Origin of the sequence: Streptomyces albiaxialis, from assembly GCF_039530985.1 — a bacterium.
Taxonomy (GTDB): domain Bacteria; phylum Actinomycetota; class Actinomycetes; order Streptomycetales; family Streptomycetaceae; genus Streptomyces; species Streptomyces albiaxialis.
Genome location: NZ_BAAAPE010000007.1, coordinates 664,903 through 776,609 on the forward strand (window position 1 = coordinate 664,903; position 111,707 = coordinate 776,609).

Consider the following 111,707-nt stretch of genomic DNA (forward strand, 5'->3'; position numbering starts at 1 on the left):
GGGGTCGCTCGGATATCCCGGGCCGCCGTGGACGAGCAGCAACGGCGGGCCGCCGCCGCCCGTTCTGCGATACCACACCCGGCCCCCGGGTACGGAGATCCTGCCTTCCCTCATGCCGCCCCCATCCCGTAGGCGTACTCCTCCATGCGGTCGATGAGGTCTCCGTCGAACCGGAAATACATGGCGGCGTGCACCTCGCTCCGCGAACCGTCCAGCATGGTCATACGCAGCACGTGCTGCTGCAGCACCTCGTTCGCGCCGTGGAATTGACGCGTGATGTCGAATCGCAGCGACCCGACCGCCCCGGCGAGGGGCCTGAGCTGTTCCAGCTTTTCGTCGATCGTCCGGTCGCCCGTGCCGTCGTTGTGCCAGACGGTGGCCGTTTCCGTGCACATGGCCCGCACGCCTTCGAAGTCGCACGATTCCATGCGCCGCAGGCACCGGGTCGCCATCTCACCGATGTTCTTCCTCATGTCCACATTCCTCCAAGGGATTTATCCGGAGGCCCCGAACATAGGAAAGAACGCCCGCGAAGATAAGTCTTGACTTGCTTTCGCACGTCCGGCAGTTGGCGGCCGGATTCGGAAAAACCCCAGGTCAGATGGGGTGCAGGGGCAGAACCGTTCGGGCACGGCCGAATCGTCTTTCCCCGCGACCGACGCGGGGAGCAGCGTGGGCGCCGCTCCCCCTCGGCGCACTGGAAGGACGGAATTCCCATGACCTCTCGCATCCGGACGATCGTCGCCCTGGCGGCGTGCGCCGCGGCCACGGTCCCGCTCCTCGCGGCCTCCGGCACGGCCGGGGCCGCCGCACACCCCGAGCGGAAGGCACCGGCCGCCGCCGGCGGCGGCATGCACGGCCCGGTCGTCACCCACCCCGAGCAGTCCGAGATCACCACCAAGAGGGGCGAGGTGTGCCCCTTCCCGACGCACGCCGACTTCCCGGTCGCCGACCTGAAGCTGAGGACGTGGTCGAACGACGCGGGCGATCCCGTGTTCGCCATCGAGAGCGGTCCGCTCGTGATGCGCGTGACCAACCTCGACACCGGCAGGACCATCAAGCGCGACATCTCCGGCACGGGGACGCACACCTACCCGGACAAGAACACCTCGGTCCTGAGCGGCGCCGACTGGGGGACGCTTCTCCGGAAGGACGACAAGCCCGCCCACAAGTGGCTGATCTCGCGCGGCTTCATGTCCGTCGAGTACACGACGGCCGGCGACAAGAGCACGAAGCGGGTGATCGCCCTCGACGGCGACTACGAGGACCTCTGCGAGACGCTCGGCTGACCGCGCCCGGCCACCCCCGTCGATGCACGGGGGTGGCACACGGCTACGCGCGTAGATATGGTGCCCTGGTGACCATGCCTACCGAAGCGGCCCCTCCCGGAACGGTGACGTCCGTGACGTCCGAGATCGCGACGTCCGACGCCGCGCTCCGCCGCCATCTGCACGGGCTCCCCGGCGTCGACGCGGTCGGGCTGGAGGCCCGCGCCGCCACGCTCGGGACCCGGTCCATCAAGACCACGGCCAAGGCGTACGCCATCGATCTCGCCATCTCGATGATCGACCTCACCACCCTTGAGGGCGCCGACACCCCCGGCAAGGTGCGGGCCCTGTGCGCGAAGGGCCTGAACCCCGACCCGACCGACCGTACGGCGCCGCGCGTCGCCGCGATCTGCGTGTATCCCGACATGGCCGCCGTCGCCAAGGAGGCCCTCGCGGGCTCCGGCGTCCATGTCGCCTCCGTCGCGACCGCGTTCCCCGCCGGGCGCGCGGCCATGGACGTGAAGCTCGCCGACACCCGCGAGGCCGTCGCCGCCGGGGCCGACGAGATCGACATGGTGATCGACCGGGGCGCGTTCCTGGCCGGGCGCTACCTCCAGGTCTTCGAGGAGATCCAGGCGGTCAAGGCCGCCTGCGGCGACGCGCACCTCAAGGTCATCTTCGAGAACGGCGAGCTGGCGACGTACGACAACATCCGCCGCGCCTCCTGGCTGGCGATGCTCGCGGGCGCCGACTTCATCAAGACCTCGACGGGCAAGGTCGCCGTCAACGCGACCCCGCCGAACACCCTGCTGATGCTGGAGGCGGTGCGCGACTTCCGCGCCGCGACCGGCCGCCAGGTCGGCGTGAAGCCCGCGGGCGGCATCCGTACGGCCAAGGACGCGATCAAGTATCTGGTGATGGTGAACGAGACGCTGGGCGATGACTGGCTGAGCCCCGACTGGTTCCGCTTCGGCGCCTCCAGCCTGCTCAACGATCTGCTGATGCAGCGTCAGAAGCTCACCACCGGACGCTACTCCGGCCCCGACTACGTGACGGTGGACTGATCCCCATGGCCCTCTTCGAGTACGCCCCCGCGCCCGAGTCCCGCGCCGTCGTCGACATCGCCCCGTCCTACGGGCTCTTCGTCGACGGCGAGTTCCGCGAGGCGGGCTCCGGCAAGAGCTTCAAGACCCTCTCCCCCGCGACCGAGGAGACGCTGTCCGAGGTCGCGTACGCGGACGCGGCGGACGTCGACGCGGCGGTGCGCGCGGCCCGTACGGCCTTCGCGTCCTGGTCCGCGCTGCCGGGCGCCGAGCGCGCGAAGTACCTCTTCCGGATCGCGCGCATCCTCCAGGAGCGCTCGCGCGAGCTGGCGGTGCTGGAGACCCTCGACAACGGCAAGCCGATCCGCGAGACGCGCGACGCGGACCTGCCGCTGGTCGCCGCGCACTTCTTCTACTACGCGGGCTGGGCCGACAAGCTGAGCTACGCGGGGTACGGGAGAGACCCCCGGCCCCTCGGTGTCGCAGCCCAGGTCATCCCGTGGAACTTCCCGCTCCTCATGCTCGCCTGGAAGATCGCCCCGGCGCTCGCGACCGGCAACACGGTGGTGCTGAAGCCCGCCGAGACGACCCCGCTCTCCGCGCTCTTCTTCGCCGACATCTGCCGCCAGGCCGGGCTGCCGCGCGGCGTCGTCAACATCGTCACCGGCGACGGCGCGACGGGCGCCGAGCTGGTCGCGCACCCGGACGTGGACAAGGTCGCCTTCACCGGCTCGACCGGCGTCGGCAAGGAGATCGCCCGTACGGTCGCGGGCACCCGCAAGAAGCTCACCCTCGAACTGGGCGGCAAGGGCGCCAACATCGTCTTCGACGACGCCCCGCTCGACCAGGCCGTCGAGGGCATCGTGAACGGGATCTTCTTCAACCAGGGCCAGGTCTGCTGCGCGGGCTCGCGCCTCCTGGTCCAGGAGTCGGTCCAGGACGAGCTGCTGGACGCGCTCAAGCGGCGGCTGACCACGCTCCGCGTGGGCGACCCGCTCGACAAGAACACCGACATCGGCGCCATCAACTCCGCCGAGCAGCTCGCCCGCATCACCGAGCTGGCCGAGGCGGGCGAGGCGGAGGGCGCCGAGCGCTGGTCGCCGCCGTGCGAACTGCCCACGGACGGCTACTGGTTCGCGCCGACCCTCTTCACGAACGTCACGCAGGCGCACCGCGTCGCGCGCGAGGAGATCTTCGGCCCGGTGCTCTCGGTGCTGTCCTTCCGCACGCCGGACGAGGCCGTCGCCAAGGCCAACAACACGCCGTACGGGCTCTCGGCGGGCATCTGGACCGAGAAGGGCTCGCGCATCCTGAAGATGGCGAACCGGCTCAGGGCCGGAGTCGTGTGGGCCAACACCTTCAACAAGTTCGATCCGGCCTCGCCGTTCGGCGGCTACAAGGAGTCGGGATTCGGCCGCGAGGGCGGCCGGCACGGTCTGGAGGCGTACCTGAATGTCTGACAGGGCTGAGACACGGCTGAACGTCCTCAAGACCTACAAGCTGTACGTCGGGGGCAAGTTCCCGCGGAGCGAGAGCGGCAGGGTGTACGAGGTGACAGCGGCGAAGAGCGGCGAGTGGCTGGCGAACGCGCCGCTCGCCTCCCGCAAGGACGCGCGGGACGCGGTCGTCGCCGCGCGCAAGGCCTTCGGCGGCTGGTCGGGCGCCACCGCGTACAACAGGGGCCAGGTCCTCTACCGCGTCGCGGAGATGCTGGAGGGGCGGCGTGAGCAGTTCGCGTCCGAGGTCGCGGCGGGCGAGGGGCTCTCGCGCGCGAAGTCCCTGGCGCAGGTGGACGCCGCGATCGACCGCTGGGTCTGGTACGCGGGCTGGTCCGACAAGATCGCCCAGGTCGCCGGGGGCGCGAACCCCGTCGCCGGGCCGTTCTTCAACCTCTCGACGCCCGAGCCGACGGGCGTGGTCGCGGTCCTCGCGCCCCAGGACTCCTCGCTGCTGGGCCTGGTGTCGGTGCTCGCGCCCGTGATCGTCACGGGTAGCACGGCGGTGGTCGTCGCGTCCGAGCGGGCCCCCCTCCCGGCCCTCTCCCTCGCCGAGGTGCTCGCCACCTCGGACGTGCCGGGCGGCGTCGTCAACGTGCTCTCGGGCCGTACGGCCGAGATCGCGCGGCCCCTCGCGGCGCACCAGGACGTCAACGCGCTCGACCTCGCGGGCGCGGCGGGCGACGCCGGGCTGGCGACGGAGCTGGAGGTGGCCGCGGCCGACAACCTCAAGCGCGTCGTACGCCCGTCCGGAGCCGCCGACTGGACGGCGGACCCCGGCACGGACCGCCTCCTCTCCTTCCTGGAGACGAAGACGGTCTGGCACCCAATCGGCGCGTAGCGGCACGCGTGAGCCGGGCCGCGCCCGTCGTACCCGTGTACCGGGAGCGGCCCGGCTCAGCTCAGGCTGAACCAGACGGATTTCCCCTCTTCCCTGCCGTGCCGGCAGACGCCCCAGTCGGTCGCCTCGTGGGTGATGAGCAGCAGCCCGCGCCCGCCCTCGTCCTCCCCCCGGAGCCCGGCCGCGAGCGGGTCCTCGGGCTCGGCCGGGTCCCCCGGCCCCTGGTCCCGCACGAGCACATGTATCGCCCCGTCCTCCGTCCATCCCGCGCGCAGGCCGATGGGGGCCGGGGTGAGGCTGTTGCAGGCGGCGGCCACCGCGTTCGTCACGACCTCCGAGGTCAGCAGCATCGCGGTCTCGATCAGGTCCTGTTTCGCCCCCACGACCGTGTTCATGGCGGTGCGGACCGCCTCGCGCGCGCTGCGCACCCACACGGGGTCGGGCGGAAAGGTCATCGCAAGGGCGTTCACGGGCACGGCTGCGCGGACAGGACACATGGGGATGCTCCTTTTCGGTTCCGGCCACCACACGCCAGCTCCACATCCGGTAGGCGCCGGTCCGGGTGCTAGGGGACGAACCTAGGCATGTGAGTAATACCGATACAACTCACGTTCAGATCATCACTCCATCGAGTGATTCCAGCCAGAAGTCATGGACACAACCGTGTGGCCTGTGTGGGAAGTTAACCCATGGGATTGCGCGCGAATCCAAGCCAACGGCAGAAGCGGCTCGGCCAAGAACTCCGGAGGATCCGCGAGGACAGCGGCAGGAACCGGGAAGACGTCTGCCGTCATGTCGGTCTCCACAAGCCCCACTTGAGCCACATCGAGGCGGGCAGGACCGCCTGCTCCGAACCGCGCCTCCGCGCGCTGCTCGCTTACTATGGTTGCACCGATAACACCCTGCTGGAAGCGCTTGTGGAAATGTCCCTGGCCACCGGCAAGGGGTGGTGGACCGAATACCGGGACCTCGCCCACGACAGGCTCCGCGATCTGGCCGAGCTGGAGTCCACCGCCACGGCCCACCGCGCGTTCCAGTGGATGTTCGTCCCCGGCCTGCTCCAGACGCGCGACTACGTCACCGCTCTGTTCAGCAACAGCGAGCCCCAGATCTCCCCCGAGGACGGCGCCCGCTTCGCCGAGTTCCGGCTGCGGCGCCAGCAGCCGCTCTACACCGACCCGCCGCCCCGGTACCACGCCGTCATCCACGAGGCGGCGTTCCACATGCACTTCGTGAGCCGCAAGATCCGGCGGGCACAGCTTGAGCACCTTGTAGAGGTCTCACAACTCCCGCACATGACGATCCAGTTGCTGCCCTTCCGCTCCGAGATGCCGCCCGGAGCACCCGGAGCGCCCTTCACCATCTTCGACGGCCGCGCGTCCCAGCTCCGTACCGTCCATATAGAACACCCGATGACCTCGTCCTTCCTGGGAGACCCCGAGCAGATCCAGGAGTTCACGAGCGCCTTCAACCGGCTGAGCATGGTGGCCCTCGACCCCCTGGACCCGGCCCAGCTCCACGACGGCAGCTCGTACCGCCTGGTGCAGCACCTGCTCTACGTCCTGTAGGGAGAACATATGCCGGACCCGGAACCCGCCTGGCAGAAATCGAGCTTCAGCGGCGACAACCCCAACAGCGACTGCGTCGAACTCGCCGCGGGCCCCGGCGGCTCCGTCCTCCTCCGCGAGAGCGACCACCCCGCAACGGTCCTCCCCGGCGACCCCCACGCCGTCCGCATGCTGCTGGCCCGCATCAAGTCCGGGGACATGGGTCCTACTGCCGGTAGCCGTCCAGGAAGCGGCCGATGCGGCTGATCGCGGCGTCCAAGTCGTCGGCGCGGGGGAGGGTGAGGATCCGGAAGTGGTCCGGCGAGGGCCAGTTGAAGCCGGTGCCCTGCACGACCTGGATCTTCTCGCGCAGCAGCAGGTCCAGCACGAAGCGCTCGTCGTCGTGGATCTTGTGGACGGCGGGGTCGAGGCGCGGGAACGCGTAGAGCGCGCCCTTGGGTTTGACGCAGCTCACGCCCGGGATCTCGTTGAGCTTCTCCCAGGCCTTGTCCCGCTGCTCGTGCAGCCGCCCGCCGGGCAGGACGAGGTCCTCGATCGACTGCCGGCCCCCCAGCGCGGCCTGGATGGCGTACTGCGCGGGCGCGTTGGGGCACAGCCGCATCGAGGCGAGCATGCCCAGCCCCTCCAGATAGTCCTTCGCGTGCTGCTTGGGCCCGGAGACCATCAGCCAGCCGGAACGGAAGCCCGCCACGCGGTACGCCTTGGAGAGCCCGGAGAAGGTGAGGACCACGAGGTCGGGCGCCAGGGCCCCCACGTGATGGTGCTCGGCGCCGTCGTAGAGGATCTTGTCGTAGATCTCGTCGGAGAAGACCATCAGGCCGTGGCGGCGGGCGAGATCGAGGATGCCCTCCAGCAGCTCCTTCGGATAGACCGCGCCCGTGGGGTTGTTGGGGCTGATGATGACGACGGCCCTGGTACGGGACGTGATCTTCGCGGCCATGTCGTCGAGGTCCGGCAGCCAGCCCGCCTGCTCGTCGCACACGTAGTGCACGGCCTTGCCGCCCGCCATCGTCGTGACGGCGGTCCACAGCGGGAAGTCCGGGGCGGGGACGAGGACTTCGTCGCCGTCCTCGACGAGGGCCTGGACGGCCATGGAGACCAGCTCGGACACGCCGTTGCCGAGATAGATGTCGTCGACGTCGGCCTCGGGGAAACCGCGCTGCTGATAGTGCTGCGCGACGGCACGGCGGGCGGGGAGGATGCCGCGCGATTCGGTGTACCCGTGCGCCTGCGGCAGCATCCGGACCATGTCCTGGAGGATCTCCTCGGGCGCCTCGAAGCCGAAGAGCGCCGGATTCCCGGTGTTGAGCCGCAGCACGCTGTGCCCCGCCTCCTCCAGCGCGTCCGCGTGCTCGATCACCGGCCCCCGGATCTCGTAGCAGACCTCGCTGAGCTTGCTCGACTGCCGGAACTCCATGTCCCACCCTCCTCAGTGCTTCACTTGGTTCTACCAAGCGAGCACTTGGAAAGTCCAACCCATTGCGGCATAGACTGGCGCCATGCCGAGCCGAACCCGCCGCAGCTATGACCAGTTCTGCGCGATAGCGCGCGCCCTCGACTCCGTCGGAGACCGCTGGGCCCTCCTGATCGTCCGCGAACTCCTGGCGGGGCCGCGGCGCTACACGGACCTGCACGCGGACCTGCCCGGCGTCAGTACGGACGTCCTCGCCGCCCGGCTCAAGCAGATGGAGGCCGACGGGCTCGTCACGCGCCGCCCCCAGCCGAGGGTCTACGAGCTGACGGGGCGGGGCCGCGCCCTCCTCCCCGTCCTGGACGTGCTCGCCCACTGGGGTGTGGACGAACTCCCGTCCGTGCCCGGCGAGACGGACGCGGTCCGGGCCCACTGGTGGGCGCTGCCCCTGCGAGAGGCGCTGCGCGCCGCCGTGCCGGGTTCCGACGCCGTCGTCGACGTCACCTTGCCGGAAGGCGTCTTCCACGTCCGCCTCTCCGAGGAGGCCCTGTCCGTCTACGGAGAGGGCCCGGCCCCCGAGGGTGCCGCCGCCCACCTCGAACTCGACACCGAACGCTGCGCGTCCCTGCTCCGAGACAGAGCCCAAGCCGAAAAGACCCTGCGCGCAGCCTTGCCGTAAGAGAGCACCCGCCAGGGGCGCGGGGAACTGCGCGACAAGCCACAGCGCACCCGCGCCCCGCAAAGCACAGGACGGGGCACCCCCTGCTCGGAACGTCTCAGTGGCCTCGGGCGATCCACTCGTCCAGGTGTGGCGCCTCGGCGCCGACTGAGGTCACGTCGCCGTGTCCGGTACGGACAACCGTCTCACCCGGCAGCGTCAGCAACCGCTCGCGGATCGACTCGACGATCGTCGGGAAGTCCGAGAAAGAGCGCCCGGTGGCCCCCGGCCCTCCCTGAAAGAGCGTGTCGCCGGAGAAGACCGTGTCCAGCGCGGGCACGTGGAAGCAGACAGCGCCCGGGGCGTGCCCCGGAGTGTGCAGCACCCGGAGCGTCACGCCCGCCACGGTGATCTCCTGGCCGTCCGCCAGCTCACCGTCCGGGGCCCGGTCCGGGTGGGTCATCTTCCACAGCGGCAGGTCGTCCGGGTGCAGCAGGATCGGCGCTCCCGTACGGGCCGCCAGCGCGGGCGCCGCGTCCACGTGGTCGTTGTGCGCGTGCGTGCACAGGATCGCCCTCAGGGCACGGCCGCCCAGCGCTGCCTCGATCGCGTCCGCGTCGTGCGCCGCGTCGATGACGACCGCCTCGGTGTCGTCACCGACGATCCACACGTTGTTGTCGACGTCCCACGTGCCGCCGTCCAGACTGAAGGTCCCGGACGTGACGACGTGGTCGATACGTGCCGCTCCGCCCGCCATCACAGCACCACCACCGAACGCAGCACGTCGCCGATGGGGGCACCGCCCACGCCCTCAAGGCTGTGGGGGAGCATCCGCTCGAACGCCTTCTCGACCTCGTCCAGCGCGATCGTCTCCGTGACGAACGCGCCGAGGTCGAGCCGCCCCTGCAGATGCAGGTCGACCAGCATGGGGAAGTCGCGCGACGGCAGGCAGTCGCCGTACCAGGAGGACTTCAGCGCGCCGCCCCTCCCGAAGACGTCCAGCAGCGGCAGGTCGATCCGCATGTCCGGGGTCGGGACGCCGACGAGGACGACCGTTCCGGCCAGGTCACGGGCGTAGAACGCCTGCTCGTACGTCTCGGGGCGGCCCACCGCCTCGATCACGACGTCGGCGCCGAAGCCGCCCGTCAGCTCGCGCACGCTCTCCACCACGTCCGCCGAGCGGGAGTTGACCGTGTGGGTGGCGCCCATCTTCTCGGCGGTGGCGAGCTTACGGTCGTCGATGTCCACTGCGATGATCTTCGCGGCGCCAGCGAGCCGCGCGCCCGCGATGGCCGCGTCGCCCACGCCGCCGCAGCCGATGACGGCGACGGTGTCGCCGCGCCCGACCCGCCCGGTGTTGATCGCCGCGCCGATCCCGGCCATCACGCCGCAGCCGAGCAGCCCGGCGGTGGCCGGGGAGACGGCCGGATCGACCTTGGTGCACTGCCCGGCGGCGACCAGCGTCTTCTCCGCGAAGGCCCCGATGCCGAGCGCGGGGGAAAGCTCTCGGCCCTCCCACGTCATCTTCTGCTCCGCGTTGTGCGTGTCGAAGCAGTACCAGGGGCGTCCGCGCAGACAGGCCCGGCACTGGCCGCAGACCGCGCGCCAGTTGAGGACCACGAAATCGCCCGGCGCGACGTCGGTGACGCCCTCGCCGACCGCCTCGACGACGCCCGCCGCCTCGTGCCCGAGGAGGAACGGGAACTCGTCGTTGATCCCACCCTGCTTGTAGTGCAGATCGGTGTGGCAGACCCCGCACGCCTGCACCTGGACCACGGCCTCGCCCGGGCCGGGGTCGGGCACGACGATGGTCTCGACCCGCACGGGTTCGTTCTTGCCGGGTGCGATGACACCCCGTACTTCCTGGGCCATGCGAACGGCCTCCTTTTCGCGGGTCCGCGACGTCGACAGCGCTGTGCGACCGACCATTCTCCCTGCCCAGGGGCATGAGAGCGAGGCAATGACAGACAATGGTTCCTCGTGACCGACTCCAGCGACAGACTCCCCGCCCGCGTGATCCTGCTGACCGGGCCGTCCGGCTCCGGCAAGTCCCGGCTCGCCGCCCGTACGGGACTGCCGGTGCTGCGGCTCGACGACTTCTACAAGGAGGGCGACGACCCGACGCTGCCGACCGTCGGCGGCGTGCCGGGCGCCGACATCGACTGGGACTCGCCGCTCTCCTGGGACGAGGACGCCGCGGTACGGGCGCTGCGCGAGCTGTGCGCGGAGGGCCGTACGACGGCGCCGCTGTACGACATCTCGGTGAGCGCCCGTGTCGGCGAGGAGAGCGTGCGGCTGGACGGCGCGCCGTACGTCGTCGCCGAGGGCGTCTTCGCCGCGGACATCACCGCGCGCTGCCGGGAGCTGGGGCTGCTCGCGGACGCGATATGCCTGCGCGGGCGCCCGTTCACGACGTTCCGCCGCCGGCTGGTCCGTGACATCCGCGAGGCGCGCAAGCCGCTGCCGTTCCTGCTGCGCCGCGGGTGGCGGCTGATGCGCACCGAGGGCGTGATCGTCGCCCGGCACGAGTCGCTGGGCGCCCGCGCCTGCACCCGGGACGAGACGTACGCCCGTATAGCCCGCCTCCTGCGCGGCGCCTCGCTGCGGGCCTGAGGCGGCGCACACGGCAAAGAGCGGTTCCAGTCAGACCCCCCGGCCGACTGGAACCGCTCTCCTTTTCCCCCTGTCTCCCCGTTTCCCCCGTCCTTTCCCCGGCCCCCCGGGCTTCCCCCGTGATCCCCCCGTACCCCCCTCGGTCAGGCGACCAGTTCGTCGAAGGACTCCTCCTGGTCCCTGCCGAAGCTCAGCACCTCGTCGTCACGGAGACGGCGCAGAGAGCGCCAGATGCTGCTCTTCACCGTGCCGACGCTGATGTTCAGTATGTCCGCGATCTCCGGGTCCGTCCGGCCCTCGTAGTAGCGGAGGACCAGCATGGTGCGCTGGAGTTCGGGCAGCCGGGCGAGGGCCTGCCACAGGACGGTGCGCAGCTCGGTGCCGCGCATGGCGTCCTGCTCGCCGACCGTCTCCGGCAGCTCCTCCGTCGGGTACTCGTTGAGCTTCCGCCGGCGCCACGCGCTGATGTGCAGGTTCGTCATGGTGCGACGCAGGTAGCCCCCCACGGCCGCCTTGTCGCTGATCCTGTCCCAGGCGCGGTACGTCGAGAAGAGGGCGCTCTGCAGCAGGTCCTCCGCCTCGAAGCGGTCGCCGGTCAGGTGGTAGGCGGTGGCGTACAGGGAGGCACGGCGATCGCGCACGTAGGCGGTGAACTCCGCCTCCGAGGCGCTGTCACGCCGCTCCCCCGAATCCTCCCTGTACGTGCCATTCCCCCGCGGTTCCCCCCGCTTCTCCCCCGTGGTCCCCCCGGTGTCCCCCCGGTTGTCCCCCGTGTTCCCCCCGAGGGGCTCCCCCCGGAGCCCCTCCACCACCGCGATGTGCGGCGGACGCTTCCGCCCGGTGCCGCGAGCGCACCCCCGCCCGCTCACGGCACCGGACTTCTCTGCGGACCGGGCCTGGGAGGCGGGAACCGAAGGGACGTGCAGGCGCGTGTGAAGTACTGCGCTGGTTGCGGTGCTGTGCAGTGTGTTCATCTCGCGCCCCCCTTGGAGCCAACCCGGTCGCTTGCTTGATGCCGTAAACACTGCCGGGCCAGTTTCATCGGGAGATCCCCCGTCTGTCACAGCGGTGTCACAAGCGCCCCCGTGGATCGAGGCGCTACCGCCGGTCGAAGTCTCCGGGTGGGATGGGCCAGAATGGCGCGCGTGCCTTTCCTGTTGCTGATCGAGGACGATGACGCTGTCCGTACCGCCCTGGAGATGGGTCTGACCCGCCAGGGGCACCGTGTGGTGACCGCCGCGACCGGCGAGGACGGCCTCAAGCTGCTGCGCGAGCAGCGGCCCGACCTGATCGTGCTGGACGTGATGCTGCCCGGGATCGACGGCTTCGAGGTCTGCCGCCGTATCCGCCGCACCGACCAGTTGCCGATCATCCTGCTCACGGCCCGCAGCGACGACATCGACGTCGTGGTCGGGCTGGAGTCCGGCGCCGACGACTATGTCGTCAAGCCCGTCCAGGGCCGGGTGCTGGACGCGCGTATCCGCGCCGTGATGCGCCGCGGCGAACGGGAGTCCAACGACGCCGCGACCTTCGGCTCCCTGGTCATCGACCGCTCGGCGATGACCGTCACGAAGAACGGCGAGGACCTGCAACTCACCCCCACGGAGCTGCGGTTGCTGCTGGAGCTGAGCCGCCGCCCGGGGCAGGCGCTCTCGCGCCAGCAGCTCCTGCGCCTGGTGTGGGAGCACGACTATCTCGGTGACTCGCGGCTCGTCGACGCCTGCGTGCAGCGGCTGCGCGCGAAGGTGGAGGACGTCCCCTCGTCGCCGACCCTGATCCGTACGGTCCGTGGAGTGGGCTACAGGCTGGACACTCCCCAGTGACAAAGGCTCCCCCCACTGCCGGTCCGACCGGTTCCACTGGTTCCACCGCTCCCCCCACGAAACCCACGAAGAGCGGCCGCGCACGCGGATGGTTCGCCGGGATGCTGCCGACCCTGCGGCTGCGGCTCGTCGTCGTCTTCGCGCTCGTCGCGCTGACCGCCGCCGTCTCCGCCTCCGGCATCGCCTACTGGCTCAACCGCGACGCGGTGCTCACCCGGGCCCAGAACGCGGCCCTGAACGACTTCCGCAAGTCCATGGAGGACAACGCGGGCAACCTCCCCCGCAAGGTCGAGTGCGGGCAACTGCGCGAGGCGGCCAAGAAGATGGCCCGTACGACGCAGAACTACCAGGTGCTCCTCATCGGCAGGACCGACGAGGGCCAGCCCTGCGCCGCCGCCTCCAACGAGGACGACTTCACGCTCCAGAACGTGCCCGGCTCGCTGCGCGGCGCGGTCGCCAAGAAGCGGGCCGTCGACTCGGCAAACTCGTACCCGTACCACCTGTACTGGCAGCGGATCACCAAGGACGGCAACCCGTATCTCGTCGGCGGCGCGAAGGTGATCGGGGAGAGTCCGACCCCGACCGGTTACATGCTGAAGTCGCTCGCGCCCGAGCGTGACGACCTCAACTCGCTCGCCTGGTCGCTGGGCATCGCCACGGGCCTCGCGCTGATCGGCGCGATGCTGCTCGCGCAGGCCGCCGCGACGACCGTGCTGCGGCCCGTACGGCGGCTCGCGGAGGCCGCGCGGCGGCTGGGCGAGGGCAAACTCGACACCCGGCTGCGGGTCTCGGGCACGGACGAGCTGGCGGAGCTGTCCCGTACGTTCAACAGGACGGCGGAGTCGCTGGAGCACCGGGTCGCCGAGCTGAGCGCCCGGGAGGAGTCCAGCCGCCGCTTCGTCGCCGACATGTCGCACGAGCTGCGCACCCCGATGACGGCGATCTCGGCGGTGACCGAGGTGCTGGAGGAGGAGCAGGACAACCTCGACCCCATGATCGCGCCCGCCGTGCAGCTCGTCGTCAGCGAGACCCGGCGGCTCAACGACCTGGTCGAGAACCTGATGGAGGTCACCCGCTTCGACGCGGGCACCGCCAAGCTCGTCCTGGACGACGTGGACGTCGCCGACCAGGTGACCGCCTGCATCGACGCGCGCGCGTGGCTGGACGCGGTCGAGCTGGACGCCGACCGGGGCATCATGGCCCGCCTCGACCCGCGCCGCCTCGACGTGATCCTCGCGAACCTGATCGGCAACGCGCTCAAGCACGGCGGCTCGCCCGTCCGCGTGTCCGTACGGACCGAGGCCCGCGAGGACGGCGGCGACGAGGGCGACGAACTGGTCATCGAGGTCGCCGACCAGGGACCCGGCATCCCCGAGGAGGTGCTGCCGCACGTCTTCGACCGCTTCTACAAGGCGAGCGCCTCGCGGCCCCGCTCCGAGGGCAGCGGGCTGGGCCTCTCCATCGCCATGGAGAACGCCCATATCCACGGCGGCGAGATCACCGCGCACAACGCGTCCGGCGGTGGGGCCGTCTTCACGCTCCGCCTCCCCCGGGACTCGCGCCGGGTCGCGGAGGAGCGCGAGAACGGCGACGCGGACGGCGACGGCGGGGACGGCGGCCCCCGGGACGACGACCGCCGGCACAAGCACAGGCACGGCAGGAAGAACGGCGGCAAGCGCGTGAGCGGGGACGGCGGGGACGGCGGCGGCAAGGCCGACGGCGGCGACGGGCGCGAGCGGGGCGGAGCATGAGCCGTACGCGCCGGGCCAGGGCTCCCCTGGCCGCTCTCGTGACCGTCACGGCGCTCGGCGGGCTGCTCGCCGGGTGCGGGATCCGCTCGACCTCCGTCCCCGTGGACGCGGGTGCCGCGCCCTCGCGGGTGGGCTGCGTGCTGCCCGGCGGCGAGGGCAAGGACGCGGCGAAGGAGCCCGCGGTCCGCGTCTACCTGGTGTGCGGCTCGCGCGTGGCGCCGGTGGAGCGCCAGGTGCGGATGCCGGAGGGGCGCTCGTCGGCCGAGCGGCTGCCCGTCGCCCGTAAGCTCCTGGAGGAGCTGAAGCGGCAGCCGGGCACCTCGGAGGAGGACGCGGGCTTCGAGACGGCCCTGCCGCCCGGCCTGGAGATCACCGACGGCCGCGAGGGCGACCCGGACGAGGCGCTGCGGCTGAGCGAGCCGCTGGACGAGTTGCCGTCGTTCGCCCTCGCACAGATCGTCTGCACGTTCGCGGACACGGCCGCCGCCGACGCCGACAACGCGGTCACCCTCGGCGGCCCCGAGGGCGGCGCGGACGAGGACGGGGACGGCGAGCGCTCCGGGCCGCCCCTCCAGCGCTTCGAGTGCGGCACCGCGCTGCGCACCCGCCCGGAGGCGGCGGAGACGGCGGGGACCAAGGTGTGACGCCGCTGTGACGGGCCTGGCACGCCGCCCCCGGAACCGGTGCCGCCGGGGGTGACGTCCTCAGAAGCGTGCAGCGCCTTGGCTCCGGCGGCGAAACCGCCGACCCCCGAATCCGCGTCGCGGGACTTCTCCTGCTGGCCGCGCATCTGCTGTTCGTCGGATGGCTGACGCTGCGCCCGCTGTCGGTGCCCTGGATGGCGCCCGCGAATCTGCATCCGCTGGCCACGATCCGCTCCGACCTCGCCGACGGGCCGCGCGCCGCGTTCGAGGGGATCGGGAGCGGGCTGCTGCTGCTCGCCCCGCTCGGGGTGCTCCTGCCGCTGGCCGCCGGACGGCTGCACCGCCCGCTGCTGGGCACGGCCGCCCGTACGGTCTTCGCGGGTGCGATGGTCTCGCTCGGCATAGCGCTGCTGCAGACCGGGGTGCCCGGGCAGGTCGTCGACGTCGACTCGGTGCTGCTGAACACCGCGGGGGTCGCCCTCGCGCAGTTCCTGCTCTTCCCGCCGCTGCGGCGCTGGATCCGGGGCCGCGACCGGACGCCGCCGTCTCCTCCCCGGGCCCGTACGCGGGTCCCCCTGCGGGAGGAGGGGGCTCAGGGATCGACCCCGAGAGCGACCAGGGTCGGCATCGCCCCGTAGCCCGACGCCTCGGAGGGCGGGCCGTTCTACCGTCGAAAGCAGATGGAAAACGAACGAGCCCGAGCAATTCCCTCGAAGCGAAGGAGTCCCTGACATGTCCGCAATTGCCCGCCCGCGTGAAGGCCGGATGATCGGCGGTGTGTGCGCCGGACTCGCCCGCCGCTTCGGCACCACCCCGACGACGATGCGCGTCCTCTTCGTGGCCTCGTGCCTGCTCCCCGGCCCCCAGTTCCTGCTCTACCTGGCGCTGTGGGCCCTGCTGCCCTCCGAGGACCGCAAGACGGCCTGGTGACGCTCCGGGCGCGCCGACGGCGGGCGTCCCTCCGATGAGGGGACGCCCGCCGTCGTACGTGTGTGGGCCCGGGGCTCACTTCCCCAGCGGGAGGCTGCCGAGCGGGAGCCCGCCCACCATGCCGCCGCCCGGCGCCGGGGAGGTCTCGCCGCCGGCCAGCGAGGTCTCGTCGGTCGCGCCGCCCTTCTGGCCGCCGTTGAGGGACTTGCCCGTGGCGTCGAGGGTCTTCGCCACCTCGCCGGGGAGGTCGGCCGCGGAGATGTTGTCGACGGCGGTGGTGGCGGTCTCGCCGACCGTGCCGAGCGTGTCGGTGGGACCGGCGGCGGAGGCGACGCCGGCGCCCGCGGCGGCGATGACCGTGCCCAGCGCGACGACGCCGAGGGACTTCTTGGTTGCCTTCTTCATCTGTAACTACGTCCTCGTGATGGGGGCTTGAGCAGCCCGGCGAACGTAGCCAGGAATTCGGAGCACTGGCAAACACGTCGAAGCGGCCGGGAGTCGCCGGGAACGAAAGAGTTCCCGCGCCGTCACGGCCGCTTTTCCGCGCCGTCACCACCCGGAGGAGCGACGGCAGAACCGCTGGTCAACAAGGGTCAGCGGGCGGAATCCCTGAACAGCCATTCGGATTTCAGCGCCGCGTACCCCGGCTTGACGACTTCATTGATCATGGCGAGACGTTCATCGAAAGGAATGAACGCGGACTTCAGCGCGTTGACGGTGAACCACTGCATGTCGTCGAGCGTGTAGTGGAAGGTGCGCACGAGGTGCTCGAATTCGCGGCTCATGCTCGTGCCGCTCATCAGCCTGTTGTCCGTGTTGACGGTCGCCCGGAAGTGGAGCCTGCGCAGCAGCCCGATGGGGTGCTCGGCGTACGAGGGGGCGGCGCCGGTCTGCAGGTTCGAGGTCGGGCACAGCTCCAGCGGGACGCGCTTGTCGCGCACGTAGGCGGCGAGGCGCCCCAGCTTGACGGTGTCGTCGTCGTTCACCTGGATGTCGTCGATGATGCGCACCCCGTGGCCCAGGCGGTCGGCGCCGCACCACTGGAGGGCCTGCCAGATCGAGGGCAGCCCGAAGGCCTCTCCGGCGTGGATGGTGAAGTGATTGTTCTCCCGCTTGAGGTACTCGAACGCGTCGAGGTGGCGGGTGGGAGGGTAGCCCGCCTCGGCGCCCGCGATGTCGAATCCGACGACGCCCAGGTCGCGGTAGCGGTTGGCCAGCTCGGCGATCTCCAGCGCGCGGGCCGCGTGCCGCATCGCGGTGAGCAGCGCGCCGACGCGGATCCGGCGGCCCGCCTCGCGGGCGCGGCGCTCGCCCTCGCGGAAGCCCTCGTTCACCGCCTCGACGACCTGCTCCAGGGTCAGGCCCCGCTCCAGGTGCTGCTCGGGCGCGAACCTGACCTCTGCGTAGACCACCCCGTCGGCGGCGAGGTCCTCGGCGCACTCGGCGGCGACGCGGAAGAGCGCGTCGCGGGTCTGCATCACGCCGACGGTGTGCGAGAACGTCTCCAGGTACCGCTCCAGCGAACCGGAGTCGGCGGACTCGCGGAACCAGGTCTCCAGGCGGTCGGCGTCGGTCTCCGGCAGCGCGTCGTACCCGGTCTCGCGGGCGAGGTCGACGACGGTGGCGGGGCGGAGCCCGCCGTCGAGGTGATCGTGGAGCAGGGCCTTGGGGGCGCGGCGGATCTGCTCGCTGTTGGGGACGGTGCTGAGGGATTCGCTTACCATTTCGGCACTCTAGCTCCTACGCGCGTAGAACGCATCCGTTCGCTCAACTTCGGTCGCCCGGGGCGCGGTTGGGGCACGCCCCGGACACAGTGATACGGAATGGTGATCGCGCTCTCCACTCCGTACACCGCGACTTCTGCCATCGTTCTGCCATGGCTCAGCGAGCGTTGCCCGAAAGGGAAGCACGACTGGGACGGCCGATGGGGGCCGTGAGCACGGCTCCCCAGGCCGTGGTACTGGTGCTGCCGGGAGGCGGCGCGGCCGAGAGCGTACGGCGCGGATCCGCCGTCGCCACGGCCGCCGCGCTCCCGCTGGCGCGCCGTCTGGCACGCGCCGCACGCGAGGAACTGCTCACCGCGCACGTCCTCCACTACCGCTTCCGCGGCTGGAACGGCGACGCGGCGCACCCCGCGCGGGACGCCGAGTGGGCGGTCGAGGAGGTCGTGCGCAGATACGGCGACGTCCCGGTCTGCCTCGCCGGTACGGACGTGGGCGCGCGCGCCGCGCTCCGCGCCGCCGGGCACCCGGCCGTCGTCTCGGTGCTGGGCCTGGCGCCGTGGCTGCCGGACGGGACGGCCGCCGAGTCGGAGCCGGTCAAGCACCTGGTGGGCCGCAAGGTGCTGCTCGCGCACGGCACGGACGACAGCCGCACCGACCCCGAGCTGTCCTTCCGCTACGCGGAAAGGGCGAAGAAGGTGAATGGTTCCGTCTGCCGCTTCGAGGTCCACAGCGACGGGCACGGGCTCCGCCAGCACGCCGCCGAGGTCACGGCGCTGGCCCGCGACTTCGTCCTCGGCACCCTCTGCGGGCGTGACTTCAGCCGCCCCCTCACCGACGCGATGGCCGCTCCCCCGCCCCTGGGCCTGCGCATGCCGCTGGCCTCCGGGTTCGGGAAGACGCTGCGGGACTGAGGACGCCGGGACCGAGACCGTACGGAACCGGATCACGAGGGCCGGGCGCGGGCGCCGAGGGTCACCCGGCCGGGGCCGCGGGACCTCTGGTGGCCCCCTAGTGGCCCTCTAGTGACCGTGGCCGTGGGCGTGGCCCTTGGTGGCCTCGGCCTCGCACAGAGCCGTGGTGACGAGGGCGTCCATGTCGTCGTCCTGGGCCTCGGTGCCGCCCGGGTCGAGGTTGGCCATCGCGGTCACGCGGCGGCCGTCCTTCGTGGCGCCCGCGGCCGTCTGGAAGCCGAGGCTGTCGCCGGTGTGGCCCCAGAAGAGGCCGCCGCAGCGCAGCGGGAGGCTCTCCAGTCCGAGGCCGTACGCGCGCCCGTTGGGGTTGCCGGTCGGCCGGGTCGTCATCATCGCGCGCATCTCGGCCGGGTGCAGCAGCCGCCCCTCCAGGAGCGCGCCGAGGAACCGGTTGATGTCCCTGCCGCTGGAGATCATGCCTCCCGCGGCGCCGCCGACGGACGGGTTGTACCGGGTGCGGTCGAGGAGGCCGGAGCCCGGCGGTTTCACGTAGCCGCGCGGGTGCGTGCCGGGGATGCGGGGGTCGTCGCCGGGGACGGAGGTGTCGTGCAGGCCGAGCGGCTGGAGGACTCGGCGCTCGATCTCCGTCCCGTAGGGCTTGCCGGTGACCTTCTCGATGAGCATTCCGGCGACGATGTAATTCGTGTTCGAGTACTTCCACTCGGTGCCCGGCTCGAACTGCCGGGGGTGGTCGAGCGCGAGGCCGACCAGGTCCTCCGGGTCGTAGTGGGTGAAGGGGTGCTCGATGACGCGCTGCGGGGTGAGGTGTTCGAGGAAGTCGGGCAGGCCGCTGGTCTGCTGGAGGAGCTGGCGCACCGTGATGTCGCGGCCGTCGTTCCCGTTGCCTCTGATCAGCCCGGGGAGATAGCGCTCGACCGGCGCGTCGAGCGCGACCCGGTGCTCGCCGACGAGCTGCAGCACCACGGTCGCGGTGAAGGTCTTGGTCATGCTGCCGACCCGGAACCGGCTGTCGGGCGCCATCGGCGCGCGGGTGGTGACGTCCGCGACGCCGCTGGTCATCGCCGTACGGCCGTGGTGGCGGACATCCACCTCGGCCAGCGCGCCGGGCGCCCCGTCGGCGGTGGTCAGCCGCCGCAGGATGCGGCGGGTGTCGTCGTACGTCCTCGTGTCGGTCGCCGTTTCGTTCATGGTGTCCGGCGCGGCGGCGGGGGTCCGTGCGGCGTGCGCCGGGTGCGCCGGGGCCGCCGCGCTCACCGTGAGCGCCGCCGCAGCGGCGCACACGGCGCCGATCACGCGGGTACGTCTGGGCATTCCGCTCTCCTCACCCTCGGGTGAACTCACGCTAGAACGCCCGGACTTGCCCCGCCTCGCCCCTGTGGACCACCCGCCACGCCCTCCTCCCTTAAGGGCCACCCGGACACCCCCTAGCGGCGGGTGCCCGGCTTGGGGAGGGGGCGGCGGGGCGGGAGGGAACGGGGCATCGGGGCGTGCTGGGGGCGGCTGCCACGGTGAGGGCGGTGCCGGTTCTGCGTCTGGTTCGGGGCCTGGATTCGCATCTGGTCTCCTCATCAGGAACGGCGCTTGATGTACTCTGCTTGCAGTGGTCAAAACGTAGTACTGCACCCGCAGTGGTGTCAACGCCCTTTCCCGCCCGATCCCCAGGAGCCCGCTCATGAGACAGAACCCGGCCCGGCGCACCGCGCTGCTCGACGCCGCCATCGAGGTCCTCGCCAAGGAGGGGTCGCGGGGCCTCACGCTGCGCGCCGTCGACAAGGAGGCCGGCGTCCCCACCGGCACCACGACCAACTACTTCGCCGACCGCGACGCGCTGCTCCGCCAGATCATGGCCCGCACCACCGAGCGCCTCACCCCGGACCCGGAGGAGATGGCGGAGACCATGAAGGCCGAGCCGGACCAGCGGCTGAACGTGACGCTGCTGCGCCAGCTCGTGGAGCGGATGCGCGGCGACCGCAGCAGCCATATGGCCATGCTGGAGCTGCGCCTGGAGGCCACCCGCCGCCCCGGGCTGCAGGAGGACCTGACCCGCGCCTTCACCGAGATGCTGGACAGCAACATCGCCTGGCACCTGGACGCGGGCCTGCCCGGCGACCGCGACACGGTCCTCCTGCTCTACCTCGCCATGCTCGGCGTCATCGTCGACGACCTGACCGTGCCGGGCCTGCTGGAGCCGCACGGCATCGACCACATCATCGAGACGCTCGTCGCCCGCAGCGTCGCCTGATTCGCTCCTACGCCGCCCGCTTCATCCCCGTGTGCACCGTCGCGCCGACCAGGAGGAAGACGTCGGGGCGGGTGCGGAGGGAGTGGGGCGAGGCGTCGTCCAGGAGCGCGTCGAGCGTGTCCACGTCGTCCTTCGCGAGGCGGTCCGCCAGGGCCTCGCGGGCACGGGACGCGTACGCGACGAGGTGCTCGCGCGCCGTCTCCCCCAGCGGGGCGCGCAGCTCGGTGACGAACGTCCGGCTGCCGGTCGGCGTGAGGCCCGCCGCCGCGAGCATCGCGGGCCAGTCCTCCACCGTGCGCACCGCGTCCGGCAGGTCGTCGCGCATCTCCCCGAACCACTCCTCGTTCGCCGCGTCCAGCCGGGCCTGGAGGCCGGGGCGGCCGAGGCCGATGTCGCGGGGCAGGAAGCGCAGCGGCAGGCCCCCTTCCCGTACGGCCAGCACGCCGCCCGGGGTCAGCGTCCCGGCGAGCGCGCCGAGCGCGGCCTGCTGGTCGCCGAGGTGGTGGACGACGTGGCTGGTCCAGACGAGGTCGGCGGCGCCCAGCCCGTCGAGCCCCTCGGGGAGGTCGGCCCGGACGGCGGTGACCCGGTCGGCGAGGCCCTCGCGGGCCGCGCGGGCCCGGGCGCGCTCCAGGAGCCCGGCCGCGCCGTCGACGGCGACGGTCTCGGCCTGCGGGAAGCCGTGCGCGAGCGCGGCGGTGCTCACGCCGGGGCCGCTGCCCAGGTCGATGACGCGGCCGACGCTGGCCGCACCGCAGCCGCCCTCCAGCAGCAGGCCGCGCAGCCAGGCCACCGACTCCTCCATGGCGTCCGAGCGGAGTTCGGCCTCGCGTTCGAGGCGGTCCGCCATGGCCTCCCAGTCGAAGTCGTAGTCGCCCTCGCCGTCGCCATGACCGTGTCCGTGGCCGTGGCCGTGGCCATGTCCGTGGCCGTGGCCGTGGCCGTGGCCGTGCCCTGGGCCGTGGTGGTGTGCGCTCACGGGTCCTCCTCGCTCCTCACGTACGTACGGCGAGCGTGCCGACTCCTCCGGGTCACGGCAATTCCCGTTGCCGTTTCCGGGAAATCTCACCCGGAGAGCAACTGACCCCTGCGGCCGAGCAGGAACTTCTTGAACGCCGCGACCGGCGCCGTGTCCGGGTGCCCCGCGCGCCACGCGAGGCCGATCTCCCGCACGGCGCGCGGCGCGGTGACCGTCAGCTCGCGGACGCCGGGCCGGGCGATGACCGGCGGCGGGAGCAGCGCCACGCCCAGGCCCGCGGCGACGAGGCCGCGGATCGTCTCGGCCTCCTCGCCCTCGAAGGCGATCCGCGGCCGGAACCCGGCCTCCGCGCACAGGGTGTCGAGGATGCGCCGCATTCCGTACCCGGGTTCGAGGGTCACGAAGGACTCGTCGGCGGCCTCCGCGAGCCGGACCCTCTTACGGGCGGCGAGCCGGTGGTCGTCGGGGACGACGAGGCGCAGGCGCTGTTCGTCGAGGCGGCGGGCGACGAGGTCGGGGGCCTCGGGGCCCGGCACGGGCGAGGTGAGGCACAGGTCGAGGCCGCCCGCGCGGAGGCGGTCGAGCATGGCCTCGCCGTAGTTCTGGACGAGCGAGAAGCGGACCCGGGGGTGTTCGGCGCGGAACTCGCGCAGCAGTCCGGGCACCGTCTCCCAGCCCAGGGTGTGGAGGAAGCCGAAGGCGACCTTGCCGGTGGCGGGGTCGGCGTCGGAGCGCACGGACTCGGCGGCCTGCTCGACGGCGGCGAGCGCGCGTTCGGCCGAGGCGAGGAACGTACGGCCCGCGGGCGTGAGCGAGACGGTACGGCCGTGGCGGGCGAACAGGGCGACGCCGAGGTCCCCTTCGAGCCGGGCGAGCGCGCGGCTGAGGGAGGACTGGGGCACGCCCAGCTCGTGCGCGGCGCGGGTCACGTGCTCGTGGCGGGCGGCGGCGGCGAACTGGGCGAGGCGCGGGGTGAGCGCCATGCCCCAGACCGACCCCTCCTCCCCCACCGTGCCCGGTGTGACGGAAGTGTCTTTGTTGTTGCGTGACGGTGACATGGCACGTCCCTAGCTGCGGTGATGCGTCAGTGGAACGATTTTGACAGTTCCGTGCATTGGACGGATGAAAAGGGCCGCCGTACGTTCATGGCATGCCTCCTGCTGATACCAGGGCGTCCGTCGAACCGGCGGACGCCAGTCCCGTTGATCCCGAAGCGACGAAGCTCAGCCCCGGCGACCCCGGGCACGGGCGGATGCGGCTCGCGCTCTTCGCCGCGGGCCTCTCGACGTTCGCGCTGCTCTACTCGACGCAGGCCATGCTCCCGGAGATCTCCCACGACCTGGGCGCGGCGCCGGACCAGGCCAGTTGGACCGTCTCGGGCGCGACGATCGGCCTCGCCGTCGCCGTGCTGCCGCTGGCCGCGCTCTCCGAGCGCTTCGGGCGGCGCCGGATGCTCACCCTCTCCATGGCGGTGGCCGTCACGCTGGCGCTGCTCATCCCGTTCGCGCCGGACCTGAGCACGCTGATCGCGCTGCGCACCCTCCAGGGCGCGGCCGTCGCGGGCGTACCCGCCTCGGCGATGGCGTTCCTCGCGGACGAGGTGAAGGCGCGCCATCTCGTCGGCGCCGTCGGGCTGTTCGTCGCGGGCAACAGCGTCGGCGGGATGAGCGGGCGCATCCTCACCGGCTGGATCACGGAGGCCTGGGGCTGGCGCGCGGGGCTGGGCTCGGTGGCGCTGACCTCGCTGCTGTGCGCCGTCGCGTTCCGGCTGCTGGTGCCGCCCGCGCGGCACTTCACGCCCGCCTCGCTGCGGCCCCGCGAGGTAGCGGGCACGGTCAGGCGGCACCTCGGCAACCCGCTGCTGCTGCGGCTGTACGCGATCGGGCTGCTGTTCATGGTCGTCTTCGGCGCCGTGTACACGGTCATCGGCTACCGCCTGGTCGCCGAGCCGTTCGGCCTCTCGCAGGGCCTCGTCGGCTCGATCTTCGTCATCTACCTGGTGGGGACGGTCGCCTCGGCCACGGCCGGGCGGCTCAACGCGCGGCTCGGCCGCCGCGGCACCCTCTACCTCGGCATCGGCACGGCCTCGGCGGGCCTGCTGCTGAGCCTCGCCGACAGCCTGGCCGCGATCGTGCTCGGCCTGGTCCTGATCACCGCCGGTTTCTTCGCGGGCCACGCGGTGGCCTCCGGCTCGGTGAGCCGTACGGCGACCGAGGGCGCGGCGCAGGCCTCGGCGCTCTACCAGATGGCGTACTACATCGGCAGCTCGCTCGGCGGCGCCCTCGGCGCCCTCGCCTTCGCGGCGGGCGGCTGGGCGGCGACCGTCGCGCTGGGCCTCGCCGCGATGACCCTCGCGGGCGGCGTCACGCTCTACGCGACGCGGCAGGCCGCCGTCGCTTCCCGTACGGCGGCGGCGCGTACGGCTCAGGCGCCCATGACCCCTCCCGTGGCCCGCTCGCAGGCGCGCACGTAGTCGCGCACGAGCGGGCCGCGGTCGTCCGCGCGCCAGGCGAGCGCCAGCCGGCTGGGCGTGATGCCGCGGACCGGGCGCGTGACGACGCCGCCGAGGGTGATCAGCGGCGCGTTGCCGGTCGCGACCAGGACGACGCCGCGGCCGTCGACCAGCGCCTCGTACGTCTCCTCCGTGCTGGAGATCTCCGCGCCGATCCGCGGCGGGCGGCCCTCGCGCGCGTCGAGCGCCAGCCAGAAATCGCGCAGGGGCCCCGCGCTCTCCGGGAGGGCGAGGAACGGCTCGTCCAGCAGCTCGGCGAAGTCCACCTCCTCTCGCGCGGCCAGCGGATGGGACTCGGGCAGCGCGACGAGCCGGGGCTCGGAGGCGACGACCAGCCAGCGGTAGCGCTCGGCGGCGGGCAGCGGCAGCCAGACGAACGCCACATCGCACGCGCCGTCCGCCAGGCCCGCCGTCGGGTCGTCCCAGGGGACCTGGCGCAGCCGTACGTTCGCCACGTCGCGCAGCTCGCTCAGCCGCGACCGCACAGAGGGCAGCAGGCCGCTGCGCCCCGGGCTGGTGCTCATGCCCACGACGAGGGTCTCGCGCTGCTCCCGTACGGCCCGTTCGACCTCCTCGGCGGCGGTGTCCCAGGCGTCGAGCACGCGGCGGGCGTGCGGCAGCAGCGCCGAGCCCGCCGGGGTGAGCCGCACGCCCTGCCGGTCGCGTACGAACAGCTCGGCCCCGAGCTGCCGTTCGAGCATCCGGATCTGCTTGCTGAGCGCGGGCTGCGACACATAGAGCCGCTCGGCGGCGCGCGTGAAGTGCGACTCCTCGGCGACGGCGACGAAGTACCGCAGGTCCCTCCCGTGCACGTCCATAACCATCAGCTATCACGACAGGTCTTGGACGGGCAACGGGCACAGGCGGAAGTCTGTTCGGCACAGCGGCTTCCACGGGGCTCCCCCGGGGGCATCCACGGGGGCATCCACGGGAGGACGGAACTCATGAGCAAGGTATGGCTGATCACCGGCGGCGGCAGCGGATTCGGGCGGGCGCTCACGGAGGCGGCGGTCGTCGCGGGCGACATCGTCGTCGCCGCCGCACGCCGCACCGCCCCGCTGGACGACCTGGTGGCCGCGCACCCCGACCGGGTCGAGGCGCTGGCGCTGGACGTGACCGACGGGGCGGCCGTCGAGGCGGCCGTACGGGACGTGGTCGGGCGGCACGGCCGTATCGACGTCCTGGTCAACAACGCGGGCCGTACCCACGTCGGCGCCGCCGAGGAGACCACGGAGGCGGAGCTGCGCGACCTGTTCGAGGTCCACGTCTTCGGCCCGGCGGCGCTCGTACGGGCCGTGCTGCCGCACATGCGGGCCCGGCGGTCCGGGGCGATCGTCCAGATGAGCAGCATGGGCGGCCAGATGTCGTTCCCCGGCTTCTCCGCCTACAGCGGCACGAAGTTCGCGCTGGAGGGCATGTCCGAGGCGCTGGCCGCGGAGGTCGCGCCGCTCGGCATCGACGTCCTGATCGTCGAGCCCGGCGCCTTCCGCACCGGCCTCTTCTCCGGCGACCCCGTCAGCGCCCCGGTCGAGGGCTCGGAGGACTACGAGGAGACGGTGGGCCCGACCCGGCGCATGGTCGCCGCCTCCGACGGCACGCAGCCGGGCGACCCGGCGAAGGCGGCGACGGCGATCCTTCGTGCCCTCGACGCCGACCGCACGCCGCTGCGGCTTCCGCTGGGCGGCGACGCGGTGGACGCCGTGCTGGCCCACCTCGACTCGGTCCGCGCCGACGTCACGGCCTGGGAGAAGGTCTCCCGCGACACGTTGCTGGGTGACTGAACTGGGCAGGGGCTGCCCCTGACCGTATGTCGCAGACTGCGGGTGTGGCTGTGGCCGGGCGCGCAGTTCCCCGCGCCCCTGATGGGGCGACCTCTCCGCGGAGGATGCGCCCCGAAGGGGCGGGGGGAACCGCGCGAGCGGACGGAACTCACGCAGAGGGTGCGATGCGGTCCAGGATCAGGGGGGAGGGCTCGAACGCCTCCGACGGCCCCACCTCGTACGCACCGGCCAGGGCCGCCTCCGCGTAGGAGAAGGTTTCCGGGGTGTCCGTGTGGAGCGTCATGAGGGGGGCGCCGGCCAGGACGCGGTCGCCGGGGCGGGCGTGCAGTTCGACGCCCGCGCCCGCCTGCACCGGGTCCTCCTTGCGCGCGCGGCCCGCGCCCAGGCGCCAGGCGCACAGGCCGACCGCGTACGCGTCGAGGCGGGTGAGGACGCCGGAGGACGGGGCCGTGATCACGTGCTGCTCGCGGGCGCGCGGGAGGGGCGCGTCCGGGTCGCCGCCCTGCGCGGCGATCATGCGGCGCCATACGTCCATCGCCCGGCCGTCCGCGAGGGCCTTGGCGGGGTCGGCGTCGCCCAGTCCTGCGCCGTCGAGCATCTCGCGGGCCAGCGCGACCGTCAGCTCGACGACGTCCGCGGGGCCGCCGCCCGCGAGGACCTCGACGGACTCGCGGACCTCCAGCGCGTTGCCCGCCGTGCGGCCGAGCGGGGTGGACATGTCGGTGAGCAGCGCGACCGTCCGTACGCCGTGGTCGGTGCCCAGCTCGACCATGGTGGCGGCGAGTTCGCGCGCGTCGTCCAGGTTCTTCATGAACGCGCCCGAGCCCGCCTTGACGTCCAGGACGAGCGAGCCCGTGCCCTCCGCGATCTTCTTCGACATGATCGAGGAGGCGATCAGCGGAATGGACTCGACGGTGCCGGTGACGTCGCGGAGCGCGTAGAGCCGCTTGTCGGCGGGCGCGAGGCCGTCACCGGCCGCGCAGATGACGGAGCCGACGTCGCGCAGGACGTCCAGCATCTCCTCGTTCGAGAGCGAGGCGCGCCAGCCCGGGATCGACTCCAGCTTGTCCAGGGTGCCGCCGGTGTGGCCGAGGCCGCGCCCGGAGAGCTGCGGCACGGCCGCGCCGCAGGCGGCGACCAGCGGCGCGAGCGGCAGGGTGATCTTGTCGCCGACGCCGCCCGTCGAGTGCTTGTCGGCGGTCGCGCGGGGCAGCGAGCCGAAGTCCATCCGCTCGCCGGAGGCGATCATCGCGGCGGTCCAGCGGGCGATCTCCGCACGGTCCATGCCGTTGAGGTAGACCGCCATGGCGAGCGCCGACATCTGCTCGTCGGCGACCTCGCCCCGGGTGTAGGCGTCGATGATCCAGTCGATGTGCGCCTCGGTCAGCGCGTGTCCGTCGCGCTTGGCGCGGATGACGGAGATGGCGTCCATCTCGACCATGTGGTGCTTCCTTTCGGTGGGTCCCGGGGGCTACGGAAGCTCCTCCGGGCCGAACGCGTCCGGCAGGAGCTCGGACAGGGGCCGGATGCCGGAGGGCGACTCCAGCAGCAGGCCCGGTCCGCCGTGCTCCCACAGCAGTTGACGGCAGCGGCCGCAGGGCGCGACGACACGTGCGTCGTCGCCGCCCACGCAGGTGAAGGCCACCAGCCGGCCGCCGCCCGTGGCGAACAGCGCCGACACGAGGCCGCACTCGGCGCACAGGCCGACGCCGTAGGACGCGTTCTCGACATTGGCTCCGGTGATCACGCGGCCGTCGTCGACGACGGCGGCCGCGCCGACGGGGAAGCCCGAGTAGGGGGCGTAGGCCCGTGCCAGGGCCTCGCGGGCCCGGGCCCTGAGGGCCTCCCAGTCGACCCCGTCGGTGGCGGTCACCGGTTCACGTCCCCTCGCCTCTGCGGTACGTCTTGCCGATCGCCTTCGGCGGTCTCAGCCGCTGCGCCGCGAGGGAGAGCACGAGGAGCGTCGTGACGTACGGCGTCATCTCGACGAACTCCAGCGCGACGGTGTCGGTCAGCGCGTACCAGAGCACCAGCAGTACGGCGATGATGAGGCTGACGCCCGCCTGGATCTTGGCGGCACGCCGGGCGGCGGCCAGGCCGCCGCGCAGCTTCCAGATCGCCAGGCCCACCAGCAGCACCGCGACGAGCAGCAGCAGCGCGTGCACGGTCGGGCCGCCCGCGCGCAGCCGGAGCGCGTCCATGAAGCCGAAGAGGCCCGCGCCCATCGCGACGCCGCCGGGCCGCCAGTTGCCGAAGATCATGGTGGCGAGGCCGATGTAGCCGCGGCCGCCCGTCTGGTTCTCCTGGTAGATGTGCACACCGATGGCGAGGAACGCGCCGCCGAGCCCGGCGAGCGCGCCGGAGACGGTGAGCGCCGCGTACTTGTACCGGTAGACGTTGACGCCGAGGGACTCGGCGGCCGTCGGGCTCTCGCCGCAGGACCGCAGGCGCAGCCCGAACGAGGAGCGCCACAGGACGAAGAAGCTCCCCACGAAGAGCACCGCGGTCAGCAGCGTCAGCCAGGACACCTCGTGGACCAGGGAACGCAGGATGCCCGCGAGGTCGGAGACGAAGAACCAGCCGTGCTTCTCGATCGAATGGAGCCCGTCGGACAGGCCCGGCACGGTGAACGTCGGCATGTCGTCCATCGGCGGCGACTGCTTGGTGTTGCCGCCCGCGGCCTGCGCCTCGCTGCCCTCGCCGCCGAACCAGAGCTTGGCGAGATAGCGGACGAGGCCCAGCGCGAGGATGTTGATGGCGACACCGGAGACGATGTGGTCGACGCCGAAGGTGACGGTGGCCAGGGCGTGCAGGAGCCCGCCCAGCGCGCCGCCGAGGATGCCCGCGAGGGCCGCCGCCCACGGTCCGTGCTGCCAGCCGATCCACCCGGCGGCGAACGTGCCGAGCATCATCATGCCTTCGAGGCCGATGTTGATGACCCCGGCCCGCTCGGCCCACAGGCCGCCCAGTCCGGCGAGGCCGATGGGGACGGCCGCGCCGAGCGCGGAGGAGAACTGGCCGCTGTCGGTGAGCTGGTCGGAGCCCGTGACGATGCGGGTGAGGGAGAACAGGACGAGCCCGCCCGCGATGATCAGCAGGACCACCGGGTACGTCAGCCGTCGCCGCCCGGTGTCCGGCGCGGCCTTGGACCCGTTCGGGCCCTTGGGCGCGACCGTGGCTTGCGTACTCACGCGGACACCTCCGCCTTCTCCTTGTTCCCGTTCCGCGCGCCGAGTTCCGCGCCGACCTTGCGCTGCTGGGCGCGGAGCCCGTAGCGGCGCACGGTCTCGTACGCGATGACGACGCACAGCACGATCACGCCCTGCATGACGCCGACGATCTCCTGCGCGTACTCCTCGAATTCGAGCTGGATGCCGGTCCGTTCGAGGAAGCCCCACAGCAGCGCGGCGAAGGCCATGCCGATGGGGTGGTTGCGGCCGAGCAGCGCGATGGCGATGCCGGTGAAGCCGACGCCCGCGGGGAAGTCGGTGCCGTAGTTGAACGACTCGTTCAGCAGCGTCGGCATGCCCACGAGGCCCGCGACGGCGCCCGAGAGCAGCATGCTGGTGACGACCATGCGCTTGACGCTGACGCCGCTCGCGGCCGCCGCCGACTCGTTGCGGCCCACGGCCCGCAGGTCGAAGCCGAAGCGGGTGCGGCCGAGCACGAACCAGTAGGCCAGGCCGATGACGACCGCGATCACGATCGTGCCGTAGATCGGCTTGGGGTCGGTCGGGATGGTGAAGAAGTGGCTGGAGGACGGCAGGTTGGTGGTGTGGAAGAGGTTGCCGTCCTTGACCGCCAGCCGGTCCTCGGAGAGGAAGTAGCCGATCAGCGAGCCCGCGATCGAGTTCAGCATGATCGTGGTGATGACCTCGCTGACGCCGCGCGTGGTCTTCAGGATGCCCGCGATGCCCGCCCAGACCGCGCCGACCGCCATCGCCACGATGATGATGATCGGGATCTGCAGCACGCCGGGCAGCGAGAGCGCGCCGCCGACGACCGCCGCGAAGAACGCGGCGACGCGGTACTGCCCGTCCACGCCGATGTTGAAGAGGTTCATCCGGAAGCCGATGGCGACGGCGGCTGCCGAGAGGTAGTACGGGATCGCCTTGTTGATGATCCAGACCTGGCTGTCGCTCTTCGAGCCGAAGTCGATCATCACGGTGAACGCGTGGAACGGGTCCTTGCCGCTCGCCATGATCACGAGCGAGGAGAGGATCAGCGCCGCGACGATCGCGAGCACCGGCGCGGCGAGCGCCAGGATCAGCTTCTCCTTGGTGAACTTCGCGCGGAGACCTTCGAGTTGGCTCATCGTTCGTCCTCCGGCGCTTCGTCCTCCGACGTCGCGTCCTCCAGCGCTTCGCCTTCCGGCGCCTCCGCGTCCTCCGGGTGCTCCAGGTGGCCGGATGCCGTGCCCGTCATCGCGGAGCCCAGCTCCTCGGGGGTCACGGTCGCCGGGTCCGCGTCCGCGACGAGCCGGCCCCGGTACATCACGCGCAGCGTGTCCGAGAGGCCGATCAGCTCGTCGAGGTCGGCGGAGATCAGCAGCACCGCCAGGCCCTCGCGCCGCGCCTCCCGGATCTGGTCCCAGATCTGCGCCTGCGCGCCGACGTCCACGCCGCGCGTCGGGTGCGCGGCGATCAGCAGCTTGGGGTGGTGGCTCATCTCGCGGCCGACGATGAACTTCTGCTGGTTACCGCCCGAGAGGCTGGCCGCGGTGACCTCGATGCCGGGCGTGCGCACGTCGTACTCGGAGACGATCCGCGTGGCGTCGAGGCGGGCGTCCTTGAGGTCGAGGAGTTCGAGCCCGAGAACGCCGAAAAGAGGGCCCTTGGTGTTGGGCGGCTCGGTGGCGTGCCCGAGAATGCGGTTCTCCCAGAGCGGGGCCTCCAGCAGCAGCCCGTGTCGGTGCCGGTCCTCGGGGATGTAGCCGATGCCGTCCTCACGGCGCTTGCGCGTCGGGGCGTGCGAGATGTCCCGGCCGTCGAGGCTGAGCACGCCGCCGTCCGGGTCGCGCATGCCCATGATGGCCTCGACCAGCTCGGCCTGCCCGTTGCCCTCGACGCCCGCGACGCCGAGGACCTCGCCCTTGTGGATGGTGAACGAGATGCCGTCCAGCACCGCCCGTACGACCCCGTCCGGGTCCGTCGCCGACAGGTGCAGGTCCTCGACGCGCAGCATCGGGGTGTCCGTCACGGTCGACTCGCGGGTCTCCGCCGACGGCAGCTCGCTGCCGACCATCAGCTCGGCGAGCTGCTTGGGCGTCGTGTCCTCGGGCCGTACGGACGCGACCGTCGTGCCGCGCCGGATCACGGTGATCGCGTCGGCGACGGAGAGGACCTCGCCCAGCTTGTGGGAGATGAAGATGACGGTCAGACCCTCGGACTTCAGCTCGCGCAGATTGTCGAAGAGCGCGTCGACCTCCTGCGGCACGAGCACGGCCGTGGGCTCGTCGAGGATCAGCGTACGGGCGCCGCGGTAGAGGGCCTTGAGGATCTCCACGCGCTGCCGGTCGGCCACGCCGAGGTCCTCGACGAGGAGGTCCGGGCGGATACCGAGCTGGTACGCGTCGGACAGCTCCATGATCCGCTTACGGGCCCGGCCGCCGATGCCGTGCAGCCCCTCGGCGCCCAGGACCGTGTTCTCCAGCACCGTGAGGTTGTCGGCGAGCATGAAGTGCTGGTGCACCATGCCGATGCCGCGCGCGATGGCGTCGGCGGGGCTGCCGAAGGAGACCTGCTCGCCGTTGATCGCGATGGTGCCCTCGTCCGGCTTCTGCATGCCGTAGAGGATCTTCATCAGGGTCGACTTGCCGGCCCCGTTCTCGCCCACGAGCGCGTGGACGGTGCCGCGCCCGACCGCGATGTCGATGTCGCTGTTGGCCACGACGCCGGGGAACCGCTTGGTGATCCCGCGCAGTTCGACGGCGAGACCGCTTCCGCTCTCACCCGGCGGTGTGCCGCTGCTCTTCTTCGTTGAGGGTGTGATGACGTACTCCTCCCCTGGCGGGGCGCTGTGACGACAGAGGACGCGCGGGCCGCCGACCTCGGGGGCGGCGGCCCGCACGGACCCGCCGCGCCGCCGGGCGGGGACGGGTCCCCGGTCCGGCGGCGGCGGTCAGGTGTCCCGCGCGACGGCGCTCCCTGTCATCGGCTGCGCCCCCGCGGGGCTACGGCTTCGAGGGGACCTTGATCTTGCCGTCGACGATCGCCTTGGACGCCTTGTCGATGTCGCCCTTGATGTCGTCGATGAACCCGCCGGAGGTCGCGACGGAGACGCCGTCCTCCTTGAGCGAGAAGGTCTGGTTGCCGGACAGCGGCTTGCCGTCCTTCACCGACTTGACCAGCTCGAACACGGCCACGTCGACGTTCTTGACGGCGGACGTCAGCACGGCCTTCTTGTACTTCTCCAGGCCCTTCTGGCGGTACTGGTCGGAGTCCACCCCGATGGCCCAGGCGCCCTTGACCTTGCTGACCTCTTCGATCGAGCCCGCGCCGGACTGGCCCGCGGCGCTGTAGATCACGTCGTTGCCGCGCGAGAGCATGCCCTTGGCCATGTCCTTGGCGCGCGCGGGGTCGTTGAAGCCCTTGTCCGACTCCTTGTAGAGGTAGTCGGTCTCGACCTTGATCTTGGGGTCGGTGTCCTTGACGCCCTTGACGTACCCGGCCTCGAACTTCTGGATCAGCGCGTTGTCCACGCCGCCGATGAAGGAGACCTTCTTCTTCTTGGTCTTCTTGGCCGCGGCCACGCCCACCAGGTACGACGCCTCGTGCTCGGCGAACGTCATCCCCACGACGTTCTTGCGCTGGGAGCCGGAGTCGACGACGCCGAAGGTGGTGTCGGGGAAGTCCTTGGCGACCTTGTTGATGGACTTGCCGTAGTTGAAACCGACGCCGATGACCGGGTTGTAGCCCGCCTCGGCGAGGGAGGTCAGCCGCTGCTCGCGGGTGGCCTCGGTCTCGTTGTTCCCGGCCGTCATCTCCTTGGTCTTGACGCCCAGCTCCTTCTCCGCCTTGTCGGTGCCGCGCGCGGCGGCCTCGTTGAAGGAGTGGTCGTCGCGACCGCCGACGTCGAAGGCGAGCCCGACGCCCTTGTTCTTCTTCTTACCGCCAGACTCCGTAGAGCTCTCACCGCACGCGGTGGCGGTCAGTGCGAGGACCGCGGTGGCGGTGGCCGCGGCGGCAAGCCTTGTTACCCGACGCAAGAGGACGTCCCCTTCGACTCTCGGAAGCGCAGAAGCGCGGAAGCGCGCGAGCGCCTCTTCCGGCGCTGCTTTCGGCACACATTAACGCGCGTAGAATTCCGGCAGAAGACAGTGCGCGGGCCGTTATCGGATCGCAGCGTAGGGGCCACTCCGACGCCCCCGCCAACCGGCCCGTACCCCCTGCGAGGGGCGAATCCCCGGCGAATCCCCCTTCTTCCCTCCAGCCCCGGACAGCGGGACGGGGCTGGAGACGGGTGCGGCGGTGGGTCAGCGCGTGACGTCGTCGAGGAGCGCGGCGGCCGTGAGGAGGTCGACGGCGGTGGGGATGGCCGCCTCGTCCGCGTCGAAGTCGCCCTGGTGCAGATCGCGCGTACGGCGGTCCCCCGGCGGACGCACGCCCAGCCGCGCCATCGCGCCCGGCACCCGCTCCAGGTACCAGGAGAAGTCCTCGCCGCCCAGGCTCTGTTCGGTCGACTCCACGGAGTCCGCGCCGAACCGCGCGGTCATGGCCTCGCGCAGCAGCGCCGTGACCCCCGGCTCGTTCACGACCGGGGGCACCCCGCGCACGTAGTTCAGCTCGCACTTGGCGCGGTGCAGCGTCGCCACCTCGTCGACCGCCGCGTGCACCAGGTCCGGCGCCTCGCGCCAGGTGTCCAGGTCGAGGCAGCGCAGGGTGCCGGACAGCTCGGCGCGCTGCGGGATCACGTTGCAGGCGTGGCCCGCCTCGATACGGCCCCAGGTGAGGGCGAGCCCGGCGCGCGCGTCGACCCGGCGGGAGAGCAGCGCGGGCACCTCGGTGACGACCTTCGCCGCCGCCGTCACCAGGTCGGTGGTCAGATGGGGGCGCGCGGTGTGGCCGCCCGCGCCGCTGAGGGTGATCTCCAGCCGGTCGCAGGCCGAGGTGATGGGGCCGGGCCGCAGCCCGATACGGCCCGCGTCCACGCGCGGGTCGCAGTGCAGGGCGAGGATCCGGCCCACCCCGTCGAGCACGCCGCACTCGACGGCGTCGGCGGCGCCGCCCGGCAGCACCTCCTCGGCGGGCTGGAACAGCAGCCGCACCGAGCAGGGCAGGCGGCCCGCGCGGGCCAGGTCGGCGAGGACGAGCCCGGCGCCGAGGACGGCGGTGGTGTGCACGTCGTGCCCGCAGGCGTGGGCCCGGTCGGGGACCGTCGACCGGTAGGGCACGTCCTTGGTGTCCGGGATCGGGAGCGCGTCGATGTCGGCGCGGAGGGCGAGCATCGGCCGCGCGTCGCGCGGTGCGCTTTCGGCGAGGTCCGGGTGGACGTCGCAGATCAGACCCGTGCCCATCGCGAGCACCCGGGGGCGCAGCCCGGCCTGCTCCAGCCGGGACTTGAGCGCGGCGGTCGTACGGAACTCCTGGTTCCCCAGCTCGGGATGCATATGGAGGTCGCGACGGAAGGCGATCAGCTCGCGCAGGAGGGCTTCGGTGGTTCTGCCGGGCAGTTCGGTGCGGACGCCGCCGGGTCCGGCGTCGCCGGCTCCGGACGGGCGTGTGTCCACCTCCGGTGCAGGGGACAGGAGTTCGTTCATGAACGGAAGAGTAGGCCGTTCACCTCGTCAACTGACTAGAGATCCACCAAAGTTCAGCCGCACAGGGGAAGAAAAACTAGGCTGTGCGGCGGTTATGTCCGTATGGGGATGGGTATAACTTTGCGCTCGCCGCGCCAGACTGCTGGCGTAGGAGGGACGCTCCGGCCCCGTGGCGGCCCGTAGGACGGGAGGCTGCCCTGTGGTGGGATACGGCCATGTCGTCCCGTGTGCTCTATCTGTTCGGTTGTGCCGCGCCGCCGGTCCTCGACCTGCCCTCCGTCGTCGAACAGGCCCTGGCCGACAACTGGACCGTGTGCGTCGGCCTGACCCCCACCGCCGCCGACTGGCTCGGCGAGGGTACCCGCTCCGCGCTGGAGGCCCGTACGGGACAGCCGGTGCGCAGCGCCCCGCGCCGCCCGGACGAGGAGTGGCCCTGGCCCGAGGCCGACGCCACGCTGATCGCCCCCGCCACCCTCAACTCCGTGAACACCTTCGCCCTCGGCCTGACCCCGCACTTCGTCGCCGCGTACGTCGCGGAGGGCATCGGGAAGAGGTGGCCGATGGCGCTGATGCCGTGCGTGAACGCCGCGTACGCGACGCATCCCCAGTTCGACCGCAGCGTGGCAGCCCTGCGGATCGCGGGAGTCCGCGTCCTGTACGGCAAAGGCGGCTTCGTCCCCCGCCCCCCGGGAGAGTTCTACAGGGCGGACTACCCGTGGGGGCTGGGGCTGGGGGCGGCGGGGGAGGCCGCGGGGCGGGACGCGGCCGGGCGGGGCTAGGTACGCGGCAGGGCCCGGCCCGCGCTCAGGTGGCGGGGGCGGTGGTGAGCATCCAGGCGCTGAAGGCGGCGTAGCGTTCGGCGCTCTCGGCGGCGCCGTCGGCGTGCTCGACGGCGTCGGCGTGCGCGCGCACCTGCTCGAACCGGGCGCGGCGGGCGTGCTCGTAGCGGGCGAGGGCGGCGGCGACGTCCCCCTCTCGCGCCAGTTCGGCGCGGAGGACGCCCGCGTCCTCGATACCCAGGGTGCCGCCCGCCGCGATGTGCGGGGAGAGGCCGTGCGCGGCGTCCCCGATCAGCGCGACCCGGGCGCTGGTCCAGCGGGGCAGTTCGGGGACGTGCATGATCTGGTTCTCCAGGATCGCCTCCTCCGGGGTCGCGGCGATCATCGCCAACAGCTCGTCGTGCCAGCCGGACTCGGCCACGTGACGGGCCCGGGTCAGCGCCCGTTCCCTCTTCGTTCCGGCCAGTTCACCGGCGTCGAACTGGCCGATCCACCACATGGTCCGGCCCGGCGCGACCCGGGTGTACCCGCCCCGGGTCCGCGAGGGGCCGATCGTGACGAACGTGCCTTCCGGCCGCTCGTCGCCCGAGGGCAGCACGGCCCGCCAGGCGTAGTTGCCGGGGTGTTCGACCGCCGCGCTGCCGGGCGCCAGGGCGGCGCGTACGTCGGAGTACACACCGTCCGCGCCGATCAGCAGGTCCGCGCGCAGGGGCGCGCCGTCGGCGAGGTGCACGCTCACCTGCGGGTCGTGCCCGTGCCCGTGCCCGTGTTCGTCTGCGTGCCCGTGCCCATGCCCGTGCTCGGTGAATCCGGTGACGTGTGTGCCGAGGCGGATCCGGTCCCTGCCGACGGTGTCGGCGAGGAGGTTGGTCAGGTCCGGCCGCGGCACCATCAGGAACCGGTGGGCGGCCGGGTCGTAGCTCTCCGCACGCCGCGGGCGCCCGGTGGGTTCGTAGAACCAGGCGTCGACGGACTCCCCCATGCGGCGGACGTCGTCGCCGATGCCGATCGCGTCGAACTCCCGCAGCGCGTTGGCCCACAGCCCGATGCCCGCGCCCGCGGCCCGCACCTCCGGCGCGTGCTCCAGCACGGTGACCTCGTGCCCGATCATCCGCAACGAAGCCGCGGTGGTCAGCCCCACCAGCCCCGCCCCCACGATCACCGTACGCATAGCCCACCCCTTCGCCGTCCTCCGTGCTTCCTGCGAACGAGGATAACCCTAACGGTTAGGGTTTAGGAACTGGCACTTTTTTGTTCTCGTTAGGGCAACGGGCAACCATGTCGGCGCTGCGTCGATCCGCGCCAGGTCCTCGAACAGCCAGTCGGGGGCGTCGGGGTGGGCTCCGTTCCTCAGGGGTGCTCGCGGGCAGGGCGGTCTCGTCGAGGTGCTCCTGCCGGGGCGAAGGCGGCGCCGTCTCCGTCAGATGCTGGCCGCGCCTGTTTCGGGGGTTGCCGGGGTGCCGCCGAGTTTGCGGGCTCCTCTGGCCGTGCCGGTGACGCCGGCGAGGAAGCCTTCCGCTCGGGGGGAGGCGCTGCGGGTGAGCCAGGCGGGGTCGACGTCGCAGACCGCGACCGTGACGCTCGTACCCGCGAGAGCGAGGGGGAGGGTGTGGACGACGGTGGAGGGGAAGCTCAGGATCGTGTGGCCCACCGGGCCCCGGCGGGCGACGAGTTCGAGGGGGAGGTCCGGGCGGACGATCTCCAGGCCGGTGGCCGCGCTGACCTGCTGGAGCTTCTCGCTGCTCTCGCGGCGGTGCGCGAAGTAGCGGGTCGCGCCGTACGTACGGGCCAGGCCCGCGACCGCTTCGAGGTAGCGGTCGGTGTCCACCACGCCCGTCTCGACGAGGGACGTGCCGACGAGGTCGGTGCCGCGGGCGAGGCGGGGCGGGCCGAAGCGGGAACGGGTCCAGGCGAATTCGTTCGCTGTGACCGTGACGCCGGGCGGCGGTTCGACGGGCATCGCGCTGAAGACCTCGACCGTCTGGCCCTCGCGGGGCGTCAGGCGGCGGCGGGCGCGGCGGGAGAAGGGCGCGAAGAGCATGCTGCGGACTATGGCGCGTACGCCGCCCGTGCCCTTGCGGTGCCAGCGTACGAACCGTTCGCCCTGGGCGAGCTGGCTGACGAACTCCATGGTCGCGGTGCCGTCGTCGACGACGGTGATGCGGTGCGCGGTACGGGCCGAGGTCACGGTGAGGAGGAGCTGGACGTAGCGCGAGAAGGGGTCGCCGATGACCAGGGTGCGGGCACGGCGCATCTCGCCCGTGAGGGAGAGGAGCGAGGTGAGACTGGACATCGCCCCGCCCCGCGCCTCCTCCCAGCGCACGGTGATCCCCTCGTCGCGGGCCAGCTCGACCATGCGGCGGAGCTGACCCCGCGTCATGGGGTCGTGCGGCGGGAGGATGACGAGGGTGAGCGCCGAGGGGGCGTGGCGGTGGTGCGTATGGGCCCACTCCAGGACGTTGAGGAGCTGGACGGGGCTCTCGACCAGGGCGAGGGCCCCGTCCGGCTCATGGTGCTCCGCCGCTCCCGTTCCGGAGGGTTCGCGGGGGAGGGACACGGGCTCACTCCGCTTCGTGAGGGCTGCGTGTGGGTGGTTGTTCGGGTGGATGCGGTTCCGGTGGCGTTCCGGGTGCCGTGCCGATGACGTTCCGGATGGCGTTCCGGGTGACGGATCTGGTCGGGCCGGGTGCGCCGGGGTGCGACGCGTACGCCGGGTGCGCCTCTCGTCAGACCGTGGCGGGCTGGCGGGTCTCGTCCGCCTCCTCCGTCTCGGCGACGACGCCCTTGACGCGGCGGAGCTTCTGCATGGGCTTCAGCTCGCTGTCGTAGACCTTCTTGACGCCGTCGCCGAGGGACTCCTCGATGGTGCGGATGTCGCGGACGAGGCGCTGGAGGCCCTGCGGCTCGACGGACGCGGCCTGGTCCGAGCCCCACATGGCGCGGTCGAGGGTGATGTGGCGCTCGACGAAGACGGCGCCGAGGGCGACGGCGGCGAGGGTGGTCTGGAGGCCGGTCTCGTGGCCGCTGTAGCCGATCGGGACGTTCGGGAACTCCTCGTGGAGGGTGTGGATCATCCGGAGGTTCAGTTCCTCGGCCTTCGCCGGGTAGGTGGAGGTGGCGTGGCAGAGGATGATGTTCTCGCTGCCCAGGACCTCGACGGCGTGCCGGATCTGCTTCGGTGTGGACATGCCGGTGGAGAGGATGACGGTGCGGCCGGTGGAGCGGAGGGCGCGCAGGAGTTCGTCGTCGGTGAGGGAGGCCGAGGCGACCTTGTGCGCGGGGACGTCGAACTTCTCCAGGAACGCGATGGACTCGACGTCCCACGGGGAGGCGAACCAGTCGATGCCGCGCTCGGCGCAGTGCTCGCTGATGGCGCGGTAGTCGTCCTCGTTGAACTCGACGCGGTGCCGGTAGTCGATGTAGGTCATCCGGCCCCAAGGGGTGTCGCGCTCGATGTCCCACTGGTCGCGCGGGGTGCAGATCTCGGGGGTGCGCTTCTGGAACTTGACGGCGTCGCAGCCGGCTTCGGCGGCGGCGTCGATGAGGGCGAAGGCGTTGTCGAGGTCGCCGTTGTGGTTGATGCCGATCTCACCGGTGACGTAGACGGGGCGACCCGGGCCAGCGGTCTTGGAGCCGAGGGTGCGGAGGCGAGGGTTCTGGTTCGTCATTTTCAGCGGTTTCTTTCTTTGGTGGTGACAGATGGGGATGGGGTTGGTCGGGGCGGGGCGGGTGGGGGGTGCGGGCTTAGGTTGGGCGGTGGCACGGGGGCGGCGGGTCTGGGTGGGCGCCGGGGCGGGGGGTGCCGGGTGGGCGGGTGATTCCTTTGTGGGTGGGCCCCGCGGGAACGCTCACGCCTGCCCGTCCCCCGCCAGCCCCTCCCCCAGCAGCCACCCCGCGATCTCCCTGATCGCGCCGTCGCCGCCGCCCCGCGTGGTGACGGCCGCGGCGCCCGCCCGTACGACGTCGTGCGCGTCGCCGACCGCGACGGGCCAGCCGACGAGGCCGAAGCAGGGCAGGTCGTTCACGTCGTTCCCGGCGTAGAGCACGCGTTCGGGGGCGATGCCCTGCTCCTCGCACCACTGCTTGAGCGCGAGGTCCTTGCGGTCGATGCCGTGCATCACCGGGATCCGGAGCTTCCGGGCCCGGGCCGCCACGACCGGGTTCTGCTCCGTCGACAGGATCAGCAGCTCCAGCCCGGCCCGCCGCAGCGCGGCGATCCCGAGGCCGTCCCCGCGGTGCACCGCGACGGACTCGCGGCCCTCCGTGTCGACCCAGACCCGGTCGTCGGTCTGCGTGCCGTCGAAGTCGAGGACGACCGCGTCGATGTCGTCCCGCGTCGGAAGCGCGCCCGCGCGCCCGCTCGGCGGACGGGCGTCCAGCAGCGGCGCGAGCGCCCGCGCACGCGCCAGGTCGTGCGGATCGTCGATCTCCAGTACGCGCGCCGGATCGGTCCGTACGAGCGCCGTACGCCCGAAGAACCGGTGCCCGGCCTCGCGGAAGCCCATGGCGTCCATCGCGTACGCGGCGCCCGTCTCCAGCAGGTCCTCGGGCCGGTCCTGCCGACGCGGCCGTACGGAACGGTGGTGGTTCACCCCCCGGGCCCCGGCGGCGGCGTCCTCCTCGGAAACGCCGTCACCAGCACCGTCACCAGCACCGCCGTCGAGACCATCCGCCGTCTCCCGCCACACGAACCCGTGGAACGGCGCCACCGTCAGCGCGCTGTCCGCGCCGTCCTCGATGACCGCCGCCGCGACCTCGCCGACGTCCTCGCGGAGCAGGAACGGGCTGGTGCACTGCACGAGCAGCACGGTGTGCAGGGGCTGGCGGTGCCGCTCCTCGTAGACGTCCATGGCGTGCAGGACGGCTGCCTCGCTGCTGGCGAGGTCGCCCGCGATCTCCGCGGGGCGCTCCACCACCTCCGCGCCGGCCGCGTTCGCGGCGGCGGCGATGGCGGGGTCGTCCGTCGAGACGACGACGTCGGTGATGTGCCGCGCCGCCAGGCACTCGCGCGCGGCGCGGGCCACGAGGGGCACACCGCCGACGGGGGCCAGGTTCTTCGCGGCGACGCCCTTGGAGCCGCCGCGCGCGGGGATCACCGCGAGGACGCGGGGGCTCACGCGGGGGCTGGGGATGCCAGGCGTTCCCGGAGTGGTGGAGGACATGGTGGTTGCTCCTGACTGGTTCGCCGACTGGTCACTCACAGCTCGCCCACCCGCCGGATCACCGGGGCGACGCGCTGCACCCCGTGCCGGTACGCGCCGCGCGCGGCCTCGCGCAGCGCCCGCCGTACGACGCCGGGCCCGTCGGCCCCCGCCGCGGCGCCGTCCGCGGCGCCCGCCAGCGGGATGCCGTCCGGGCCGAGCCCGTAGCGGCGGAGGACGCCCGGGAGGTAGCCGGGGGCGGTGCGCAGCGTGTAGTACGGCGCGAGCGGCGGCAGGCCGCCGTTCTCCGAGGCGCGGGCGCGCGCGACGAGTTCGGCCACGCGCTCCCGCGCCGTGCGGAAGCCCCGCCCGCCGCCGCCCGCTCCCTGGCGCTCCACCCACTCCGGGTCGGCCTCGGGGAGGGCGCCCTCGTCGAGCTGGTCCCAGGAGGCCAGGCAGCCGGAGCCAAGGAAGTAGTGGTTGCCCAGGGCCTCGCGGACGCCGAGGTCGGTCAGTACGGCGGTGGGCACGCCCCGGTGCAGGGACTCCAGCGCCGCCGTCGAGCTGACGGTGACCAGGAGCCCGCCCGTGCGGCGGGCCCGGTCGAGAATGGTGCCCATGTGGCCGTAGACGAGGCGGCAGTTGGGCGGCAGCCCGCCCTCCGGACCGGCGGCGGGCAGCTTGCGTACGAGCTTCTGGTACGGCTCTTCCTCGATGTGCGTGGTGTGCTCGCCGGGCTTGCTGCGCAGCTTGATGAGCACCTCGCGCTCGGGGTGCTTGCGGGCGTGCCCGAGGGCGCGCCGCAGCAGGTACGCGCGGTCCGCGCGCCCCGCGGGCACGGAGGGCTGGACGGCGAAGACGACGGTGAACGGCCCGTCGTCCCCGCTCACCGCGTCCTCGCCGGGCCCCTCCTCCAGGGCATCCCCCTCGGACGGCGCGCTCTCGGACGGCGCGGCCTCCAGGAACGGCAGCACGCTCTCGACCACCGAGCCGGAGTCGGCGCCGACCCCCTCGTAGACGGCGCGGAAGCGGTCCGCGTCGTGCGGGGAGTTGGCGAGCACCAGGTCGGCGCCGTGCCGCAGGAGCAGGCCGTCGGAGAGCTTCTCGTAGACGACGCCGACGTAGCCGGTCACGACGACCGGCCGGCGCTCGGCGCGCGCGAGGCCGTGCAGCATGGCCTGGACGGCGCCGCCCACGCAGGCGAGGACGACGACGTCGTACTCGCCCCGGCCCGCCGTCCGCACGAACTCGGAACCGGTCACCTCGCGCAGCGCGTCCACGGTGACGCCGACCTCGGCGAGCTGCCGGGGCGTCGGGGTGGCGCGGCCGCGCAGCAGCAGGCCGTCGATGCGGGCACCGGGCGCGAGGCGGCGCGCGGTGAGCGCTCCCCACTTCCAGCGGGTGTCCGAGTCGGCGAGCACGGCGATCCGCGCGGGTCCTGCCGCGTGCCCGGCCGCCGCGTCACCGAATTCATGATCCGGAACGGCCGCCGAGCTGGTGGTCGAGTTACGTGAGGGCACGTCGCAGACGCTAGAAAGGGATTCCGGAAAAAGGCCCAACGCAAATGCAACAGACGGTTAACAGCACACCGACGAATGGCCAACCGGGCCGATCCCGAGCCGCGTTCACCGTTCCGCCATGCGCCGTTCACCCCGGGGTCCGCAGCAGGTCAAGACGGAGCTCGGCGGGACACCTAGGGTCCCCTCCGTGGTTAAGCTCTCCGTCATCGTGCCGTTCTACAACGTGCAGTCATATGCCCCGGAAACGCTCCGGAGTCTGCGTGCGAATGCGCGCTCGGATTTCGAATTCATTCTGGTCGACGACGCGTCGACCGATGAGACGCCGGAGATTCTGGAGCGCGCCGCCGCTGAACTCCCCGGCGCCGTCCATGTCCGGCACGCGCGCAACGGCGGGCTGGCCACCGCGCGCAACACCGGACTGGACCGTGCGAACGGCGAGTTCATCACCTTCCTGGACGGTGACGACTGGCTGGCGCCCGGCTACTACGACGATCTCGTCGCCACGATCGAGCGCCTCGGCTGCGACTTCGTGCGCACGGACCACGTCCAGTGCACGGCGCGCGCCCGTACGCTGGCGCGCGTCCCGCACGGGCGGCGCGGGGTGGTGGTCGACCCGAGGGACGCGATCCTCCCCGCCGGGCGGACGACCTCGGTCGACTACGCGTACGCCTGGGCCGGGATCTACCACCGCAGGCTGCTGGACGACGGGGTGCTGCGCTTCCGGCACGGGCTGCGGACCGCCGAGGACCGGCCGTGGATCTGGCGGCTGCACCGCGAGGCCCGCTCCTTCGCCGCGGTCGGCCTGCTGGGCGTCTTCTACCGGCGCGGGGTCGCCTCCTCGCTGACGCAGATCGGCGACGTGCGCCAGCTCGACTTCATCCGCGCCTTCGACCAGGTGATCGACGAGACCTCGCGGGACAAGGACGCGGCGACGCTGCTGCCGAAGGCCGTACGGACGTACTGCGCGATCATCTCCCACCACCTCACGAGCGGAAGGTTCGAACCGCAAGTGGCCCGCAAACTGCGCACGCTGAGCGCCGCAGCCCTGAAGCGCCTGCCGTCCGACCTGCTGTCGGACGCGCTGGACTCCATGGACACCGAGCGCGCCTCCCGGCTGCGGCGGCTGCGGCGCCGCCCGGCCGACGCCGCCGCCACCCCCGAGGCCGTGGACGGAGAGGCCGCCTGATGCGTACGCAGATCTTCTTCGCCTCCACGCTGTACGGGGCGGCCACGCTGGCCGCCGCGCTGGACGCGGACTGCTTCGGCCCCGCCGACAACCGGCTGCTGCTGGTCAGCAACAACGCGCCGTCGCCGGAGACCGCGCCCCCGCTCGACGAGATGCCCGGTTTCGAGCGGCTGCGCGACCGCTTCGACCGGGTGGTGTCGTGGAACGACGCGATCCGCCCGTTCCACCCCGGCGGCTGGTCGCCCCGCTCCGACGACGTGCCGATGTGGGAGCGGTATCTGCGGATGCTGTGGAACCTGGGCGACGGTCCGGAGGACGAGGTCGAACTGGCCGTCGAGTCGATCCAGGTCGACCCGGCGCTCGCGCTCGCGCGCCTCTTCCCGGACGCGCCGGTCGACGTGTACGCGGACGGCCTCATGAGCTACGGCCCGACCCGCAACAAGCTCGACCCCCTCGTCGGTACGCGCGTGCGCCGCCTGCTCTACCTGGAGCTGGTCCCGGGGCTCTCCCCGCTGCTGCTCTCGGAGTTCGGCGTGACCTCCGAGGTCGTACCGGCGCGCGCGTTCACCGCCGTGCTCGCCGAGATCGCCCAGGACGCGCCGCCGTCCGTGACGGAGGCGCCCGAGGGCTCGGCGCTGCTGCTGGGCCAGTACCTCTCCGCGCTGAACATCCTCAGCCCCGAGGAAGAGGAGCAGCTCCACGTACGGATGCTGCGCGGCGCCGCCGGACGCGGCCACCGCCGGATCGTCTTCAAGCCGCACCCGGTCGCGCCCGCGCGCTTCTCCCGCGCGCTGGAGAAGGAGGCGAGCGACCTGGGCGTCGAACTGACGGTGCTCAGCTCGCCGGTGCTGGCGGAGGTGCTGTACGAGCGGGCGCGGCCCGCGCTCGTCGTGGGCTGCTTCTCCACGGCGCTGCTGACGGCGACGGCGTTCTACGGCCTGCCGGCGGCCCGTACGGGCACCGAGGTCCTGCTCGAACGGGTGACCCCGTACCAGAACAGCAACCGGGTTCCGGTGACCCTCGTCGACGCGCTCCTGCCCGACGTCGAACGGGACGGCGCCGCCGGGCGGCCCGCGGACCTCGACGGGCTGGTGCGTGCCGTCGGCTTCTGCATGCAGCCGCAGATCTATCCGGAGCTGCGCCCCGAGGTCGAGAGCTTCCTCTCCGCCCACCTGAACGAGGAGACCCGCCCCTACTTCAAACGGCGCCGCCTGACAGCGCTGGCTCTTCCGGGTGCGTTGCCGCGCCAGTTCGCGTTCGTCCCCCGCAACCGAGCGGTGCGCCGCGTAGCCCGCCGAGCCCGAGCCCTGAAAAGAGCCCTGAGCTGACACCACTGCGCCCCCGATTCTCCCTTGAGCGCTTGGGAGGTCTGCGCGAAGGCGGAGGGCTGGCAAGCGCAGCCCACTTCGCCGGGCACCCGGACATGAGGCTGAGCACGGGCTGCCCCGGACTGTGCATGGCAGGCTGCGGCCGCGCCGTGGCCGCTCGCGCAGTTCCCCGCACCCCTGAACGGGCAAGCCCCGGAGCCTTGGCCCCCGTAGCCCTCAAGTCGCAAGGGGGATGGGCTCGTTGTCAGACCAGGGGCTGACGGGGTGACGGCCGTGGGCTGATGTGGGGTGGGGCGGCCACGCAGGACCCTGGAGGCGTCTTGTTCGGCGTCTCACGGAGGTCCCTATGCGTACTGTTCACCGCCGCTCCGCACTCGCAGCCGGAGCCCTCGTCCTCCTCACGGCGACGGCCGCGGGGGCCAACGCGTCCGCCTCGGAGGAGGACGGCGGCAAGGGCGAGGCCAGACTCGTCGGGGCCGCGAAAATGTTCCGCGAGGACGGGCAGCGCATACGCTTCGCGTTCGACGCGCACGGCTTCGGCTGGAACAAGCTTCCGCAGGGCACCTCGCGCGGCACGTTCCGCTTCAGCCACTACACACCCGACGGCAAGGACGGCGCGTTCGCCGAGGGCCGTATCGACTGCCTGGAGACCGGCGGCCCGGTCGCCACGGCCACGGGCATCATCACCCGCACCGACCTGAAGGGCGCCAAGGGCAAGCGCGTCGGCTTCACCGTGTACGACGACGGGCGGCACGACCGCGTCGGCTATAGCTGGGGCGGCGGCGACGGCGACCTGCGCCGCATGAAGGTCGAGCCCTGTCTCAGCGCGGCGCCGTACGAGACCGTCGAGAAGGGCGACTTCACGGTTCACCACAAGCTGCCGCCGCACTAGGAAAGCCGTACTCAAGAGGCTGTCAGGAGGGTGGCCTCCACCCCGGCCACCACCGCACGCAGGCCCTCCTCGAAGCGAGCGTCGTAGTCGTCGCCGAAGAAGTCACCGCTCACCGCGGCCGCGAGGGGGTGCTCGGGGGCGAGCCGGGCCGCACGCTCCTCCACGTCGTAACCCGGCGTGCGTTCGCCCGGCATGGGGTGGACCGCCTGCTCCTCGATGACGAAGCCCATCGTGAAGGTGTAGGCGATGAAGAAGGCGCGGGCGGCGGCGCCGGGCGTGAAGCCCGCGGCGGTCATCAGCCGCAGGTGCTCCTCCTGGCGCGCGGCGTGCCCGGTGCCGGTGAGACGCGTGCCGCCGAAGACCTTGGCACCGTCGCGGTGCCGCAGCAGTCCGCGCCGCAGGTGCCGGAACATCTCGCTGAACCAGTCCTGCCAGGGCGCGCCGGGCTCGGGGTGGCCGCCGGTCTCGTCCAGCTCGCGCTGGAGTGCGGTGGCCATCTCGTCGAGCAGGGACTGCTTGTTCTTGAAGTGCCAGTAGAGCGCGGGTGCCTGGACGTCGAGTTCCCTGGCCAGGCGGCGCAGGGTGAGCCCTTCGAGGCCGACCTCGTCGAGCAGCGTCAGGGCGGTGCGCACCACCTGGTCGGGGTCGAGCCGCGCGGCGGCCATGGGCACCGTCCTTCCGTCTCCTCTTGACTCCTTAACAAAGTTAAGCGCATCCTGCCCGCATGAGCGAATTTAACGGCGTTAAGGAGAAGGGAACGGGGACCGGGGCGAGGGCAGGGACCGACGGCGGGACCGAGGTCCTCATCGTCGGCGCCGGTCCTACCGGCCTCGCCCTGGCCTGCGATCTCGCCCGGCGCGGGGTCCGCGCCCGTCTCGTGGAGGCCTCCGGCGGCCTCTTCCCCGGCTCGCGCGGCAAGGGCCTGCAGCCCCGCACGCTGGAGGTCCTCGACGACCTCGGGCTCGTGGACGCGGTGCTGCGCGACGGCGGCCCGTATCCGCGCATGCGGACGTGGGAGGACGGGCGGCCCACGGGCGAGCACGACATGGTCGAGCGCGCGGAGGGCCCCGGCGTGCCGTACCGCGAGGTGTGGATGCTGCCGCAGTGGCGCACCCAGGAGCTGCTGTACGAGCGGCTGCGCGCGCTCGGCGGGGACGTGGAGTTCGGCGCGCGGCTGACGGGCCTCGACCAGGACGCGGACGGCGTCACCGCGCACCTCGCCGACGGCCCGCCCGTACAGGCCGCCTGGCTGGTCGCGGCCGACGGCGGGCGCAGCACCGTGCGCAACGCGCTGGGCGTCCGGATGAACGGCGAGAGCCTCACCGAGCGGCCGACCCTGATCGCGGACATACGGGTCGAGGGGATCGACGCGCTGCACTGGCACGTGTGGCCCTCGGCGGAGGGCGGCGCGCTGGCGCTGTGCCCGCTGGCGGGGACGGGCACGTTCCAGTTGGTGGCCCTGGACGCGGGGCTCGGGGAGTCGGACGACCGGCTCGCCCGCGTACGCCGACTGGTCGCCGCACGCAGCCATCTGGACGCCGAGCAGGTCAAGGAGGTGTGCTGGGCCTCGGACTTCCGGGCGAGCGCCGCGCTGGCCGACCGCTTCCAGGAGGGCCGGGTCCTGCTGGCGGGCGACGCCGCGCACATCCACTCCCCCGCGGGCGGCCAGGGCCTCAACACCAGCGTCCAGGACGCCTACAACCTCGGCTGGAAGCTCGGCCTGGTGCTGCGCGGCCACGCCGCTCCCGCGCTGCTGGAGACGTACGAGGAGGAGCGCGCGCCCCTGGCCGCCGGGATGCTCGGCCTGTCCACCCGGCTGCACCGCACGGGAGGGACCCGACGGGGCCACGAGACGCACCAGTTGGACCTCTCCTACCGGGACGGTTCCCTGGCGTGGGAGCGGCGCGCGGCGCCGCCCGAGGACGGGCTCCGCGCGGGCGACCGCGCGCCCGACGCCGCGTGCCCGCTGCCGGACGGCACGAGCCTGCGCCTCTTCGACGCCTACAGGGGCCCGCACTTCACCCTGCTCGCCCTGGGCGGAGCCCGGCCGCCGGAGGATCTCCCGCCCCATGTCCGCCCGTACGAGGTACCGTCCGCGCCCGGCTATCCGGAGCGCGCCCTGTGCCTGGTCCGCCCGGACGGCTATGTGGCGCTCCTGACGGAGACCCCGGGGGACGTCATGGACTGGCTGCGTTCCCTCTAGCTTGTTACCGACGGGTTTCGCGGTCGTGCGACTTCGGGGAGAGTGAGGGCGACTCCTGGAGGTGCACGTCGTGTCATCCGAGACCGGTCCGCCCGCCGCTCCCCGCCGCTCCCCCACGGTCCCCGGGCTCGCCGCACAGGCCGCGGCCCTGGCCGCCGGCGAGGTGACCTCGCGCGAGCTGACCGAGCGCGCGCTGGTGCGGATCGCCGCGAGCCAGCCCGTCCTCAACGCGTTCCGCGTCGTCCGCGCCGAGGCCGCGCTCGCCGAGGCCGAACGGGCCGACCGGGCGCTCGCCGAGGGGCGGCGGCTGCCGCTGCTGGGCGTGCCCGTGGCCGTCAAGGACGACACCGATGTCGCGGGCGAGGCCACGGCGTTCGGCTGCGCGGGCGACTTCCCGCGCAAGACGGCCGACGCCGAGGTCGTGCGCAGGCTGCGCGCCGCGGGCGCGGTGATCGTGGGCAAGACGAACAGCCCGGAGCTGGGCCAGTGGCCCTTCACCGAGGGCCACGCCTTCGGCGCGACCCGCAACCCGTGGAACACCGCCTACACGCCCGGCGGTTCCTCCGGCGGCGCGGCCGCCGCCGTCGCCGCCGGGCTGGTCCCCGCGGCGCTCGGCTCGGACGGCGCGGGCTCCGTCCGTATCCCCGCCTCCTGGACGCGCCTGATCGGCATCAAGCCGCAGCGCGGGCGGATCTCGACCTGGCCGGACCCGGAGGCGTTCAACGGGATCACCGTGCACGGAACGCTCGCGCGGACCGTGCACGACGCCGCGCTGCTCCTGGACGCCGCCGCGGGCAACCACCCGGGCGAGCTCCACCGGCCGCCGCCCGTCGAGGCGCGCGCCGCCGCCACCCGCCACCCGGGGCGGCTGCGGATCGCGCTCTCCACCCGTACGGCGTTCACGGCCACGCCCAAGCGGCTCCACCCGGTCGTCGAGTCGGCCGTGCGCGGCCTGGCCGAACGGCTCGCCGCGCTCGGCCACGAGGTGGAGGAGGCCGACCCGCACTACGGGCCGATCGGCCTCACGTTCGTGCCGCGTGCCACGGCGGGCATCCGGGACTGGGCCGGACGGATGCCGGACGAGCGCCTGCTGGACCCCCGTACGCGCGGCGCGGCCCGCACCGGGCGGCTGCTGGGCGGCGCGCCGCTGCGCGTGGCGCGGGCGGCCGAGGGGCCGCTGCACCGGTACGTCGGCCGGATCTTCCGCCGCTACGACGTGGTGCTCGCGCCCACCACCGCGACCCCGCCCCCGCGCGTCGGCGACCTGATGCGGCTGTCGAGCTGGCAGACGGACCGCACGATGATCGCCCACTGTCCGTACGCCTGGCCCTGGAACGTGCTGGGCTGGCCCGGCGTCAACGTCCCCGCCGGGATGGCTTCCCCCGGCCCCGGCGAGGCCCCGCTGCCGCTGGGCGCGCAGCTCCTCGGTCCCGCGCACGGCGAACCGCTGCTGATCTCGCTCGCCGCCCAGCTCGAAGCGGACCGGCGCTGGTACGAGCGCTGGCCGGAGTTCGCCGACATGTGACGGCCGCCGGGTGACCGCAGGCGGGTGACCGCAGGCGGGTGACCGCAGGCGGGTGACCGCAGCGGGGTGACCGCCGACGGGTGGCTGTCAGTGGTGTCTGCCACGGTGGAGACATGCCGGTACGCGCGACGGGGCGGGTCGAGGAGGGCTTCGGCTGGCGCATGTGGGAGAGGGCTCCCGCGCCGCCGCTCACCGCGCTGTCCGGGGCCATACCAGGGCTACTGGGAGCGGACCCGCGCCCCCCTGAGCCGCGCCGAGGTGCCGTACGGGGGCGTGACCCTGATCCTCAGCTTCGGGGAGCCCCTCGCCGCGTCCTCCCGCCCGGGGGCCCCGCCCGAGCGGTTCACCGGCTTCGTCGCCGGGCTCTTCGACGGCCCCGTGGTCACCCGGCACGCCGGGCGGCAGCACGGCCTGGAGGTCCAGCTCACCCCCGCGGGGGCGTACGCGACGCTGGGCGTCCCGCCCGGGGAGTACGGGAACCGGATGGTGCCCCTCGAAGACCTCCCCTGGCCCCGCGACCTGCAGGAACGGCTCGCCGAGGCCCCGTCGTGGGAGGAGCGCTTCGCGCTGCTGGACCGCGCGCTGGGCGCGCTCGCCGAGGACGGGCCGGCGATGTCCCCCGAGGTCGCCCGCGCGATGCGGCTGCTGACGGACAGCGGCGGCCTGGTCCCCGTGGCCGAGCTGGCGCGGGACACGGGCTGGAGCAGACGCCATCTGGCCGGGCGGTTCCGGGAGCAGACGGGGATGACGCCGAAGACGTTCGCACGGGTCACCCGCTTCCAGCGCGCCCTGTCCCTGCTCGGCGCCGCCCGGGGCCCGGGCGCGGGCTCGGGCGCGGGCTCGGGCTCGGGGCTGGCGGAGACCGCCCACCAGTGCGGCTATTTCGACCAGGCGCACCTCTGCCGGGACTTCCGCGCCCTCGCGGGCTGCTCCCCCACCGCCTATCTGGAGCGGCACCCGCCGGACGGCGCGTTCCCATTCGTCCAAGACCCCGCACCGGCCGGTCCGTAGCGTCGAAGGAGCCAGACCAGGCCGACCCAGACCGAACCAGACCGGCCCAGAAAGGACGGACGTCATGTCTTCCCAGTCACCCACCGTCGTCCCCGTGCTGTCCTACCGCGATCCGCGCGCCGCGCTCGATTTCCTGGAGCGCGCCTTCGGCTTCACGACCCTCGCCGCGCACGAGGCCGAGGACGGCACCGTCGTCCACGCCGAGATGCGGCGCGGCGACGGCGTCGTCATGTTCGGTCAGGCCCGCGACGAGGGCCTGATGGCGGGGTCCGGGCCCACGACCGTCTATGTCGTCGTGGACGACCCGGACGCGCTCCACGCCGCCGCCGAGGCGGCGGGCGCCGAGATCGTGATGCCGCTCACCGATATGGACTACGGCTCACGGGAGTTCGCCGCCAGGGACCCCGAGGGCAACCTCTGGAGCTTCGGCACGTACGCGCCCAAGCTCTAGCCAGGGCCCAGGGCCTAATCCATGGACTTGACGAAGATCAGGTCGCCGTCGAGCAGGGCCGACTCGATGGGCTGGTAGTACATCGTGTCGTCCTCGTCCGTGCCCTCCGTGGACCCGCTGAGCAGGCCCTGGGCGATGACGTGGGTGTCCTCCCTCTCCGGGTCCATCTGGTAGACGGAGCCGCCGCTGTCGCCGCTGTCGCTGACGAGGTTGGCCGACGACATGCCTTCCAGCACCGTGCCGTCCGTGTAGGTCACCGTGATGTCGTGCGCGAGGATCGGGCCGCAGGTCTGCCCGGACCTGTAGCCGGACTTGCATATCTCCGTGCCGACCGGCGCCTTGCCGAGGCCGGAGATCTTCGCGTGGTCGCCCTCCGCCATGTCGACGCCCGTCGTCGGGCGCGGGGCCGCGATGTCGTCCACGTGGATGGTGCCCCAGTCCATCGGCTCGTAGCTCGTATTGGTCGTGCCCCCGAAGTGCAGGCCGTTGTACCGCCACAGGGAGTGGCCGCCGTCCGTGCAGTGGCCCGCGGTCATGATCAGGTCGGCGCCGCTCTTGTCCTTGACCCACCATCCGGCGGAACAGCTCGTGCCGTTCGTGCTCTCGATCTTCTTGCCGTTGGTGATGCCGACGTTGCTGGAGACCGGCTTCTCGGTGGTCCGCACCTTCACCACCGGCCCCAGGGCCCGCGCGGCGTCGACGAACTGCCGCGTCTTCCCCTTGTCCAGCGTGGACTTCGCCACCTTGACGGTGACCGCGTTCGCGCGGACGTCGACATACCAGGTCGCGCCCCTCGGAGAGAAGCGCTCGGCGAGCTTGTCGACCGAGCGCTTCGCCTTCTCCAGGTCCTCCGCCGAGTACTTGATCAGGCGGGTCTCCGTCCCGTCCCCCTCGACGTCGTCCTCGTGCCGCTCGTCGGTGACGCCCACGACGAGCTTGCCGCTCTTCTGGTCGATCCAGGTGCCGCCGCTCCATTCGGGCTTCAGCGAGCGCTTGAGCTTCTTGTCGGTCTTGACCAGCTTCTCCTGGCGGTTGAGCCGGGTCTCGGCCTCGTCCACGCTCATATTCCGCGCCTTGGCGTAGGCGGCGGTGATCCCCTCGGTTCTCTCCCCGTCTCCGCCGTCGGACTGCGAACTGCCCACGTTCATGGTCTGAATCCCGCCCACGGTCAGCGCGATACCGCTGGCCACCGCTAATGCCGCGGTCACGCTCATTCTGCGGCCCAGACGAAAAGACATCTCCACTCCCTGAATCCGGTGGTCGGACATACACGTGCGCCTGATGCGTACGCCACCACGGATCACTGCCAGGGATGGTTCAACGGGCGTCCGCGTCCGTCAGAACGCGTCGGCGGGCACGTAGCGCCCCCACACCTCGCGGAGCGCGTCGCAGACCTCGCCGACCGTCGCGCGGGCGCGCAGGGCCTTCTTCATCGGGTAGAGGACGTTCTCCTCGTCGCCCGCCGCGGCCTTGCGCAGCTCGTCGAGGGCGGCGGCGACCGCCTCGCCGTCGCGTTCGGCGCGCAGCCCGGCGAGCCGCTCCGCCTGCTGCTGCTCGATCGCGGGATCGACGGTCAGCGGCTCGTACGGCTCCTCCTCCGCCATCTGGAAGCGGTTGACGCCGACCACCACGCGCTCGCCGCTGTCGGTCTCCTGCGCGATGGCGTACGCGCTGCGCTCGATCTCGCTCTTCTGGAAGCCCTGCTCGATCGAGGCGACCGCGCCGCCCCGGTCCTCGACCTGGCGCATCAGGTCGAGCGCCGCGGCCTCCACGTCGTCCGTCATGGACTCGATGACGTACGAACCCGCGAACGGGTCGACGGTCGCCGTCACATCCGACTCGTAGGCCAGCACCTGCTGCGTACGGAGCGCCAGGCGGGCCGACTTGTCGGTGGGCAGCGCGATGGCCTCGTCGTAGGAGTTGGTGTGCAGGGACTGGGTGCCGCCGAGGACCGCGCCGAGGGCCTGGACGGTGACGCGCGCGAGGTTGACCTCCGGCTGCTGCGCGGTGAGCTGCACCCCGGCCGTCTGCGTGTGGAAGCGCAGCATCAGCGACTTGGGGTTCTCCGCGCCGAACTCCTCGCGCATCACCTTCGCCCAGATCCTGCGCGCCGCGCGGAACTTGGCGACCTCCTCCAGGATGGTCGTGCGCGAGACGAAGAAGAAGGACAGGCGCGGCGCGAAGTCGTCCACGTCCATTCCGGCGGCGACGGCCGTACGGACGTACTCGATGCCGTCCGCGAGAGTGAACGCGATCTCCTGCGCGGGCGTCGCGCCCGCCTCCGCCATGTGGTAGCCGGAGATCGAGATCGTGTTCCACTTGGGGATCTCGGCCTTGCAGTACTTGAAGATGTCGGCGATCAGCCGCAGCGAGGGCTTGGGCGGGAAGATGTACGTCCCGCGCGCGATGTACTCCTTGAGCACGTCGTTCTGGATCGTCCCCGTCAGCTTCGAGGGCTCGATCCCCTGCTCCTCGGCGACGAGTTGGTAGAGCAGGAGCAGCAGCGCGGCCGGGGCGTTGATCGTCATCGACGTCGAGACCTTGTCCAGCGGGATGCCGCCGAACAGGACGCGCATGTCGTCGATCGAGTCGATGGCGACGCCGACCTTGCCGACCTCGCCGCTCGCGATCTTCGCGTCGCTGTCGTGACCCATCTGCGTCGGCAGGTCGAAGGCGACGGACAGGCCCATCGTGCCGTTCTCGATGAGCTGCTTGTAGCGCGCGTTGGACTCGGTGGCGGTGCCGAAGCCCGCGTACTGCCGCATCGTCCAGGGGCGCCCGGTGTACATCGTCGGGTAGACGCCGCGCGTGAACGGGTACGCGCCGGGCTCGCCCAGCTTCTCGGAGGCGGACCAGTCGCTCAGCGCATCCGGGCCGTAGACCGGTTCGATGGGCTGCCCGGATTCCGAATGGCGTGTCATGGTCTGAAGCCTCCGTGCGTGCGGCGTCCGTACGTGCTGTCGTATGGCGTTCATGGGCCCGCCGGAGCCGGGCCGGTCACGGGTCGCGGGTGTGCTGCTGCGCTGCTCCGCGCCCGACACGGACTGTAGCGAGCGGCGTGCGAGCCGTGGAGTGCCGTCGCCTGGGACCTTCCTCACAGCTTCCCCCGCCGGGCGGCAGGTTCGCGAGTGCCGCGCGCTGGGCAGTGATGGGGCCGTACATCCACGGGACTGTCCGGGGGGTTCGGATGGACGGGAGAACAGGGGCGGCACGGGACACGCGCGCGCGGAGAAGGGCGCGGCGGCGCACGCGGCGCCGCGCGGGCGCGGTCGGCGCCGCACTGCTGCTGGGAGCGGGGGCGGCCACGGGCTGCGCGGTGCGCGAAGGGGCGGCCGGGCAGCACGACGAGGGCTCGCCGATACGGATCTCCCAGGCCCCCACGCCCCCCGCCGAGCGGACCCCGGACACGGCACCGTCCACCTCACCTGTGACGAAGACCACATCCGCCGCACCCCGACCGGAGCGCTCCGCTCCGGCCCGTACGACCGCGCCGGCGCGGCCCGCCGCGCACCCCGTGCTGATGCGCTCCGGCGCCCAGGGCCCCCGCGTCCGCGAACTCCAGGCCCGGCTGCGCCAGCTCAAGCTCTTCGACCTCAACCCGACGGGGTACTACGGCTCGGTCACCGCCGCCTCCGTCAGCGCCTTCCAGCGCCGGCAGGGCGTCGCGCGCACCGGCGTGGTGACGGACGCCCTGTGGTCCGCGCTCCGTGCCCGTACGCACGCGCCCCGCGCCTCCGAGCTGCGTCCGCCCACCACGCGCCCGCTCGACGACCCGGATCCGCGCTGCATGTCGGGGCGGGTGCTGTGCGTCAGCAAGAAGAGCCGGACGCTGGCGTGGATGGTGGACGGCAAGGTGCGCTCGGCGATGGACGTCCGCTTCGGGTCGGCGTACACGCCCACCCGCGAGGGCGAGTTCAAGGTCGACTTCAAGAGCCGCCGCCACCACTCGACGCTCTACGACACCCCGATGCCGTACGCGCTCTTCTTCAGCCGCGGCCAGGCGATCCACTACTCGGCGGACTTCGCGGCCCGGGGCTACGCGGGCGCCTCGCACGGCTGCGTCAACGTACGGAACAAGAAGAAGATCGCCGCCGTCTTCGACGCGGCACGCCCTGGCGACAAAGTCGTCGTCTACAAGTGATCCCCGAGGGGGCGCGGGCGGGACCGGGGACTGCGATCTCCCGGGGGGCGACCCCCGTACCCCCGGCCGTCCCGAGGGGGCGCGGGCGGGACCGGGGGAACGTGCCCCGCCCGCGCCTATCGCGCGAACCCAGAGGTACGGGGGGAACCTCGGGCTTACCGCGCCGCCGATGACCAGTCGGCTCACTCACTACTGCGCCGTACCGAGAAAAAGTGTCACACCCGCGTGTCAGCGGGACGGTGTGGCGCCCGTCACTGTCCTGCCGGGCGCTTCGGACGCGCCCGAGACCGCGGGGGAACCGGCCGAACCGCCGGTCGTGCCCGTGCCGCCGGAGGTGCCCGAGGCGTCGGAGCCGCCTGAGTCACCCTCCCCACCGGAGCCGGCGGAGGAACCGCCGTCCTCCTCACCGCCTCCCGTGGCGCCGCCGGACGAGCCGGGCCTGCCGGGGCCGCCGCCCGACCCGCCGGAGCCGCCGCCCGAGTCGTGGTTGCCGCCCGAGCCGCCGTTGCCGCCGACCGCGCCTCCGGGGCCGCCCGAGACGGGGCCGCCGCCCGGGGAGTCGTACTTCGCGCAGAACTTCTGGACCACGGCCCTGCCGCCCGCCGCGCGCTCCAGCTTCCTGCGGTCGCCCGCGCTGAGCTTGCCGTCCTCGTACGCCTTGCACAGCGCGCTCGCGACGGCCTGCTTGTCGGGGGAGCCGGCGGAGCCGTGGCCCTCGCCCCGGTCGCCCTCGTCGTCGCGGTCGTCGTGTTCGCCGCCGTCGCCGGGCGCGTCGCCCTTCTCGCCGCCGTGCCCCGGGCCCCCGGAGGAGGAGCGGCGGTCGCCGGGCGTGCTGGGGCTCGCGGACTCCTTGCCGTCGGGGTCGCGGTCGGGCTTGCCGCCCGAGGTGTCGCGGGTGTCCTCGTCCTCGCTCGGGTCGGCCCCGGCCTCGCCGGAGCCGTGCGAGCGGTTCGCGTCGGGGCTGGCGACGGGCGAGACGCTCACGGCGGGGGTGCCCTTCCCGCCGAACGGCGTGGGCAGGACGCCCGCGCCCGCGGCCACCGCGACGCCGCCGAGCGCGCAGCCCGCGAGGGCCACGGCGAACCCGGCACGCAAGGGTCTGCCTCCGAGCACGGAGCGGGCGCGCCGCTCGCTGGGGGTGCCGCGTCTGCCGCGCGTCCGTCCGCCGCGGCCGCCGTCCGGGGCCCCGGGGGCGGAGGAGGAGGCGGAAGCGGAAGGCGAACCGGAATCGCCGCCGGGCCCGGCCATGCCCACCGAGGCGCTGTGCAGCACGCCGACGCGCGCCGCGCGGAACGCGTCGAGCGCGGCGGCCTCGCCGGGCAGCTCGACGGCGGTGGAGCCGTGCGCGGGGGTCTCGGCGTGGGTGTGCTCGGCGGCGAGGGCGTCCAGCACCGAGGCGAGCCGTTCCGCCGTGCGCCGGTCGGCCTCCTCGAACCAGGCGTCACCGGGGACGTTCAGGGCGCCCGGGCCCCTGCGGTCCTTCCGGTTCCGCTCCCGGTGCCCCTCGCGGCGGGTCTCCTGGGCGTCGACCGGCAGACCGCGCAGCAAGCGCTCCGCGGTTTCCTCGTCCAGCCAGTTGTACCGGTCGTCCGCCATCACGTTTCCCTCAGCGTTCGTGTGGCTTTATGCGTCACACCGCGCGCCAGGCCCCGTGCCCTGCCCTCGCCCCCGGCGTTGCCCTGCCTCGGGGCGCGCGCGGAACCTCCGGCGGAGCCCGGGGCCCCGCCTCCGGCGGCTCCGCCGGCCGTCCCGGAGGCGCCTCGCTCGGGGCGTCCGCCCGGGTGCTCGTCGGGGTGTTCGGGGGGCGCGTCCAGCATCTCCGCGAGCTTTCGCAGGCCCCGGTGCGCCGCGGTCCGCACCGCGCCGGACCGCTTGCCGAGCACCTGTGCGGCGCTCTTCGCGTCCAGGCCGACGACGACCCGCAGCACCACGGCCTCGGCCTGGTCGCGGGGCAGCCGCGAGATGAGCGCCATGGTCCGGCCCGTGCCCAGGGCCTCCAGCGCCTCGTCCGCCGTGTCGGCGCCGGCGGGGAGTCCCGCCAGTTCGCTCTCGTCGCCGCCGACCGCCGGGCGCCGGCCCCGCATCCGCAGGTGGTCGAGCGCCCGGTTCCTGGCTATGCGCGCGGCCCAGCCGCGGAACCTGTCGGCGTCGCCCTTGAAGCGCGAGAGGTCGCGGGCTATCTGGAGCCACGCCTCGGAGGTGACGTCCTCCGCGTCCGCGTCGGCGACCAGGGTCCGCACGTATCCGAGCAGACGCGGGTGCACGGTGCGGTAGACGGTGCGGAAGGCGGCCTCGTCCCCCTCCTGCGCCGCGCGTACCGCAGCGGTCAGCTCCGCGTCGTCCCCCTGCACGCTTGTGTCTCGCCCCACTCTCGGCGCACCGAACGGTCTTCCGCGCACCGACCGGCGTCGATGCGCGGAAGCACGCTAAGGCCAAGTGTGCTCGCTCGTCCATGCCGGACCGGCGAGTAGGGCCACTCGGTACCCGGTGCGTGAGGGTGTGGTCGCCGGGTGTCAGGGTCACCCGGCCACGCGCGCGCGAAACATGGCGTACGCCCCCCGTAACAGATTGCGGGCCCCCGGCGCTGAGGTGAGTACGGGCAAGCCGCTGGCGTAGTGCGCCCGTGCCCGACGGCGGCCGGGGTCTCTCCTGTGGGGGGTGGCGACCCCGGTCGTCTTCGTTTTTCCGGCGCTTTTCCGCCCGTTCCCGCTACTCGACCTTGTCGGCGAGGGCGGTGAATTCCGGCCAGGACAGCTTCGGCTTCGACGGGTTCCAGATCTTCTGCGCGGTCGCCTTGAGCGGCATCCGGATGCCCTTCGCGACCTGTTCGGTGGTCTGGGCGTGCGCGAGGTCGCCCCAGACCGCGAAACGCGCCCCCGGGATCCGGTCGCTCCCCGCCCACTTCGACGGCACCGGCTTCGTGCCGCGCAGCACGGCGGGCGTCCACTGCTCGTAGATCCGCTCGCCGGTGGGGTACGTGAAGTCGTTGGGCTGGCCGAGGACGTAGTACAGGTACTCGTCGTTGAGGTTGAGGACCTTCCAGCCCTCCTTCAGGTACTCCTCGGGCTGCCGGGCGCCGATCTCCTTGCCCGTCCAGTAGGCGACCTCGCGGCCCTTGGAGGGCTTCACGGTGCCGTCGCGGTGCATGCCGTCGTTCCAGACCTGCGGGACCTTGCCGTGCTTGCGGACGGTCTCCGCGCGGTCGTTGAGCCAGGCCGTCGCGAGGTCCTGGATGTCCGCGGCGCCGCCGTGCGCGGAGCGGGCCTTCGCGGCGAGCCCGGGGTACGAGCGGGAGGGGTTCTCCGTCATCAGCGCCTGGTACTCGTCGCCGCCGAGGTGCCAGTAGCGGCCGGGGAAGAGGTCCGCGTACTCGCCCAGCAGATCGTCGACGATCTTCGCGGCCTTCGGCTTCGAGATGTCGATGGCGCCGCGCGCCACGTTCCCCGAGGCGCTGCGGAGCTGGAGGTCCGGGTGGGCCTTGAGGACGGCGCCGAGGTGGCCGGGCGAGTCGATCTCGGGGATCACGGCGATGTGCCGGGAGGCGGCGAGCTTCACGATCCGCCGGATCTGGTCCTTGGTCAGGTGCTGGTCCGAGACGACCTCGGGGTGGGTGTCGCTCTCGATCCGGAAGGCCTGGTCGTCGGAGAGGTGGAGCTGGAGCTGGTTGAGCTTGAGGTCGCCCATCTCGCGGATGCGGTCCTCGATCCAGTCGGCGCTGAAGTGCTTGCGCGCGATATCGAGCGAGAAGCCGCGCTGCGGCCGGTCGGGGGCGTCCTCGACGGTGCCGTCGGCGAACCGGCCCTGGGCGCGGTAGGTCTGGATCAGCGTGCGGGTGCCGTAGAACACACCGGTGTCGGAGGCGCCGCTGACGGTGATCCGCCCCTTGCCGCTCTTGAGCGTGTACGCCTCGCGCCCGCCCTTGCCCGCCTCACCGGACGTCTTCAGCTCGACGTCGCCGGTACGGGCCGGGCCCTTGGAGACGGGCACCTTCAGCTCGCCGGCGAGCAGCTTCGCCTCGTCGGCGAGGGAGGCGCGGGCGGCGACCACGCGGGTCCACTTCGTCGGCTTCCAGCCGGGGCCGCGCACGGGCTGCCAGTCCCGCACGGAGGGGATCGCGGAGGGCGCGGGCCCGAGCCGGGCGGGGCCCGTGGGCGGCGGGGGGCCGGGCGTACGGGACGCACCGGCGCGGTCGTCCGTGCCGTGCCCGCCGTGCCCGCCGTCCTCGCCGTCCTGACCATCGCCGGTCAGGCCGTTCAGCGTGAGCGCGGCCACGGCTCCGGCGGCGAGAACCCCACCGGAAACAGCAAGCGTCTTTGGCCAGTTACGTCCCATAGGAATACGGTATTGCCCCTTTCAGCCCACTCTTGTCAGCTATGCATCACAGACTGTTCCCGTCCGGGTGAAAAGATGGGGTTCGGTCGGACGAGTCCCTGCCCACGCGGCTACGGTGACGAGACTCCTACACCACTTCTGTATCCGAAGTCACATCCGAATGGAGCCCATGCGTCTGTCCACCGCCACCGTCCTGGAGCGGTTCAACGCCTCGCGGCCGGACGAGGTGGAGGCGCTCCTCCTCGGCTGCTGCGCGAGCGCCCGCTGGGCGCGCCGGCTGGCGGCGCACCGCCCCTACCCGGATGTGGACGCGCTGCTCGCGGCGGCCGACGAGGCGAGTTACGACCTGACGGCCGAGGACCTGTCCGAGGCGCTCGCCGGGGAGACGGCCCCGCACCCGCACCCGCACACGGAACCCCAGCCCGGCACCCTCGCCGCGCACACCGCGCTGCGCGCCGCACAGGCGGCGTACGAGAGCCGGTTCGGGCACGCGTTCGTGATCTGCCTCGACGACTGGGCGCCCGCCGAGCGGCTCGACCAGACCCTCGCGGGCCTGCGCGTACGGCTGGGGAACGAGCCGGAGGAGGAGCGCGCGGTGGCCGCCGACGAGCTGCGTCGGGTGGCGCGCGGCCGGCTGGCCCGCCTCGCCGCGGGCTGAGCCCCGCACTTTCCCGGCACTCCCCCGGCACTTCTCCGGCGCTCCGCCCGCGCCCTCCCGGCCTCGCGCTGGGCCAACCGGTGGCTGATTGATCACACCTGCACACCCGGCACCGGTGTGCCGACAGCGCGTCGCTACGATGACGGATGGCCGGTGGACCGTACCCGGCCGGGCCTGAACCGACATCGAAGCCGGCTGGCCCCGATATCCGCTCCCGGAGGGTTTTTCCGTGCCGGCTGGAACGCTGTACCGCGGCCGGGAAGGAATGTGGTCATGGGTGGCTCACCGAGTCACCGGCGTCCTCATCTTCTTCTTCCTGTTCGTGCACGTCCTCGACACCGCGCTCGTCCGCGTCTCCCCCGAGGCGTACGACGACACTGTCGCGATCTACAAGACACCGCTCGTCAACCTGATGGAGTACGGCCTCGTCGCCGCCATCCTGTTCCACGCGCTGAACGGCCTGCGGGTCATCGCCGTGGACTTCTGGTCGAAGGGCGCCAGGTACCAGAAGCAGATGCTGTGGACCGTGATGGGCATCTGGGTCGTTCTCATGGCCGGTGCCTTCTACCCGGTGCTGAGCCACACGCTGCGCGAGCTGTTCGGGAGCTGATGCGTGATGTCGACTGAGACGACCAAGACCGAAGAGGTCCAGGACGCGGTGCCCGCCACGGCGGACGTGAGCCTGTACGACGTGGACCACCCGGCCCCCGTGATCGAGCCCCCGCGCGCGCGTACCGCCAAGACCCCGAAGGCGTCGCGCACCAACTTCGAGATGTACGGCTGGCTGTTCATGCGGCTGTCCGGCATCGTGCTCGTGGTGCTGGTCCTGGGCCACCTGCTGATCCAGCTCGTGCTGGACGGCGGTGTCAGCAAGATCGGCTTCGCCTTCGTGGCGGGCCGCTGGGCCTCGCCGTTCTGGCAGGTCTGGGACCTGCTCATGCTGTGGCTGGCGATGCTGCACGGCGCGAACGGCCTGCGCACGGTCATCAACGACTACGCCGAGCGGGACAACACCCGCTTCTGGCTGAAGATGCTGCTCTACACGGCCACCGTCTTCACCGTCCTGCTGGGCACGCTGGTGATCTTCACCTTCGACCCGAACATCCGCTGAAGCTCGAACGGGACGAAGCTGAGGTAATCCCCATGCAGATCCACAAGTACGACACCGTCATCGTCGGCGCCGGCGGCGCGGGCATGCGCGCGGCCATCGAGTCCACCAAGCGCAGCCGCACGGCCGTCCTGACGAAGCTCTACCCCACCCGCTCCCACACCGGCGCGGCGCAGGGCGGCATGGCCGCCGCCCTCGCCAACGTCGAGGAGGACAACTGGGAGTGGCACACCTTCGACACGATCAAGGGCGGCGACTACCTGGTCGACCAGGACGCCGCCGAGATCCTGGCGAAGGAGGCCATCGACTCGGTCCTCGACCTGGAGAAGATGGGCCTGCCCTTCAACCGCACCCCGCAGGGCCGCATCGACCAGCGGCGCTTCGGCGGGCACTCCCGCAACCACGGCGAGGCCCCGGTGCGCCGGTCCTGCTACGCCGCGGACCGCACGGGCCACATGATCCTCCAGACGCTGTACCAGAACTGCGTCAAGGAGGGCGTGGAGTTCTTCAACGAGTTCTACGTCCTGGACCTGCTGCTCAACGAGGTCGACGGGGTCAAGAAGACCGCGGGCGTCGTCGCGTACGAGCTGGCGACCGGCGAGATCCACGTCTTCCAGGCCAAGGCCGTCGTCTTCGCCTCGGGCGGCAACGGCAAGTTCTTCAAGGTCACCTCGAACGCGCACACGCTGACCGGCGACGGCCAGGCCGCGGCGTTCCGGCGCGGGCTGCCGCTGGAGGACATGGAGTTCTTCCAGTTCCACCCGACCGGCATCTGGAAGATGGGCATCCTGCTGACGGAGGGCGCCCGCGGTGAGGGCGGCATCCTCCGCAACAAGGACGGCGAGCGCTTCATGGAGAAGTACGCGCCCGTCATGAAGGACCTCGCCTCGCGTGACGTCGTCTCCCGCGCGATCTACACCGAGATCCGCGAGGGCCGCGGCTGCGGCGCCGACAAGGACCACGTCTACCTGGACCTCACCCACCTGCCGCCGGAGCAGCTCGACGCGAAGCTGCCGGACATCACCGAGTTCGCCCGTACGTACCTCGGCATCGAGCCGTACACCGACCCGGTGCCGATCCAGCCGACCGCGCACTACGCGATGGGCGGCATCCCGACGAACGTCGAGGGCGAGGTCCTCTCCGACAACACCACACCGGTCCCCGGCCTGTACGCGGCGGGCGAGGTCGCCTGCGTCTCCGTGCACGGCGCCAACCGGCTGGGCACCAACTCGCTGCTGGACATCAACGTCTTCGGGCGGCGGGCCGGCATCGCCGCCGCCGAGTACAGCGCGACGGCCGACTTCGTCGAGCTGCCGGAGAACCCGACGAAGTTCGTCGAGGACGAGGTCGAGAACCTGCGGGACGCCACCGGCAACGAGCGCGTGGTCGAGATCCGCAAGGCGCTCCAGGAGACCATGGACAAGAACGTCATGGTCTTCCGCACGGAGCAGACGCTGAAGGAGGCCGTCGAGGAGATCGGGCAGCTCCGCAAGCGGTTCCGGAACATCAGCGTCCAGGACAAGGGCAAGCGCTTCAACACCGACCTGCTGGAGGCCCTGGAGCTGGGCAACCTGCTGGACCTCGCCGAGGTCACGGCGGTCTCGGCGCTGGCCCGCAAGGAGTCGCGCGGCGGCCACTACCGCGAGGACTTCCCGAACCGCGACGACGTCAACTTCATGCGGCACACCATGGCGTACCGCGAGGTGGGCGACGACGGCACCGAGTCGATCCGGCTGGACTACAAGCCGGTCGTCCAGACCCGCTACCAGCCGATGGAGCGTAAGTACTGATGGGCACAGCGACACTTGAGAAGAACGACTCCGCCGGTCCTGTCGACTCGGCGGAGAACAGCGCCTCGCACCTGATCACGGTCACGCTGCGGATCCGCCGGTTCAACCCGGAGGTCGCGGAGGAGTCGAACTGGCAGGACTTCACCCTGCAGATCGACCCGAAGGAGCGTGTGCTCGACGCGCTGCACCAGATCAAGTGGGAGATGGACGGGACGCTCACGTTCCGCCGCTCCTGCGCGCACGGCATCTGCGGCTCGGACGCCATGCGGATCAACGGCCGCAACCGGCTGGCGTGCAAGACGCTGATCAAGGACATCGGCCCCGACAAGCCGATCACCGTCGAGCCCATCAAGGGCCTCACGGTCCTCAAGGACCTGGTGGTCGACATGGAGCCGTTCTTCCAGGCGTACCGGGACGTCATGCCGTTCCTGGTGACGAACGGGAACGAGCCGACGCGCGAGCGTCTGCAGTCCGCCGAGGACCGCGAGCGGTTCGACGACACGACCAAGTGCATCCTGTGCGCGGCGTGCACCTCGTCGTGCCCGGTGTTCTGGAACGACGGCCAGTACTTCGGCCCGGCCGCGATCGTCAACGCGCACCGCTTCATCTTCGACTCGCGCGACGAGGCGGGCGAGCAGCGCCTGGAGATCCTCAACGACCGGGACGGCGTGTGGCGTTGCCGTACGACCTTCAACTGCACGGACGCCTGCCCGCGCGGCATCGAGGTCACCAAGGCCATCCAGGAGGTCAAGCGCGCGCTGATCACGCGTCGCTTCTGACCTCACCGGTCTGCTGACGCCGACGGAACGGCGGTGCCCTACGGGGTGCCGCCGTTCCGCTGTTCCGCCGTGTCAGCGGGTGAGCCACTCCGGGGTGAAGCGGGCGAAATAGATTCCGCCGGTGTCCCCGACCTCGTAGAGGCAGCCCACCGAGCCGTCGCGCAGCACCGCCATCGCCGAGTACCCGGCGCGCCCCGGCTTCAGCACGGCGCGGTACGGCCAGTGCGCGCCGTCGTCGCGGCTGAGGCGGACGGTGAGCTCGTGGCGGCGCGTGGCCGAGGCGGTGTTGCTGAACAGCACCGTGCGGGTCAGTCCCGGCCGCCCGGGGACGGGGCGGAGGTAGGAGATCTCGTCGGCGTTGTTGGCGGGGTCGGGCAGCGCGTCCGCGCGGCGCATCGGGCCGAAGGGGCGGGTGCCGTCGGGCGAGACCGCGTAGTAGCGGGCGCCCTTCCCGTTGTGCCGCATGTTCTGGGCGAGGACGCCGGTGGAGCGCTGGACGGGCTTGGACTCGTTGACCGCGCTCCCCGCGAGCGCGCCGGTGCGCCAGGTCCTGCCGTGGTCGTCGCTGACGATGTTCTCCGCGTACGTGCCGCGCGCGTCCCGGTGGACGAGGGGCTGGACGAGGCGCCCGCTCCGGAGCTGGATCCCGTGCCCGGAGGAGGCGAACAGCTTGGTCCAGCCCGGCTTCTTCACGCGCGGGGTCAGATCGACGGGACGGCTCCAGGTGCGGCCGTCGTCGTCGCTGGTCACGTACATGACGCGCATGCTCTTCGCGTTGCGCTCGAAGAAGCCGGTGCCGGGGCGGGCGTAGTTGTAGAAGAGGAAGACGCGGCCGGTGACGCGGTCGACGAGCAGGCTGCTGTCGCCCGTGCCGTGCCGGGTGCTCGCCGCGTGCACGGCGATACGGGGCGCGCTCCAGGTCGCGCCGTCGTCGGTGCTGCGGCGCAGGCCGAGCTGGATGTCGGCCGGCAGGTCCGGCGGCCCGTCCACGCGCGCGTCGGTGACGGCCAGGAGCGTGCCGGAGTTCGTGACGGCCAGAGCGGGGATGCGCACGGAGCGGGCGGTGCCGGGGCGTTCGCGGCCGTCGTCGTGGAGCATCTCCTGGAAGGGGGCGTCGGTGGAGAAGAGCCGCGTGGTGTTCATCCCCGGCGTCCCTGGCCGCAGCCCGCAGGAGGCCCGGCCCGCGTCGTCCGTACGGAAGCCGCCCGGCGCGGTGACGCGCAGCGTGTAGCGGGCGCCGTCGGGGAGGGCCCAGCGCACGGCGGTGCTGCCGCCCGGGGCGACCTCGCGGGTGGACCGCGTGCCCGTGCGGGGCCCGGTCACGGTGAAGGTCCGCGCCTTCCCCGTCCGGTTCTCCAGGGTGAGCCGCAGTTCGTCGCGGTCGCAGTCCACGCTCGTACGGGCGGCGAGCGGCGAGCCCTCGTCGGCTGCCGCCGCCGGAACGACCGCTCCGACCGTCGCCGCGACGGCGACGCATCCCATGAACCCCACGCGGCGCATCCATGCTCTCCTCTCGCTGGGGTCTCCGGATTTACCGGATCGCGCGCCCGAATCCGGCACGACGCGCGGCGACGCGTCCCCGGACACCCCGGACTGGCTCCCTCCCGCTGCGCTGGGGAGGCCTGCGCCCGCCTGAAAGAGCAGGCCTCTTCCATTCCCCTGCGCTTGGGAGGTCTGCCACTGGGGGTGCCCCCTGCTCGAAGAGCTTGGGGAGCAGGGCTGGCAAGCGCAGCCCTCTTCGCCGGGTGCGCGGTCCTCTGGGCTGGGTAGGGGCTGCCCCGTACCGTGCATTGCAGGCTGCGGCTGCGCCGTGGCTGGGCGCGCAGTTCCCCGCGCCCCTGAGGGGGCAAGCCCTGGAGTTCTGGGGAGGTCTACTTCGCGGTGCGGGCTCTGTGGGCGCGGACGCGCCCTCGGCTGGCGCACGCAGGCGACGGACACCACCGCCGCCTCCCCGACGCATCCGTGAAGACCCCCCGGCAGTCGTCCTCCGGGCACACCTTCAGCGCGTGCCGCTCCGCCCCCGTGAGGTGTTCGGCCGCCTGCCGGGCCACCCGCCCGAGCGCCGCCGCCGCGGTCGGCGGCGCCGCACGCCACAGCCGCTCGCCCCCCATCAGCCGCACGGGATCCTCGTACTCGGCGAGGAACGCCGTCAGGCCGGCCACCGCCTCCCCCGGCGGCGGCTCCCCGTCGACCGTGGCGAGCGCGAGCGCCCGCAGCGTCTCGCGCAGCCGGTGCGCGAGGGCCAGCGCGTCCTCGTCCACCACGCCCTCGCCCGGCGACAGCTCGCAGCGGTCGAGCCATTCGGCCAGCCGTTCGGGGGTCGCCAGGCGTTCGACGGGCCGCGCGCTGTACGTGCGGCCCTTCGTCGCCAGCAGGTTCAGCCACGTCGCCCCGCAGTCGAAGCGGAACGCGAGCTTCTCGTCCTCGGTCACCCGACGATCGTAACGTGTCACCCGTTACGCGTGCTACGGTGCTCCGCGAGCAGAGCCGTAACGCCTGAGGCGTTACGAAAGGATGGACGAGAGGACGACGACGCATGACATCCCTGCGGCTGACCCCCGCCCGCTTCGACCGCGAGGCGGGCCACCGCCTCCTCGACGTGCTTCAGGACGAGGAGACCCAACAGGCCGCGTTCCCCGGCCTGGAGAAGACCGCGCCCGGGTTCGCCGACTGGGTCGTGACCGCCCTCTTCGGCGGGACCTACCAGCGCGAGGGCCTCTCCCTCCGCGACCGGCAGATCGCCAACCTGGCCGCGCTCACCGCCCTCGGCGGCGTCGAACCGCAGCTCGCCGGGCACGTCAGGACCTCGCTGCGTACGGGCATCACGCGCGAGGAGATCGTCGAGGTCTTCGTGCACGTCGCGCCGTACGTCGGCGTGCCCCGGGCACTGGCCGGGCTGCGGGTCGCGGCGGAGGCGCTCGGCGAGGACGAGGAGGAGCGGTGACCGGCGCGGTGAGCGGCACGGTGACCGGCGCCGCCGTTCGTACGGTGCTCGGTGACGTTCCGCCCGGCGAACTCGGCGTCTGCGACGCGCACGACCACCTCTTCCTGCGTACGCCGAGCCTCCCCGGCCAGGAACTCGACGATCCCGGCGCGGCGCTCGACGAACTGCGCGGCTTCGCCGCGTCGGGCGGACAGGCCGTCGCGCAGTGGACACCGTGGGGGCTCGGACGGCGCCGCGAGGAACTGCCCGCGCTCTCGCGCGCGAGCGGCGTCCACGTCGTCGCCGCCACGGGCGTGCACCGGTGGGCGCACTACGACCAGGACGCGCGCGACCGTATGCCCGAGGACGCCGACGGGCTCGCCGCGCTCTTCGTGACGGAGCTGACGCGGGGGCCCGTACGCGCCGGGATGATCAAGGTGGCGGGCGGCTTCCACGGCCTGGACGACCACGCCCGCCGCTCGCTGCGCGCGGCGGCCCTCGCGCACCACGCGACGGGCGCGCCCGTCGGCGTCCATCTGGAGGGCGGCACCGCCGCGCTCGACGTGCTCGATGTGCTGTGCGGGGAGCACGGGGTCCCCGCGCGGCGGGTGCTCCTCGGACACCTCGGGCGTTCGCCGGACGCCGGGATCCACCGGCGGGTGGCGGAAGCGGGCGCGTACCTCGTCTTCGACGGGCCCTCGCGGGCGCATCACGCCACGGACTGGCGGCTGTTCGACTGCCTCGCGGCGCTTGTCGAGGCGGGGTACGCGGACCGGGTGCTGCTCGGTGGCGACACGACGACCGCCTCGGCGCGGGCGTCCGGCGACGGGCCCGGCATGCGGTTCCTTCTCGACGGGCTGCGGCCGAGGCTCATACGGGTGTTCGGCGACGCTCCCACGGACCAGGTCCTCCGCCTCAACCCCGCCCAAGCCCTGGCCACCCCCTGGCCCACCCCGTAGCCCCCCGCTCCGTTCCCCCGCGCTCAGGCACTCCGCGCGCGCCTCAAAGGCTGGCAAGCGCAGCCCCCACGCCGGGCACCCGCACATGAGGGCTGGCACCCCTGAACGGGCAAGCCCCGCTATTCCGGCAAGCTTGGCTCGCGCCCCCAAGAGGCGAGGTCACGTATCGTGCGGGGCGTGGGACGTGTGGGGATGAACGGTGGTGTACGGGCCGTCGTCGCGGCCGGGCTCGTCGTGGCGCTCGGCGCCGGATGCGCGGGCGGCGAAGGCGGCCAGGACGGGCAGGACGGCAACGCCGGGAAGGCGGCACTCACCCTCGGCAGAGGCAACGGCACGGCACTCGCCGACCAGCCCCTGGACATCGGCGCCGAGCGGCTGCCCGCCGGGGCGGAGGTCACACTCACCGCGAGCGCGAAGGACCGCTACGGCAAGACGTGGCGGTCCAGGACCCGGGCGAGCGCCGACAAGGACGGCAGGCTCGCGCTCGGCGGGAAGACGTCCTCGGAGCTGCTGTCGGGGATGCTCCCCGACACCCACCCCAAGCTGAACTCCGGCAAGACGTTCTCGTACCACCCCGGCCCGCCCGGCGAGCAGCGCGCGTACTCGGTGCGGCTGAACCTCACCGCCGCGAAGAGCGGCAAGCGGCTGGCGAGCCGTACCCTCACCCGCGAGTGGCTGACCGGGGGCGCGACGCACCGCGAGCTGACCGCCGACGGGGACAAGCTCGCCGGGGACCTCTACAACCCCCCGAAGGGCGAGCCCCGCAAGGCCCCCGTGCTGGTGTTCGGCGGTTCGGAGGGCGGCAACGCCGGTACGTACACCGCGGCCCTGCTCGCCTCGCACGGCCACCCCGCGCTCTCCCTCTGCTACTTCCGCTGCGGCAAGGGCTCCGGGCGGCCGGACGCCATCGACATGATCGACCTCGACTACTTCACGCGCGCCGCCCGCCTCCTCGGCAAGCAGCCCTCCGCCGACCCCGGCAAGCTGACGGTGATGGGCAATTCGCGCGGCAGCGAGGCCGCCCAGCTCCTGGGCCAGCGCCGCCCCTCGGTCGTACGGAACGTCGTCGCGTACGCGCCCTCGTCCAAGGCCATCGGCCCCTACCCCAGCGGGCAGGCGGCGTGGGCCGACCACGGCAGGGCGCTGCCCACCGGGCCGCTCCCCCTCGACAGGGTGCGCGGCACGGTCCTCGCCGTCGGCGGCGGGAACGACAAGATGTGGGGGTCGGCCGCGTCCGCGCGCGACATGGCCGCGCACGGCGCGCGGAAGCTGGTCTATCCGGACGCCGGGCACCATGTGAACTGGTTCCCGTACGGGCAGCCCGGGCAGGAGGGCGGCGCGGACGGGGCCGTCGCCCGGACCTCCGCCGCGGACCAGCGCGCCCGTGCCGACTCCTGGCCCCGGATCCTCAAGCTGCTGGAGAGCTGAAGGCCGTCCGGGCCTCCCGGCAGGAAGACGGGCCGGGTCGTTGCCGGGTGCGGGCAACGACGCACGGGGGCCGTCTCCTTCACAATGGGGACATGCCGGAAGCCACGTACACCCCGCCGCGCTTCCCCTGGGTCTGGCTGGCGGCCAGCGTGTCGCTCCTCGCCGGGATGGCCGCCTGGGGCGCCGCCGCCTATCCGCACCTGCCCGACCGCATCCCCCAGCACATCGGCACCGGGGGCGTGGACGCCTGGACCGACAAGTCGGTGGGCGCCGCGTTCACCCTGGTGTTCGTCTACGCGGGCGTGACCGCGCTGCTGGCCGCCACGGCCGCGCTGCTGCTGCGCGCCACACCGGCCGCCGAACTGCCCGCAGGCGAGCCCCGGTTCGCCGTCACCTCCGCCGCCGTCGGCAAGCGGCCCGCGACGCGCGCCTCGGCCCGCCGCGGGGCCGTGTCGCTGCTCGTCCTCAACTTCGCGATCGGCCTGTCGTTCGTCGTCGGCAACATCGTCCAGTGGCGCACCAGTACGACGTCCGAGGTCCCGTGGTGGTTCTTCCTCGGGATGCTCGTGCCGATCGCTGGCGGCACGCTCCTCACCCTGGCCGTGGCCTGGCAGGACCGGGGCGAGAAGCGCAGGCTGGGCACCTCCTAGACCTCGCCGGGGAGTTCGACGCGCAGGTCCAGCTCCACGTCCGCGTCGGAGACCAGCACGCTGTGGCTGATGGCGCCGAGCGAGGGCGAGGTCGCGACCACGATGTACGCGCCGCTGCCGGGCACCGGCAAGGTGTAGCGCCCATCCTCCCCCGATGTCGTACGGGCGATCTGCGCGCCGTTCGCCGCGACGAGCGTGAGCCAGGCACCGGGCAGCCGGGCGCCGAGGGAGTCCAGGACCGCGCCCCGTACCGCGACCGCTTCCCCGGAGGCGGCGGGCCCCGCTCCCCCGCCCACCGGGGCGAGTTCACGCGCGCCGGTACGGACGTACGCGGGCGGCGCGTCCGGCACCTCCGCGTCCGCCGGATCCGGACGGCTCACCCGGTCCGCCCGGTCCGCCCGGTCCGGTGGGTCCACCGGGTCCGGCGGGTCCACCGCCAGGTGCGGGAGGCGGCGGTCCAGCCAGCCCGGCAGCCACCAGTTGGCGCGCCCGATGACGAACATCAGCGCGGGCACCAGCACCGTGCGCAGGATGAACGCGTCCAGCGCGACCGCGCCCGCCAGGCCGAGCCCGGCCATCATGCCTCCCCTGTCGCCGCTGAGGATGAACGACAGGAAGACGCAGATCATGATGAGCGCCGCGCAGTTGATGACCCGGCTGGTGTCGGCGAGCCCGGCGCGCACGGAGCGCGCGTTGTCCTTGGTGCGCGTCCACTCCTCGTGCATCCGGGAGACCAGGAAGACCTGGTAGTCCATGGAGAGGCCGAAGAGCAGCGGCAGCATGATGACGGGCAGGAAGGAGAGGATGGGCCCCTCCTTGCCGAGGCCCAGCAGTTCCGTCCCCCAGCCCCACTGGAAGACGGCGACGAGCACGCCGAACGAGGCCGCGGCCGCGATCAGGTTCATCAGCGCGGCCGTCAGCGGGACGACGACGCTGCGGAAGGCGACGAGCAGCAGCAGCGCGCCCAGGCCGACGATGAGCGCGACGAACATCGGCAGCTTCTGGCCGATCACCGTGGCGAAGTCCTTCTGGACGGCGGTGGGGCCGCCGATGTCCACGGAGAGCGTGGTGCCGCGTTCGGCCGCCGGGACCGTCCTGTCGCGCAGGGTGTCGATGAGCCGGTCGGTCCGCTCGTCCTGCGGCGAGGTCTCCGGCACGACCTGGACGACGGCCGTGTCCGAGTCCGGGGGCAGCGGCAGCGGGACGGCACGGACGACGCCGTCCATCCGGGCCGTCTCGGCCGTCAGCCGCTCGAGCGCCGCCCGGTCCTCCGCGCCGCCGCCGACGTCGGCGACCATCTGCAGCGGGCCGTTGAAACCCGGCCCGAAGCCCTCCGCGAGCAGGTCGTACGCCTGGCGGGTGGTCTGCGACGCGGGCTGGTTGCCCTGGTCGTTGGTGCCCAGCCGCAGCGACAGCGCGGGGATCGCGAGGACGGCCATCACGACGACCGCGACCAGCGCGAGGGCGCGGGGCCGCCGCTCCAGCACCCCGGCCCAGCGGGCGCCGAGCCCGCCGCCCGTCCCGTCCCGTTCGTCGGCCGCCGTCGCCGCCGGCCGCCGCCGCTCGCGCCTGCTGAGCGCCCTCGTGCCGAGGAAGCCGAGCATGGCGGGGAGCAGCGTCGAGGCCGCGAGGACGCTCAGCAGCGTGGTGAGCGTGGTGGCGAGCGCGACGCCGTTCAGGAAGTCGAGGTCGAGCGTGAACATCGCCAGCAGCGCGACGCAGACCGTGCCGCCCGCGAAGAGCACCGCGCGCCCCGAGGTGTCCATGGCGCGTACGGCCGCGGTGTCCGGGTCGAGACCGGTCTTCAGGCCCTTGCGGTGCCGGGTGACGATGAAGAGCGCGTAGTCGATGCCGACGCCGAGCCCGATCAGCGAGCCCAGCAGCGGCGCCACGTCCGGCAGGTCGACGACGTGGCTGAGGACGACGAGCCCGGCCAGGCCGGTGCCGACCGCGAAGACCGCGTTCAGCAGCGGCAGCATCGCGAAGAACGAGCCGAACGCGAGCAGCAGCACGACCGCGGCGGCCGCGAGGCCGACGCCCTCGGCGAGCCCGGCGGGCGGCTCCTGCGTCTGCTCGACGGCCTGGCCGCCCAGTTCGACCCGGAGCCCGTCCGTACGGGCCTCCTCGGCGCGCGCGATGACCCGCTCGGTGTGGGCCTTCTCGATCTCGAAGACCTGCTCGGTGAAGGTCACCTCGGCGTAGGCGATGGTGCCGTCCTCGCTGATCCGCGCGGCGCCGCCCTTCTCGTACGGGCCCTGGACGGTGCCGACCTGCGGGACCTTCGCGATGTCGCCGAGCGCGGCCGTCATGCGCTGCCGCACCTCCGGGTCGCGCACCGTGCCGCGCTCGACGCTCCACACGACCGTGTCCGTGTCGCCGGACCGCTCGGGGAAGGCGGCACGCATCGAGTCGTAGGCCCGGGAGGACTCGGTGCCGGGGAAGCTGAAGTCGTTGGAGTAGGCGCTGCCGAGGGCGCCGCTCGCCGCTCCCGTGCCGAAGAGGGCCGCCGTCCACAGGAGGAGCACCGTCCACCGGTGCCGGAGGCACCACCGCGCCAGAGCAGCCATGACGATTCCCTTCGTGGGCTGCCGGAAGGGGAGGTGGCCCCGGGAAGGTGCTGTCATCGATCCCCATCGATCCCGCCCAGGGCCACGGTCACCACCTTCCGGCGCGGGGCCGTCCGGCGCCCGCCTCCGCCCCCGGCTCTCAAGAACCTCCAAGGCTTCCCCCGGAAAACCCGCAATTCCGCCCGGATACTGGGGGAATGACTGCGACACCCGCGACCGTGCTGATCGTCGAGGACGAGCCGAGCATCGCCGACGTCCTGGCGATCACCCTGCGCTTCCACGGCTTCGAGGTCGTCACCGCCTCGGGGGCGCGGGCCGCCGTCACCGCGGCCCGCGAGACGCGCCCCGACGCCGTGCTGCTCGACATCGCCCTGCCGGACGGGGACGGCCGCCAGGTGTGCCGGGTGCTGCGCGCCGAGCGCGGGGACCTGGCCGTGGTGTTCCTCACGGCGAAGGACGCGCCGTCCGAGGTCATCCAGGGGCTGACGCTGGGCGGCGACGACTACATCACCAAGCCGTTCAACGTGGACGAGGTCGTGGCCCGGCTCCGCGCCGTGCTGCGCCGCACCTCGCCCTCCGCGGCCCCGGAGGCGCCGCCCGTGCCCCGCCCGCCGGTGATCCGGTACGGGGACCTGGAGCTGGACGAGGCCACGTACACCGTGCGGCGCGGCGGGCGCAGCGCGGACCTGACGCCGACGGAGTTCGCGCTGCTGCGGCACCTGGTGCGGCACGGGGACCGGATCGTGCCGAAGGAGCAGCTCCTGCGGCACGTGTGGCGGTACGAACACCGGGTCGAGTCGACGGTCGTCGAGACGTACGTCAGCTATCTGCGCCGCAAGCTGGACCCGCTGGGCCCGCCGCTGATCCGTACGCGCCGGGGCGTCGGGTACGGGCTGCGGCCCCTCCCGGACGCCCCGGGCCCGGGGGCCGGGGCGTGAGCGCCGCTCCGCCCGCACAGGCGTCCGAGAACGCGTCCGCGGGGCCGTGCCATACGGGGTCGCTGCGGGCCAAGATGACGGCCAGCGGCATCGTGATGCTCGCGATCGGCATCGTGGTCGCGACCTGCATCAGCCTGATGGGCGTCCAGCACTACCTCGTCTCGTCGATCGACGCGAAGCTGAAGTCGGCCCGTGAGCAGATCGGCCGCGTCGAACTGACCGTCGAGGACGTCAAGGCCTTCGCGTCCATGGCGGGTATGCGGGACGCGCTGAACCCGAACGTCGCGGAGGCCACGGACACCGACCCCACGGTCTTCGCGCCCGTCGACCGCCGGGGCAGGCCGATGCGGATGCTCGGCCACGAGCCCTCCGCGAAGCAGCGGGCCCTCGCGCGGGCCGTCGAGGAGCCTCTGGACCTGGTCCGGAACCCCGAGCCCGTCGACCTCCGCCCGGACGGCGACACCCCGTACCGCGCGACGGCGGTCCGGCTGGCCGACGGGCAGATCGTCCTCATGGCGACGGAGGTCGGGGCCGTCGGGGAGATCATGCACAAGGTGCTCCGGCTCGAACTCTTCGTCGGCGTCGCGCTGATGGCGGGGCTCGGCACCGCCATGTTCTACGTCGCGCGGCGCCGGCTACGGCCCATGGAGGACATGGTCGAGACCGCGTCCGCGATCGCCGAGGGCTGCGAGAAGCAGGGCGCCGCGGGCGGCGGCGCGGGCATCGACCTGTCCCGCCGCGTCGCCGCGGGGCGCGGCGGCAAGCACACCAGGGTCCTGGAGGTCGAACGCCTCCGCCTCGCGCTCAACGCGATGCTGCACCAGGTCGAGGCCGCGTTCCTCACCCGCGAGCACGCCACGGCGCACCTGCGGCGCTTCGTCGCCGACGCCTCCCACGAGCTGCGCACCCCGCTCGCGGCGATACGCGGCTACCTTCAGCTCTACGAGCGCGGGATGCTGCGCGACGAGGAGGAACGGGCCCGCGCGCTGGCCCGGATGACGGCCGAGACCGAGCGCATGGCCCGCCTCGTCGACGAGCTGCTCGCCCTCGCCCGCCTCGACCAGCGGCCCGAGCTGCGCCCCTGCCCCGTCGACGTCGCGCGGCTCGCGGAGGAGGCGCTGGCGGACCTCGCGGCCCAGCAGCCGGACCGCGAGATCGTGTTCGACCGGCCCGGGGGGACGGACGGGGCCGACGGCCCCGACGGAGCCGACGGAGCCGTGCTGGCCCTGGCCGACGAGCCCGTCCTGCGCCAGGTCGTCGGCAACCTGGTCTCCAACGTCCGCGTCCACACCCCCGTCGGGGCCGCCGTCCGCGTCTCGGTCCACACCGGGCCCGACCCCGCGCACGCGGGGCACGACATCTGCGTCCTCCGCGTCCAGGACGAGGGTCCCGGCATGCGGCCCGAGGACGCCGCCCGCGTGTTCGACCGCTTCTTCCGTACGGACGGGGCGTCCAGCGAGGGCAGTGGCCTGGGCATGTCGGTGGTCAAGGCGGGCGTCGAGGCGCAGGGAGGAGAGGTCCACGTCACGACGGCCCCGAACGCCGGCTTCAGAGCAACGGTCACCCTCCCGGCCCCACCCCGGTAAAGAGCCCAAGGGGCGCGGGGCTGTGTGTGATGTGCGGCTCCGCCGCGTGGGCGCACAGCCCGTCGGCCTAAGGGGCGCGGGGAACTGCGCGCCCAGCCACGACGCAGCCGCAGCCTGCGAAGCACGGCACGGGGCACCCCGAACCCAGCCCTCATATCCGGGTGCCCGGCGAAGGGGGCTGCGCTTGCCAGCCCTGCGCCTTCGCGCAGACCTCCCAAGCGCAACAGGAGGAGGGAGGAGCAGGGGCCTGCCCCAGCAGGGGCGCGCAGACCTCCCAAGCTTCGCGGGAGCGAGGGAGAAGTGGGGGTCAGGTTGAGGGGGAGGCCAGGCGGACTACGGTGACGTCCGACTCGGCGCCGACTCGAACCGGCGGCCCCCAAGCCCCCGCCCCCCGCGTCACGTAAAGCTGCGTGTCCCCGTACCGCTCCAGCCCGGCGACCGTGGGATTCGCCAGCTCCGCCAGGTACGGGCCCGGCCACAACTGGCCGCCGTGCGTGTGGCCGGAGAGCTGGAGGCCGACCTTCCAGTCCACGGCCTCGTGGATCTGGACGGGCTGGTGGGCCATGAGGACGGAGGCCCGCCCCGGGTCACGGTCGCCGAGGGCCTTGCGGAAGTCGGGACCGTCGCCCTGGTCCTCGCCCGCGACGTCGTTGACCCCGGCGAGGTCGAAGGCGGGGAGTTCCCGTCGGGCGTTCTCCAGCGGGTGGACGTTCAGCTCGCGCAGGTGGTCGACCCATTCGGCCGCGTCGCCGAAGTACTCGTGGTTGCCGGTCACGAAGAACGAGCCGTGCCGCGAACGCAGATGCCGCAGGGGCTCCGCGGCCGGGCCGAGGTCGGCGACCGAGCCGTCGACGAGGTCGCCGACGATCGCGACGAGGTCCGGCTGGGCGCTGTTGATCGTGTTGACGATGCGCTGGGTGTGGGCCTTGCCCAGTATCGGTCCGAGGTGGATGTCGCTGACCACGGCGATCCGGTACCCGTGTGCGGCACGCGCCAGCTTCGGCAGCGGCACGGTGACGTGCTTGAGCGTGGGCCCGTTCAGGACGCTGTACGCCCCGGATCCGACCGTCGTCGCCGCGGCGGCGGTGGCCCCCACGGCGAGCGTCCGGGCGAGGAAGACCCGGCGCGTGGGCGTACGCCCCGGCTCCTCCGGAGAGGAGGACGAGCCCGACGACGCGGACGCGGAATCGGGCTCCGGCTCCCGCTCCGGCTCGGGCGCCTCGTCCCGGTCCTGCTCGGCGGGGACCGGCGGTCCCCCCACCGCTCCCGCGTCCGGCGCGGCGGCGGCGCGCGCGGGGACGCTCCGCGCGCGGCGGACGATCAGCCGCACGACCTCGCCCACGAGCAGCGCCAGCACCAGATAGAGCAGCATCGCGAGCCACAGGAAGCCGGGCCACGCCAGCACCCGCTGCACGGAGAACGGCGCCCCGGCCCGGCTGCTGATCATGTTCGCGACGCTGACCAGCGGCAGCGCCACGACCAGCACGGTGCCCACCCGGCGCCACAGCCCGTCCGGCGCGGACACGTCGCGCACCAGCCGCCGCCACAGGTACCAGTGCACGGTCACCAGCAGGCCGACCGCGACCAGCGCGATCAGTACGAACACCGCGATCATCGCGGCCCCTCCCCTCGCATACGCCTCCCGTCCCCCACGGGCCTACGGCTGCCGCAGCGCCCTGAGCCCGCGCACCCCGATCACCCCGATCGCCGTCCCCAGCAGGAAGGAGGTGATGGCCAGCAGCAGATGGACCCAAAAGTAACCGGTCGGGTCGCCCGCATCATCGAACGCGAGTCCGCTGCTGTCTTTCCACAAGTTTTTGACAAAGGTGATCCAGACAAACCAGGACCAGACGCCAAAAGCCAACAGAAAGAGGGACACGGGCTTGCTCAGCCTGAGCCCCCGCGTGGTGGTGTCGTGCATGGCAGCAAGTATGGCGATGCCCTCCGTCCGTACCGGAGGAGGGGCCAAGCGGCCCAATTTCGCGGGGGCTCGGCGTCCCCTTACCCGCGCTGGCCCCGTACGCTCGCAGGGTGCCCATTTCTTCGCATTATTCAGCCCGCTTCCGTCACACCTGTGCGGTAAGCGTTCTCTCGGCCACGCTCGCCGCGTCCCTCGTCGTCGTCGCCTCTCCCGCCGCCTCCGCGGACGAGACGCCCGAGGGGAAGGGGAAGCAGCCGAAGCCCCCCGCGCAGATGTCCACGGTCGGCGGTTCGCAGCTCGGACGGCCCGGCACTCAGGTGAAGCCGAAGGCGGGCGCGCCCGCGCTGCCCAAGAAGCTGTCGGCACGCTCGTGGATCGTCTCGGACGCGGAATCGGGCAAGGTGCTCGCCTCGCACAACGCGCACTGGAAGCTCGCCCCCGCCAGCACGCTCAAGATGCTCTTCGCCGACACGGTGCTGCCCAAGCTGCCGAAGGACCGGCAGTACAAGGTCAAGCCGGAGGACCTGCAGGGCATGGGCGAGGGCAGCAGCCTGGTCGGCGTGAAGGAGGAGGAGACGTACTCCGTCCACGATCTGTGGCTCGGCGTCTTCCTCCGTTCGGGCAACGACGCGGTGCACGTGCTGTCCGCCATGAACGGCGGCGTCGACAAGACCGTGGGCGAGATGAACGCGAAAGCGCGTTCGCTGAACGCGACGGACACCCGCGTCGTCAGCCCCGACGGGTACGACCACCCGGGGCAGGTCTCCTCGGCGTACGACCTGTCCCTGTTCGCGCGCTCGGGCATGCAGAACGCGGACTTCCGGAAGTACGCGGCGACGGCCGACGCGAAGTTCCCGGGCGAGACGAAGAAGGACAAGAAGACGGGCAAGAAGAAGCGCGGAAGCTTCGGCATCCAGAACACCAACCGCCTGCTGACCGGCGACGTCGGCCTGGACCCGTACCCGGGCATCGCCGGGGTGAAGAACGGCAGCACCACCAACGCGGGCAGCACCTTCACGGGCGTGGCCGAGCGCAACGGGCGGGTCCTGCTCGTCACCGTGATGCACCCGGAGAAGGGTGACGGGCTGGAGGTCTACAAGGAGACGGCGAAGCTGCTCGACTGGGGCTTCGCGGCCGACGGCAAGGTCAGCCCCGTGGGCAGGCTGGTGGCGTCCGGCAGCGGGGCCGGCGCGCAGGCCGGGGGGCAGGCGGGCGGCACGGCGGACGGGAAGGCGGCGCACGCGTCGGCGAAGAAGGAGCCGTCGGGTGGGGCGGGGGTCGCGCTCGGCGTCACTGCCGGCTGCCTCGTCCTTCTGGCCGCCGTCGCCTACGCCGTCCACCGCCGCTGGCCCCTCACCCGCAACCGCCGCTGACCTCACCAGGGGGCTTGCCCCATAGGGGCGCGGGCCTGTGTTCAATGTGCGGCTCCGCCGCGCGGGCGCGCCCGGTCACAAGACCACGGGGCTTGCCCCATAGGGGCGCGGGGAACTGCGCGCCCAGCCACGGCGCAGCCGCAGCCTGCGGCGTGCGGGCGGGGCAGTCTCTAGTCGGTCTCTTCCTTCTCCGGCGGAGAAGAGGCCGTGGCGGTCCAGGCGGCGCACCAGAGGAGAAGTTTGGTCATGAAGCTGATCCAGAGAAGCAGGGCGATCGGCACCCCGAAGGCGCCGTAGACGCTCTTCGCGGCAACCCCCTTCAGATAGCCGCCCAGCAAAAGCTTCAGCAGCTCGAAGCCGATCGCCCCCTGGAGCGCCGCCGCCGCGGTGGCGGCACGCGGCGGCCGTACGCGCGGCAGCAGCGTGAGGACGTACCAGAGCAGGACGAAGTCCGCCGCGACGGCCGCCGCGTACGCGGCGAGCCGCAGCAGCACCGTGCCGACGCCGCCCTCGGCGAGTCCCATCCGCTCCGCGACCCACGTCACCGCCGTGATCGCGAAGGCGGACCCGCCGAAGGAGATCGCGCCGATGACGCCGAGCCCGCAGAGGATGCCGAGGTCCGTGGCCTTGCGGGCGAAGACGTTGCCGGGGTCCTCGTCCAGGTCCCACAGGGCCCGCAGGCTCTCGCGCAGGGTCCCCACCCAGCCGACGCCGGTGAACAGGAGCAGCGCGCCCGCGATGATCCCGACCGTGCCCGCGTTGTCGACCAGGTCCTGGATCTTGAGCTGGTCGGAGATGCCGGGCACCTGGTCGGTGAGGAAGTCCTGCGCCTTCCGCATCTGGGACTCGGTCAGCAGCGCGGCGCCGACCGCGGCGCCGACGGCGAGCATCGGGAAGAGCGCGAGGAAGCTCGTGAAGGTGATCGCCGCGGCCAGGCGGCTCCACTTCCGCTCGTCGAGGTGCTCGTAGACGCGCCAGACGCGGGTCCGGAAGAACCACGCGAAGAACGGTCCGATCCACGGCAGACTCGTCAGTTTCTCCACGTTGTCCCACCTTGCCGCCGGCATCCGTTCCATGCGTGACGGTCAGCGTACGCACTGTACGCGGTGAAACGTCCGACCTCAGTGGGCCGTGGCAGGGGGGCGGGCCGAGGAGACGCGGCGCTGGCCCGGCGTACGGCAGGCGACGGCGCCGACCTCCGGCACCTCGCCGCCCGCCTCGCCGCCGAAGGTGAACTCCCGCTGGAGCCGCCAGACGTGGTCCTCGCCCTGCTCGTAGAGCGCGAAGCCGCACGCCGTCCACTCGGCCTCGAAGTCGGCCAGCTCGGCGTAGGCCTCGTCCATCGCCTCCTCGGCGATGCCGTGCGCGACCGTCACGTGCGGGTGGTACGGGAACTGCAGCTCGCGGGCGAGCGGGCCGTCAGCGGCGCGGACCCGCTCCTGGAGCCAGGAGCAGGCCGAGCCGCCCTCGACGACCTGGACGAAGACGACGGGCGACAGCGGCCGGAAGGTGCCGGTGCCGGAGAGCCGGACGGTGAACGCGCGGCCCGCCAGGGCGACCCGCGCGAGGTGCTCCTCGATCTCCCCCCTGGCCGCGGCGTCGACCTCGGTCGGCGGCAGCAGCGTGATGTGGGTGGGGATGCCGTGGGCCGCGGTGTCGCCGAAGCCCGCGCGGCGCTCCTGGAGCAGGCTGCCGTACGGCTCAGGGACGGCGAGCGAGACGCCGAGCGTGACAGCCGACGACGGACCCGCCGCTCCTGTGCCCATCTCTTCTCCCTCCGCGCCCGCGTCAGCGCTTGGCGGGCAGGAAGCCCACCTTGTCGTAGACCGTGGCGAGCGTCTCCGCCGCCACGGACCTGGCCTTCTCCGCACCCTCGGCGAGGATGCGGTCCAGCGTCTCCGGATCGTCCAGATACTCCTGTGTACGGGTCCGGAACGGCGTCACCCACTCCGCGACGACCTCGGCGAGATCGGTCTTCAGCGCACCGTAGCCCTTGCCGTCGTACTTCTCCTCCAGTTCCGGGATTCCCGTCCCGGTGAGCGTGGAGTAGATCGTCAGGAGGTTCGAGACGCCGGGCTTCTCCTCCGGCGCGTACCGGATCACGGTGTCCGTGTCGGTGACCGCGCTCTTGATCTTCTTCGCGGAGGTCTTCGGGTCGTCGAGCAGGTCGATGATGCCCTTCGGCGTGGACGCCGACTTGCTCATCTTGACCGTCGGCTCCTGAAGGTCGTAGATCTTCCCGGTCTCCTTGAGGATGTACGGCTCGGGGACCGGGAACGTCGCCCCGTACCGCCCGTTGAACCGCTCCGCGATGTTCCGCGTCAGCTCCAGGTGCTGGCGCTGGTCCTCGCCTACGGGGACCTCGTGCGCCCGGTAGACCAGGATGTCCGCGGCCATCAGCGCGGGGTAGGTGAAGAGGCCGACCGTCGTGCTGTCGTTGCCCTGCTTCGCCGACTTGTCCTTGAACTGCGTCATGCGCGAGGCCTCACCGAAGCCGGTCAGGCACTCCACGACCCAGCTCAACTGGGTGTGCTCGGGCACATGGCTCTGCAGGAAGACCTTGCAGCGCTCGGGATCGACCCCGGCGGCGAGGAGCTGGGCAGCGGCCATCCGCGTGTTGGCGCGCAGCTCGGCCGGGTCCTTCGGCACGGTGATCGCGTGGAGGTCGACGACCATGTAGAACGCGTCGTGCGTCTCCTGGAGGGCCACCCACTGGCGGACGGCACCGAGGTAGTTGCCGAGGTGGAAGGAGCCGGCGGTGGGCTGGATTCCGGAGAGCACGCGGGGTCGGTCGTTGGCCATGCTGTCCATTCTCTCAGGTGTACAGCACCACCCGGGACCCGGTTTCCGCGGCCCGATGTGCGGTAGAAAGAGCCACCGGCCAGGCACGGAGAGAAACGGAGACCCCGTTATGTCCACTTCAGAACGGCTGATCGCCGCCGCTGACGCCCACAGCGCGCACAACTATCATCCGCTGCCCGTCGTCGTCTCCTCCGCCGAGGGCGCGTGGATGACCGACGCCGAGGGACGCCGCTACCTCGACATGCTCGCCGGGTACTCGGCGCTGAACTTCGGGCACCAGCACCCGCGCCTGATCGCGGCGGCGAAGGCCCAGCTCGACCGCGTGACGCTCACCTCCCGTGCCTTCCACCACGACCGGTTCGCCGCGTTCTGCGAGGAGCTGGCCGAGCTGTGCGGCATGGAGACGGTGCTGCCCATGAACACCGGCGCCGAGGCGGTCGAGACGGCCGTCAAGACGGCCCGGAAGTGGGGGTACCAGGTCAAGGGCGTCCCGCAGGGCAAGGCCAAGATCGTCGTCGCGGACAACAACTTCCACGGCCGTACGACGACGATCATCTCCTTCTCGACGGACGAGGAGGCCAGGGCCGACTTCGGGCCGTACACGCCCGGCTTCGAGATCGTGCCCTACGGCGACCTCGCCGCGCTCGACGCCGCCGTCGACGAGCACACGGTCGCGGTCCTGCTGGAGCCGATCCAGGGCGAGGCGGGCGTCCTGGTGCCCCCGGCGGGCTATCTGGCCGGGGTGCGCGAGCTGACCCGGGCGCGGAACGTGCTGTTCATCGCCGACGAGATCCAGTCGGGCCTGGGGCGTACGGGCGCGACGTTCGCGTGCGAGCACGAGGGTGTCGTCCCCGACATGTACGTGCTGGGCAAGGCGCTGGGCGGCGGTGTCGTGCCGGTCTCCGCCGTGGTCTCCTCGCGCGAGGTGCTGGGCGTCTACAAGCCGGGCGAGCACGGCTCGACCTTCGGCGGCAACCCCCTCGCGTGCGCCGTCGCGCTGGAGGTCATCGCGATGCTGCGGGAGGGCGAGCACCAGGCGCGGGCCAAGGACCTGGGCGCGCACCTGCATGCCGAGCTGGGCGGCCTCGTCGGGGACGGCGCGGTGACCGAGGTACGGGGCCGGGGCCTGTGGGCCGGCGTCGACATCGACCCCTCGCACGGCTCGGGCCGCGACATCTCCGAGAAGCTGATGGCGCGGGGCGTGCTGGTCAAGGACACGCACGGCTCGACGATCCGTATCGCGCCGCCGCTGGTGATCTCCCGCGAGGACCTCGACTGGGGCCTGGAGCAGCTCCGGGCGGTGCTCGCCGGCTGACGGCCGGAGCCCCCTCGTGCCCCGCACCCGGATGCGGGGCACGAGGGAGGTCGCCCCTTAGAGCGCGACCGGCCCAAGAGGGGCTGTACCTGATTTGCGGCTCCGCCGCGGGGCGCGACCGACGCAAGACTTCTGGGCTTGCCAGATAAGGGGCGCGGGGAACTGCGCGACAGGCCACGACGCGGGCGCGCCCCGCGAAGCACAGCCCGGGGCACCCCGAACCCGGCCCTGTACGCGGGGCACCCGGCGTGGGGGCTGCGCTTGCCAGCCCTGCTCCCCCAAGCTCTTCGAGCAGGGGGTACCCCCAATGGCAGACCTCCCAAGCGCGGACGGGGAGGGAACGGGGGCTGGCTCTTGTCAGTTGCTCAGGGGGGCGAGGGCATCGCACAGGGCTTCCAGGGAGGAGGGGAAGGCGTGGTCGGGTGGGGTGCCGTAGCCGACGACGAGGGCCGAGTGGGCGGCGCGCCCCGCCGGATGGCGAAACGCGCTCAGGACATCGGTCCCCACACCCCGCCGCACCGTCGCGGCCACCGCCGTGGACTCCGTCACCCCCGGCGAGAGTTCGAGCACCGCGTGCAGGCCCGCCGCGATGCCCGTGGCCCGTACGCGCGGCGCCCGCGCACCCAGCGCCGCGACGAGACGGTCGCGGCGCGACCGGTACCGCTGCCGCATGACCCGCACGTGACGGTCGTACGCGCCGCGGTCGAGGAAGTCGGCGAGCGTGAGCTGGTCCAGCGCGCCCGTGGACCACTCCGCGGGCGTCTTGGCGGCGAGCACGGCGTCCACGAGGCGGTCCGGCAGGACCATCCACGAGAGCCGCAGCGCGGGCGCGAGCGCCTTGCTGCTCGTGCCGAGGTGGACGACGTGTTCGGGGTCGAGGCCCTGGAGGGCGCCGACGGGGTTGCGGTCGTAGCGGAACTCGCCGTCGTAGTCGTCCTCCAGCACCACGCCGCCCGTCCGGGACGCCCAGTCCACGACGGCGGCGCGCCGGTCGGGGTGGAGGGAGGCGCCCGTCGGGTACTGGTGCGCGGGCGTGAGCAGCACCGCGCGGACGGCGGCGAGCGCCGGGTCGTCGTCGAGCGCGGAGACGCGGGCCCCGTGCTCGTCGAGCGGCAGCGCGCACGTACGGCCGCGTCCGGCGGCGAGCAGGTCGCGGTGGAAGGGGAGCCCGTGCTCCTCGACGGCGGCCTCGCCGGGCATGACGCGCGAGAGCAGCGTGATGCCCTGGGCGAAGCCCGCGCAGACCACGATCCGTTCGGGGTCGGTCCGTACGCCGCGCGCCCGCGCGAGGTAGTCGGCGAGGGCGCGCCGCAGCTCGGGGGTGCCCCGCAGGTCGCCGTGGCCGAAGGAACTGGCGGGCGCCGCCGTCAGGGCGCGGCGGGCGGAGGCGAGCCAGGCCTGGCGGGGGAACGCGGAGATGTCCGGGCCGCCGGTCCGCAGGTCGTGCGGGAACCGCTCGGCCCAGCGTTCGAGCCCGGCCGGGAGGGCGCGCACCGGGCGGCGGCCGGGGCGCGGGGGCGGCGTGGGCTCGGGACGCCGTGCGACGCGGGTGCCCGAGCCCTGGCGGGCGACGAGCCAGCCCTCGGCGACCAGTTCGCCGTACGCGCCGACCACGGTGTTGCGGGCCAGGCCCAGGTCGGCGGCGAGGGTGCGGGAGGCGGGCAGCCGGGTGCCGGGGGCGAGGCGGCCGGTGCGTATCGCGTCGCGCAGGGCGCGGGTGAGGGACGCGCGGGGGCCGCCGCCCGGGGTGAGGTCCAGGTCGAGGTGGAGGTCGCTCCCGCTCTCGCCGCCCGCCGCCCCGGAACCGCCCGCCGCCTCTGAACCCACCCCCGCTCCGGAACCGACCGCCGCCCCGGAACCGACCCCCGCCTCGGAATTGGCCCGTGTTTTCCGCATGGAAATGGACCATAGCGAGGACCCATTCCCGTCCTAGGCTCAGGGCCATGACCACTCACGCACACGGCCCGCGTATGAACCTCTGGAAGCTCGCTCCCGAGGTCTACGAGGGCATGTCCGCATTCCAGGCCGCGGCCTCCAAGGGGCTCGACGGCACCGTCTCCGAACTGGTGAAGATCCGCGCCTCGCAGATCAACCGCTGCGCGTTCTGCCTCGACATGCACTACACCGAGGCCCGCGAGCGCGGCGAGTCCCAGCAGCGCCTCGACCTGGTGACCGCCTGGAACGAGGTCGGGGACCTGTTCACCCCGCGCGAGCAGGCCGCGCTCGCGCTGACCGAGGCGATGACGGAGCTGACCGACGGCTTCGTCCCCGACGAGGTCTACGCACGCGCAGCCGAGCACTTCGACGAGACCGAACTGGCCCATCTGATCGCCCAGATCGTCGCCATCAACTCCTGGAACCGCTTCCAGGTGACGACGCGGGCCGTCCCGACGAGCCTCCAGCGCAAGGCCGGCGCATGAGCGCCCCGGCCGCGCGCTTCCGGTCCCTGCACGAGGGGCGTCCGTCGGCGGACGGCGGGCCGCTGGTCCTGCCGGGCCCCTGGGACGCGGCGAGCGCCCGCGCGTTCGCGGACGCGGGCTTCGCGGCACTGGCGACGCCGAGCCACGGGGTGTCGGTCTCGCTCGGGTACGAGGACGGCGCGTGCCCGGCGGACGAGATGTTCGCCGCCGTGGCGCGGATCGTCCGCGCCGTCGAGGTCCCGGTGACCGCCGACATCGAGCGCGGGTACGGGCTGCCGCCGCGCGAGATCGTGGAGCGGCTCCTGGAGACGGGCGCCGTGGGCTGCAATCTGGAGGACACCGAGGACGGCGCCCTGGTCGGCCCCGCGCACCAGGCCGACTGGCTGGCGGAGGTCCGTGCCGCGGCCGGGCCGGACGCGCTCTTCCTCAACGCCCGCGTCGACAGCTATCTGCGGGGCGCCACCGACCCGCTGGCCGACGCGCTGGAGCGGGGCAGGCGGTACGTGGAGGCGGGCGCCGACGGCGTCTACCCGATCGGCGCGCCCCCGGCCCACCTCAAGACGCTCGCGGCCGAACTGCCGGTGCCGGTGAACGCGATCAGCGTCCCGCAGACCGCGCCCCCCGCCGAGCTGGGCGCCGCGGGCGCGGCCCGCGTCACCTTCGGCGGCAGCCTCGCGATGAAGACCTTCGCGGGCGTGGCGGAGATGGCGGCGCAGATGGCAGCGGAGACGGCGGCGGAGCCGCCCGGGTGACCGGGGCCGCCCGGCCTCAGTTCTGGGGCGGTACCGGGGCCACCGTCAGGAGGGCCGAGAGAACGAGGACCGCGCCCAGGGCCGCCAGTTCGGCGGCGGTCGGGCGGAGCACCGCGCCGTAGGTCGTGCCCTTGTCGCGGCTCTTGACCAGGACGTGCCGGGCGAAGAGGGCGCAGACGGCGACGGCCGCGACGAGGACGAGCTTGGCGATGAGCGTACGGCCGTAGGCCGAGGAGAACGCCTGGTCGAGCGGGAGGCGGCGCAGGGTGCTGAAGGTGCCGGTGACGCAGATCGCGGCGAAGAGCCAGAAGGCGCGGCGGGCGTAGGCGGCGAGGAGGGCGCGGGCGGCGCCGGGTTCGCCGTGCCAGGCGCGCATGGTGCGCAGGACCTGGATGAGGCCGCCCGTCCACAGGATCGTCGAGGTGAGGTGGACCAGCGTGAGCCCGATGCCGATCGCGGGGGTGTTGGTCTCGGGGTGCGCCCGGAACGCCTCGCAGACGACGACACCGGCCAGCGGCACGCACGCCCACACCGGGCGCCGGTAGAACAGGAGCAGGGCGGAGAGGAGGAAGCCGTTGGCCTCCAGGAAGGCGATACGGCCGTCCCGCGTGCCGTAGATCTCGCTGAGCTGGGGCAGGCCCGCGGTGAGCGAACCGTCGCGGGCCGCGGCCATCGACGCGAGGCCGAGGGCGGCGATCATCCCGGCGACGGCCGCGTACGTGCCCCAGGGGCGGGGCGAGCGGTCGCCGAGACCGCCGGGCAGGGTGCGGGCGACGCCCCTCGCGAGCCGCTCCCCGGCGACCTCGCCGATCTGCACGCAGAGCGCGACGAAGAGCACGGAGCGCAGCACGGTCAGTTTGCCGCCCCCGGGTATCTGGAGGTCGTGCGTGCTGTTCGTGGTGATGTCGGTGCCCGTGAGCGCGACGACGGTGAGCACCGCCACACAGCCGAGGACGAGCACGGCGGGCAGATAGCGCCGTCTTCGGACAGCACGCTGTGCCCTGTGCCTGCCCTGCCGGGGGCTGGGGGCACCGGGGACGCGGGGAGACGAATCGGGCTGAGTCACGCACCCAATTCTGCCTGGGCCCGGCGCCGCGGTGACCGGCCGGTGCTCCGTACGCTCAGTCCTTCCCGATCCCCCACAGCCAGACCTTCCAGGTCTCCGGGTGGCCCTTGACCCACTTCTCCGCGGCGGCGCGCGGCGACATGCCGTCCTTGGCGATCATGCGGGCGACCTCGTTCTGGTCGTCCTCGCTCCACTGGAAGTTCTTGAGGAACTTCGCGGCGTCGCCGTCCTCCTTGCTGAAGTCCTTGTTGAGGTACTTCTTCAGCGGTGTCTCGGGGTAGCCGCAGGAGACGGTGCGCGGGTCGTCGTCGCAGCCCTCGTAGTGCGCGGGGAGGGGGACCTCCTTGAGCCCGGCCTCGGAGGCCAGCCAGTGCGGGCGCCACCAGTAGGTGAGGAAGGGCTCGCGCTTCGCGGTGCGCTTCCGGATCTCGGCGATCTGCGCCTTCTCCGAACCGGCGTACACCGCCTTGTAGTTGAGGCGCAGCGTCCGGATGAGTGTCTCGTCGTGGGTGAGGAACTCCGGCGAGCCCTCCAGGAGCTGCCCCTTGCCGCCGCTCTTCGCCGTGCGGAAGAGGGAGGCGTAGCGGTTGAGCTTCTTCCAGTCCGCGAGGCCGGGGTGCTCGTCGGCGACGTACTCGGGGACGTACCAGCCGATCTTGCCGGTGACGCCGACCTGCCCGGCGGAGACGACGGTGTCCTTCTTGTTGATGTACTTCTTCTCCAGGTCCGGGTGGCCCCAGTCCTCGAGAATGGCGTCCGCCTTGCCCTCGCCGACAGAACGCCAGGAATCCTTCTCGTCCATCCGGCGCACTTCCACGTCGTAGCCGAGTTTCTTCTCCAGCAGGTACCGGGCAACCGCGACATTCGCCTGTCCGCCCGTCCATGTGGGTTCCGTGAGGACGACGGATTTCTTTTCTTCCGCCGATTCTCCGGAACACGAGGTGAGGGTGACGGGGGCGAGTACCGCGAGTGCGACGGCTATCGTCCGGCGCGGGGATATGACAGACATGGTGCGCGTCGTTCCAGGTGGTGGGGGCAGTGGGCTGCCGAGGCTGGGCCCCCAAGATCATAACGGCCCCCGGAAAGCGGTGCTTTCCGGGGGCAGTCTGTGCACGGTCGGTCAGCGACGCGTCACTTCTTCTTCGGGATCCACTTCTTCCAGGTGGACTTGTTGTCCTCGATCCACTTCGCCGCCGCGTCCTCCGGGTCCATCTTCTTCCCGGCGATCATCTCGGCGACGGTGTTCTGGTCCTTGGTGGTCCACTTGAAGTTCTTGATGAACTTCGCGGCGTCACTGTCGCTGTCCGCGAAGTCCTTGTTCATGAACTTCTCGAGCTGGTTGGTCTCGTAGCCGCACTTGGCCTTCGACGCGGGGATCTCGCAGCCCTTGGTGTACTTCGGGAGCTTGACCTCGACCATGTCGATCTGGTTGTTCATCCACTGCGGCTCCCACCAGTAGGTGAGGAACGGCTTCTTGGCGTCGTAGAGCCGCTTCAGCTCCTTGAGCTGGGCCGCCTCGGCGCCCGACGGGATGTGCTTGAACTTCATCCCGAGGTTCTTGATCAGCTCCTTGTCGTGCTGGGAGTACGACGGAGCGGCGCCGATGAAGTGACCCAGGTCCCCGGACTCCGAGGTCTTGAAGTCCTTGTAGTGCTTGTTGAGGTTCTTGTAGTCCTTGACCACGTCGGGGTTCTTGTCCGCGTAGTACTTCGGCACGAACCAGCCGATGTGGCCGACGACGCCGAGGTCGCCGCCGGAGACGACGGTCTTCTTCTCCTCGACGTACTTCTTCTGCTTCTTCGGGACGCCGTGCCAGTCCTCGAGGATGGCGTCGGCCTTGCCGCTGTCGAGCGCGTCGAAGGCGACGGGCTCGTCCATCTGCTTGGCCTCGACCTTGACGTCCAGCTCGTCCTCCATGAGCTTCTTGACGACGGCCGCGTTGGCGGACGCGCCGACCCACGAGGGCTCGGCGAGGACGACCTTGTCGTCACCGCCGCCGCCGCTCTTGGTGTCCGCGGCGCAGGCGGACAGCGAGAGGACGCCGAGGGCGCCGATACCGGCGATGACGGTGGTGCGTATGCGCTTGGAATTCATGAGTGCTGTGTCTCTTCCTCTGGAGGAGCGGGGGGTGTCCTGGATGACGGGGGTCTTCACTCGCGGCCGCGGCGCACGCCCGGCTGGGAGAGCCGGTCGAGCATGATCCCGAGGCAGACGATGGCGACGCCGGCCGGGAAGCCCTGCGACAGGTCGCCCTTCGAGAGGCCCTGCACGACCTGGTAGCCGAGCGCGCCGCCGCCGATGAGGCCCGCGATGACGACCATCGAGAGCACCAGGACGACGCCCTGGTTCAGCGCGACGAGCATCGACTTGCGCGCCAGCGGGAGCTGGACGCCGAAGAGCTGCTGCTTGCTGGTGGCGCCGAGCGACGTGGACGCCTCCATGGCGGCCGGGTCGACCTGGCGCAGCCCCTGCGCGGTGATGCGGATGACGGCGGGCGCGGCGTAGATGACGGCGGCGAGGATGCCGCCCGTCCGGTTCTGGCCGACCAGCGCGATCACCGGGATCAGGTACACGAACTGCGGCATCGTCTGCATCGTGTCGAGCACCGGGCGCATGATGCGCTCGGCCCGGTCGACGCGCGCGGACAGGATGCCCAGCAGCACACCGACGACGAGGGTGAGCAGCAGACCGGCGAGGACCTGCGAGAGCGTGTCCATCGCGACGTCCCACAGCCGCATCCAGCCCACCAGGGCCAGGCAGACGACGCCCGCGACCGAGGCGCGCCAGGAGCTGACCAGCCAGCCGATGACGGCGACGAGGACGGCCAGCGCCCACCACGGGGTGGCGAGCAGCCCGTCGCGCAGCGGGTTGAGGATGTAGTCCGTGAAGCCCTCGGCCCAGGTGAACGTGCCGCCGAGGACGGGGATGCCGGAGCCGAGGTGGTCGGTGAACCAGTTGACGGCGTCGTCGATCGAGTTCGACCAGTCGACGGTCCAGCCCTCGGGCCACTCGCTCTCGCCGAGCGAGGAGCCGATCGCGGCGAAGAGGCCGACGAGCACGACGATCCCGCCCCAGACGGCCTTGCGCGCCCGGTCCGCGGTCTTGGAGACCCCGGCCTTGACGACGTCGTCGAGGCGCTCGCCCGCGGCGGCCGTCGTACGGTCCAGCAGCACGGCGATCAGCACGACCGCGATGCCCGCGATCAGCGCCTTGCCGATCTTCAGCGCGCCGAGCGCCTGGTAGATCTCGTCACCGAGACCGCCGCCGCCGATCAGCGAGGCGAGGACGACCATGGACAGACACATCATGATCGTCTGGTTGAGGCCCAGCATCATCTGCTTGCGGGCCAGCGGCAGCCGGGCCGTGAAGAGCCGCTGCCGGGCGCTGGCGCCCAGCGAGGTCGCGGCCTCCATCGCGGCGGGGTCCGCCTGGCGCAGCCCCAGTGAGGTGAGGCGGGCCATCGGCGGAGCCGCGTAGATCACGGTGGCCAGCAGCGCGGAGGGCACGCCGACGCCGAACATCAGCAGCAGCGGCAGCAGGAACGCGAACGCGGGCATGACCTGCATCGTGTCCAGTACGGGCCGCAGGATCTTCTCGAACCGGTCGGAGAGGCCGGAGGCGAGGCCCAGGAGCAGGCCGACCGCCGATGCGGCGATCACGGCGCCGACCATCAGGGCCAGCGTCTCCATCGTGGGCTCCCACACGCCCAGCACGCCGCAGACGATGAACACGCCGAGGCCGGTGAGGCCGGTGCGCAGCGCCCGCTTGGAGAGGTCCGCGCCGCCGGCCGCCCAGGCGATGAGGGTGCCGACGACGGTGACGCCGACGTAGCCCATCGAGTCGAAGAGGCTGACCAGCGCGTCGTAGGAGCCCTCCGCCGCGTTGCTGAAGTGCAGCAGGAAGTAGAGGAAGAGCCAGTGCGTGTCGCGGTTGTCGACGAGCCAGTCGTCGAGGTCGTTCAGCGGCGTCTTGACGTCGGCCGTCAGGGAGCCGGGCCAGGAGGCGTTGTCCAGGGCCACGGCGCTGATGACGACGACGAGGACGGCCGCCGCGAGGAGCATGGCGCGGGGGCTGCCCAGGAAGCGGTTCAGCAGGCCGTTGCCCTCGGGCGGGGTCGGCGTGCCGCCGTTCCCCGTCTTCGGCGCGACGGGCTTCGCGGGTTCGCCCTTGGCGAGGGTCGGGGAGCTCATATCAGGCCCCCCTGGCCAGGATGGGGGGTGCTCATACCGTGGCCACCTCCCGCTCGGTGCCCTCGCCCGCGTCGCCGTTCTCGTCGAGGCGGGCGACGACGGTGAGGAGCGCGGCGTAGTCGACGATGCCGACGGTGCGGCCGTTCTCCACGACGCGGCAGTGCTCGCCGCTGCGGGCGACGGTCTCGATCGCGTCGGAGACCAGGGTGTCGGGGGCCAGCTCGGTGCCGGTGGTCGCCTCGGGCGCGTCGGCGTCGACGGGACGCATGGCGCGGCGCACGGAGATGACCTGCTCGCGGGGGACGTCGCGGACGAAGTCGCGGACGTAGTCGTCGGCCGGGTTGGCCACGATCTCCTCGGGGGTGCCGAGCTGCACGATCTGCCCGTCGCGCATCAGCGCGATACGGTCGCCGAGGCGCAGCGCCTCGGACAGGTCGTGGGTGATGAAGACCATCGTCCGGCCCTCCTCGCGGTGCAGCCGGATGACCTCCTCCTGCATGTCGCGCCGGATCAGCGGGTCCAGGGCGCTGAACGGCTCGTCGAAGAGCAGGACCTCGGGGTCGACGGCGAGGGCACGGGCGAGGCCGACGCGCTGCTGCTGGCCGCCGGAGAGCTGGCCCGGGCGGCGCTCGCCGAGCCCTTCGAGGCCGACCTTCTCGACCATCGTGGCGGCCTTGGCGCGGCGCTCCTCCTTGCCCATGCCCTGGATCTCCAGGCCGTAGGCGACGTTGTCGATCACCGAACGGTGCGGCAGGAGGCCGAAGTTCTGGAACACCATCGCGGCGCGGTGCCTGCGCACCTCGCGGAGCTGTTCCTTGTCCATGCCGACGACGTCCTCGCCGTCCAGGATGATCTCGCCGGAGGTGGGCTCGATCAGCCGGGTCAGGCAGCGGACGAGGGTGGACTTGCCGGAGCCGGAGAGGCCCATGACGACGAAGACCTCGCCCTTGTGGACGTCGAAGGAGACGTCGCGGACGGCCGCGGTGCAGCCGGTCTTCTCGCGCAGCTCGGCCTGGGAGAGGCCGGTGAGGGAGGAGTCGCCGGGGATCCGGGAGGCCTTCGCGCCGAAGACCTTCCACAGACTGCGGACGGAGAACACCGGGCCGCCGCCCGTATCGGCGGGGCTGGTCTCGGAGCGCTCGGTGCGGGGCTCGGACATCACGCAACACCTCCCGGTGCCGTCGTCGAATGGGGTCGGATGAGATCGGCCGCCTTCTCGCCGACCATCAGGACGCCGATCATCGGGTTGACGGCGGGCATGGTCGGGAAGACGGAGGCGTCCGCGATGCGGATGCCCTCCAGGCCGCGGACGCGCAGCTCGGGGTCGACGACCGCCAGCTCGTCGGAGACGGCGCCCATCCGGCAGGTGCCCGCCGGGTGGTAGACGGTGTGCGCGACCTTGCGCGCGTACTCGCTGATGTCCTCGTCGGAGGTCACCTCGGGGCCGGGCGCGACCTCGCGCTTGAGCCACTTGGCGAACGGCTCGGCCTGCGCGACCTTACGGGCGAGCTTGATGCCGTCGACCAGGGTCCGGCCGTCGTAGTCGCCCTCGTCCTCGAAGTACTTGAAGTCCAGCGCGGGCTTCACCTCGGGGTCGGCGGAGGTGAGGTAGACCCGGCCGCGCGAGCGGGACTTGGGGATGTTCGGGGTCATCGACACGCCGTGCTCGGGGCGTTCGTAGCCCAGCCGCTCGGGGTTGTCGGTGAAGGGGATCTGGTAGAAGTGGAACATCAGGTCGGGGCCCTCGTGGTTCGGGTCCCGGCGGACGAACAGTCCCGCGTCGGAGTCCATCGCGGAGTTGCCGGGGATGGGCCCGTTGGTCTCCCAGACGATGACCGACTCCGGGTGGTCGATCAGGTTCTCGCCCACGCCCTGGAGGTCGTGGACGACGGGTATCCCGAGCGCCTCCAGGTCCTGCTTGCGGCCGATGCCGGAGTGGTTGAGGAGGCGGGGGGTGTCGATGGCCCCGGCGCAGACGATGACCTCGCGCGCGGCGGTGAGCAGCGTCTCGGTGCCGTCCTTGGCGCGGACGTGGACGCCGGTGGCGCGCTTGCCGTCCAGCTCCAGCCTGTACGCCCAGGTCTCCAGCAGGATGTGCAGGTTGGGGCGGTCGCCGGCCTCGATGTGCTCGTGGAGGTAGGCGACGGAGGCGGAGGAGCGCTTGTTGTCCTCCGGGTGGTACGAGAGGTCGAAGAAGCCGACGCCCTCGTGGAACGGCTTGTCGTTGAAGCCGACGACCTCGGGGATGTCCAGCGCGTCCTTGGCGGCGTCGATCCAGTCCTGCGCGATGGCGTTCTGGTCCTTCTTGGCGACGCGCACGATGTTGTTGCGCAGCTTGCCGAAGTAGGGGTCCATGGCCTTGGCGCCCCAGCCCTCGGCCCCGGCCTTCTCCCACTCGTTCCAGTCGGAGGGGAGCGGCTTGAAGGAGATGAGGGTGTTGTGCGACGAGCAGCCGCCGAGCACCTTGGCGCGGCTGTGCAGGATGTGCGAGTTGCCGCGGGGCTGCTCGGTCGTCGTGTACTCGTAGTCGTACTCGCCGCCGAGCAGGCCGAGCCACTTGCGCAGCGTCAGCACCTCGGGCTTGTCGATGTCGGTGGGGCCGCCCTCGATGAGGGCGACGGTGACGTCCGGGTCCTCGGTGAGGCGCGCGGCGATCACCGATCCGGCCGTTCCACCACCGACGATCACGTAGTCGTAGCGGGACATAGGGGTCTTGCTCCTTGGGGGGTCGAGCTTCACGTACACGGGGGCCGCCGGGCCCGGGGTCCGGTGCGGTCGGCGCGGGTCGGTCAGCCCGCGAACCACCTGACGGGCGCGGGGCGCAGGTTCTCGTACACGTGCTTGGTCTCGCGGTACTCGGCCAGGCCATGAGGGCCGAGTTCGCGGCCGACGCCGGACTTGCCGAAGCCTCCCCACTCGGCCTGCGGCAGGTACGGGTGGAAGTCGTTGATCCACACGGTGCCGTGGCGCAGTCGCGCGGCGACGCGGCGCGCGCGTGCCGTATCGCTGGAGAAGACGGCACCTGCGAGGCCGTACTCAGTGTCATTGGCAAGCGTTACAGCTTCGTCCTCCGTGCTGAAGCTCTCTACAGTCACGATTGGACCAAAGGTCTCCTCGCGGACGACCTTCATGCCGCGGTGGCAGTTGTCGAGGACCGTGGGGGCGTAGAAGTAGCCGCCCTCGGGCCGTACGGCCGACGGCTCGGGGCGCTTGCCGCCGCTGCGCGGCACGGCGCCCTCGGCGAGCGCGCTCGCGACGTACGCCTCGACCTTCTCCAACTGCTGCTGGGAGACGAGCGGTCCGCACTCGACGCCGTCCTCGGTGCCGCGGCCGAGCTTGATGCGCTCGGCGCGGGCGGCGAGCTCGGCGACGAAGCGCTCCTTGACGGACTCCTCGACGATCAGCCGGGCGCCCGCGGAGCAGACCTGGCCGCTGTGGATGAACGCGGCGTTGAGGGCCTGGTCGACGGCGGTGTCGAAGCCCTCCTCGGTGGCGCAGGCGTCCGCGAAGACGACGTTGGGGTTCTTGCCGCCGAGTTCGAGGGCGACCTTCTTGGCGCCCGCGATCGCGGCCGAGCCCGCCTTGGTGCCGCTGACCAGGCCGCCGGTGAAGGAGAACAGGTCGACGTCCGGGTGCTCGGCCAGCCGCTGCCCGACCGGGAGGCCCGCGCCGGTCACGATGTTCGCGACGCCGTCCGGGAGTCCGGCCTCGACCAGCAGCTTGACGAGGTGCACGGTCGAGAGGGGGGTGACCTCGCTGGGCTTGATGACGAAGGTGTTGCCCGCCGCGAGCGCCGGGGCGACCTTCCAGCTCGCCTGGAGGAGGGGGTAGTTCCAGGGCGTGATGAGCGCGCAGACGCCCACGGGTTCGTGGACGACGACGCTGTGCACGTCGGCGCTGCCCGCGTCGACGACACGGCCGCCGGACTCGTTCATGACGAGGTCGGCGAAGTAGCGGAACGCGGCCGTCACGTCGTCGACGTCGACGCGGCCCTCTTCGAGGGTCTTGCCGGTGTCGCGGGACTCCAGCAGCGCGATGTCCTCGCGGTCGCGCTGGAGCAGCTCGGCGACGCGCCGCAGCAGCGCGGCACGTTCGGCGGTCGGGGTCTGCGGCCACTCTCCCTCGTCGAACGCGCGGCGGGCCGCGGCGACGGCGGCGTCGGTGTCCTCCGTGCCGCCCTCGGCGACCACGGTGAGGATCGTGGCGTCAGCGGGGTCGAGGACCTCCCGCGTGCCGCCCGACGTGGCGGTGCGCCACACACCGCCTACGTGAATGCTCTCCAATACGGACACCTTGGGTACTGCCTTCCATAACCGAAATGTTCCTCGCCATGCCCCTGGGCAGATGGCAAGACCGACACCTGCCCCCGCTCTCCGATCTCATGTCTGGAATTCGCTAACAAGTGGGCTTCGTCACTGGCCGAAGTGCGCGGGGCGGGGGTGCAACGTACGGTAAATGAGTCCATATGCCCTCATTCCCGGGCGGGCGCCTTGCGGCCGCCCGGCGAGGATCGGAGCTCGGGACATGGGAAAGCAGCACCGCACAGCGCTGGCCCTGGCCGTATGCGCTGCGACAACGGCCGGAGGCGCACTCCAGACCCAGGCGAGTGCCGCCCCGCGCACGGAGAGTGACCTCGACGGGCTCTCAGGGCAGGAGATCGCGCGGAAAGCGGTGAAAGAGCTGAATTCCGCTTCCTCGCTGCGGCTGAAAATGAAGGCCCGGGATCTGGAGCTGGATCTCACCCTCGACGAAAAGGCGAATTGCGCCGGAAAGATCACCATTCCGGGCAAGGGCTCCGTGAAGGTGATCAAGCGGGGCGGAACGGTGTGGATGAAGCCCAGTGCCGCGTTCTGGCGGCACGAGGTCGGGGGCGAGCAGGGGGAGTCGGCCGCCGAGCGCTTCAAGGGCCGCTACATCAAGGGCAGTTCGCAGGACGCCATGCTCGGCGCCAACGGCCTCGCCACCGCCTGCGACCTCGACGCCTTCCGCGCCTCCGCCGGAGCCGACACGGAGCGCGGGCCCGGCCGCTGGAAGCGCGGCGGGTCCACGGAGGTCAAGGGCCGCGACGCGGTCGCCGTCACGCGCGTACGGGACGAGGTCAAGGTCAGGATGCTCGTCGCGGACGAGGGGAAGCCGTATCCGCTGAAGCTGGAGCGCGAGGCGGGCCCCGAGCGCGACCAGATCCGGCTCGGGCGCTACGACAGGCCGGTGCCGGAGAAGACCCCGTCGAAGGAGAAGACGATCGACGTCTCCGAGCTGCGGGACGGGCTCGGCGAGCGGCAGGGGCCCTCGGAGGAGGTGTAGGGCGGGTCGGCGCGTCGCGCGGGGGCGCGGGGCGGAGACGCGTAGGGCGTACGGGCGGTCCCGTACGCCCTGCACGCCGTACGCCTACGCGCCGTACGCCCTACGCGTCTCCGCCCTACGCGCCTCCGCCCTCCCCGGCCTCCCCCTCCTCCGTGAGTTCGGCCGCGATCTCCCGTACACAGCGGCGCAGCCACATGTGGGCCGGATCCTTCTCGTCGCGCGGATGCCACGCCTGCGCGATGGGGAGGTCCGGCAGATCGAGCGGGATCTCGAACGCGACCAGGCCGAGCCGCTCCCGCTGCCAGGCCGCCAGCCGCCGCCCCGTGCGCGCCACCAGGTCCGTCTCCGCGACGACCAGCAGCGCCGCGGTGAACGTCGGCACCGACGCCGCCACCCGCCGCCGCAGCCCCCGCTCCTCCAGCCGCTCGTCGATCGGGCCGTACAGCCTGCCGCGCCGTGACGTCGTGACGTGCTCGGCCGCCGCGTACCGCTCCGGGGTGATCCCGCCGTCCAGCAGGGGGTGACCGGCGCGGACGACGCCGACGTTGTCGTCCGTGAAGACGTACTCGACCCGGGTGCCGGGCGCGGGCGTGTGCACGACGCCGATGTCCAGGTCGGCGCGGCCCTCCCGCAGCCCCGTCTCGTCGCCGGGCCCCTCGGGCACGAGCCGCAGCGAGACGCCCGGCGCCTCCCTCCGTACGCGCTCCAGCAGCCGCATGCCGATCGAGGTGAGCAGCGAGTCGTCGGCGAGGAGCGTGAACGTCCGCTCCAGCGTGGCGAGTTCGAGCGGGCTCTCCGACGTGAAGACGGCGGTCGCGCGCTCGACCACCTCCCGCACCTCCTCGCGCAGCTCCAGCGCGCGCGGCGTCGGCACCATCCCCCGGCCCGACCGCACCAGCACGGGGTCGCCGAGGGCCTTGCGGATCCGGGTGAGCGTGCGGCTCATCGCGGGCGTCGAGAGGTGCAGCCGCTCGGCGGCGCCGGTCACGCTGCCCTCCGCGAGCAGGGCGTCCAGGGCGGTCAGGAGGTTCAGGTCGAGCTTGGATTGCATGGGGCGCAATTATGCCTTGAGAAGGTTGCAATTGTGGTAATCGATGCCGCCTGCCTACGGTGTCGGTGCGACTCCGTACGACGGGACCCCGGCGGCCGCCCCCTCCCTCGTCCACGCGAACTCCCTTTCTCTGCACTGGATTTGAGGTACTCCCATGTCCGAAACAGCCCTGCGGGCGCCGTCCCGGCCGCCGGGGACGCGAGAACCGGCTCCTTCTCCCCGCCGCCCCGGCGCGGTCCTGGCCCTGATGTCGGCCTGCGTCGTGCTGGCGGTCGCGCTGGTGGCCGCCGTCAACCTGGCCCTGCCGAAGCTCGCCGCGAGCGGGCTGGAGCCCGGCCACGCGCAGCTCGTGTGGATCGTCGACGCGTACGTCCTCGTCTTCGCCTGCCTCCTCATACCCGCGGGCGCCCTCGGCGACCGGCGCGGCCGCAAGGGCGCCCTCCTCGCGGGCCTCGCGGTCTTCGCCGCGGGCTGCGTGCTGGCGGCCCTCGCGCCGGACGTGGGCGTCCTCATCGCGGGCCGGGCCCTCTCCGGCGCGGGCGCCGCGCTGATCATGCCCGCGACCCTGTCGCTGGCCGTGGGCTCGGCGCCGCCCGGGCGCCGGGCGCACGCGGTCGCCGTCTGGACGGCCGCGACGGGCGCCGCGGGGATCGTGGGCAACCTCGGCGGCGGACTGGTCCTCCAGTACCTGCCGTGGCAGGGCCTGTTCTGGGCATCGGCGCCCCTGGCGCTGCTCCTGCTGGCGCTGACCGCGCGGCTGGCCCCGCGCATGGCCCCGTCCCCCACCGCGGGCCCGGCCGACCCGCCGGGCACCGCGCTCCTCGTCCTCGCCTCCCTCGCCCTGCTCACCGGCATCATCGAGGGCCCCCAACACGGCTGGGGCTCCGCCCTGGTCCTGGGCTCCTTCGCCGCGGCGGCCGTTCTCGGGGCGCTCTTCCTCGCCCACGGACTCCGGTCCGCGCGGCCCCTGTTCGACCCCCGCGTCTTCCGGGCCCGCGCGCTGCGGGGCGGCACCCTGGGCATCGCCGCCACCTTCTTCGGCCTCTTCGCCCTCTTCTACGTCAACGCGCAGTACCTCCAGTACGAGAAGGGCTACTCCCCCGCCCTCGCCGGGCTCGCGATAGGCCCCGTGGCCGTCGGCATGATCGCCGTCTCCCGGTACAGCCCCGCGCTCGTCCGCCGTCTGGGCCGCACGCCGCTGGTCGCGGCGGGCCTGACCTGCGTCGTCGCGGGCCTGGCCCTGCTGTCGCTGCTCACGAGCGGGACGCCGTACGTCTGGTACGCGGGCATCCTGTTGCTCCTGTCCCTGGGCATGGGCCTGGCCATGCCCGCCCTCTCCACGACGGTCCTCGGCGCCCTCCCCGACGCCCGCGCGGGCCTCGGCTCCGGACTCAACGGCGCCGCACGCGAGTTCGGCAGCGCGCTCGGCGTCGCCGTGATGGGCACGGTGCTGGCGGGCACGGGCCGCGACGGCTTCACGGACGGCATGGCCACGGGCTTCCGCGTCACGGCGGCGGTGGTGGCGGTGCTGGGCGCGGTGACGGTGTGGTGGCTGCGCGAGCCGCGCGGCGCGTCCGCCGGAAGGAAGCGGGCATGACTCTCCTGGACCGCCTCCTGACCCCCGCCACGGTCACCGACACGGGAACCCGCACGGGCCGCTTCCACCACCTCACCCTGGAGACCCCGGCCCCGCTGCCCTGGACACCGGGCCAGCAGATCCGCGTCCACGTGAACGGGCTCGCGGGCCCGCGCCGTACGTACTCGGTCTGGGACCGCCGGGACCGTTCCCTCGAACTCCGCGTCCTCGACCACGAGAACGCGGGCCCCGGCGCCCGCTGGGCCCGCACCGCGGTCCCGGGCACGCGCGTCCGCATCGGCCGCCCCGAGGGCGGCCTCGTCCCCCGCCCCGGCGACCACCACCTCTTCCTCGGCGACGAGACGGCCTCGGCGGCCTTCGGCCCGATGATGCGGGCCCTGCACGCCCGGGGCGCCCAGGTGACGGCCCTGATCGAGGTCGCCGACGAGAACGACCGCCTCCCCCTCCCCGGCGACGTCACCTGGACCTACCGCGAGGGCCCCCCGTCGTCCCCCTCCCCCACCTTCCTCCGGGCCCTGTCCGCCTTCCCCCTCCCCACCACCCCACCGGTCACCTACCTCGCCGGCGAAGCCCGCACCCTCCAGTCCCTCCGCACCCACCTCACCCACCACCACGCCTGGCCCCGCCGCACGATCCTCACCAAACCGTTCTGGACACCGGGGAAGAGGGGACTGGAGTAACCCATCCGTGCGACAAACACACGTTTACCGGGGGTAGTCGACAGAACCGCGTTTTCGGTCCACCCCATGGTCAGCGCACCTCACGAAGCGCAGCGTCTGCCGGAACAAGAGCACCGCCACGTGGGCGGCCGAGCCCATCCGCATCGGTCTCCCCGCCCACCCCACTCTCACCGTCCACCCCCTCGTGCTGGGCCCGCACAACGTCCCGGCCATCACGGATCCCGTCGAGGCCGCCGCCGACATCCCGCTCGCGGGCCTTCAGGGTCACGGCCGCCGGTGAGCTGTTCGCCGACGGGGAGGAGGGCTAGGGGGTGTCCTTGAGGAGGCGGAAGCGTTCCAGGACCGTGGGGGTGGTGTCGGTCGCGGTGAACGCGGGGTCGTCGAGGGCCGCGCGCATCTCGGGGGTGTGCCAGAAGCGTTCGTGGTCGGTGCGCCATGCGGCCAGGCTCGTGTGGCCCTCGCCCTCGTCCACCGCGTGGGCCAGGTCCACCTGGGCCAGGGGGACGACACGGACGTCGGTGACCTCGATGACCGCGACGGGACGGTCGTCCGAGTCGACGACCACCGAGCGGTCCCCGGCCTCGGGCAGGCGCTCGCCCTCGATTTCGTACGCGGCGAGGAGGCCCGTCGTGGCGGTCTTCGTGCCGTCGAGGATCGCGGCGACGAGCCGGTCGCGGAGCGGGCCGGGGAAGGCGAACTCGGCGCGGGGCAGTGAGGCGATGTCGTCGGCGGAGGTCATGCGCTCACCGTAGCGGCCCGGCCCGTCAAGGGCGCGGTACGCCCATGGGGTTGGGGTCCGGGATCGCGGCCGTGTCGAAGAGGTGACGGGCGAGAGGGGTCGCGCGGGCGACGATCTCCTCCGCCAGCGCGGTGTCCGAGGGAGCGGCCAGCTCGTCCGTACGGGCCTCCACCGCGGCGCGGAGCGCCTCGCCGGACGCCGTCAGGAGACCGTCGGGGGTGAGCAGGCCCCGGGCGACGAGGGCTTCGGCGGCGGTGTCCCACTCCTCCTCCGTCCAGCCCCGCGTGGTCCGCAGGAGGTCGTGGGGGACGCGGCCCGTCGCCGCGTGGGTGACGCCCGCGTCGAGGCCCGTCAGCCCGTGCTCGGCGGCGGCCCGCAGGTGACCGTCGCCACGGTGCTCGCGCAGCACCGTGGCCGCCAGCCACAGCCGCTCCGTCGGCGAGGCGACCGGCGAGGCGGCCAGCGGGGCGGCCGGTGAGGCGGGGCGCGGCACCCCGGCCCAGGCCGCCGCCAGGGGCCGGTCCTCGACGTCGCACGCGTCGGCCGCGCGTTCCAGCAGCGACGTCAGCGCGGACAGCTCCTCCGGGGGAAGCCCGTCCGGAAGCGCCCGGGCCAGGGCCGTACCGACCGCGTCCAGGCGGGTACGGAGCACCCGTTCCGGCGGCGCGTACTCCCACGCGTCCGGCAGCGCCCGGCCCACGCGCCCCGGCGCGAAGACGAAGCACAGGGCCTGCCCCGTCGCCGCGTCCACGGCACCGGCGGGGGCCAGGCGCCCCGCGAAGTACCCCATCCACCAGCCCCGCAGCCCCGCGGCCCGCGCGGCGTCGGCCGTCTCCGGGGCGAAGTACGTGAGGGCGTGCAGCGGTTCGACGGCCGTCCACAGGCGGCGGGCGAGGCTCATGCCGCGGGCCTGCCCGCGCCCGCGCCCGCGCCCGTACGGCCGGGAAGGTGGACCAGGATCAGGGTGACGCCCGCGAACATGAAGTTCCGGGCCGCGGCCTCCGTACCGTTCCACTTCTCGGACTGCCACATGGCGAACCACTCCCCGCCGATGGCCAGGAACCCCACCCCGAACAGGAGCAGCAGCATCAGCAGCCCCACCGTCGAGGCACGGCGCGGGCGTTCGTGGTCGCCGTGGCGCAGGGAGCGGCCCCAGAGCACCGTCGCCGCGACGAGGACCAGCGCCGCCACGGTCTCCCACACGATGATGGCGACGTACGCGACGTCGGCGACCGTCCTGCTCTCGATCGCCCGCCACATCAGGTCCTCGTCCTCGAACGTGGTGTCCATCGCGAAGACGTGCCGCACGAACTCCTGGTTGGTGCCGAAGTCCGTGATGTTCCCGAACGCCACCAGCGCGATGTACAACGCGAGCGTCCCCGTCAGTGCCGTCGCCACCACCGGCAGCGTTCCCGCCTTCATGGCCCCGCCTCTCCTGTCTCGTTCACGTACCGGGCGTGCACGCCTCCGCGATGGCCCGGCTGTCCTCGTAGAGGTGATAGCGGACGAACCGGCCCTCGCGCACCGTCAGCCGCATCACGTACGGCGAACGAAAGCTCTTTCCCGTGGCGCGCACATGTCCCTTCAGCATCCCCATGATCACCGCGTCCTCACCTTCCACGAGGACCGTTTCCACGGCCCGGGGGTTGTCCGGCGCGGACGCGACCCCGGCGGCGAGTTCCGCGAAGTGCGCCGCGACGTCCGCGCGCGTCTCGCGGGGGCGTATCCAGGGCACCCCGGGGTTCTCGGCGATCATCCAGTCGACCCTCTCGGCGAAGAGCGCCGCGACGCGCTCGGGGTCGCCCGCGGCGATACGGGAGAGGAGTTCGTCGACCGCGCTACGGGTGCGGGCGCGAGTGCGGGTACGGGTGCGGGTAGGGGCGTCGGCGTTCGTGCCGGTGTCGGCAGAGGCTTCGGTCATGGCGTCGAGGGTGAACGGCCCGCCGTCCCCGGTCGATTACCTCCCGGGTAAGCCGAAGGAGTCGCGGGCTGCCGTCCCGACCAGCTCCCGCTGCGCGGAACGGGCGCCGCGCCCGGCCCCCGCCCCTCGGGGCGCGCCTCAGAACACGCCGGGAAACCCCCGAACGGCCGGGCCGGCACGGCCCCTTGAGAGCCCTGCGCATCGACCGTCCCGCGAAGGCTGAGGGCAAGGTGCGAGCCGTCCCTGTCCCGCACCTCGCCCTGCCGGTGATACGTCCACCACCCTGCTCCCCCGCCCCTCCCGCCCGCCACCCCTCACCCGTCCCACGGGCCCGGCCGGGACGACCCCCGCCGTGGCCTGCGGGGATACCGGCCGGGATGAAGACGGCGCGGGACGCGGGGCACCTGGCGAGGCCTCAGGGGCGCACGGCTCAGGAGAGCGACCAGGGCATGGGGCAGGGGCCGTTGTGTTCCGGCTCGGGGCAGATGAGGCGGCAGAGGGCGTCCTTGAGAACGGTGATGCCGTCGGTGCCGTCGGTGCCGTCCGTGCCGTCCGTGCTGTCGGAGTCATCCGTGCCGTCCGTGCCGTGCGTGCCGGGGAGGGCCACGGTGACCCGGACCTCTGCGAGCGCGCGTCGCGCCGGGTCCGAGGGCGGTTGATCCGGGTGCTCGATGACCCACTGCTGGACCAGGTCCTCGTACCGCTCCTCGACATCGGCCCCGCGCACCAGATCGACGGTGCCGACCCCGGCCCCGGCGCCCGACCCGGCTCGGGCCCCCGTCCCGGCCCCGGCCCCGCTCCGCACGAGCCCGCGGGCCTTCTCCGCGAGCGCTTCGACCTCCCCCGCCGTCCCGTAGACCCCGAGCCGCACTTCGTGGGGGCGGTACGCGTGGGTGCGGGTGTACGGCGTGAAGCCGAGCGCCCCGTACAGCTCGCGCGGCACGGGATACTCCTCGTCGCCGCGCGCCGCCACCACGGCCCGCCGCGCCCCCGCCTCCGCGAACGCCCGCAGCACGGCACCGCACACGGCCCGCGCCAGCCCCCGCCGACGATGCCCGGGCCTGGTCGCCACGGGCTCGAAGAGGCCCGTCCGGCCCGCCTCGTCGTACCACCCCTGGCAGAACGCGAGGACCGTCCCCTCGGTGTCGACCGCGACGACGTCGAACGCGGGCCGGTACGGCCACACGTCCCGCAGCCGTCCGTACCGCTCCCCGGTGCACCAGCCGCCCCCGAACGCGGCGCGGTGCACCTCGGCCCGGCTCTCCCGCTCCCGCGGGTCGTCACCCCGCAGGACCCGCACGGTGATCCCCTCGGGGGCCGGGGCGGGCGCCCCGGACCGTACGTCCGCCGGGTCCAGGCGCCGCTCCATCCGCACCATGAACGGCTCGTCCTCCTCGGCGGCGTAGCCGCGCCGCTCCAGCGCGGCACGCAGGTGCGGCTCGGACTCGGCGACGTCGGTCCGCACCGGCGCCCCGGCGGTGCGCTCGGCCCAGGCGATCACCTCGTCGGCGAGCGCCTCCTCGTCCCGGGCGACCTGGGCCATCAGACGCCGCTCGGGCAACTCCAGCCACGCCCAGGCCACGGCCCGTCCGCCGCGCCGCCAGACCGCGGTGGGCCGCTGGTCCCCGCGGTCGAGCGCCAGGCACCAGTTCCACGCGAGGTCGCCCACGTGCCAGTGTCCGGCGGACGGGAACTCCCGATGGGCCAACTCCTGCATGTCCCGCAGGGCTTGCGGCCCGGGGTACTCGTCGCGCTGGGGTGCGTCCGGTGCTTCCATCCCCTCATGCTGAGCGGACCCGCCGGACCCCGGCAACGCAATATGCGCCGGTCAGGGGAGCGGGCTTCGCGGAACGGGCCTCAACGCTCCACGTACGCCACGAACTTCTCCCACGCCTCGCCGGGGAAGCCCAGCACCGGGCGGTCGACGTCCTTGGTGTCGCGCACCAGCACGTCCTCGGTCCCCGCCGCGACCTCAAGGCAGTCCCCGCCCTGACTCTCGCTGTAGCTCGACTTGAACCACTCCAGCGCGTCCATCTCACTCCGTCCGTCAACTCGTCGGTGAACAGGACGATGCCGCTCTCTGTTGATGCCCCGGGACGCACCGTAGGCACACCTCACCCGGCACTCCGGAGGCCTCGGAGCGCGTGAACCGGTTGCCCGGAGGGCCCGGTTCACCCCGGGCGCACGCGGGCCCAGCGGACCTCCCCGTCCTGCCGCACCCGGGTGGGCAGGAGGCCGGCCGCCGCCGCGACGGCGGCCGAGGCGTGGTGCTCGGGGTGGACATGGGCCAGGACGGTGCGCACGTCCTCGGCATCCAGTGCGGCGACCAGCGCACGGGCCGCCTCGACCGCGAAGCCCTGCCCCTGCCAGGCGGCACCGACGACCCACGCGATCTCGGCCGTCCGGGAGCCGGAGTGAGGGGAGAAGCCGGAGTGAGGGTCGGGGTCGGGGCCGCGGCCGGGGTCGCCGGGTGGACCGGACGTCAGGGTGGCCTGGACCGTGCCCACGAGGCGCGACGTGGCACGGAGCCGGAGCACCCAGTTGCGCCAGGTGACGTCGGGGTCCGGGGAACCGGCGGTGAGGCGCGCGTACCGGGCGCGCAGCTCCTCCTCTCCTGGCGGGGCGCCTCCGATGAAGGCGTAGAGAGCGGGGTCGGACAGGACGCGGGCCATCTCCGGCGCGTGCGCGACGCGGAGCGGCAGGAGGTCGAGGCGGCGGGTGCGGAGCGGGGAGTCCGGCATCTCGGGAGGCCGCGCGGCGGGCACGCTACACCACCTCGCCGCCCACTCCCGAGCGGCCCGGCGGGACCGGGACGAGGATCACCGTCACCCTCTTCCGTATCTCCTCGCCGAGGACCGCGACGGCGGCATCGGTGATGGCGGCGATCAGGCGGGCGGGCTTGCCCTCGTGCTCGGGCGCGAAGGCCGCCTCGCGGAGGCGGAGGGTGATGACCGGCGCGCTGTCCCGGGAGGGAGAGCCGCCGACGCCCCAGCGGCCGTCGGGGACACCGAAGATCTCCACGGCGGCGAGCTCGAAGAACCGCTCCCCGTAGACCGAGGCGACAGCTTCGGCCAGCCCGCGGATGAGTTTCGGCTCGACCGAGCCGTCAAGGGCCTCTTCACGGATTCTTACGTCGAAGTGGGGCATGGTGAATCTCCGTTCGGCAAGGAGGTGCACACGGGATGGGTAACATGGACCATTTCTCTTTGCTTTCAAAGCATCTTTAATCTCAAAGGTAATTGGAGGAGCGGGCGGTGTCAACGACCAATCACCGACGACGGGGGCTCGACGAGGACGAGGCGATCAGAGCCCTGCTGCTGCTCATGCCCCGCATGGTCGGACGCGCGAAACGGATCCCCGTCCCCGACGAGCTCCAGTCCCTGGCCCTGGCCCCCCGTCACCTCTCCCTGCTCTCCTACCTCCTCTTCGACGGCCCGGCGACCGTGAACGACCTGGCCGCGAGGCTCGAAGTCGCCCCCACCACCGTGAGCCTGATGGTCGGCGAGCTGAGCCGTAAGGGCGTCCTGGAGCGGCGCGAGGACCCGGACGACCGGCGCCGCCGCATCGTGAGCATCGTCGAGGAGTGGGGGCCCGAGATCGCGGGCTGGCTCGCCCGCGGCGCCGACGCCTGGCGCCAGGCCGTGGCCCCGCTCACCCCCGCCCAGCGCCGGCTCGTGGTCGACACCCTGGAGTCCTACGAGGCCGCGATGGCGGAGGCCGAGAACGGGTCCGAGAACGGGTCCGAGGACTGATCCCGGACGCACCCGGCACACTTGCCGCATGAGCAACGATCTTCATGACCTCGGGGGACTCTTCGGCTTCGTCGTCCACAGCGCGCGGCTCCGGGAGGTCACCCGGCACAACAACGCGACCGCCGGGCGCAAGGAGAGCGTCGCGGAGCACTCCTGGCATCTGGCACTGGTCACCTGGGTGCTGCACGCCGAGTTCGAGCGCGAGACCGGACATCCTCTGGACCTTGAGCGGATGCTCAAGCTCTGTCTGATGCACGATCTGGTCGAGATCGACGCCGGGGACCCGTCCGCGTGGGGCCAGGAGCCGGGCGACGGCGGCAAGGCCGCGGCCGAGGACGCCGTCGCCCGGCGGCGGTTCGGCGCGCTGCCGGAGCCGCTGGCGGGCGAGTTTCTCGCCCTGTGGCGCGAGTACGAGGACGGCGAGACCCCGGAAGCCCTGCTCGTACGCGGCGTGGACCGGCTCAATCCGGCGCTGATGCGGACCCTGACCGGGCAGGGCTGGGCGGACGTCGGCGCCGACGCGGCGGCGCTGGACGCGCTCCAGTTGCCGCGGGTCGGCGTCAGCGACACCCTGCGCGCGCTGTACGAGGAGGTCAGGGACGCGGCCGTACGGCAGGGGCTGCTGCCGTCTTGACGAGCTGCCCGTCGACCAGGACGACGAGGCAGCCGCAGGGCCCGGCGCAGTACTCGACCTCCCCCAGGGACGTCGGGTGCCGGGAGCGCGCCGTCCACTCCCCCGTGCCGGTGGGGAGCCAGCAGAGCGGGCAGCGGTCCGTGTCCTGGAGGCGGGAGGAAGAAGGAAGGTACGGGGGATGCACAGCCATGGGTCCACCGTGCTGTCATGGTCTTATGCAGTTCAACCATTACGGCGGTGAGGCCGCCAAGCTGGCCGCGGACCTGGTGAACGCGCCCGTGCCCTTCGCACCCGGCGACCTCGAACCCCTGCTCGCCGCGCACGGCATCGTCGAGCGCACGCTGACGGACGTACAGGCGGCGGAACTCGAGGAGTGGCGGCGCGACCTCGCCGCCGCCTTCGGGCCGCAGGAGCTGGAGACGCGCGTGGCCGCCGTCAACGCGCTGCTGGCCGCGGCCTCCAGCCGCCCGTACCTCACCACCCACGACGGGCACGCGCCGCATCTGCATTACAGCGCGCCGGACGCCGACGCGGCCGCGCACATCCGCGCGGTCACGGCGGCCGGGCTGGCGACCCTGGTCTGCTCGGCGGGCGCGCACCGGCTCGGCCGGTGCGCGCTCCCGGGCTGCGCGCTGGCGTTCGTCGACACCTCGCGCAACGGGCGGCGCGCGTACTGCTCCGTGCGCTGCGCCAACAACGACGCCGTCGCACGCCACCGCGCCCGCACCCGCACGCGCGCGCGGGGCGGGCCGCGCGTCAGCTCCCCGTGAGCACCCCGTACGCCTTCTTCGGCTCGCGGAACCAGGTCAGCAGGCCCTTGTTGTGGAAGCCGCGGACCTCGACCGGGTTCCCGCCGCCGCCCTCGGGGGTGAGCATGAACTCGCTCACGGGCCAGTACATCGTGCCGAGCGTCTTCGGCCGGTGGTCGAGCTGACGGCCGTAGGCGGCGACCAGTTCAGCTTGGTACCGCTCGGTTCCCTTTCCGTCGCCGGGACGGCCCCTGACCGCCTCGGCTCCGTATTCGCTGACAACCAGCGGCTTGCCGCCCGCCTTCTTCTGGATGGCGTCGGTCAGACCCGCGACGTCGTCGAACTCACCGTAGTACCAGCCCGAGTAGATGTTCGCGAGGATCACGTCCTGGTAGGCGTACGACCTGTCGTCCGTGTGCCAGGCGCTGACCTCGGTGTAGAGGCGTGAGGAGTCGCGCTTCCTCCCGTGCGCGATCATGTCGCGGACGTAAGCGGCGCCCTCGTCGGTCTGCGTGTGGTTCTCGTTGCCGACCGACCAGGTGACGACGGAGGGGTGGCCGCGGTCGCGGCGGATCATGCGGTCGAGGCGGTCGCGGGCGAACACGCGGGTCTTCTCCGAGGCGAGCTGCTCCTTCTTCGCCTGCGTCACGTTGATCTCCTCCACGACGAGGAAGCCCAGCTCGTCGGCGGCGTCCAGCAGCGCGGGCGTCGTCGGGTAGTGGCCGGGCCGGAAGAGCCGGAAGCCGTCGTCGTGCAGCTTCTCCAGCTCGCGTCGGGAGAGCCCCGCCGGGTCGGTACGGCCCAGCCCCGGATGGTCGGCGTGCCGGTTGAAGCCCTTGAGGTTCTTCACGGCGCGCCCGTTGAGCAGGACCTCGCCGTCCTCCGTCGTGACCGTGCGGAAGCCCGTACGGGTCGTGAGCGCCCGGCCCCCCGGGCCCGGGGTGACGCGTACGTCGTACAGGCGCGGGTTGTCCAGCGTCCACAGCTCCGGGTCGTCCACCTTCAGCTTCACCGGGCGCGATTCCTCGCCGCCCTCGGGGAGTTCGAAGGTGACCTTCCGGTCGAGCACCGCACGGCCCTCACCGCGCGGCCCCGCCACCCGCACCCGCGCGGGGACGTCCCGGGCCTCCCCCGTCGCGTTGACCCCCGAGGCGCGCAGCTCCAGCGTGCCGTCCGCCGCGCCCTGGGCCGTGACGTCGGTGATCTCCGCGTCGCGGGTGCGCTCGACGCGGACCTCGTCCTGGATGCCGCCCCAGTTCCAGTAGAGGTCCTGGTTGATGCCGTAGGGCGCGATCGTCTCCTTCTTGCGGTTGTCGACGAGCACGGTGAGCTGGTTGCGGCCCTCGCGGGCCGCGCCGGTGATGTCGAGGCGCTCGGGGAGATAGCCGCCGGTGGAGGTCCCGACGTGCTCGCCGTTGACGAAGTAGCGGCACTCGAAGAAACAGGACTCGGCGACGAGAGAGAGCCTGCCGCCGTCCCCGCCGTCCCCCTCGGGGGCGCGGAACGTCCTCCGGTACGCCGACACCTGCCCCTCGTGGTCGTTCCATCGTGCCCGTACGGCGCCGAAGGAGCTGGGGACCTGGATCCGGGTCATCGCCGACTCGTCGAAGCCGGGGCGCGTGGCGGGCGGCCGGGCGCCGTCGAGCGCGCCCTCGGGCAGTTCGTCCTCGACCGCGAACTTCCAGGTGCCGTCGAGGACGCCGGGCTTCCCTGGGCCCCGGACGTCGATACGGCGTTCCGCCGTCACCGTGCCCTGCGCGGTCACGGCCTCGGCGCGCAGCGTGTGCGTGCCAGGCGACAGCCGGCCCGCGTCTGCCGCGACCCGCCACTTCGCGTCCTGCCCGGTCCCGTCGGCGTAGAGCCGGGTCATCTCCGACAGCGCGGTGCCGTCGACGGAGAAGCGCACGGTACGGGTGTCGTACGGGGCCGTCACCTCGATGTCCGTGATGCCCTCGGCCCTGCGGTCGCGGGGGGCCACAAAGCGGACCTCGCGGCGCTCCTCCGGAGCGTCGTGCCCGGCCGCCGCGACGATCTTCCGTGCCCCGGACGGGAGTTCGGTGAGCCCGAGGTGGTTGGGCGCGAAGGTGTTCTTCTCCGAGCCGGACTTGCCGGGGCGCGGGTCGTCGGTCCAGTTGTCGCGCGCGATGTTGTAGCCGCCCCAGGAGGCCCAGGCGGAGAGCCACTTGACGTCGGTCTTCTCCAGGTCGTGGTCGGTGATGCTCCACACCACGTTGTTCTGCGTGGTCCAGTGGCGGCTGCGCTCGTCGTGGTAGATCCCGTTGCCCGTGGGCGACTCGGCGGTGTCGATGTCGTTCGCGTAGACCTTCGAGCCCGGCGACTGGCCCTGGGTGTAGATCGCGGCGCCGTCGCGGAGGGTGCGCATGTGGTCGTGGACGCGGTTGTGGGAGACGACGACGTCGCGCTGCACGTCCTCCTTGCCGACGAAGTCCCAGCCCCAGCCGACGGAGATCGCGGTGTACGGGAGGTGGGTGACCGTGTTGTGGTCGACGGCGAGGCCGTCGTTGTAGCCGCCGAAGATCCCGACATTGTCGCGGTACTCGCGGGCGACGTGGGTGATCTCGTTGCGGCGTACGACGTTGTCGCGCGAGCGCGCACGGGGGTCCTCGGGGCGCGCCTTCGTGTCGCCGACGAAGACCGCGCCGCCGGACAGGTCGGTGAACGTGCTCCGCTCGACGGTGCTGCCGCTGGTGCCGCCCGACAGGTCGAGGCCACCCGCGCCGAGGTGCCGCCAAGTCCCGTCGCGGAAGATGACGTCCCGCGCGGCCTCGACCTCGACGGCCGTACGGATGCGGGGGTACTGCTCGCCGTGGCCCGGCTGGGTGCCGGTCGGGGCGCCGTCCACGTAGTGCCCGGCCTGCCCGCTCACGTACCCCTCGCGGGTCGAGGGCCGCCGCCAGGTGGTGTGCTCGAAGGCGATGCCCTCGAACGTGAGGCCGGTGACGGGCTCATCGAGGGTGCCCTTGACCGTGAGGAGCCGCTCGGCACGGGGCAGTACGGCCTCGGCCCGCGCCATGTCCTCGCCCTCGCGCGGCACGTAGGAGACGGTCCGCTTCCGCTCGTCCACGTAGAACTGGCCGGGCGTGCCGAGGAGTTCGTACGCGTTCTCGAACCAGTCGATGCCGTGATAGCGGCTGCTCGACGGGGAGGCCGACTCCCAGCCGGTCTGCGTCTTGAGCGCCTGGTTGTCCCAGCAGGGCCGGTCGAGGGTGAGGGTGCTGGTCCCTTCCCCCTTCTCGGCCTGCTCGGCCTTCGCGACGCCGCAGCGGAAGTCCCGCCACTGCACGGCGGTCACGGCCTCCAGGTCCTCGGGGTGCGCGAAGGAGGCGAAACGCCCGTCGGCGCCGGTGATCCCGTCCTCCGTCACCTCGCAGTCATCCTTGCCGCAGGCCGCGCTGCGGGCCCGTACGGCGCGCTCGCCGTCCACGTACATCTGCCGCGCGCCCGAGGCGCCCCCGGGCAGGGGCGCGGTCCAGACGTTCTTCTCCGGGTCCGTCCGCTTCCACCCCTCGACGGGCACCCCGCCGTCGAACACCGGCTCGGCGCCGGGCGCCGCGCGCCACGTCACCCGGTGCCCGTCGCGCCCGGAGTCCTCGGACGTCAGCTCCAGCGGCCCGGCCAGCCGGTAGCGCCCGCCCGCGAGTTCGACGGTCACGTCCCCCTGCCCCGCGGCCCGACGGGCGGCGTCCCGCGCGGCGGTCAGCCCGCAGGGCGCCTCGGCCGAGCACGCCTCGCCGCGCCCGTCGGGCGCGGCATGGACCGTACGGGCCGGGGGCTGGGCCGCCGACTCGGAGACGGCCGCGTCCAGCGGGAGCAAGAGGGCCGCCGCGAGTGCGGCGGCGAGGGATCTGACCGTACGTTTCGCGAGCCGCATGGGGTGCCTCCGCTACGCGCCGACGGGGAGAGGTCCTATCTCTGCCGAGCGGGGCGGACTCTAGTGAGGCTCTGTGGCGACAGCAAGGGGTAGAGGTCGGATCAATACGCAGGGCGGGCCCCGGGGATCCCCCGGGGCCCGCCCTTCTGCTGCTGTCCGGCTCAGATCAGGCCGAGGCCGCGTACCGCGTCGCGCTCCTCGGTCAGCTCCTTGACGGAGGCGTCGATACGGGCGCGGGAGAAGTCGTTGATCTCCAGGCCCTGGACGATCTCGTACTTGCCGTCCTTCGTGGTGACCGGGAAGGAGGAGATGATGCCCTCCGGCACGCCGTAGGAGCCGTCGGACGGGATGCCCATGGAGGTCCAGTCGCCGTCGGCGGTGCCGTTGACCCAGGTGTGGACGTGGTCGATCGCGGCGTTCGCGGCGGAGGCGGCGGAGGACGCGCCGCGGGCCTCGATGATCGCGGCGCCGCGCTTGGCGACGGTCGGGATGAACTCGTCGACCAGCCACTTCTCGTCGTTGACGGTCTCGGCGGCGTTCTTGCCCGCGACCGTGGCGTGGAAGATGTCCGGGTACTGGGTCGCCGAGTGGTTGCCCCAGATCGTCAGCTTCTTGATGTCGGCGACGGTCGAGCCGGTCTTCTTCGCGAGCTGGGTCAGCGCGCGGTTGTGGTCCAGGCG

Annotated in this window: 106 protein-coding genes (2 of these 106 only partly in view); 47 read left to right on the forward strand and 59 right to left on the reverse strand. The window is 72.4% G+C overall.

What is annotated here, in order from left to right; translation table 11 throughout:
• Both ABD343_RS14045 and ABD343_RS14050 read right to left on the reverse strand, forming a co-directional pair.
• Positions 1–114, reverse strand: the 5' portion of a protein-coding gene (locus ABD343_RS14045; RefSeq protein ID WP_344527749.1) for a proline iminopeptidase-family hydrolase. Its footprint begins 807 nt before the window's first position; 114 of the gene's 921 nt are visible here — the first part of the coding sequence; the start codon lies at positions 112–114; its stop codon lies beyond the left edge, outside the window.
• Entirely contained in the window at positions 111–473 is a 363-nt protein-coding gene (locus ABD343_RS14050; protein WP_344527751.1) for a nuclear transport factor 2 family protein, read from the reverse strand. Before ABD343_RS14050 ends, ABD343_RS14045 begins: the two co-directional genes overlap by 4 nt.
• A gap of 243 nt (positions 474–716) precedes the next feature.
• On the opposite strand from ABD343_RS14050, the gene ABD343_RS14055 reads away from it, so the two are divergent.
• The 4 genes from ABD343_RS14055 to ABD343_RS14070 all read left to right on the forward strand — a co-directional run bounded on the left by ABD343_RS14055 (position 717) and on the right by ABD343_RS14070 (position 4,648).
• Positions 717–1,289: a hypothetical protein gene (locus ABD343_RS14055; RefSeq protein ID WP_344527753.1), complete on the forward strand. Its 573-nt coding sequence runs from the start codon at positions 717–719 to the stop codon at positions 1,287–1,289.
• A gap of 74 nt (positions 1,290–1,363) precedes the next feature.
• Positions 1,364–2,332: a deoxyribose-phosphate aldolase gene (gene deoC / locus ABD343_RS14060; protein WP_344528564.1), complete on the forward strand. Its 969-nt coding sequence runs from the start codon at positions 1,364–1,366 to the stop codon at positions 2,330–2,332.
• A gap of 5 nt (positions 2,333–2,337) precedes the next feature.
• Entirely contained in the window at positions 2,338–3,771 is a 1,434-nt protein-coding gene (locus ABD343_RS14065) for an aldehyde dehydrogenase family protein (protein ID WP_344527755.1), read from the forward strand.
• Positions 3,764–4,648, forward strand: a complete 885-nt coding sequence (locus ABD343_RS14070; RefSeq protein ID WP_344527757.1) for an aldehyde dehydrogenase family protein — start codon at positions 3,764–3,766, stop codon at positions 4,646–4,648. Before ABD343_RS14065 ends, ABD343_RS14070 begins: the two co-directional genes overlap by 8 nt.
• Before the next feature lie 56 nt (positions 4,649–4,704).
• Here ABD343_RS14070 and ABD343_RS14075 read toward each other — a convergent pair whose 3' ends face one another.
• Positions 4,705–5,103: an ATP-binding protein gene (locus tag ABD343_RS14075; RefSeq protein WP_344527759.1), complete on the reverse strand. Its 399-nt coding sequence runs from the start codon at positions 5,101–5,103 to the stop codon at positions 4,705–4,707.
• Between the two features lie 234 nt (positions 5,104–5,337).
• Between ABD343_RS14075 and ABD343_RS14085 the strand changes: the two genes are divergently transcribed.
• Together ABD343_RS14085 and ABD343_RS14090 are read left to right on the forward strand one after the other, a co-directional pair.
• Positions 5,338–6,216 carry a helix-turn-helix domain-containing protein gene (locus tag ABD343_RS14085; protein WP_425578175.1) on the forward strand — a complete coding sequence of 293 codons (879 nt, stop codon included), beginning with the start codon at positions 5,338–5,340 and terminating at the stop codon, positions 6,214–6,216.
• 9 nt (positions 6,217–6,225) lie between these two features.
• On the forward strand, positions 6,226–6,462 hold the full coding sequence (locus ABD343_RS14090) for a DUF397 domain-containing protein (protein WP_344527761.1): 237 nt from the start codon (positions 6,226–6,228) through the stop codon (positions 6,460–6,462).
• On the opposite strand, the gene ABD343_RS14095 is transcribed toward ABD343_RS14090, so the two are convergent.
• Positions 6,422–7,633: a pyridoxal phosphate-dependent aminotransferase gene (locus ABD343_RS14095; RefSeq protein ID WP_344527763.1), complete on the reverse strand. Its 1,212-nt coding sequence runs from the start codon at positions 7,631–7,633 to the stop codon at positions 6,422–6,424. The genes ABD343_RS14090 and ABD343_RS14095 overlap by 41 nt on opposite strands.
• 82 nt (positions 7,634–7,715) lie before the next feature.
• On the opposite strand from ABD343_RS14095, the gene ABD343_RS14100 reads away from it, so the two are divergent.
• Positions 7,716–8,306 carry a winged helix-turn-helix transcriptional regulator gene (locus ABD343_RS14100; protein WP_344527765.1) on the forward strand — a complete coding sequence of 197 codons (591 nt, stop codon included), beginning with the start codon at positions 7,716–7,718 and terminating at the stop codon, positions 8,304–8,306.
• A 97-nt stretch (positions 8,307–8,403) separates the two neighbouring features.
• Here the strand turns inward: ABD343_RS14100 and ABD343_RS14105 are convergent, their stop codons facing one another.
• The gene (locus tag ABD343_RS14105; RefSeq protein ID WP_344527767.1) at positions 8,404–9,042 is read right to left on the reverse strand and encodes an MBL fold metallo-hydrolase; all 639 of its coding nucleotides are present in this window, start codon (positions 9,040–9,042) and stop codon (positions 8,404–8,406) included.
• Positions 9,042–10,157 (reverse strand): S-(hydroxymethyl)mycothiol dehydrogenase, encoded by a 1,116-nt coding sequence (locus tag ABD343_RS14110; protein ID WP_344527769.1) that lies wholly within the window; start codon positions 10,155–10,157, stop codon positions 9,042–9,044. Before ABD343_RS14110 ends, ABD343_RS14105 begins: the two co-directional genes overlap by 1 nt.
• Before the next feature lie 108 nt (positions 10,158–10,265).
• Between ABD343_RS14110 and ABD343_RS14115 the strand changes: the two genes are divergently transcribed.
• Positions 10,266–10,898 carry a uridine kinase family protein gene (locus ABD343_RS14115; RefSeq protein ID WP_344527771.1) on the forward strand — a complete coding sequence of 211 codons (633 nt, stop codon included), beginning with the start codon at positions 10,266–10,268 and terminating at the stop codon, positions 10,896–10,898.
• A gap of 143 nt (positions 10,899–11,041) precedes the next feature.
• Here the strand turns inward: ABD343_RS14115 and ABD343_RS14120 are convergent, their stop codons facing one another.
• Positions 11,042–11,872: a SigE family RNA polymerase sigma factor gene (locus tag ABD343_RS14120; protein ID WP_344527773.1), complete on the reverse strand. Its 831-nt coding sequence runs from the start codon at positions 11,870–11,872 to the stop codon at positions 11,042–11,044.
• Between the two features lie 171 nt (positions 11,873–12,043).
• Here ABD343_RS14120 and afsQ1 point away from each other — a divergent pair, with 171 nt between their 5' ends.
• The 5 genes from afsQ1 (at position 12,044) to ABD343_RS14145 (ending at position 16,046) form a co-directional block, all read left to right on the forward strand.
• Positions 12,044–12,721, forward strand: a complete 678-nt coding sequence (afsQ1, locus tag ABD343_RS14125; protein ID WP_344527775.1) for a two-component system response regulator AfsQ1 — start codon at positions 12,044–12,046, stop codon at positions 12,719–12,721.
• A gap of 101 nt (positions 12,722–12,822) precedes the next feature.
• The gene (locus ABD343_RS14130) at positions 12,823–14,472 is read left to right on the forward strand and encodes an ATP-binding protein (protein WP_344527777.1); all 1,650 of its coding nucleotides are present in this window, start codon (positions 12,823–12,825) and stop codon (positions 14,470–14,472) included.
• Positions 14,469–15,116, forward strand: coding sequence for a hypothetical protein (locus ABD343_RS14135; RefSeq protein ID WP_344527779.1), 648 nt, complete (start codon positions 14,469–14,471; stop codon positions 15,114–15,116). Before ABD343_RS14130 ends, ABD343_RS14135 begins: the two co-directional genes overlap by 4 nt.
• Positions 15,117–15,184: 68 nt before the next feature.
• The gene (locus tag ABD343_RS14140; RefSeq protein WP_344527781.1) at positions 15,185–15,754 is read left to right on the forward strand and encodes a VanZ family protein; all 570 of its coding nucleotides are present in this window, start codon (positions 15,185–15,187) and stop codon (positions 15,752–15,754) included.
• Positions 15,755–15,848: 94 nt separating this feature from the next.
• Positions 15,849–16,046 (forward strand): PspC domain-containing protein, encoded by a 198-nt coding sequence (locus ABD343_RS14145; protein WP_344527783.1) that lies wholly within the window; start codon positions 15,849–15,851, stop codon positions 16,044–16,046.
• Positions 16,047–16,121: 75 nt separating this feature from the next.
• Here ABD343_RS14145 and ABD343_RS14150 read toward each other — a convergent pair whose 3' ends face one another.
• Together ABD343_RS14150 and ABD343_RS14155 are read right to left on the reverse strand one after the other, a co-directional pair.
• Positions 16,122–16,451, reverse strand: a complete 330-nt coding sequence (locus tag ABD343_RS14150; RefSeq protein WP_344527784.1) for an ATP-binding protein — start codon at positions 16,449–16,451, stop codon at positions 16,122–16,124.
• 188 nt (positions 16,452–16,639) lie between these two features.
• A complete protein-coding gene (locus tag ABD343_RS14155; RefSeq protein ID WP_344527785.1) occupies positions 16,640–17,770 on the reverse strand; it encodes an adenosine deaminase in 1,131 nt (376 codons plus the stop codon).
• A gap of 152 nt (positions 17,771–17,922) precedes the next feature.
• On the opposite strand from ABD343_RS14155, the gene ABD343_RS14160 reads away from it, so the two are divergent.
• A complete protein-coding gene (locus ABD343_RS14160) occupies positions 17,923–18,681 on the forward strand; it encodes an alpha/beta hydrolase (RefSeq protein ID WP_344527786.1) in 759 nt (252 codons plus the stop codon).
• A 108-nt stretch (positions 18,682–18,789) separates the two neighbouring features.
• Here the strand turns inward: ABD343_RS14160 and ABD343_RS14165 are convergent, their stop codons facing one another.
• Complete coding sequence (locus ABD343_RS14165) at positions 18,790–20,013, reverse strand: serine hydrolase domain-containing protein (RefSeq protein ID WP_344527788.1); 1,224 nt, start codon at positions 20,011–20,013, stop codon at positions 18,790–18,792.
• 361 nt (positions 20,014–20,374) lie between these two features.
• On the opposite strand from ABD343_RS14165, the gene ABD343_RS14170 reads away from it, so the two are divergent.
• Positions 20,375–20,944 carry a TetR/AcrR family transcriptional regulator gene (locus tag ABD343_RS14170; RefSeq protein WP_344527790.1) on the forward strand — a complete coding sequence of 190 codons (570 nt, stop codon included), beginning with the start codon at positions 20,375–20,377 and terminating at the stop codon, positions 20,942–20,944.
• Positions 20,945–20,951: 7 nt separating this feature from the next.
• On the opposite strand, the gene ABD343_RS14175 is transcribed toward ABD343_RS14170, so the two are convergent.
• Entirely contained in the window at positions 20,952–21,923 is a 972-nt protein-coding gene (locus tag ABD343_RS14175; RefSeq protein ID WP_344527792.1) for a class I SAM-dependent methyltransferase, read from the reverse strand.
• A gap of 86 nt (positions 21,924–22,009) precedes the next feature.
• A complete protein-coding gene (locus tag ABD343_RS14180; RefSeq protein ID WP_425578176.1) occupies positions 22,010–22,981 on the reverse strand; it encodes a LysR family transcriptional regulator in 972 nt (323 codons plus the stop codon).
• Positions 22,982–23,073: 92 nt separating this feature from the next.
• Between ABD343_RS14180 and ABD343_RS14185 the strand changes: the two genes are divergently transcribed.
• A complete protein-coding gene (locus tag ABD343_RS14185) occupies positions 23,074–24,396 on the forward strand; it encodes an MFS transporter (protein ID WP_344527794.1) in 1,323 nt (440 codons plus the stop codon).
• Here ABD343_RS14185 and ABD343_RS14190 read toward each other — a convergent pair.
• Positions 24,348–25,259 (reverse strand): LysR family transcriptional regulator, encoded by a 912-nt coding sequence (locus ABD343_RS14190; RefSeq protein ID WP_344527796.1) that lies wholly within the window; start codon positions 25,257–25,259, stop codon positions 24,348–24,350. The two genes, ABD343_RS14185 and ABD343_RS14190, sit on opposite strands and share 49 nt — an antisense overlap.
• Positions 25,260–25,379: 120 nt before the next feature.
• On the opposite strand from ABD343_RS14190, the gene ABD343_RS14195 reads away from it, so the two are divergent.
• Entirely contained in the window at positions 25,380–26,216 is an 837-nt protein-coding gene (locus ABD343_RS14195) for an oxidoreductase (protein WP_344527798.1), read from the forward strand.
• Positions 26,217–26,364: 148 nt separating this feature from the next.
• Here the strand turns inward: ABD343_RS14195 and ABD343_RS14200 are convergent, their stop codons facing one another.
• The 7 genes from ABD343_RS14200 to ABD343_RS14230 all read right to left on the reverse strand — a co-directional run bounded on the left by ABD343_RS14200 (position 26,365) and on the right by ABD343_RS14230 (position 34,974).
• Complete coding sequence (locus ABD343_RS14200; RefSeq protein ID WP_344528570.1) at positions 26,365–27,648, reverse strand: thymidine phosphorylase; 1,284 nt, start codon at positions 27,646–27,648, stop codon at positions 26,365–26,367.
• A 39-nt stretch (positions 27,649–27,687) separates the two neighbouring features.
• Entirely contained in the window at positions 27,688–28,089 is a 402-nt protein-coding gene (locus ABD343_RS14205; protein ID WP_344527800.1) for a cytidine deaminase, read from the reverse strand.
• Positions 28,090–28,093: 4 nt separating this feature from the next.
• Positions 28,094–29,407 (reverse strand): ABC transporter permease, encoded by a 1,314-nt coding sequence (locus ABD343_RS14210; protein ID WP_425578177.1) that lies wholly within the window; start codon positions 29,405–29,407, stop codon positions 28,094–28,096.
• Complete coding sequence (locus ABD343_RS14215) at positions 29,404–30,531, reverse strand: ABC transporter permease (protein ID WP_344527802.1); 1,128 nt, start codon at positions 30,529–30,531, stop codon at positions 29,404–29,406. The genes ABD343_RS14210 and ABD343_RS14215 overlap by 4 nt, the downstream gene beginning before the upstream one ends.
• Positions 30,528–32,207 (reverse strand): ABC transporter ATP-binding protein, encoded by a 1,680-nt coding sequence (locus tag ABD343_RS14220; RefSeq protein ID WP_425578192.1) that lies wholly within the window; start codon positions 32,205–32,207, stop codon positions 30,528–30,530. The genes ABD343_RS14215 and ABD343_RS14220 overlap by 4 nt, the downstream gene beginning before the upstream one ends.
• A 181-nt stretch (positions 32,208–32,388) precedes the next feature.
• The gene (locus tag ABD343_RS14225) at positions 32,389–33,423 is read right to left on the reverse strand and encodes a BMP family lipoprotein (protein ID WP_344527804.1); all 1,035 of its coding nucleotides are present in this window, start codon (positions 33,421–33,423) and stop codon (positions 32,389–32,391) included.
• Between the two features lie 267 nt (positions 33,424–33,690).
• Positions 33,691–34,974 (reverse strand): M20 family metallopeptidase, encoded by a 1,284-nt coding sequence (locus ABD343_RS14230; protein ID WP_344527806.1) that lies wholly within the window; start codon positions 34,972–34,974, stop codon positions 33,691–33,693.
• Between the two features lie 215 nt (positions 34,975–35,189).
• Between ABD343_RS14230 and ABD343_RS14235 the strand changes: the two genes are divergently transcribed.
• Complete coding sequence (locus ABD343_RS14235) at positions 35,190–35,753, forward strand: flavoprotein (RefSeq protein ID WP_344527808.1); 564 nt, start codon at positions 35,190–35,192, stop codon at positions 35,751–35,753.
• A gap of 25 nt (positions 35,754–35,778) precedes the next feature.
• On the opposite strand, the gene ABD343_RS14240 is transcribed toward ABD343_RS14235, so the two are convergent.
• The 5 genes from ABD343_RS14240 to ABD343_RS14260 form a co-directional block, all read right to left on the reverse strand.
• Positions 35,779–36,924: an FAD-dependent monooxygenase gene (locus tag ABD343_RS14240; RefSeq protein WP_344527810.1), complete on the reverse strand. Its 1,146-nt coding sequence runs from the start codon at positions 36,922–36,924 to the stop codon at positions 35,779–35,781.
• Positions 36,925–37,173: 249 nt separating this feature from the next.
• On the reverse strand, positions 37,174–38,310 hold the full coding sequence (locus tag ABD343_RS14245) for a hypothetical protein (RefSeq protein WP_425578178.1): 1,137 nt from the start codon (positions 38,308–38,310) through the stop codon (positions 37,174–37,176).
• A gap of 169 nt (positions 38,311–38,479) precedes the next feature.
• Positions 38,480–39,421, reverse strand: a complete 942-nt coding sequence (locus tag ABD343_RS14250; protein WP_344527812.1) for an N-acetylneuraminate synthase family protein — start codon at positions 39,419–39,421, stop codon at positions 38,480–38,482.
• A gap of 180 nt (positions 39,422–39,601) precedes the next feature.
• Complete coding sequence (locus ABD343_RS14255; RefSeq protein WP_344527814.1) at positions 39,602–40,915, reverse strand: cytidylyltransferase domain-containing protein; 1,314 nt, start codon at positions 40,913–40,915, stop codon at positions 39,602–39,604.
• 35 nt (positions 40,916–40,950) lie between these two features.
• Complete coding sequence (locus ABD343_RS14260; RefSeq protein ID WP_344528578.1) at positions 40,951–42,315, reverse strand: DUF6716 putative glycosyltransferase; 1,365 nt, start codon at positions 42,313–42,315, stop codon at positions 40,951–40,953.
• A gap of 286 nt (positions 42,316–42,601) precedes the next feature.
• Between ABD343_RS14260 and ABD343_RS14265 the strand changes: the two genes are divergently transcribed.
• The 3 genes from ABD343_RS14265 to ABD343_RS14275 all read left to right on the forward strand — a co-directional run bounded on the left by ABD343_RS14265 (position 42,602) and on the right by ABD343_RS14275 (position 45,820).
• Positions 42,602–43,600, forward strand: a complete 999-nt coding sequence (locus ABD343_RS14265; protein ID WP_344527816.1) for a glycosyltransferase family 2 protein — start codon at positions 42,602–42,604, stop codon at positions 43,598–43,600.
• Positions 43,600–44,928: a polysialyltransferase family glycosyltransferase gene (locus ABD343_RS14270; protein WP_344527818.1), complete on the forward strand. Its 1,329-nt coding sequence runs from the start codon at positions 43,600–43,602 to the stop codon at positions 44,926–44,928. Before ABD343_RS14265 ends, ABD343_RS14270 begins: the two co-directional genes overlap by 1 nt.
• A gap of 346 nt (positions 44,929–45,274) precedes the next feature.
• A complete protein-coding gene (locus ABD343_RS14275; RefSeq protein ID WP_344527820.1) occupies positions 45,275–45,820 on the forward strand; it encodes a hypothetical protein in 546 nt (181 codons plus the stop codon).
• Between the two features lie 11 nt (positions 45,821–45,831).
• On the opposite strand, the gene ABD343_RS14280 is transcribed toward ABD343_RS14275, so the two are convergent.
• Positions 45,832–46,485, reverse strand: a complete 654-nt coding sequence (locus ABD343_RS14280; protein WP_344527822.1) for a TetR/AcrR family transcriptional regulator C-terminal domain-containing protein — start codon at positions 46,483–46,485, stop codon at positions 45,832–45,834.
• 59 nt (positions 46,486–46,544) lie between these two features.
• Here ABD343_RS14280 and ABD343_RS14285 point away from each other — a divergent pair, with 59 nt between their 5' ends.
• The 4 genes from ABD343_RS14285 to ABD343_RS14300 all read left to right on the forward strand — a co-directional run bounded on the left by ABD343_RS14285 (position 46,545) and on the right by ABD343_RS14300 (position 51,010).
• Complete coding sequence (locus ABD343_RS14285) at positions 46,545–48,023, forward strand: FAD-dependent monooxygenase (protein ID WP_344527824.1); 1,479 nt, start codon at positions 46,545–46,547, stop codon at positions 48,021–48,023.
• A 70-nt stretch (positions 48,024–48,093) separates the two neighbouring features.
• The gene (locus ABD343_RS14290) at positions 48,094–49,548 is read left to right on the forward strand and encodes an amidase (RefSeq protein ID WP_344527826.1); all 1,455 of its coding nucleotides are present in this window, start codon (positions 48,094–48,096) and stop codon (positions 49,546–49,548) included.
• 273 nt (positions 49,549–49,821) lie between these two features.
• Complete coding sequence (locus tag ABD343_RS14295; protein ID WP_344527828.1) at positions 49,822–50,559, forward strand: helix-turn-helix domain-containing protein; 738 nt, start codon at positions 49,822–49,824, stop codon at positions 50,557–50,559.
• 64 nt (positions 50,560–50,623) lie between these two features.
• Positions 50,624–51,010, forward strand: coding sequence for a VOC family protein (locus ABD343_RS14300; protein ID WP_344527830.1), 387 nt, complete (start codon positions 50,624–50,626; stop codon positions 51,008–51,010).
• A gap of 14 nt (positions 51,011–51,024) precedes the next feature.
• Here ABD343_RS14300 and ABD343_RS14305 read toward each other — a convergent pair whose 3' ends face one another.
• Positions 51,025–52,218 carry a S1 family peptidase gene (locus ABD343_RS14305; protein WP_344527832.1) on the reverse strand — a complete coding sequence of 398 codons (1,194 nt, stop codon included), beginning with the start codon at positions 52,216–52,218 and terminating at the stop codon, positions 51,025–51,027.
• Between the two features lie 129 nt (positions 52,219–52,347).
• On the reverse strand, positions 52,348–53,931 hold the full coding sequence (locus ABD343_RS14310) for an acyl-CoA mutase large subunit family protein (protein ID WP_344527833.1): 1,584 nt from the start codon (positions 53,929–53,931) through the stop codon (positions 52,348–52,350).
• A 266-nt stretch (positions 53,932–54,197) separates the two neighbouring features.
• Here ABD343_RS14310 and ABD343_RS14315 point away from each other — a divergent pair, with 266 nt between their 5' ends.
• Positions 54,198–55,151: a L,D-transpeptidase family protein gene (locus tag ABD343_RS14315; RefSeq protein WP_344527834.1), complete on the forward strand. Its 954-nt coding sequence runs from the start codon at positions 54,198–54,200 to the stop codon at positions 55,149–55,151.
• A 228-nt stretch (positions 55,152–55,379) separates the two neighbouring features.
• Here ABD343_RS14315 and ABD343_RS14320 read toward each other — a convergent pair whose 3' ends face one another.
• From ABD343_RS14320 to ABD343_RS14330, 3 genes are all read right to left on the reverse strand, one after another.
• The gene (locus ABD343_RS14320) at positions 55,380–56,747 is read right to left on the reverse strand and encodes a hypothetical protein (RefSeq protein ID WP_344527836.1); all 1,368 of its coding nucleotides are present in this window, start codon (positions 56,745–56,747) and stop codon (positions 55,380–55,382) included.
• Positions 56,747–57,502, reverse strand: a complete 756-nt coding sequence (locus ABD343_RS14325) for an RNA polymerase sigma factor (RefSeq protein WP_344527838.1) — start codon at positions 57,500–57,502, stop codon at positions 56,747–56,749. The genes ABD343_RS14320 and ABD343_RS14325 overlap by 1 nt, the downstream gene beginning before the upstream one ends.
• A 358-nt stretch (positions 57,503–57,860) precedes the next feature.
• Entirely contained in the window at positions 57,861–59,483 is a 1,623-nt protein-coding gene (locus tag ABD343_RS14330; protein WP_344527840.1) for a beta-N-acetylhexosaminidase, read from the reverse strand.
• Between the two features lie 169 nt (positions 59,484–59,652).
• On the opposite strand from ABD343_RS14330, the gene ABD343_RS14335 reads away from it, so the two are divergent.
• The 5 genes from ABD343_RS14335 to ABD343_RS14355 all read left to right on the forward strand — a co-directional run bounded on the left by ABD343_RS14335 (position 59,653) and on the right by ABD343_RS14355 (position 63,818).
• Positions 59,653–60,141, forward strand: a complete 489-nt coding sequence (locus ABD343_RS14335) for a 2-oxo-4-hydroxy-4-carboxy-5-ureidoimidazoline decarboxylase (RefSeq protein WP_344527842.1) — start codon at positions 59,653–59,655, stop codon at positions 60,139–60,141.
• Between the two features lie 229 nt (positions 60,142–60,370).
• Positions 60,371–60,751, forward strand: coding sequence for a succinate dehydrogenase, cytochrome b556 subunit (gene sdhC, locus ABD343_RS14340; RefSeq protein WP_344527844.1), 381 nt, complete (start codon positions 60,371–60,373; stop codon positions 60,749–60,751).
• A gap of 6 nt (positions 60,752–60,757) precedes the next feature.
• Entirely contained in the window at positions 60,758–61,252 is a 495-nt protein-coding gene (locus tag ABD343_RS14345) for a succinate dehydrogenase hydrophobic membrane anchor subunit (protein WP_344527846.1), read from the forward strand.
• Between the two features lie 32 nt (positions 61,253–61,284).
• Complete coding sequence (gene sdhA / locus ABD343_RS14350) at positions 61,285–63,039, forward strand: succinate dehydrogenase flavoprotein subunit (RefSeq protein ID WP_344527847.1); 1,755 nt, start codon at positions 61,285–61,287, stop codon at positions 63,037–63,039.
• Positions 63,039–63,818, forward strand: a complete 780-nt coding sequence (locus ABD343_RS14355; RefSeq protein ID WP_344527849.1) for a succinate dehydrogenase iron-sulfur subunit — start codon at positions 63,039–63,041, stop codon at positions 63,816–63,818. The genes sdhA and ABD343_RS14355 overlap by 1 nt, the downstream gene beginning before the upstream one ends.
• Before the next feature lie 72 nt (positions 63,819–63,890).
• On the opposite strand, the gene ABD343_RS14360 is transcribed toward ABD343_RS14355, so the two are convergent.
• Positions 63,891–65,318, reverse strand: a complete 1,428-nt coding sequence (locus ABD343_RS14360) for an exo-alpha-sialidase (protein WP_344527851.1) — start codon at positions 65,316–65,318, stop codon at positions 63,891–63,893.
• Positions 65,319–65,689: 371 nt separating this feature from the next.
• Positions 65,690–66,250, reverse strand: a complete 561-nt coding sequence (locus ABD343_RS14365; protein ID WP_344527853.1) for a CGNR zinc finger domain-containing protein — start codon at positions 66,248–66,250, stop codon at positions 65,690–65,692.
• 104 nt (positions 66,251–66,354) lie between these two features.
• Here ABD343_RS14365 and ABD343_RS14370 point away from each other — a divergent pair, with 104 nt between their 5' ends.
• The 4 genes from ABD343_RS14370 to ABD343_RS14385 all read left to right on the forward strand — a co-directional run bounded on the left by ABD343_RS14370 (position 66,355) and on the right by ABD343_RS14385 (position 69,778).
• Positions 66,355–66,762 carry a carboxymuconolactone decarboxylase family protein gene (locus ABD343_RS14370; protein ID WP_344527855.1) on the forward strand — a complete coding sequence of 136 codons (408 nt, stop codon included), beginning with the start codon at positions 66,355–66,357 and terminating at the stop codon, positions 66,760–66,762.
• Positions 66,759–67,700 (forward strand): phosphotriesterase family protein, encoded by a 942-nt coding sequence (locus ABD343_RS14375; RefSeq protein WP_344527857.1) that lies wholly within the window; start codon positions 66,759–66,761, stop codon positions 67,698–67,700. The genes ABD343_RS14370 and ABD343_RS14375 overlap by 4 nt, the downstream gene beginning before the upstream one ends.
• Positions 67,701–67,877: 177 nt before the next feature.
• Complete coding sequence (locus ABD343_RS14380; protein WP_344527859.1) at positions 67,878–69,128, forward strand: acyl-CoA thioesterase/bile acid-CoA:amino acid N-acyltransferase family protein; 1,251 nt, start codon at positions 67,878–67,880, stop codon at positions 69,126–69,128.
• Positions 69,129–69,220: 92 nt separating this feature from the next.
• The gene (locus ABD343_RS14385) at positions 69,221–69,778 is read left to right on the forward strand and encodes a DUF1648 domain-containing protein (protein WP_344527861.1); all 558 of its coding nucleotides are present in this window, start codon (positions 69,221–69,223) and stop codon (positions 69,776–69,778) included.
• On the opposite strand, the gene ABD343_RS14390 is transcribed toward ABD343_RS14385, so the two are convergent.
• Complete coding sequence (locus tag ABD343_RS14390; protein WP_344527863.1) at positions 69,775–72,345, reverse strand: MMPL family transporter; 2,571 nt, start codon at positions 72,343–72,345, stop codon at positions 69,775–69,777. The genes ABD343_RS14385 and ABD343_RS14390 overlap by 4 nt on opposite strands.
• Positions 72,346–72,542: 197 nt before the next feature.
• Here ABD343_RS14390 and ABD343_RS14395 point away from each other — a divergent pair, with 197 nt between their 5' ends.
• Positions 72,543–73,283, forward strand: coding sequence for a response regulator transcription factor (locus ABD343_RS14395; RefSeq protein ID WP_344527864.1), 741 nt, complete (start codon positions 72,543–72,545; stop codon positions 73,281–73,283).
• Positions 73,280–74,869, forward strand: a complete 1,590-nt coding sequence (locus tag ABD343_RS14400) for a sensor histidine kinase (protein WP_344527866.1) — start codon at positions 73,280–73,282, stop codon at positions 74,867–74,869. Before ABD343_RS14395 ends, ABD343_RS14400 begins: the two co-directional genes overlap by 4 nt.
• Before the next feature lie 307 nt (positions 74,870–75,176).
• Here ABD343_RS14400 and ABD343_RS14405 read toward each other — a convergent pair whose 3' ends face one another.
• Positions 75,177–76,484: a metallophosphoesterase gene (locus ABD343_RS14405; protein ID WP_344527868.1), complete on the reverse strand. Its 1,308-nt coding sequence runs from the start codon at positions 76,482–76,484 to the stop codon at positions 75,177–75,179.
• A 42-nt stretch (positions 76,485–76,526) separates the two neighbouring features.
• Complete coding sequence (locus tag ABD343_RS14410; RefSeq protein ID WP_344527870.1) at positions 76,527–76,790, reverse strand: SCO4848 family membrane protein; 264 nt, start codon at positions 76,788–76,790, stop codon at positions 76,527–76,529.
• Between the two features lie 116 nt (positions 76,791–76,906).
• Here ABD343_RS14410 and ABD343_RS14415 point away from each other — a divergent pair, with 116 nt between their 5' ends.
• Positions 76,907–78,163: a D-alanyl-D-alanine carboxypeptidase family protein gene (locus tag ABD343_RS14415; protein ID WP_486387850.1), complete on the forward strand. Its 1,257-nt coding sequence runs from the start codon at positions 76,907–76,909 to the stop codon at positions 78,161–78,163.
• 170 nt (positions 78,164–78,333) lie between these two features.
• On the opposite strand, the gene ABD343_RS14420 is transcribed toward ABD343_RS14415, so the two are convergent.
• The 3 genes from ABD343_RS14420 to trpS form a co-directional block, all read right to left on the reverse strand.
• Positions 78,334–79,206, reverse strand: coding sequence for a YihY/virulence factor BrkB family protein (locus ABD343_RS14420; RefSeq protein ID WP_344527874.1), 873 nt, complete (start codon positions 79,204–79,206; stop codon positions 78,334–78,336).
• A gap of 78 nt (positions 79,207–79,284) precedes the next feature.
• A complete protein-coding gene (locus ABD343_RS14425) occupies positions 79,285–79,929 on the reverse strand; it encodes a 2'-5' RNA ligase family protein (protein ID WP_344527875.1) in 645 nt (214 codons plus the stop codon).
• A 22-nt stretch (positions 79,930–79,951) separates the two neighbouring features.
• On the reverse strand, positions 79,952–80,965 hold the full coding sequence (gene trpS, locus ABD343_RS14430) for a tryptophan--tRNA ligase (RefSeq protein ID WP_344527877.1): 1,014 nt from the start codon (positions 80,963–80,965) through the stop codon (positions 79,952–79,954).
• 109 nt (positions 80,966–81,074) lie between these two features.
• Between trpS and rocD the strand changes: the two genes are divergently transcribed.
• Complete coding sequence (rocD, locus tag ABD343_RS14435; protein ID WP_344527879.1) at positions 81,075–82,280, forward strand: ornithine--oxo-acid transaminase; 1,206 nt, start codon at positions 81,075–81,077, stop codon at positions 82,278–82,280.
• Positions 82,281–82,637: 357 nt separating this feature from the next.
• Here the strand turns inward: rocD and pdxR are convergent, their stop codons facing one another.
• The gene (gene pdxR / locus ABD343_RS14440; RefSeq protein ID WP_344527881.1) at positions 82,638–84,176 is read right to left on the reverse strand and encodes a MocR-like pyridoxine biosynthesis transcription factor PdxR; all 1,539 of its coding nucleotides are present in this window, start codon (positions 84,174–84,176) and stop codon (positions 82,638–82,640) included.
• Between the two features lie 47 nt (positions 84,177–84,223).
• On the opposite strand from pdxR, the gene ABD343_RS14445 reads away from it, so the two are divergent.
• Entirely contained in the window at positions 84,224–84,700 is a 477-nt protein-coding gene (locus ABD343_RS14445) for a carboxymuconolactone decarboxylase family protein (RefSeq protein WP_344527883.1), read from the forward strand.
• Positions 84,697–85,452 (forward strand): isocitrate lyase/PEP mutase family protein, encoded by a 756-nt coding sequence (locus tag ABD343_RS14450; RefSeq protein WP_344527885.1) that lies wholly within the window; start codon positions 84,697–84,699, stop codon positions 85,450–85,452. The genes ABD343_RS14445 and ABD343_RS14450 overlap by 4 nt, the downstream gene beginning before the upstream one ends.
• 16 nt (positions 85,453–85,468) lie before the next feature.
• Here the strand turns inward: ABD343_RS14450 and ABD343_RS14455 are convergent, their stop codons facing one another.
• The 7 genes from ABD343_RS14455 to ABD343_RS14485 all read right to left on the reverse strand — a co-directional run bounded on the left by ABD343_RS14455 (position 85,469) and on the right by ABD343_RS14485 (position 95,000).
• Positions 85,469–86,518: a CopD family protein gene (locus ABD343_RS14455; protein ID WP_344527887.1), complete on the reverse strand. Its 1,050-nt coding sequence runs from the start codon at positions 86,516–86,518 to the stop codon at positions 85,469–85,471.
• A 55-nt stretch (positions 86,519–86,573) separates the two neighbouring features.
• Entirely contained in the window at positions 86,574–87,527 is a 954-nt protein-coding gene (locus tag ABD343_RS14460; protein ID WP_344527889.1) for an ABC transporter substrate-binding protein, read from the reverse strand.
• Between the two features lie 122 nt (positions 87,528–87,649).
• A complete protein-coding gene (locus ABD343_RS14465; RefSeq protein ID WP_344527891.1) occupies positions 87,650–88,612 on the reverse strand; it encodes a glycine betaine ABC transporter substrate-binding protein in 963 nt (320 codons plus the stop codon).
• Between the two features lie 56 nt (positions 88,613–88,668).
• Positions 88,669–90,708 (reverse strand): ABC transporter permease, encoded by a 2,040-nt coding sequence (locus ABD343_RS14470; RefSeq protein ID WP_344527893.1) that lies wholly within the window; start codon positions 90,706–90,708, stop codon positions 88,669–88,671.
• A gap of 31 nt (positions 90,709–90,739) precedes the next feature.
• On the reverse strand, positions 90,740–91,867 hold the full coding sequence (locus ABD343_RS14475; protein ID WP_344527895.1) for a quaternary amine ABC transporter ATP-binding protein: 1,128 nt from the start codon (positions 91,865–91,867) through the stop codon (positions 90,740–90,742).
• Positions 91,867–93,414 (reverse strand): GMC family oxidoreductase, encoded by a 1,548-nt coding sequence (locus ABD343_RS14480; protein WP_344527897.1) that lies wholly within the window; start codon positions 93,412–93,414, stop codon positions 91,867–91,869. The genes ABD343_RS14475 and ABD343_RS14480 overlap by 1 nt, the downstream gene beginning before the upstream one ends.
• Positions 93,415–93,497: 83 nt before the next feature.
• Positions 93,498–95,000 carry an aldehyde dehydrogenase family protein gene (locus tag ABD343_RS14485; RefSeq protein WP_344527899.1) on the reverse strand — a complete coding sequence of 501 codons (1,503 nt, stop codon included), beginning with the start codon at positions 94,998–95,000 and terminating at the stop codon, positions 93,498–93,500.
• Positions 95,001–95,232: 232 nt separating this feature from the next.
• On the opposite strand from ABD343_RS14485, the gene ABD343_RS14490 reads away from it, so the two are divergent.
• On the forward strand, positions 95,233–96,012 hold the full coding sequence (locus ABD343_RS14490; protein WP_344527901.1) for a hypothetical protein: 780 nt from the start codon (positions 95,233–95,235) through the stop codon (positions 96,010–96,012).
• A 115-nt stretch (positions 96,013–96,127) separates the two neighbouring features.
• Here the strand turns inward: ABD343_RS14490 and ABD343_RS14495 are convergent, their stop codons facing one another.
• Entirely contained in the window at positions 96,128–97,063 is a 936-nt protein-coding gene (locus tag ABD343_RS14495; protein ID WP_344527903.1) for a LysR family transcriptional regulator, read from the reverse strand.
• A 154-nt stretch (positions 97,064–97,217) separates the two neighbouring features.
• Here ABD343_RS14495 and ABD343_RS14500 point away from each other — a divergent pair, with 154 nt between their 5' ends.
• Positions 97,218–98,660, forward strand: a complete 1,443-nt coding sequence (locus ABD343_RS14500) for an MFS transporter (protein ID WP_344527905.1) — start codon at positions 97,218–97,220, stop codon at positions 98,658–98,660.
• Positions 98,657–99,340: a siderophore-interacting protein gene (locus ABD343_RS14505; protein WP_344527906.1), complete on the forward strand. Its 684-nt coding sequence runs from the start codon at positions 98,657–98,659 to the stop codon at positions 99,338–99,340. Before ABD343_RS14500 ends, ABD343_RS14505 begins: the two co-directional genes overlap by 4 nt.
• Before the next feature lie 304 nt (positions 99,341–99,644).
• On the opposite strand, the gene ABD343_RS14510 is transcribed toward ABD343_RS14505, so the two are convergent.
• The 8 genes from ABD343_RS14510 to ABD343_RS14545 all read right to left on the reverse strand — a co-directional run bounded on the left by ABD343_RS14510 (position 99,645) and on the right by ABD343_RS14545 (position 105,147).
• Positions 99,645–100,079, reverse strand: a complete 435-nt coding sequence (locus ABD343_RS14510) for an ASCH domain-containing protein (RefSeq protein WP_344527908.1) — start codon at positions 100,077–100,079, stop codon at positions 99,645–99,647.
• Positions 100,080–100,104: 25 nt separating this feature from the next.
• Positions 100,105–100,980 (reverse strand): SCO6745 family protein, encoded by an 876-nt coding sequence (locus ABD343_RS14515; protein WP_344527910.1) that lies wholly within the window; start codon positions 100,978–100,980, stop codon positions 100,105–100,107.
• The gene (locus ABD343_RS14520; RefSeq protein WP_344527912.1) at positions 100,977–101,501 is read right to left on the reverse strand and encodes a DUF2165 domain-containing protein; all 525 of its coding nucleotides are present in this window, start codon (positions 101,499–101,501) and stop codon (positions 100,977–100,979) included. Before ABD343_RS14520 ends, ABD343_RS14515 begins: the two co-directional genes overlap by 4 nt.
• A 22-nt stretch (positions 101,502–101,523) precedes the next feature.
• Complete coding sequence (locus tag ABD343_RS14525) at positions 101,524–102,000, reverse strand: nuclear transport factor 2 family protein (protein ID WP_344527914.1); 477 nt, start codon at positions 101,998–102,000, stop codon at positions 101,524–101,526.
• Positions 102,001–102,430: 430 nt separating this feature from the next.
• Positions 102,431–103,777 (reverse strand): GNAT family N-acetyltransferase, encoded by a 1,347-nt coding sequence (locus ABD343_RS14530; RefSeq protein ID WP_344527916.1) that lies wholly within the window; start codon positions 103,775–103,777, stop codon positions 102,431–102,433.
• An 80-nt stretch (positions 103,778–103,857) separates the two neighbouring features.
• Complete coding sequence (locus ABD343_RS14535; protein WP_344527918.1) at positions 103,858–104,034, reverse strand: DUF397 domain-containing protein; 177 nt, start codon at positions 104,032–104,034, stop codon at positions 103,858–103,860.
• 137 nt (positions 104,035–104,171) lie between these two features.
• On the reverse strand, positions 104,172–104,741 hold the full coding sequence (locus ABD343_RS14540) for a GNAT family N-acetyltransferase (protein WP_344528580.1): 570 nt from the start codon (positions 104,739–104,741) through the stop codon (positions 104,172–104,174).
• Between the two features lie 25 nt (positions 104,742–104,766).
• The gene (locus ABD343_RS14545; RefSeq protein ID WP_344527920.1) at positions 104,767–105,147 is read right to left on the reverse strand and encodes a tautomerase family protein; all 381 of its coding nucleotides are present in this window, start codon (positions 105,145–105,147) and stop codon (positions 104,767–104,769) included.
• Positions 105,148–105,323: 176 nt separating this feature from the next.
• Here ABD343_RS14545 and ABD343_RS14550 point away from each other — a divergent pair, with 176 nt between their 5' ends.
• Both ABD343_RS14550 and ABD343_RS14555 read left to right on the forward strand, forming a co-directional pair.
• On the forward strand, positions 105,324–105,752 hold the full coding sequence (locus ABD343_RS14550) for a MarR family transcriptional regulator (RefSeq protein ID WP_344528582.1): 429 nt from the start codon (positions 105,324–105,326) through the stop codon (positions 105,750–105,752).
• A gap of 28 nt (positions 105,753–105,780) precedes the next feature.
• Complete coding sequence (locus ABD343_RS14555; protein ID WP_344527922.1) at positions 105,781–106,386, forward strand: HD domain-containing protein; 606 nt, start codon at positions 105,781–105,783, stop codon at positions 106,384–106,386.
• Here ABD343_RS14555 and ABD343_RS14560 read toward each other — a convergent pair.
• Positions 106,346–106,576, reverse strand: coding sequence for a hypothetical protein (locus tag ABD343_RS14560; RefSeq protein WP_344527924.1), 231 nt, complete (start codon positions 106,574–106,576; stop codon positions 106,346–106,348). The genes ABD343_RS14555 and ABD343_RS14560 overlap by 41 nt on opposite strands.
• A 25-nt stretch (positions 106,577–106,601) precedes the next feature.
• Between ABD343_RS14560 and ABD343_RS14565 the strand changes: the two genes are divergently transcribed.
• On the forward strand, positions 106,602–107,156 hold the full coding sequence (locus ABD343_RS14565; protein ID WP_344527926.1) for a CGNR zinc finger domain-containing protein: 555 nt from the start codon (positions 106,602–106,604) through the stop codon (positions 107,154–107,156).
• Here ABD343_RS14565 and ABD343_RS14570 read toward each other — a convergent pair.
• Positions 107,143–111,027, reverse strand: a complete 3,885-nt coding sequence (locus tag ABD343_RS14570; RefSeq protein WP_344527928.1) for a glycoside hydrolase family 2 TIM barrel-domain containing protein — start codon at positions 111,025–111,027, stop codon at positions 107,143–107,145. The two genes, ABD343_RS14565 and ABD343_RS14570, sit on opposite strands and share 14 nt — an antisense overlap.
• 161 nt (positions 111,028–111,188) lie before the next feature.
• A protein-coding gene (locus ABD343_RS14575; RefSeq protein ID WP_344527930.1) for a malate dehydrogenase crosses the window boundary here: on the reverse strand, positions 111,189–111,707 show its 3' portion. The gene runs 471 nt beyond the window's last position; 519 of the gene's 990 nt are visible here — the last part of the coding sequence; the start codon falls outside the window, past its right edge; it ends in the stop codon at positions 111,189–111,191.

Coding starts and splice junctions, on each gene's coding strand:
- ABD343_RS14050 (WP_344527751.1), bottom strand. CDS start 473: ATGAGGAAGAACATCGGTGAGATGGCGACCCGGTGCCTGCGGCGCATG.
- ABD343_RS14055 (WP_344527753.1), top strand. CDS start 717: ATGACCTCTCGCATCCGGACGATCGTCGCCCTGGCGGCGTGCGCCGCG.
- deoC (WP_344528564.1), top strand. CDS start 1,364: ATGCCTACCGAAGCGGCCCCTCCCGGAACGGTGACGTCCGTGACGTCC.
- ABD343_RS14065 (WP_344527755.1), top strand. CDS start 2,338: ATGGCCCTCTTCGAGTACGCCCCCGCGCCCGAGTCCCGCGCCGTCGTC.
- ABD343_RS14070 (WP_344527757.1), top strand. CDS start 3,764: ATGTCTGACAGGGCTGAGACACGGCTGAACGTCCTCAAGACCTACAAG.
- ABD343_RS14075 (WP_344527759.1), bottom strand. CDS start 5,103: ATGACCTTTCCGCCCGACCCCGTGTGGGTGCGCAGCGCGCGCGAGGCG.
- ABD343_RS14085 (WP_425578175.1), top strand. CDS start 5,338: ATGGGATTGCGCGCGAATCCAAGCCAACGGCAGAAGCGGCTCGGCCAA.
- ABD343_RS14090 (WP_344527761.1), top strand. CDS start 6,226: ATGCCGGACCCGGAACCCGCCTGGCAGAAATCGAGCTTCAGCGGCGAC.
- ABD343_RS14095 (WP_344527763.1), bottom strand. CDS start 7,633: ATGGAGTTCCGGCAGTCGAGCAAGCTCAGCGAGGTCTGCTACGAGATC.
- ABD343_RS14100 (WP_344527765.1), top strand. CDS start 7,716: ATGCCGAGCCGAACCCGCCGCAGCTATGACCAGTTCTGCGCGATAGCG.
- ABD343_RS14105 (WP_344527767.1), bottom strand. CDS start 9,042: ATGGCGGGCGGAGCGGCACGTATCGACCACGTCGTCACGTCCGGGACC.
- ABD343_RS14110 (WP_344527769.1), bottom strand. CDS start 10,157: ATGGCCCAGGAAGTACGGGGTGTCATCGCACCCGGCAAGAACGAACCC.
- ABD343_RS14120 (WP_344527773.1), bottom strand. CDS start 11,872: ATGAACACACTGCACAGCACCGCAACCAGCGCAGTACTTCACACGCGC.
- ABD343_RS14130 (WP_344527777.1), top strand. CDS start 12,823: ATGCTGCCGACCCTGCGGCTGCGGCTCGTCGTCGTCTTCGCGCTCGTC.
- ABD343_RS14135 (WP_344527779.1), top strand. CDS start 14,469: ATGAGCCGTACGCGCCGGGCCAGGGCTCCCCTGGCCGCTCTCGTGACC.
- ABD343_RS14145 (WP_344527783.1), top strand. CDS start 15,849: ATGTCCGCAATTGCCCGCCCGCGTGAAGGCCGGATGATCGGCGGTGTG.
- ABD343_RS14150 (WP_344527784.1), bottom strand. CDS start 16,451: ATGAAGAAGGCAACCAAGAAGTCCCTCGGCGTCGTCGCGCTGGGCACG.
- ABD343_RS14155 (WP_344527785.1), bottom strand. CDS start 17,770: ATGGTAAGCGAATCCCTCAGCACCGTCCCCAACAGCGAGCAGATCCGC.
- ABD343_RS14160 (WP_344527786.1), top strand. CDS start 17,923: ATGGCTCAGCGAGCGTTGCCCGAAAGGGAAGCACGACTGGGACGGCCG.
- ABD343_RS14165 (WP_344527788.1), bottom strand. CDS start 20,013: ATGCCCAGACGTACCCGCGTGATCGGCGCCGTGTGCGCCGCTGCGGCG.
- ABD343_RS14170 (WP_344527790.1), top strand. CDS start 20,375: ATGAGACAGAACCCGGCCCGGCGCACCGCGCTGCTCGACGCCGCCATC.
- ABD343_RS14180 (WP_425578176.1), bottom strand. CDS start 22,981: ATGTCACCGTCACGCAACAACAAAGACACTTCCGTCACACCGGGCACG.
- ABD343_RS14185 (WP_344527794.1), top strand. CDS start 23,074: ATGCCTCCTGCTGATACCAGGGCGTCCGTCGAACCGGCGGACGCCAGT.
- ABD343_RS14190 (WP_344527796.1), bottom strand. CDS start 25,259: ATGGTTATGGACGTGCACGGGAGGGACCTGCGGTACTTCGTCGCCGTC.
- ABD343_RS14195 (WP_344527798.1), top strand. CDS start 25,380: ATGAGCAAGGTATGGCTGATCACCGGCGGCGGCAGCGGATTCGGGCGG.
- ABD343_RS14200 (WP_344528570.1), bottom strand. CDS start 27,648: ATGGACGCCATCTCCGTCATCCGCGCCAAGCGCGACGGACACGCGCTG.
- ABD343_RS14215 (WP_344527802.1), bottom strand. CDS start 30,531: ATGAGCCAACTCGAAGGTCTCCGCGCGAAGTTCACCAAGGAGAAGCTG.
- ABD343_RS14230 (WP_344527806.1), bottom strand. CDS start 34,974: ATGAACGAACTCCTGTCCCCTGCACCGGAGGTGGACACACGCCCGTCC.
- ABD343_RS14235 (WP_344527808.1), top strand. CDS start 35,190: ATGTCGTCCCGTGTGCTCTATCTGTTCGGTTGTGCCGCGCCGCCGGTC.
- ABD343_RS14240 (WP_344527810.1), bottom strand. CDS start 36,924: ATGCGTACGGTGATCGTGGGGGCGGGGCTGGTGGGGCTGACCACCGCG.
- ABD343_RS14250 (WP_344527812.1), bottom strand. CDS start 39,421: ATGACGAACCAGAACCCTCGCCTCCGCACCCTCGGCTCCAAGACCGCT.
- ABD343_RS14255 (WP_344527814.1), bottom strand. CDS start 40,915: ATGTCCTCCACCACTCCGGGAACGCCTGGCATCCCCAGCCCCCGCGTG.
- ABD343_RS14270 (WP_344527818.1), top strand. CDS start 43,600: ATGCGTACGCAGATCTTCTTCGCCTCCACGCTGTACGGGGCGGCCACG.
- ABD343_RS14275 (WP_344527820.1), top strand. CDS start 45,275: ATGCGTACTGTTCACCGCCGCTCCGCACTCGCAGCCGGAGCCCTCGTC.
- ABD343_RS14280 (WP_344527822.1), bottom strand. CDS start 46,485: ATGGCCGCCGCGCGGCTCGACCCCGACCAGGTGGTGCGCACCGCCCTG.
- ABD343_RS14285 (WP_344527824.1), top strand. CDS start 46,545: ATGAGCGAATTTAACGGCGTTAAGGAGAAGGGAACGGGGACCGGGGCG.
- ABD343_RS14300 (WP_344527830.1), top strand. CDS start 50,624: ATGTCTTCCCAGTCACCCACCGTCGTCCCCGTGCTGTCCTACCGCGAT.
- ABD343_RS14310 (WP_344527833.1), bottom strand. CDS start 53,931: ATGACACGCCATTCGGAATCCGGGCAGCCCATCGAACCGGTCTACGGC.
- ABD343_RS14315 (WP_344527834.1), top strand. CDS start 54,198: ATGGACGGGAGAACAGGGGCGGCACGGGACACGCGCGCGCGGAGAAGG.
- ABD343_RS14320 (WP_344527836.1), bottom strand. CDS start 56,747: ATGGCGGACGACCGGTACAACTGGCTGGACGAGGAAACCGCGGAGCGC.
- ABD343_RS14330 (WP_344527840.1), bottom strand. CDS start 59,483: ATGGGACGTAACTGGCCAAAGACGCTTGCTGTTTCCGGTGGGGTTCTC.
- ABD343_RS14335 (WP_344527842.1), top strand. CDS start 59,653: ATGCGTCTGTCCACCGCCACCGTCCTGGAGCGGTTCAACGCCTCGCGG.
- ABD343_RS14345 (WP_344527846.1), top strand. CDS start 60,758: ATGTCGACTGAGACGACCAAGACCGAAGAGGTCCAGGACGCGGTGCCC.
- sdhA (WP_344527847.1), top strand. CDS start 61,285: ATGCAGATCCACAAGTACGACACCGTCATCGTCGGCGCCGGCGGCGCG.
- ABD343_RS14355 (WP_344527849.1), top strand. CDS start 63,039: ATGGGCACAGCGACACTTGAGAAGAACGACTCCGCCGGTCCTGTCGAC.
- ABD343_RS14360 (WP_344527851.1), bottom strand. CDS start 65,318: ATGCGCCGCGTGGGGTTCATGGGATGCGTCGCCGTCGCGGCGACGGTC.
- ABD343_RS14370 (WP_344527855.1), top strand. CDS start 66,355: ATGACATCCCTGCGGCTGACCCCCGCCCGCTTCGACCGCGAGGCGGGC.
- ABD343_RS14385 (WP_344527861.1), top strand. CDS start 69,221: ATGCCGGAAGCCACGTACACCCCGCCGCGCTTCCCCTGGGTCTGGCTG.
- ABD343_RS14390 (WP_344527863.1), bottom strand. CDS start 72,345: ATGGCTGCTCTGGCGCGGTGGTGCCTCCGGCACCGGTGGACGGTGCTC.
- ABD343_RS14395 (WP_344527864.1), top strand. CDS start 72,543: ATGACTGCGACACCCGCGACCGTGCTGATCGTCGAGGACGAGCCGAGC.
- ABD343_RS14405 (WP_344527868.1), bottom strand. CDS start 76,484: ATGATCGCGGTGTTCGTACTGATCGCGCTGGTCGCGGTCGGCCTGCTG.
- ABD343_RS14410 (WP_344527870.1), bottom strand. CDS start 76,790: ATGCACGACACCACCACGCGGGGGCTCAGGCTGAGCAAGCCCGTGTCC.
- ABD343_RS14425 (WP_344527875.1), bottom strand. CDS start 79,929: ATGGGCACAGGAGCGGCGGGTCCGTCGTCGGCTGTCACGCTCGGCGTC.
- trpS (WP_344527877.1), bottom strand. CDS start 80,965: ATGGCCAACGACCGACCCCGCGTGCTCTCCGGAATCCAGCCCACCGCC.
- rocD (WP_344527879.1), top strand. CDS start 81,075: ATGTCCACTTCAGAACGGCTGATCGCCGCCGCTGACGCCCACAGCGCG.
- pdxR (WP_344527881.1), bottom strand. CDS start 84,176: ATGCGGAAAACACGGGCCAATTCCGAGGCGGGGGTCGGTTCCGGGGCG.
- ABD343_RS14445 (WP_344527883.1), top strand. CDS start 84,224: ATGACCACTCACGCACACGGCCCGCGTATGAACCTCTGGAAGCTCGCT.
- ABD343_RS14450 (WP_344527885.1), top strand. CDS start 84,697: ATGAGCGCCCCGGCCGCGCGCTTCCGGTCCCTGCACGAGGGGCGTCCG.
- ABD343_RS14460 (WP_344527889.1), bottom strand. CDS start 87,527: ATGTCTGTCATATCCCCGCGCCGGACGATAGCCGTCGCACTCGCGGTA.
- ABD343_RS14465 (WP_344527891.1), bottom strand. CDS start 88,612: ATGAATTCCAAGCGCATACGCACCACCGTCATCGCCGGTATCGGCGCC.
- ABD343_RS14470 (WP_344527893.1), bottom strand. CDS start 90,708: ATGAGCTCCCCGACCCTCGCCAAGGGCGAACCCGCGAAGCCCGTCGCG.
- ABD343_RS14475 (WP_344527895.1), bottom strand. CDS start 91,867: ATGTCCGAGCCCCGCACCGAGCGCTCCGAGACCAGCCCCGCCGATACG.
- ABD343_RS14480 (WP_344527897.1), bottom strand. CDS start 93,414: ATGTCCCGCTACGACTACGTGATCGTCGGTGGTGGAACGGCCGGATCG.
- ABD343_RS14490 (WP_344527901.1), top strand. CDS start 95,233: ATGGGAAAGCAGCACCGCACAGCGCTGGCCCTGGCCGTATGCGCTGCG.
- ABD343_RS14495 (WP_344527903.1), bottom strand. CDS start 97,063: ATGCAATCCAAGCTCGACCTGAACCTCCTGACCGCCCTGGACGCCCTG.
- ABD343_RS14500 (WP_344527905.1), top strand. CDS start 97,218: ATGTCCGAAACAGCCCTGCGGGCGCCGTCCCGGCCGCCGGGGACGCGA.
- ABD343_RS14505 (WP_344527906.1), top strand. CDS start 98,657: ATGACTCTCCTGGACCGCCTCCTGACCCCCGCCACGGTCACCGACACG.
- ABD343_RS14510 (WP_344527908.1), bottom strand. CDS start 100,079: ATGACCTCCGCCGACGACATCGCCTCACTGCCCCGCGCCGAGTTCGCC.
- ABD343_RS14515 (WP_344527910.1), bottom strand. CDS start 100,980: ATGAGCCTCGCCCGCCGCCTGTGGACGGCCGTCGAACCGCTGCACGCC.
- ABD343_RS14520 (WP_344527912.1), bottom strand. CDS start 101,501: ATGAAGGCGGGAACGCTGCCGGTGGTGGCGACGGCACTGACGGGGACG.
- ABD343_RS14525 (WP_344527914.1), bottom strand. CDS start 102,000: ATGACCGAAGCCTCTGCCGACACCGGCACGAACGCCGACGCCCCTACC.
- ABD343_RS14530 (WP_344527916.1), bottom strand. CDS start 103,777: ATGGAAGCACCGGACGCACCCCAGCGCGACGAGTACCCCGGGCCGCAA.
- ABD343_RS14535 (WP_344527918.1), bottom strand. CDS start 104,034: ATGGACGCGCTGGAGTGGTTCAAGTCGAGCTACAGCGAGAGTCAGGGC.
- ABD343_RS14540 (WP_344528580.1), bottom strand. CDS start 104,741: ATGCCGGACTCCCCGCTCCGCACCCGCCGCCTCGACCTCCTGCCGCTC.
- ABD343_RS14545 (WP_344527920.1), bottom strand. CDS start 105,147: ATGCCCCACTTCGACGTAAGAATCCGTGAAGAGGCCCTTGACGGCTCG.
- ABD343_RS14550 (WP_344528582.1), top strand. CDS start 105,324: ATGCCCCGCATGGTCGGACGCGCGAAACGGATCCCCGTCCCCGACGAG.
- ABD343_RS14555 (WP_344527922.1), top strand. CDS start 105,781: ATGAGCAACGATCTTCATGACCTCGGGGGACTCTTCGGCTTCGTCGTC.
- ABD343_RS14560 (WP_344527924.1), bottom strand. CDS start 106,576: ATGGCTGTGCATCCCCCGTACCTTCCTTCTTCCTCCCGCCTCCAGGAC.
- ABD343_RS14565 (WP_344527926.1), top strand. CDS start 106,602: ATGCAGTTCAACCATTACGGCGGTGAGGCCGCCAAGCTGGCCGCGGAC.
- ABD343_RS14570 (WP_344527928.1), bottom strand. CDS start 111,027: ATGCGGCTCGCGAAACGTACGGTCAGATCCCTCGCCGCCGCACTCGCG.